We start from the raw sequence: 115343 nt of genomic DNA on the forward strand, positions 1-115343 counted from the left end.
GCGGAAGTTGGCGGCGATGGTTGCCCAATCGCTGCCCAGGGACGTAACGCCGGCCATGCCGGTGACCACCACGCGTTTCATCAGCACAGGCCTCCATTCACGGCCAGCACTTGGCGGGTGATGTAGCCGGCTTCTGCCGACATCAGGAAATTCACCGCCCCGGCGACTTCTTCCGGCGTGCCCATGCGCTGGGCCGGGATCATTTTCATCAGCTCTTCCACCGGTACGTTTTCATCGAGCATCGCGGTGTCGATCAGCCCGGGGGCCACGCAGTTGACGGTGATCTTGCGCTTGCCCAGCTCGATGGCCAGGGCCTTGGCGGCGCCGATCAGGCCGGCCTTGGACGCGCTGTAGTTGACCTGGCCGCGGTTGCCGATCAGCCCGGATACCGAGGTGATGCACACGATCCGCCCGGCGGCGCGACGACGAATCATCGGCATCATCACCGGGTGCAGCACGTTGTAGAAACCGTCGAGGTTGGTGCGCATCACCACGTCCCAATCGTCTTCCGACAGCGCTGGAAACGCGCCATCGCGCGTCAGGCCCGCATTGAGCACCACGCCGTAATACGCGCCATGGGCTTCCACGTCGGCTTCAAGGATCTCCTTGCAGCTGGCGCGGTCCGCCACATCGAATTGCAACACCCGGGCGCTGCGCCCCAGCGCTTCGATTTCGACCTGCACCGCATCCGCCTCGGCACGCCCGCTGCGGCAGTGCAGCACGATGTCGTGCCCGGCCTGGGCCAGGCGCACAGCGATAGCGCGGCCGATGCCACGGCTGGAGCCGGTCACCAATACGGATTCAGTCATGGCGTGGTGTCCTTCGATTCATCTAAATAGTTGGCCGCCTGGGGCGGTCGAAATACGTTCAAGCGCGCGCTGGCCTGGATGCCGTCGCCGGTGAGGTGGCATTCGAACACACCCATGCCGTTGTCGTCTTCCAGGGAGCGCAGGCCCTGGATGGTCAGCTCGGTGCCTGCGGGAAAGTGCTCGACGTTGCACTCGAACTTGCGCGTGCCCAGCAGGAAGCCCAACTCCACGGCTTCACCTTTCTGGCGCGCGCGGCAACCGGCGTAGGCCGCGACGCTTTGCGCCATCAACTCAATGCCGACCCACGCGGGCAGGCTGCCGTCAGCGCGGTTGAAAAGCCCGCCGGGCTTGACCGTCAGGCGGGTCTGGATCTGTTCTTCATCAAAGCTCAGGACCTGATCGATCAGGATCATGTCACCGGCGTGGGGCAGCAGTTCGGCGAGCGGCCAATCAGTCATGGGGCGTCTCCGATAATCAGGCTGACGTTGTTGCCGCCGAAGGCAAACGAGTTGCTCATCAGGCAGCGTTTTTCCAGGGCGTCGCCGGGCGACGCCCACTTCAGTACGGGCAGGTCGGGGTCCGCCTGGCCATCCCAGACATGCGGCGGCACTACGCCTTCTGCCAGGCTCAGCCAGCAGAACGCCGCTTCCAGCGCGCCGGCGGCGCCCAGGGTGTGGCCGGTCATGGGTTTGGTCGAGGAGCAGGCTACGCCGTCCGGGAACAGGGCCGCGACCGCCAGGCTTTCCATGGCATCGTTATGTTGGGTAGCGGTGCCGTGCAGGTTCAGGTAACCGATTTGTCCGGGCGCCAGTTGTGCGCTGGCCAGGGCCTTGCGCATCGCTTGCAACGCACCCTTGCCGGTAGGCTCGGGGGCGGAAATATGGTGGGCGTCGCAACTGGCGCCACTGCCCAGCAGTGCGAACGGCGCCGGGGTTTTGCTCATCAGGAACAGCACGGCGGCTTCGCCGATATTGATGCCGTTGCGGTTCAGCGAAAACGGATTGCAGCGCTCTGCCGAAACCGCCTCCAGCGACGAAAAACCATTGAGGGTCAGCTTGCACAGCGTGTCGACGCCACCGCAGATCACCGCATCGCACACGCCCAGGTCCAACAGGCGTTGGGCACTCATCAGCGCTCGTGCGCTGGAGGTGCAGGCGGTGGAAATCACGTAGGCCGGGCCGCTCAGTTGCAGCCAGTCGGCGAGGAAATCGGCCGGGGCGCCAAGCGCCTGTTGCTGATAGTCGTAGTCGGCGGGGAACTGGTTTTCCCGCAGATAGTGGGCGATGCCACGGCTGGCTTCATCGATGCCCGAGGTGCTGGTGCCGAGCACGATGCCAATGCGCGACGCGCCGAACGTCTGGATCGCTTGCCGGATCTCGTCGTCAATCTGCAACGCGGCTTCCAGCAGCAACTGGTTATTGCGGCTGCGATGGGATTCCAGCCCGGGCGGTATCGCCGCCAGTTCACCGTGCACAGCGGCCACCGGCAACACACGCTCCGGCACCCAGCCGCTTTCGGCGCGCATGCCGGAGCAGTCGCCGGCAAACAGGCTGCGGCTGACTTCGCGCTTGTCGCGGCCCAGGGCGCAGATCACGCCGAGGGCATTGAGGTAGGCGCTCATCGGGCAGCCCCTAGCGGCGAGATGTGGTAGGTCAGGTGTTGCCCGATCACGTCCACGCGAAACACCAGGGAGGAGTGATAGGTGATCTTCCAGTGGGACGGCAGGGTGCGGATCAGGTCCATTTCCTGGGTCCCGGGGTACAGCCTGGAAACTTCATCCGCCGAGGTCAGGGCGAACAACAGCGCGGCAAACAGTTCACGCGCCTGGGGATTGGGCGGCAGCAGACCGTCGGCCTGCCAGGCGCCATTGATCAGCATCTGCCGAGCCTGGGGAATGCCCAGCGGGTCCATCATCGACCAGCGAATCCCGCCGCCTTCGCGCTGCATCACCAGCAACCAGTCCTGGCGTTGGCCATCCTGTTCGCGCTGCACATGCAGTTGCAACGGCAGGCTCAGCACCGGGGTTTTCGACGGCAACGGCGGCTGGCTGGCGCACGCGCCCAGCAGCAACAGGCAGCCGATCAACAGCATTCGGATCATGTTTCAGCGCTCGCCAGAGGTTTGCGGGCGACCACGTTGACCAGGGTTTCTTCGCGCTGGCCGGCCGGTTTTGGCTGGCGCAGGCCCCAGCGCTCAAGCAGGCCGAAATCGGTGGCGCGGCTCCACCACAGGTACGGGTACGAGACGTTCTGCGGGCCGAACTCAAAGCCCTGCTCGCGAATCATCTCAAGGTACTCCTCGGCGCTTTTCTGCACATGCATCGGGTGACGAAACAGCCAGCGGATTACCCAGGTGTCGATATAGGCCTCGGTGGATTCGGCAAACAGCAGGTAGCCGCCTGGCTTGAGCACCCGATAGAACTCTTTCAGGGCGCGATGCTGTTCCACCAGATGATGGAAGGTCTGGTGACAGAACAGCACGTCGACACTGGCGTCGGCCACGTCGAGGGTCGCGCAGTCGCTGCCGATCAACTCGATGGCGATACCCTGGCGCGCGGCTTCGGCGCGGCTCAGGTCGAGGCTGTGGGGGTCGGCGTCGAGGCCGATCAGGCGTTCGGGGGCGAACACCTGCTGCAGGTACTGGAACGACTTGCCCTGGCCGCAGCCGGCGTCCAGCAGCACCGGGGCAACCGGCAGCGGGTCGCTGAACAGGCTGCGCAGGTCGTTGATGGCCACGCGCAGCACATGGTGCTGCCAGGTGTGGCTGCGCAGGAACCAGAAGCCGAATTTGGTTTCTTCGACGTAGTTTTTACTCAGGTATTGGCTGCTCATCTCATCTTCCTTGTCCCGGACGGGCTGGCCCACGGCGCCAGCATGAAGCTGAACGCCAGCCCCAGGCTCACCGACAGCCCAAAATTACTCACCGCCGGTGTGCTGGAAATAGCCAGCAGGCCGAACGATAGCCAAGTAGTCACGGCCGCCAACAGTGTGCCCAACAGGCTCACGGCGGCGCCGCCAATTTGTTCACGCATCAGGATCGCGTAGTCGACGCTGATGGCGGTCACCAGCAGCAGGCCGAACAGGCTGAACAACGTCAACGGCTGCCCCAGCCAACCGAGGCTGGCCAGGCTGCACAGCGCCGCCAGCAACGGCAGGGCGACGATGCGCAAGGCACCGCCGAAGCCGAACGGCAGGATCAGCAGCAGTACGATCAACACGCAGGACATCAATTTCAATTCCGCCGCGCTGATCTGTGTGGCAGCGAATACCTGGTTCAAGTCGCCGAGGCGATCCACCAACTGCACGCCGGGCAGATCCAGGGCCTGCACCCGCAGCAAGGCCGGGTTGTTCAACCCTTGCAGGCTCACCATCGCCGCCACGCCACCGTCGACATTCCCCAGCCACAGCGTGCGCCACGGCTCGGCCAGCGGGCCGACCAGTGCTGCGTCGATGTCTTCGGTGGGCAAGGCCTGCAACTGGGCCAGCTCGGCTTGCAGCGCGCTGGCGGGCACACCGAGGTCCAGCAATGGCTGCCAGTACTGCGGCAGCTGTTTCAGGGCCTCGCGCAGTTGCTGTTGCTCCGCCGGCGCGCTGACCAACTGGTTGAGCGCCAGGTAACCCTGGAGCTTGTCCATGTTCACCAACTGATCCAGGCGCTGGCTCAGCGCGGCCTGGCGTTCCAGCAACTGCTGCTGGTTGTCCGCCCGCACCAGGAAGAACTGGCTGGTGGGCTGGAACCCGGTAATCCGCGCAACGGCCTGGGCTTCCTGCAGCAACTGCGGTGGCGCACCGATCCACTGGCGGATATCGTTTTTGCTGTTCAGGTGCCACAGCCCACCGGCGCAAAACACCAACACCAGTATCAACAACACCGGGCTTGGCAGGCGCTTGAGCAGCGACTCGCGCACGCTCAGCAGGAACTCGGCAATGCGCAGGGGCCATTGCGCCGGGCGCAGCTCGACGCCTTTGAGCAAGGCCGGCAACAGGCACACGGCCGACAGGTAAGCGCCCACCAGACCGGCAGCGGAGAACACCGCGATTTGCGTCAGCGCCGGGAACGGCGTCCACGCCAGGGCCAGGTAACCGATGCAACTGGTGGCCAGGCTCAGGCTCAGGCCCGGCAAGGTCACGCGCAACGCTGGCCAACTGCGCCAAGGGCTCATGCTCCAGCTCTTGGACAGGTAATGCAGCGGGTAATCCACCGCCACGCCGATCAGGCTCGAGCCCAGCACCAGCGTGATCACATGCATATGCCCGAACAGCGCCACGCAGGCCACCGCACCAAACAGCATGCCCACCAGCACCGGCACGAACGCCAGCAACACCCGCCAGCGGCGGAACGCAAGCAGCAGCAATAACAGGATGCCTACCGTCGCGCCGCCGCCGACCCAAGTGATTTCCCGGGTGGCCTGCTGCTGACCATTGGCTGCATACAGCAGGCCGCTTGCGGCGAGCAATTGCGCGCCTTGCTGGTCGGCCTGCTCGCGGCTGGCCTTGAGCAGGTCAGCCACTTGCATCGGCAGTTTCATGTCGAAGGCATTGCCGGTGGTGCGGGCCCGCAGCAGTACCCAGCTTTTGCCGTCGGCATCGGCGATCAGCGCGCCGCTGCCGATATCCAGCTGCACCGAACCGTGTTGCGGCTGGCTGTTCTGGATGCGCCCGGTGAGGCCCAGCCAATCGTCCTGGCTGGGCACCAGGCTGAAGCCGGTGAACGGGTCGAACAGCGCCTGAACCCGCTGCTGAATAAACGCCTGGGGCTCGTCGATCAGTTGCTCGCGATCCTTGGCCGAGAGCATCGCCAGCCGGCCTTGCAGCAACTGCTGACGCAGGGCCGGCAGGTCGGCTTGGAGGTTCCACTGAACTTTCTCAAACAGGCCGCTGGCTTGCCAGGCTTCGCCCAATTGTGTCGCCATGGCCACGGCTTTTTGTCGATCGGCATGCCCCACCAGCACCAGCATTTCGCGGTTCAGTGGTTCCTGCATGCGCTGTTCGGCGCGCAGCTCCAGCGCATCCGGCGCGGTGCCGGGCACCAGTTCCATCAGGTTCGCCGACAGCGGTGCGCCATGGCGCCATTGCCAGCCCGCCAGGGCCAACACGGCCACCAGCAGGATCAGGAACAGGCGCGGCAACCAGCGTTCACTCGGCAAAGTCGTGTTGCTCCGCGTCGCTCAAGGGCTGGCTGCTGGTGCTGTCCTGCATGCGCAGTACGGTGCTGTCGCCCTGGGTTTCCAGCAGCTCGATCTTCTGCACCAGTTCGCCGCCGTCGATATTGATTTGGGTGAACACCTGCTTGAGCAGCAGCGAGCGCGGGATCAACGTGAGTTTCCACTGCTGGGCTTCGCCTTGCAGTTGCAGCTCGAAGTCACGCTGCAAGCCGCTGCTGTCGCCCTGTAACACGGCGAGGAACAAACGGTTCTGCTCGGCGCCGGCGCTCTTGTTCGGCAGCAATTGCCAGCCGTTGGCGTCACGCCGGGCGATGCCGTTGGCGCTGATGCGGTAGTCCTGTTGCAGCGGGGTTTTCAGCAGCCACAGCAGGCCGTGGTCCTTGGCCAGGACGAAGGTGCCCTTGCTGGTCAGCGGCTGCGGCAGCGCGCGCAGGTGTTTTTCCTGGATGAAGTTGCCGTGGATCACCGACGGTTTTGCCAGCTGATCGCTGAGTTGTTGCAGGTCGAAAGCATGGGCCAGGCCTGGAATGCCCAACAACAGAATGAAGGCGATTCCTGTGGGAGCGGCGGTGCGACGATTCGACTTGCTCGCGAAGAACCTGAGGGCGCCACGGGGTGTCAGGCGGCCTGCGTTATCGTTGACGATTTTCGCGAGCAAGTCGAATCGTCGCACCGCCGCTCCCACAGGGAATCTCATTTCAAGGCTCTCTCTATGGCGTCAGTGAATATTTTTGGCGACGCCAACTGCATTTCGCGGCTGGCAATTTCCACCGCCACTTGCACGGTGCTGGCGCGGGTCAGGCGTTCACCGGTGGCCTTGTCGCTGATCAGGTAATTGACCTTCAAGCGGTTCTCCCACTCCACCAGGCTGGCGCGCACGTTGATGGTCTGGCCGAAGGTCGCGCCGCGCACATAGCGCAGTTGCATGTCGATCACCGGCCAGGCGTAGCCCGCTTGCAGCATCGCTGTGTAGTTGTGGCCGATCTTGTCCAGCAAGGCGCAGCGGGCGACTTCCAGGTACTTTACGTAGTGCCCGTGCCACACCACGTTCATGGTGTCGATGTCGAAAAACGGCACGAGGATTTCAGTGTCGCAGTGCAACACGCCGGGGCTACGCATGCAGCCTCCAGTGTTGCTCGGCGATGCGTTTCAGGCACAGGCGCAGTTCGCCTTCCAGGGCGCGGTCTTCGATGACCGGCGGGAAGTCCTTGGCCAGCTCGATTTGCATGGCGGCCAGCGCCGGCGGCAGCGGGCGTGCGTCTTCAGCCTGGGCCCGCAGCCATACGCCCTGGTTGGCGGCGAGCAAGGTGGCGGCGGCGACTTGTTCGGTCAGTTCCAGCACACGAATCGCATCGCGGGCGGCGATGGTGCCCATGCTCACCTTGTCCTGGTTGTGGCACTCGGTGGAGCGCGAGAACACGCTGGCCGGCATGGTGTTTTTCAGCGCTTCGGCGGTCCAGGCGCTGGTGCCGATCTGCACAGCCTTGAAGCCGTGGTTGATCATCGCCCGCTCGGCTGGCGCACCGGACAAATTGCTCGGCAAGCCGTGGTTGTAACGCACGTCCACCAGCAGCGCGAGCTGGCGGTCCAGCAGATCGGCGACGTTGGCCACCAGGGTCTTGAGGCTGTCCATGGCGAACGCGATGTGGCCGCCGTAGAAGTGGCCGCCGTGCAGCACGCGTTCTTCTTCGGCGTCGATGATCGGGTTGTCGTTGGCGCTGTTGAGTTCGATCTCGATGAACGAGCGCAACCAGTTCAGGCTGTCGGCCAGCACGCCCAGGACGTGGGGCGCGCAGCGCAGGGAGTAACGGTCTTGCAGGCGATGCAGCGGCGCGGTCGGCGCGTCAATCGCCAGATCCTTGCGCAGCCAGGCGGCGACTTGCATCTGCCCCGGGTGCGGCTTGGCGGCGAACAGGCGCTCGTCGAAATGCTCCGGGTTGCCTTGCAGCGCCACCACGTTCAGCGCGGTGATGCGCGTGGCCAGTTGCAGCAGGTAGTCGGCGCGGGCGAAGGCCAGGCAGGCGAGGCCGGTCATCACGGCGGTGCCGTTCATCAGTGCCAGGGCCTCTTTCGGGCGCAGTACCAGCGGGTCCCAGCCCAGCTCGCGGTGCACCTCCGCCGCCTGGCGGCGTTCGCCACGGAACATCACTTCGCGCTCACCAGACAAGGTTGCGGCCACGTAGGACAGCGGCGTCAAGTCACCGCTGGCGCCTACCGAGCCTTCTTCCGGAATCAGCGGCAGCACGTCGAATTCCAGGAACGCGTGCAGGCGCTCCAGCAACTCCACGCGCACGCCCGACACGCCATGGCACAGCGACTGCAACCGCGCCGCCAGCACCGCGCGGGTGGCTTGCGCATCCAGCAACTTGCCCAGGCCGCAGCCGTGGAACGTGTAGAGGTGGCGGGGCAACGCTTCGACGTGCTCCAGCGGCACCGCCACCACGCACGAGTCGCCGTAGCCGGTGGTCACGCCGTAGATCACGCCTTCCTTGTCCAGCAACGAATCCAGGAACTGCGCGCCCTTGGCGATGCGCTGGCGGTACTTGGCGTCAGCTTGCAGTTGAGTCGGCGCCTGACGGTTGGCCAGGGCCAGCACGTCTTCGATGCGCAGGGGAATTTCGCCGAAGGTTACCGGCTCAAGATGCGTCGTCATCGGTCTTCCAGAAAGGGTAAAAGTTGAACCATTGTTGGGGCGCTTCCAGGCAGAACTGGCCCAGGCGCTCGGCGTAGCGGGCGGTCCATTGTGCGATCACCTGCTGGCGGTCGCTGCGTTTCCATTCGATCAACTGGGCAAACGGCTCGATGATCAGGCGATAACGGCCTTGGTGCTTCAAGCACATCAGCAGGTTGACCGGGCATTTCAGCAAACCGGCCAACAGCCACGGGCCTTGGGGGAAGGCGGCGTCATGGCCGAGGAAATCCACGCGTACCGTGCGCCCGCCATGCAGCGGTACGCGGTCGCCGGCAATCGCCAGCCACTCGCCGTCGTCGAGGCGCTGGCTGAGCAGCATCATCACCGCCGGGTCAAGTTCGCTGACCTGGATCAGGCGCAGATTGGTCGCCCCGGCTTCGCCCAGAATCCGGTTGAAACGTTCAGCGTGCTTGGTGTGCACCAGCACGTTCATGGTGACCTTTTCGCCCAGTTCGGCGAGGGCGCGGCACACCTCAAGATTGCCCAGGTGCGCGCCCACCAGCATCTGCCCGCGTTCGCTGCGCAGCTGGCCGCGCAGTTGGGCCGGGTCGATGATTTCGATCTGCTCCAGGCGCAGCTTGCCGTTCCATACGTCGAGCTTGTCCAGCAGGGCGTCGGCGAACGCCATGAACTGGCCGAAGACGCTTCTGTGGGTAGGGCGCAGGTCGTCGCGCCGGCTCCAGTCGGCCAGGCGCTGCTGGTATTGCCAGGCGCTTTGGCGGGCCGTGCGGCCGAACAGAAAGAAGTAGAAAACGATGCCGTAGAGCAGCGGGCTCAGCAGCCGGCGCCCGAGGACCTTGGCGGCGAAGGCGGTGAATTTCATCAGCCAGAAGCTGCCGCGCTCCTCGCGGTCGGCCCAGTGCTTGGTGTCCTGGCTCATGCCTGCCACCGGCGCCAGAGGATCATCGGCGCGCGCACCAACATGCCGAAGAACAGCCGGGTGTGCATCGAGGAAATCAGCGCGTTGTCGTGGAACAGGCGAAAGTGCGACAGGCCGTCGGCGGGGTAGTGCACCTTGGTCGGCAGCCAGCGCATCGGCTGGTTGCGCCAGGCCAGGCGCACCAGGATGTCGGAGTCGAAATCCATGCGTTTGCCGATGTTGGCCGAGTCCATCAAGGCCAGGGTCGGTGGCAGTGGGTACACGCGAAAGCCGCACATGGAATCGCGGATCTGCAGCGACAAGGTGTTGATCCACACCCAAACGTGGGTCAGGTAGCGCGCGTAAAGGCGGCCCTTGGGCACGCTGTCGTCGTATTCCGGGTAGCCGCAGATCACCGCATTCGGGTGGGCGCGGGAGGCGTCGAGGAAGGTACCGACTTCCCGCAGGTCGTGCTGGCCGTCGGCGTCCACTTGCAGGGCGTGGGTGAAACCCAGGCGTGCGGCTTCGCGAAAGCCGGCCATGACGGCGGCGCCTTTGCCCTGGTTGGCGGGCAGGGTCAGCAGGGACACGTTGTCGAGGGTTGCCAGTTGCGCCAGTACGGCGGCGCAGGTGGCGCTGCTGCCATCGTCTACCAGCAGGCATGGCAGGCCGCTGGACAGCACGCTATGAACCACGGCGGGCACGGCGGCTTCGTGGTTATAGACCGGGATCAAGGCGCAGGGCTTATGCATAACAGATACCCCATTGGCAGAAGCGCTGTGCGTGGCGAGGGAGCTTGCTCCCGCTGGGCTGCGAAGCGGCCCCAACACAGGCGACACCGATTTGCCTGACAAACCACAGTGCCTGGGTTGGGAGCGCTGCGCACTCCAGCGGGAGCAAGCTCCCTCGCCACAAAAGCTTAATCACTGACCCTCTCCAGCACGATCCGCCCACTGGAGCAGGCGGCCGCCTCATTGCGGTAGGCGAAGTACAACTTGCCGCGCTCCTGATCGAACCGCAGGTGCAGTTCGATCCGGTCATCCGGGCGTACCAGTTGCTGGAACTTGAGCACTTCCATCCCGGCGAACGGCCCCGGCAGCTTGAGCAGTTGCTGGCCCAGGCTCAGCGCCCAATCCACTTGCACCACGCCCGGTAGCACCGGGGTTTGCGGGAAGTGGCCGCTGAAGTAGGCGAGGTCCGGCGGGATCGCCAGTTGCAGGGTCCATTCACCGTTGGCTTCGACTTGTTCCAGTACTTCCGGGGCTTTCGGGCGCGGTGCCAGCAGCAGGGCTTCGACGTCGGCCTGGGGCAGCTTGCCTTGGGTGTTCAGCGGCAATTGGCGCAACAGGCGCCAGCGGCGGGGCAGGGCCAGGGCTTCGCAGTGTTGGCTCAAGTGCTGGCGCAGGGTCTGGGTGACGGTGCGCCGGCCCTGGTTACGCAGGGCATGCAAGCCGTCTGCGCTGAGCACCACGAGGGCGCCGAGGGAGGCGCGGTTTTCCTGCACCACGCCCAGGCGCGTTTCAGCGACCCAGGCATGGTCCATCAGCGCCTGTTCCAGCATCGGCAGGGAGATGCGTTTTTCTTCCAGCTTGACGATGCGGTCCAGGCGGCCGAGCAATTCGAAGCGGCCGTCGGCGTGGATGGTGGCGGCGTCGGCGGTCTGTTCGACATGGCCGGCGGGCAAGTATGGCGAGGCGATGCGCAAGGCGCCGTCGGCGTCCTGGCTCAGCTGCACGTCGGCAAACGGCTGCCACGGTTGTTCGCCCTGGCGCCAGGCGATGCCGCCGGTTTCCGAGCTGCCGAGGATTTCCGTCGGCCATTGCTGCAAACGCTGATGCAGGCTGCCGGCGGCCTCAAGGGGCAAGGCGCCGCCGGAGGAAAACACCCGTTTGACCGGTGTAAGCGCTGGCCAGTCGAGGTTGTCACCCATGCGCTTGAGGAGCGCCGGGCTGGCGACCCAGGCAAATTGCGCATGCTCGCGGCTGGCGCGCTGCAAGTCCTCGGGAAATGCCAACTGTTGGCGCACAAAGGTGCGCCCGGCACACAACGGCCACAGCACCCGGAACAGCAAGCCATAGATATGCTGGGTGGCGACGCTGCCGATGATGCACGCCTCGCCCAGGTCGGCGCCCCACAAGGTTTCCAGCGCCTGGACTTCATTGGCCATCTGGCGCAGGGTTTTGTCGATGCGCTTGGGTTCGCCGCTGGAGCCGGAGGTGCACAGGCTCAGGCAGCAGGCATCCAGGTCCAGGGCTTCGGCGCTTGATGGCGCTTGATACAGCGCGTCCAAGTCGCTGGCCTCGGTCAACCAGGCGTCGACGGCATCGTCCCAGCGTTGGCGCGTTTGTGGTTGCAGGTCGGCAGGCAACAACACGCTGACGCCTGCTCGCCACGCACCCAGCAGGGCGATCGCCAGCAAGCCGGCATCTTCCAGGTACACCGCCAGGCGCTGGATGCCCCGGGCTTGCAACCCGGCGGCCAGGCTCAGGGACTTCTCCCACAGGTGTGGGTGATCCAGGGCAGGTTCGGTGGTGACCAAACGCTGCTCCACAGGCTCAAGCAGCAAGTGCTCAAGATTCAACCAATTCATACGCGGCCTCGAACCCTTTGTCGTACCAGCCATTCCACGGCAAACAACAGCCCCATCAGCCCGTAGGCGATCATGCCGTTGTACAACGTCCACCAGCTCAGCGGCGCCCACAGGGTGAGGGCGGCGGCGAGCAGGCCGTTACACAGGAAAAATACACTCCACACCACGGTGACCTGGCGGGTATACACAATCGCTTTTTCGGGCAGTTGCGGCTCGCTCATGCGCGCCAGGCGCTCGACCATCGGCGGCCCGTATTTCAGGCTCAGGCCGAACAGTGCCAGCATGAAGGCGCTGACCAGGCTCGGGTACCAGCGCAGCATCTGCGGGTTGTCGAACCAGGCGAGCAGCAGGCAAAAGACAATGATCGCCGCCGCCATCCAGCGGCTGCCCGGGCGCCTGGCGCCGGTCAGGGCGCGCAACAGCCACAGGCTGCCCAGCAGCAGGCCAAATTGCCACGGGGCAAAATGCTCAGTGCCGTAATACACCGCAAAAGGGTACAGCAGCCCCGCCAGCAACAGGCCAAGGGCGATCAGCCGGCTCATGCGGCCGGTTGAACCAGGCGGTAGACCGCCTCGACCACGTCATTCACGGTACGCACGGCCTTGAACTCTTCGGCGGCGATTTTCTTGCCGGTCTGGCGCTTGATGTGGTCGATCAGGTCCACTGCATCAATGCTGTCGATTTCCAGGTCCTGGTACAGGTTGGCGTCGAGCGTGACGCGTTCCGGTTCCAGTTCAAACAGTTCCACCAGGGCGTCGCGCAAGGTGTTGAAAATATCGTCACGAGTTTGCATGGTACGGTCTCAAGCTGCCTGTCGGGCCGTGACGAACGCCGCGAGGCTGGCCACGTTGGTGAAGTGATTGCGGGTGTCCTTGGCGTCGGCATCGATCTTGATGCCGTACTTTTTCTGGATCGCCAGGCCCAATTCCAGGGCGTCGACTGAATCCAGGCCAAGGCCTTCGCCGAACAGGGTTTGCTCGTTGCCGATGTCGCTCTCGCTGATGTCTTCCAGGCCCAGGGCCTCGATGATCAGCGTTTTTATGTCGTGCTCAAGGCGGTGTTGGTCGCTCATCTTCGGCGAGCTCCTTAATAAAATACTGGTGCAGGTAATCGTTGAGCTTGCGTGATGCCTGGGGCGCGGGCCCTTGTGCGGCAAACGCCTGTGGTTCTATATCGGCACCCACGCGCAAACTGAAGTGAAAGCGGCGATTCGGGATGCGATACCAGGGTTCGGCCTTGGTCAGGGTGGTGGGGCTGACCTTGATCACTACCGGAGTGATGATGCTCGCACCGCGCAGGGCAATGGCGGCGGCGCCGCGATGAAAGGTCGGTGCCTGGCCCGGTGAGGTGCGGGTGCCTTCCGGGAAAATGATCAGGGTCTGGCCGTCCCGCAGGGCATCGGCGGCGGCGTCGAGCATGTCGGCGCTGCCGTCGTTGCTGATGTAGCCGGCGTCGCGCACCGGGCCCCGGGTGAAGGGGTTCTGCCACAGGCTCTGCTTGACCACGCAGTTGGTCTGGCGCATCTGGGCGATCAGGAACACCACGTCCACCAGCGATGGGTGGTTGGCAATGATCATCTGGCCCGGGCGGCCGAGCTTTTCCGCGCCTTCGACGCTGTAGGTCAGGATGCCCAGGCGCGTCATCATGCGGATAAACAACCAGAACAGGCAGCTGATGGTGTGGCGGGCGCGTCGCTGATGCTGTTTGGCATCACCCGGCAGGCAACTGAGCAGCGGAAACACCAGGACACGCAGGCACAGGCCGCCGAGGCCAAACAGGGCGAAGGCGGTGGCAGTGGCGAACAGGCGCCAGTAGTAGGCCTTCCGGGGCTTTTCGGTCAGGACTTGCGTTGCCAGTTCCATACTCGGTTCTTCCAGGCATGTTGGCAGGCGCCCTGTTCGTTCAGCAGGGTGCGCAGCAGGTTCAGGGCGTGGGGCCACTGGGCTTTGGTGGTGGGTTGGACAGCGGCTGTATTCAGTTCCAGCTGCCACTCGTCTCCCGGTGTCAGCAGCAGGCCGAGGGCGTAGGGGAAGGGCACGTCCTCGATCCAGCGCGCATAGGCTTCGGGGGGCTGTTCCTCGGTAATGATCAGCAATACAGACGGTGCGCCTTCATTGAGCAGGGCAGCGGCTTCGAGCATGCCGTGCTCCAGGCCATCGCCGGCGGCGGCGAGGGCGGTCATTTCGCTGGTTTCATTGCGCAGGATCGACCACAGGCCAATCACCGCGTTATGCACCGACAGGCTGAACTGGGTCGGCGACAGGGGCTCGTCGTTGGCCAGGTCGCTGAGAATATCGAGGGTGCGTGGGGTTTCGCCGTGACGGGAAACAAACACCAATGGCAACTGTTGCAAGCCTTCGGCCAGGGGCCAGCCCACACTGAAGGCCATGCGCGCCAGGCGGCTCAGGCGCCGGCGCTGCATGGCCGGCAGGAAGGACACATCGGGTGCCGCGTCGGTGCGGGCGAGCAATGTCGGCTGCCGGCACCAGGTGCGCCAGTCGTCCGCGCTTTCGAGCCCGGGAGCCCAGGCGCGCCATTGGGCGATGTTGAAATTGATCACTGAGAAGTTATCCCGCCCCTGCGGGCTTCCTTGTGCGGCCATTGGCCCCGAATACCGGGACAGGGTGCAATCGCCGAATGGCGCGCATTATCCCGGTGCTGCGGGGTTCTAGCAAACTTTGGTAAAGAATTGTTCACGGATGATTACAAATTCGCTGGAAAGAATTACCGATTGTCCATCATGCAGGTAGGGCAGCAGGTGTCAGGCAATTCCTGCTTTGTCGGACAGACGGGAAATTGTTATGCGAGATAGAGCCTCTGATGCTGTAGTACAGGAACAAACGAGGTAGCTAACGGGCGCTTTTGCCCTCTACACTCGGGTCATTCATTGATACACGGAGGTTTTTCCATGCGGCGCGTGGTGTTCAACCAAAAAGGCGGTGTTGGCAAGTCCAGCATTGCCTGCAACCTGGCGGCGGTCAGCGCCAGCGAAGGCTATCGAACCCTGTTGGTGGACCTCGATGCCCAGGCTAACTCTACCCAGTACCTCACCGGGCTGACCGGCGACGATATCCCCATGGGAATCGCCGACTTCTTCAAGCAAACCCTGTCTTCCGGGCCGTTTTCGAAGAAGAACCAGGTGGATATCTACGAAACCCCGTTCGACAACCTGCACGTCATCACCGCCACCGCGGAACTGGCCGACTTGCAGCCCAAGCTCGAGGCCAAGCACAAGATCAACAAGCTGCGAAAGCTGCTGGATGAATTGAGCGAGGACTACGACCGGATCTACCTGGATACGCCGCCGGCGCTGAACTTTTATGCCGTTTCAGCGCTGATTGCCGCTGATCGCGTGCTGATCCCCTTCGATTGCGACAGCTTCTCCCGCCAGGCGCTGTATGGCCTGTTGGCCGAGATCGAAGAATTGAAGGAAGACCACAACGAAGGGCTGGAAGTGGAAGGCATCGTGGTCAACCAGTTCCAGGCCCGGGCGAGCCTGCCGCAGCAGATGCTGGATGAATTGATTGCCGAAGGGTTGCCGGTACTGCCGGTGTACCTCACCAGCTCGGTGCGCATGCGTGAATCGCACCAGGCGAACATGCCGCTGATCCACCTGGACCCACGGCACAAGCTGACACAGCAGTTTGTGGAATTGCATAACTTGCTGGAAAACGCGTGATTTAGCAGGCAACACATCACCCATGTGGGAGCGGGCTTGCTCGCGAATGCGGTGGATCAGTCGAATTCTCTATTGACTGACTCACCGCATTCGCGAGCAAGCCCGCTCCCACATTTGGTCTTTGTTCCTACAGGGAAATCGTCGTCTTGCGCCGTTGCCTACAGTTACGCCAGAATCCGCCGGCTTGTGCGTCTGGATGGGCGTCTCTAAGGTTGTTCGGTCGCTGAATTCTCAGTGATCGGGTTTAGTAGCCCGAGTGTTTGTCGTTAAGTGCATAAGCTTCATCTTTCAGGCGCTGAGTCTGTGCTTGATGGTAGCTGTGCGTAGGGCGTCTTCGGGCGCGCCGGCTTCGACATTTCCCGGTCTACTAACCTGCGTACAGCTGCCACCCTAATTCGTTTAGTAGCGATCAGATGGCGGCTCCAATCAGGAATGTCGACCATGTTTAAAAGCTACTCCAAATCCCCCGTCGTACCTTTTTACAGTCAGCCCCGGCCAAGCCACCGAAACCCTGATCCTCAATACCTACGAAACCTTCTCCTCAGTCACCACCCTCTTGCTCGACCTTTCCGACGACCTCACCGGCAAGCAGCGCGATGTCGCGTTGGCCATTCATCAGTTGAGCGAATTGGGCGTATTGCTGATGGGGCAAGTGATGGACCGGGGTGTCCCGTTACCTCAAACGCCCTGACTGCGCAGCCAGCTCATCAACTGCGGTAACGGAAACGCACCGCTCTGACGCGCCACTTCCCGGCCATTCTTGAACAGGATCAGGCTGGGAATCGAGCGAATCCCCAACTGAGCGGATAACTGCTGATTGGCCTCGCTATCGAGCTTGGCCAATCGACACTTCCCGGCCAACTGCCCGGCGGCCTGCTCAAACACCGGCGCAAACGACTTGCACGGCCCGCACCATTCGGCCCACACATCCACCAGCAACGGCAGGTCGCCCTTGATCTGGCTGGCGTAATCGCCCTGTTTCAGCTCAAAGGGTTTGCTCAGCAGCACCGGTTGCTTGCAGCGCCCGCATTTAGGCGCATCGCCCAGGCGTTCATTGGGGATGCGGTTAAGACCGTTGCAGTGGGGGCAGGGGATTACTAGAGAGTCGGACATGCTGGGCTCCGTGAAAGTGGCCAATGGGTTCTATTTGGAGCCGCCGTCGGGGTTTATCAAGGAACAACACAAGCCATCAGCGTGCAATCTTCTTTCGTGCCAGTTGGCAGGCAAACACGTTGCCCACAGCACAACCCCCAATCACCAGCATCAGAGTGAAAAGCAGTGGTGCATTCCATTGAGACCCTAGCCAGGTTAATAATCCTGCCCCGGCCACAGTGATGCATCCGAAAACCGCAGAAGCTTTGGCTTGGTGAGACGCGTCGATATCCAGTGCCCAGCTGGTCGCAAGGGGCAACAAAATGCAGAAGGCAATACTGGTTGCTGCTGCAGCTGCCAGGTAAAGGTAGATATTGACATGTAGCCATGCCGCTACCATCAACAGTGCGGCGAGGCACTGAGAGGCGGATCCTGCATTTAGGCGTTGGGCGTCACTGAATCGTGTGACGGCTTTCCCTGAAAAGAAAAAACCTGCCGCTACCAGCGCCGCCCAACCTGAAAGGATCATGCCTGTTGCTTGTGGTGAGAGATGAAAAACTCCCTGCAGGGCAAACGCCTTGCTGAGGTTCAGCTGTGTGAAGGCGCTCTGTATCAGGAGTGCAAGCAGTAAACCGCAGATGAATTTCGGGTGTTTCCCTAGTAAAGATTGGGTTTCAGTTGCAGCCTGTTGGCCTTGGTCGGTTGCCTTGCCGTGATGAGTGGCCAGAAGTCCCAGGCCGATTATAAAAAGCAGGCAACCGAGTACGCCAAAAACCCATCTCCACCCCCAAAACGAGGCTGCCGCCAGCAGAGTCGGCGGGCTTATTACCGTAAGGACGCTAATAGCACTCAAGAGATAAGCTGTCGCGCTTTGGAAGGTTGTTTGCCCGAGTCGTTGACGTAGCCAAAGGCGTGAAGAGGTTGCTGCCACCGCGTTGGCGATGAACATGAAAGTAAAGATGATCGATAGCATGAGGGCGCTTGTTGATAACGCCACTGCGACACATAGCAGCGCGATCAGCACCGATGCACCGGCCAGGCTGACGCTGGTTCCCAGTCGGTTGACCAGCGGCGTTGAAAACAACTGGCTGAATGCGAAAGCCATCAGGCACAAGCCGAGCATGCCTTGAAAGAATGCCGGAGAAACACTCAAGTCCTGAGCGATTAACGGAGAAAGAGGAACAAGAGCGTCGAAAACAACCGCACTGACCAGCGTCCTGGCCACCACGACCCTAAGGCCTGGGGTCAAGGTTTTATGTTTCAAATTTGATTTACACATCCGCTAAACCCTAAGCCGGATGTGTATTTGGGGATGTCAGGCGCGTCCGATACTTATTTCTGGATATATCCGTGTTGTGGCGAGGGAGCTTGCTCCCTCGCCACATTGGCTCGCTCCTACGACGAACAACTAATCTCCAAATGCTTCCCCCAATCCGGCGGCCGCTGGGCGTATTGTTCCATCCCCGGCTGCTCTTCAAACGGTTTGGTCAGCACTTCATGCAGCCGGCGCACTTCGCTGTAATCCCCAAGCTCCGCCGCCTGGATGGCGTTCTGCGCCAAATAGTTGCGCAGGATATAAAGCGGATTCACCCCATGCATCCGCTCACGTCGCTGTTCTTCTGTACCGCTGGCGTCGCGCTCCACGCGCGCCTTGTACAGATCCGCCCACCTATCAAACCCCTTGAGGTCGACAAAGTCGTCGCGCAACCGCGCCACGGCCAATGCGGCGGATTCATCCCCCAGCCGGCGGAAGAACAGGGTGTAGTCGACGCCGCTGTTCTGCATCAGTTGCAGCAGGCGCTCCACCAGTTTCTGATCGTCATCTTCGGCGGTGGTGAGGCCCAGTCGGCGGCGCATCAGGTCCAGGTAGTGGGCCTGGAACAACGGCAGATACAGCCCCAGCGTTTCCCGCAGCGCCTCGACGCTGATAAACGGCGTCAACGCCTGGGCCAGTGCGCTCAGGTTCCACTGCCCGATCGGCACCTGGTTGCTGAAGGAATAACGCCCTTCATGGTCGGAGTGGTTGCAGACGAACTGCGCGTCGAAATCGTCCAAAAATGCAAACGGCCCGAAGTCGAAGGTGATGCCGAGGATCGACATGTTGTCGGTGTTCATCACTCCATGGCAGAACCCATAGGCCTGCCACTTGGCGATCAACTCGGCATTACGCTCGACGATTTCGCGGAACATCGCCAGGTACGGCTCGGGCTGTTCCATGCATTCCGGGAAGTGCAGGGACAGCACGTGCTCCGCCAATTGCTTCTGCAATTCAGGCTTCTTGGTGTAGTAGAAATATTCGAAATGCCCAAAGCGCACGTGGCTGTGGGCCAGGCGCAGCACCATGGCGGCGCGCTCCTGTTTCTCGCGCCACACCGGCGTGGTGGAACCGATCACACACAGCGCACGACTGCTGGGAATGCCCAGCGCATGCAGTGCTTCCGACGCCAGAAACTCCCGGATCGACGAGCGCAACACCGCACGACCATCGCCCATGCGCGAGTACGGGGTTTGCCCGGCACCCTTGAGGTGCAGGTCCCAATGCTCGCCGGCCTGGTTGTACACCTCGCCCAGCAACAATCCGCGGCCATCCCCCAGTTGCGGGTTGTACGAGCCAAACTGATGCCCGGAATAGATCATCGCCCGCGGCTCGGCCTCGGCCCACAGCTTGTGCCCGCCGAACAGCTCGGCAAATACCGGCGTTTCGGCCACGGCGGGGTCGAGATCCAGCAGCGCCATGGCTGCCTCGCTCGCCACCACTAAACGCGGTTCGTCGATGGGCTCGGGCAGCACATGGGTTGAGAAGCCGTCGCCCAGGCGGGCGAAGCGGTTGTCGAAGGTCAGTTCGTCGAGGGCTTTCAACGGCCATCTCCTGAGCAGAATGTCCGACCATTCTGCTGGGGATAGCGCGTTTAGTCGAGTTTGGCGGGCGGCGGCTCGGGCAGGTCCTGGTCCTGGGCGGGCGGCAGGATGGTCCGGTTTTCTTCTTCCACCGGCACCAGCTTGTATTCCTGGCCATGCAGGTTCTTCAGGTAAACCTCCATCTGCCGGAACGAGATGTTGATGTGGTGGTTCTTGAACTCGCGGTTGATGAAGCGGTTGACCTCATCGATCACCGGGTTGCGGTCGCCCAGGTCCCGTACATGCATGCGCAGTTCGTGATCGAGGGTGCTTTCACCGAAGTTGAGGAAGTACACGTGGGGCGCCGGGTCCTTCAGCACGCGTGGGTTTTCGGCGGCGGCCTTGAGCAGCAATTCCTTCACCAGGTCCAGGTCCGAGCCGTAGTCCACGCCCAGTTTCAGGGTGACCCGGGTGATGGTGTCGGTCAGCGACCAGTTGATCAGTTGCCCGGTGATGAACGTTTTGTTCGGGACAATGATGTCCTTGCGGTCGAAGTCAGTGATGGTGGTGGCGCGGATGCGGATCTTGCTCACCGTGCCCGACAGGTTGCCGATGGTGATGGTGTCGCCGATCCGTACCGGGCGCTCGAACAGGATCATGATGCCGGAGATGAAGTTGGCGAAGATTTCCTGCATCCCGAAACCCAACCCCACCGACAGCGCGGCCACCAGCCATTGCAACTTGTCCCAGCTCACGCCGAGGGTCGACAGGGTGGAGACAAACCCGACGCCGGCAATCACATAGGACAGCAAGGTGGTGGTGGCGTAGGCGCTGCCCTGGGCCAGGTCGAGCTTGGACAGCACCAACACCTCCAGCAGGCCGGGCAGGTTGCGCGCCAGGGCGAAGGTGATGCCGATGATGATCAGGGCGCCGAGCAAGTCGCCGATGCTGATGGGCACCATGCTGATATTGGCGCCGGTGCCGCTGGTGTATTCGTAGAGGGTGACGTTGTCCAGGTAGGAAAACACCGAGATCAAGTCGGACCACACCCAGTACAACGCAGCGATAAAGCCGCCCAGCAGCGCCAGGCGAATCAGGCGCATCGACTGTTCGTTGACCTGTTCGATGTCCAGGGTCGGCTCTTCGATCACTGCTTCACCCTCACCGGCTTCCTTGGCGGCCTGGCGTTTGGCCAGGGCCCGCGCATAGGCCAGGCGCCGTGCCGCAACGCCCAGGCCACGTACGAAGGTGGCTTCGATCACCAGCCAGAACATCAGCAGGTACAAGGTGTTGATCAGCCGGTCGCTGAGCTTGAGGGCGGTGTAGTAGTAGCCAAAACATACGGCGATAAACAGCGCCACCGGCAGTGCCGTAAACACCAGGCCCACGGCCTTGCGAAACAGCGAGGCTTTTTCATGAGTCGGGCTGTTGAGCAGCAGGCGCCCGAGCAGCCACGCCATCAGTGCGTAGCAGGTCAGTACCACGCCGATGCCCAGCACATCGTCGGCCAGCGCTGCCGGCTGATGCTCGGCGATGGCCACCACGGCCACCAACGCCAGTACCACGAGCCCGAGCTTGCGTACCCAGCCCTGGAGGAATTCGACCTGGGGTTTTTCCCAGCGGAAGTGCAACTCGGCGACGCCGCCGGGCGCGAGGATCCGATACGCGGTGTAGAACACCAGCCACGCCTGGGCGATCTGCAGCAGGGCGGCGCCGAGGTTGGCGTTTTGCCCGCGGGCGTCGATCTGCAGCGCATAGCCGCAGAGTGCCAGGCCCAGGGCCACCGGCATCGCCAGCGCGATATTCACCAGGATCGCCACCGGCGTGTGCCACTGGCTGTCGCGTTTGAAGTGGCCGATGTCCATATGGATTTTTTTCAGCCGGGCATACAGGTAGCTGCGACGCCACAGCAGCGCGCCGATCAACAACAGCAGGGGCAGGAACAGCAGCGGGCGCTGGGTCAGGCCGTCATACAGCTCGCTGACGCTGGAGGCCCACGGCAGGGTATTGACCTGTTTGCTCAGGTGCGCCGGTACGGTTTCCAGCCATTCGGTATCCAGCGGCTTGTTGCTGGGAATCCAGAACATCTGTTCGTCGAGGGTCGCCCGCAAGGTGGTGGCGGTGCTCAGCAGTTGTTTCTGGTTCAGTTGCAGGGTGATGGATTCGTTGAGCAGTGCGCTCAGTTCCCGGCTCAAGCGTTCCAGCAGGTCGCTGCGGGTGATCGCCAGTTCCAGCAGGGTGCGCCGCAGTTGCGGCGTCACCTGGTCGGCCGGCTGGTTGGCCAGCAAGCTGTCGACGTAGGTGCTCGGGGTGCTGATCAGTTCGCGCTGTTGATTGACCTCGAACTGGTACAGGCGAATGTTGGCGATGTCATCCGCCAGGTCGCGGTCCACGGTCAGGCGCGGGAGGGCCTGCTTCTGTTTGTAGAGGATCTTGGACAGTAGCAGGCTGCCCTTGAGCACGTTGATCTGCTCGTCCAGCGCCGAGTCGCTTTGGGTCACGCTGTCCAGTTGCTGCTTGGTTTGCAGGTTTTTCTGGGTCAGCTCGTTGAGCCGGTCAGTGCTTTTGAGCAGGTAGTCGGACAGTTTCAGGTTGGCCGCGCTTTCCGTGGCGAGCAGGCTGCTGCCACCGGCCTTCTGGGCTTCGATGGACTGCTGGGTCACGGTTTCCTGGGACTGGGCCAGGCGTTTCTGGTTGATCAGGGTTTGCAGGTCCTGGATTTCCTGCTCCAGGCGCGCGGTCTTTTCCAGCACCAGGTCGTGCTGGCTGTTGCCCAGGTCTTGCAGTTGGCTGTTGCCGGCCAGTTCCTGGCGGCGCAGGGGAATCAGGGCGTTGAGGGCGGCCAACTCGGCATTCAGCTGGTTGCGCTGGTCGCCGCTGAGGGTCTTGCCGTTGTCCTTGCCTGCCTTGAGAGTCGCGTTGATCTGCTGGATACGTGTCTGGCTGCTGCTGATTTCGGTCTGGGCGCGCTCGGGACGGGTTTGGGCCGCGATGGTCAGGCTGTTGGCGTCGGCCAGTTCCTTTTGCAGGTCGCCTTGCTGGGTGGTGCGCTGCACCAGCAGTTGTTCAAGTTGCGGCACCGGCAAGGTGGCGTAGCGCTGGGCGACCGGAATCACCTTGGTGGCCTTGAGGCGGGTCAGTTCGCGCTGGTTGTCGACGGTCTGGCGCGGCGCGTCTTCGAGCTGGCGCTTGAGGTCCACCAGGCGCTGCTGGTAGTCCTGCTGGTTGCCCAGGAAGGTGAGCGTTTGCTGCAGGATGCTTTGCAGCGCCTTCATGTCGGCGTCGGGCAGTTTGCGGTCCGGCAGCTTGTCCAGGGTTTGCTGGACGGAATCGATGCTGGGCGGGTCGGCCGCGTGTACGGTGCCGACGCAGAGAGTCAGGCCCAGCAGGGCAGTGGCGAGAAAAGTGCGCAGGGTTGTCATAGAGACCGGTCGAGCAAGGTGAAAAATAGGGGGCGTCCCGACATCGACTGGCGCGCCGTCGCCCCGCAGTTTAGAGGAAGAGTCCGGGGCCCGGGCGACTTCCTTCGGGGAATCTGACGCCGACTTTGCCGATCTTGTTCCCGTCCATGACCGCGACGGTCCAAATGGTGTTGTTCCATTCCACCTGGTCGCCGACCACGGGTGCCCCGCCGACTTTCTGGGTGATGAAACGACTCAGTGGCATGTCCGGGTCGATGCCCTCGAGCTTGAGCCCGTACAGGGCCGAAACCGCGCCCAGCTGGGCGTCGCCTTCCAGCACGAAGTCACCGAAGAAGCGCAGGTCGAGGCCCCGTTGTGGTGCCTGGCTGAACAGTTTGCCGAGGGCCGGCAAGTTGTGTTCATGGCCGATTACGCATAGCAGATCGTCGACTTCGAGCACCGTACTACCCGACGGATGGAGCAGTTGCTGGCCACGAAACAGCGCGGCGATCCGTGTGCCTTCGGGCATTTTCAGCTCCCGCAGGGCGGCGCCGATGCACCATTTTTCGGCGCCCAGGCGGTAGACGAACAGCTCCCACTCGCTGGTGACGTGCACTTCCAGGGCCGCCCGGGAAATCGGCGCCGGCTCTGGCGGTACCGTCACTTTCAACAGTTTGGCGACCCAGGGCAGGCTCGTACCCTGCACCAGCAACGACACCAGCACGATAAAGAACGCCAGGTTGAAGTACAGCTGCGCGTGGGGCAGGCCGGCCATCAGCGGGAACACCGCCAGAATGATCGGTACCGCACCGCGCAGGCCGACCCAGGCGATAAAGGCTTTCTCTCGGCCATGGAAGGCCTTGAACGGCAACAGGCCGACGATCACCGACAGCGGCCGTGCGAAGAGAATCATCCACAGCGCCAGGCCCAGGGCCGGCAGCGCGATGGGCAGCAAATCATGGGGCGTGACCAGCAGGCCCAGCACCAGAAACATGCCGATCTGTGCCAGCCAGGCCATGCCGTCGAGCATATGCAAAATGCCGTGCCGGCTGCGCACCGGGCGGTTGCCGATCACCAGGCCGCACAGGTAAACGGCGAGGAAACCGCTGCCGTGCAAGGCGTTGGTCAGGGCGAACACCACCAGGCCGCCGGAAATCACCAGGATCGGGTACAGGCCGTTGGCCAGGTTGATCCGGTTGACCATCTGCAGCATCAACCAGCCGCCGCCCAGGCCGATGATGCCGCCGATGCCAAACTCACGGATCAAGTGGCCCAGCAGGCTCCAGTGCAGGCCGGTCTGGCCGCTGGCAAGCATGTCGATCAGGGTGACGGTGAGGAACACCGCCATCGGGTCGTTGCTGCCGGATTCGATTTCCAGGCTGGCGGTGACCCGTTCGTTCAGGCCTTTGCCGCCCAGCAGCGAGAACACCGCTGCGGCGTCCGTGGAGCCGACGATGGCGCCGATCAGCAGGCCTTGAATGATGTTGAGGTTGAACAGCCAGGCGGCTGCCATGCCGGTGAGGCCGGTGGTGATCAGCACCCCGACCGTCGCCAGGGACAACGCAGGCCAGAGGGCTACACGGAAACTGGCTACCCGCGTTCGCAGTCCGCCGTCGAGCAGGATCACGGCCAGGGCGAGGTTGCCCACGAGGTAGGCAGTCGGGTAGTTATCGAAGATGATGCCGCCGCCGTCGACGCCGGCGATCATGCCCACGGCCAGGATGATCACCAGGATCGGAATCCCCAGACGGGACGAAAGAGAACTCACCAGAATGCTCGCACCTACCAGCAACGCGCCGATCAAGAACAGGCTGTTGATGGTCGTCGCATTCAAAGGCAGTACTCCATGAGCAGGAAAGACGAGGCGCAAACTGACCATGCAGTCTGCGTGCCAGCGATTCTAACCTGTTGAATTGCTGTGCTGTCAAAAAGGTTTTGAATGGCTGGCGCATATTCAATGTGGGAGCGGGCTTGCTCGCGAAAGCGGTGTGTCAGTCGCGTTATGCGTAGCTGATCCACCGCATTCGCGAGCAAGCCCGCTCCCACATTTTTAGCCCTGCGGTATCCGTTAAAGCCTGAACCGCCCCACCATCCCGTTCAAATCCACCGCCAACCGCGACAGCTCACTGCTCGCCGCACTAGTCTGGCTGGCGCCGGTTGCCGACTGCACCGACAAGTCACGAATATTCACCAGGTTACGATCCACTTCCCGCGCCACCTGCGCCTGCTCTTCAGCGGCACTGGCGATCACCAGGTTGCGCTCGTTGATTTCAACGATGGCAGTGTTGATGGTGTCCAGCGACATCCCCGCACCCTTGGCGATGTTCAACGTCGATTCCGCCCGCTCGGTGCTGTTGCGCATCGAATCCACTGCATGCTCGGTACCGGCCTGAATGCTGCCGATCATCCGCTCGATTTCGCTGGTGGACTGCTGGGTGCGATGGGCCAGGGCCCGCACCTCATCCGCCACCACCGCAAAACCACGCCCGGCTTCACCGGCACGCGCCGCTTCAATCGCGGCGTTCAGGGCCAGCAGGTTGGTCTGGTCAGCCAAACCACGAATCACGTCCAGCACCTTGCCGATGTCCCGGGACTCTTCCGCCAGGTTGCCGATCAAGGTGGCAGTGGCTTGCACGTCGCTGCTCATGCGTTCAATGGCGCTGACGGTTTCCTGCACCAAATCACGTCCATCGCCCGCAGACGACGTGGCGTTCTTCGAGGCTTCGGAAGTGCTGACCGCGTTGCGGGCCACTTCTTCAACCGCGCTGGTCATCTCGTTCACCGCCGTGGCGGCCTGTTCGATTTCGTTGTTTTGCTGGGTCAGGCCACGGGCGCTTTCGTCGGTCACGGCATTCAGCTCTTCCGCGGCGGAGGCCAATTGGGTGGCCGAGCCGGAAATGCGCTGCAAGGTGTCCTTCAATTTGTCCTGCATCTTGGCCATTGCCAACAGTAGTCGGCCGGCTTCGTCGTTGCCTTCCACCTTGATCGGGCGCGTCAGGTTGCCTTCGGCGATTTCCTCGGCGGCATCCAGGGCCTGGGCGATCGGCAGGGTGATGCTGCGGGTCAGCAACCAGGCGAACAGCATGGTCAGCGCCGTGGCGAGGATCAGCAGGATCACCACCAGCTCAAACGCCATGTCGTACTGGTCGGCAGCTTGCTGGTTGGTGGCCAGCGCCATCTTGTTGTTGATGTCCAGCAGGCGGTTCAGTACGGCGTTGACCTGATCCGAGTTGTTCAGCAGCTCGGTATTCAGCAGCGTGCGCAGCTCTTCCACCTGATTGGCCCGTGACAGGCTCTTCATGCGCTCTTCAATCTGATGGTACTGGGCCAGCAGACGCACGTATTCATCGTAGGCAGCACGTTCTTCGCTGCTGTCGATCAACTTCTCGTAGACCGCCTGGGCCGTACGAATCTGCTGATTGCGCACGTCAAAAGACTCAAGGGTCTTTTGCTGGACGTCAGGCTCGCGGTTGGTCAGCAGGCGATACGACAGCACCCGCAGGCGCAGGGTCAGTTGAGTGAACTCGTCCAGGGCGCGAATGCTCGGCACGCTGCTAAGGGTGATGTCTTCCGTCGCCGCACGGATCTTGCTCATCTGGTTCAGGGCGAACACACCGAGAAACAACATCAGCGCGCCAATCAACGCGAAGCCGAGAAAGGCCCGCGGCGCGATATTCATATTACGAAGAGACATGTTGTGATCCTGGGGAGAAGCGCGATCCATGCGGGGTTTGAGCGGGGTGTCCATGACCTATCGGTCATACGACTAAAGTCTTGAGGGGGTGCGCGCTTTTGTCGCAGATCGGGGCGGGCCGACGGGATTCAGGAACCAGATGCCATAAATGCAGTCACTAAGGCTCGAAAGCGTGGCCTGCCCTGTAAAATCAAGGCCCCGCGCCAGGGATAACCCTGGCATCCGAGGTGAATTTTCTTTATCGTCACCGCCCTTTGAAAAAGCCCGAGAAATCAAAATGTTAGAAGCATCCCTCAGCCAATTGGAACAACTGGTCAGCGACCTGGTACAGCAGAACCAGGATCTACTGGGCACCAACGAATCCCTCAAGGCCGAACTGGCTCGCGCCAAGGATGAAAACGACAGCTTGCAGCTGAACCTGATGGAACAGGAAGAAAAGCAGGGCGCCACCGCTGCCCGTATCCAGGCGTTGGTTGAGCGTGTGAGCGCAGGTCCTGTCGGCGCATGAATGAAGGGATAAAGGTCGTTTCGATTCTCGGTGAGGATTACTCGATCAAGGCACCGGAGGGGGAAGACAACACCCTGATGAGCGCCGTGACGATGCTCAAGGCATCCCTGGCCACCACCAAGAAAAAGTACCCGACGCTGATCGGTGACAAGCTATTGGTGCTGGCGGCGCTGAACCTGTGCGCCGAGCAGATCGAAATGCAAAAGCACCATCAGCAGGAACTCGACCGTTACCAAGAGCAAGTCAGCGCCACGGTCGAGGTGATTTCCAAGGCAATCGGAACGCCTTAGAACCACTCATCCTGCATCCCCAGGCACGTGTCATCGCGTGCCTCGAGAATCGCCAGTTCATGATGGCAGCCCGGTATTTCCCACGTCAGGAAGTACCGAGCGGCCTGGAGCTTGCCCTTATAGAAGGCGACATCGGCAGCATTGCCCCTGGCCAGCCCTTCCTCGGCGCGAATTGCCTGTTCCAGCCAGCGCCAGCCAATCACCGTATGCCCGAACACCTTCAGGTACAGCGCCGAATTCGCCAGGCTGCTGTTGACCTTGCCCTGGGCGAGATCCGTCAACAGGCCGAGGGTGACCTCTTGCAGGCGCGCCACCAGTTGTTCCAGCGGTTCCCGCAAGGCATTCAGCGACGGATACTCCTGTGCCCGTGCGCCGGTCTCGGCGATCAGGCGGATCAGTTGCTTCAAGCCCGCACCGCCGTTCTGCGCCAGCTTGCGCCCGAGCAAGTCCAGCGACTGAATGCCGTGGGTGCCTTCATGGATCGGGTTCAGACGGTTGTCGCGGTAGTACTGCTCCACTGGGTATTCGCGGGTATAGCCGTGGCCGCCGAGTATCTGGATCGCCAGTTCGTTGGCCTTCAGGCAAAACTCCGATGGCCAGGATTTGACGATCGGCGTCAGCAGGTCCAGCAGTTCGTGGGCCTGTTTGCGCGCAGCTTCGGTTTCCAGGGTGGTGGTGTCGTCGAACAGGCGCGCGGCGTACAAGCCAAGGTCGAAGGCGCCTTCCACGTAGGCTTTTTGGGTCAACAGCATGCGTTTGATATCGGCGTGCTGGATGATCGACACCGGCGCGGTGTTGGGATCCTTGCTGTCGGGCAAGCGGCCTTGGGGACGTTCACGGGCATATTCCAGGGAATACAGGTAGCCGGCGTAACCCAGCATCACCGCGCCCATGCCCACGCCGATCCGCGCTTCGTTCATCATCTGGAACATGCAACTCAGGCCCTGATGCGGCTGGCCCACCAGGTAGCCGACGCACTCGCCGTTATCGCCGAAATTCAACGCGGTTGAGGTGGTGCCACGCCAGCCCATCTTGTGAAACAGCCCGGCCAGCAGCACATCGTTGCGCTTGCCCAGGCTGCCGTCGTCGTTGACCAGGAACTTGGGCACGATAAACAGCGAAATGCCCTTCACCCCGGCAGGTGCGTCCGGCAGCTTGGCCAGCACCATGTGCACGATGTTCTCCGACAGCGGGTGATCGCCGCCGGAGATGAAGATCTTGTTGCCCTTGAGGCGATAGCTGCCGTCAGCCGCCGGCTCTGCGCGGGTACGAATATCCGACAGCGATGAGCCCGCATGGGGCTCGGTCAGCGCCATGGTGCCAAAGAAGCGGCCTTCGATCATCGGTTGCAGGAAGCGTTGTTTCTGCTCCTCGGTGCCGAAGCTCTCGATCAGGTTGGCGGCGCCCATGGTCAGGAACGGGTAGGACGTGGATGCGGCGTTGGCCGACTGGAAGTGGGCGAAACACGCCTGGGAGAGCAGGGTGGGCAGTTGCATGCCACCGGCTTCGAAGCTGCGGGCGGCGTTGAGAAAACCGGCTTCGAGGAAGGCCTCTACCGCCGGTTTCACCTCGGGAATCAGAATCGCCTGACCGTTTTCGTAGCGGGGCTCGTTCTCGTCGCCCTTGCGGTTATGCGGGGCGAAGAACTTCTCGGCAATGCTGCGGGCGGTGCCGATGGCGGCGTCGAAGGTTTCACGGTTGTGTTCGGCAAACCGCTCGCGCTGGGTCAGGCCCTCGGCATCGAGGACTTCGTACAGCTCGAAAGCCAGATTGCGGGAACTGAGCAGCGTCTCGGACATGGCGGCTTACCTGTGTGGGAATGGGCCTGAGTCTAAGTGCGCAAATAGAGGCTGGATAGCAAGATTGATCTGGGTGATGGAGGGGCAAAACAACAGCGGTGAGTTGCAAACACGGTCAGTGTGGGAGCGGGCTTGCTCGCGAATGCGGTGGATCAGTCAGTACATCTGGCGACTGACACTGCGCATTCGCGAGCAAGCCCGCTCCCACATTTTGACCGCGTTCCGTCAGTTAGCCGATGGTCATCAGGCTGGCGTTACCACCCGCAGCAGCAGTGTTGACGCTCAGCGCCCGCTCGATCACCAGGCGCTCCAGGGCAATCCCGGTTTCGCCCGAAGACAAACCGTGAACCCCGACAATCGCCCTGCCACGCTTGGCCACTTGCTGGCAAACCCCGCGCAGTTGGTCGGAATCGCCGTGATGCAGCACGGCATCAAACACGGTTTCATCCTTGGTCCAGTCAGCCACCCGCGTGATCTTCGCCTGAATATCCTTCGGCAAGCGTGCGAACACGGCCTTGGTCAATTCAGTTTCCGGCCATACCGCCGAGCCGCCGACTGCCAGCACGGCCGCCAGTTGCGTCAGCAGGTCGCCTTCCACTTCCGCCAGGCACAACACGTGCTCGCGGGGCAGGATGGCATAGCTGTTGCGCTCGCCGGTCGGGCCGGCCAGTTGGCGGGTGATACCGCTTTGGGATTGCGCGGCGAACTGCACGCACAGGGCGCTCAAGTCGCTGAGCTTGCTGCTGTCGGCCCAGGCTTTCAGGGCGGTCAGCGGCTTGCTCATGGCATCCCGCAGGCGAACATCCGGTGCGGCCAGTGCATCACCACGGACGAAGGATTGCTCGATGGCGTCCGTAGGACGGGTCGACAGCAAACGGTACAGATACAGCGGGCCGCCAGCTTTCGGGCCAGTGCCCGACAAGCCTTCGCCACCGAACGGCTGCACACCGACCACGGCGCCCACGATGTTGCGGTTAACGTAGACGTTACCGGCATGGACGTTGTCGATCACCTTGGCGATGGTCTCGTCGATGCGGGTGTGCACGCCCAGGGTCAGGCCATAGCCGGAGGCATTGATCTGGCCGATAAGCTGGTCGATCTCTTTGCGCTTGTAGCGCACCACGTGCAGCACCGGGCCGAAGATCTCCCGTTGCAGTTCGTCGAAGCTTTCCAGTTCGATCAGGGTTGGCATCACGAAGGTGCCGCGCTTGATCTCTTCGCTATCGGCAATCGCGACCTGGTAAACGTTGCGGCCTTTGTCGCGCATGGCCTGGATATGTTTCTCGATGCCAGCCTTGGCTTCGGCGTCGATCACCGGGCCGATATCCACCGACAGGCGCTCCGGGTTGCCGAGGCGGCATTCAGCCATGGCACCTTTAAGCATTTCGATGACGCGGTCAGCGGAATCTTCCTGCAAGCACAGTACGCGCAGGGCCGAGCAACGTTGACCGGCACTGTCGAAGGCCGACGACACTACGTCGATCACCACTTGTTCGGTGAGTGCCGAGGAGTCGACGATCATTGCGTTCTGGCCACCGGTTTCGGCGATCAGCGGAATCGGACGACCCTGTGCATCCAGACGGCCGGCGACACTGCGTTGCAGCAAGCGCGCAACCTCGGTGGAACCGGTGAACATCACGCCCTTGACGCGATCATCACCCACCAGGCGCGCACCGACGGTTTCGCCCTGGCCCGGCAGCAGTTGCAGCACGCCTTCCGGAATCCCGGCTTCCAGCAGCAGGCGCACGGCTTGTGCGGCCACCAGCGGTGTTTGCTCGGCAGGCTTGGCCAGTACCGGGTTGCCGGCGGCCAGTGCAGCGGCGACCTGGCCACTGAAGATCGCCAGCGGGAAGTTCCACGGGCTGATGCACACCACCGGGCCCAGCGGGCGGTGAGCGTCGTTGGTGAAATCGTTGCGAGCCTGCACCGCGTAGTAACGCAGGAAGTCCACGGCTTCACGCACTTCGGCGATGGCGTTGGCGAAGGTCTTGCCGGCTTCGCGGGCCAGCAGGCCCATCAGCGGCTGGATCTCGCCTTCCATCAGGTCGGCGGCACGTTCCAGGATCGCGGCGCGTTCGGCGGGCGGGGTGGCCTGCCAGATTGGCGCAGCGTTCAGGGCGCACTGGATGGCGTTGTCGACGTCTTCGACAGTTGCTTCCTGTACGTGGCCGACGACGTCACGCAGATCCGACGGGTTCAACACCGGTGCAGCCGCTTCATTGCTGGAAGCGCAACCGAGCATCGGCGCGGCTTTCCAGTTGTTATGCGCGGTAGCCAGCAAGGCGCAGGACAGCGACGCCAGGCGGTGTTCGTTGGCCAGGTCGATACCGGCGGAGTTGGCGCGCTCGGCACCATACAGGTCACGCGGCAGCGGGATACGCGGGTGCGGCAGGCCGAAGCCGCCTTCCAGCGTCGCCATCTGCTCGATGCTGGCCACTGGATCGGCCACCAGCTCCTGGATCGAGATGGATTGGTCGGCAATACGGTTGACGAATGAGGTGTTGGCGCCGTTTTCCAGCAGGCGACGCACCAGGTAAGCCAGCAGTGTTTCGTGGGTGCCGACGGGTGCGTACACGCGGCACGGACGGTTCAGCTTGCCTTCGGAGACCTTGCCTACAACCTGCTCGTACAGCGGTTCGCCCATGCCGTGCAGGCATTGGAACTCGTACTGGCCGGGGTAATAGTTCTGGCCGGCGATGTGGTAGATCGCCGACAGGGTGTGGGCGTTATGGGTAGCGAACTGCGGGTAGATAACTTCCGGTACCGAAAGCAGTTTGCGTGCACAGGCAATGTAGGAAACGTCGGTGTACACCTTGCGGGTGTACACCGGATAGCCTTCCAGGCCTTCGACCTGGGCGCGCTTGATTTCGCTGTCCCAGTACGCGCCTTTTACCAGGCGGATCATCAGGCGGTGGCGGCTGCGGCGTGCCAGGTCGATCACGTAGTCGATCACATACGGGCACCGCTTCTGGTAAGCCTGGATCACGAAACCGATGCCGTTCCAGCCGGTCAGTTGCGGCTCGAAGCACAGGCGTTCCAGCAGGTCGAGGGACAGCTCCAGGCGATCGGCTTCTTCGGCGTCGATGTTCAGGCCGATGTCGTACTGCTTGGCCAGCAGGGTCAGCGACAGCAGGCGCGGGTACAACTCGTCCATCACGCGCTCGTACTGCGCACGGCTGTAACGCGGGTGCAGGGCCGAGAGCTTGATGGAAATGCCCGGGCCTTCATAAATCCCACGACCGTGGGACGCCTTGCCGATCGAGTGGATGGCTTGTTCGTACGAGGCCAGGTACTTCTGGGCGTCGTGTTCGGTGAGTGCGGCTTCACCGAGCATGTCGTAGGAATAGCGGAAGCCCTTGGCTTCGAACTTGCTCGCATTGGCCAGGGCTTCGGCGATGGTTTCGCCGGTGACGAACTGCTCGCCCATCAGGCGCATGGCCATGTCGACGCCCTTGCGGATCATCGGCTCGCCGCTCTTGCCGATGATGCGGCTCAGGGATGAGGTCAGGCCGGCTTCGTTGTGGGTGGCGACCAGTTTGCCGGTCAGCAACAGGCCCCAGGTGGCGGCGTTGACGAACAGCGACGGGCTGTTGCCCAGGTGCGGGTGCCAGTTGCCGGTGCTGATCTTGTCGCGGATCAGTGCGTCGCGGGTGCCCTTGTCGGGGATGCGCAGCAGCGCTTCGGCGAGGCACATCAGCGCTACGCCTTCCTGGGACGACAGGGAAAATTCTTGCAGCAGGCCCTGGACGATGCCTGCACGGCCGCCGGCGCTTTTCTGATTGCGCAGTTTCTCGGCGATCGAAGAGGCGAGCTTGTTGGTGGCCTCGGCCATTGCCGCGGGCAAGCGAGCCTGCTCGATCAGCATCGGCACCACTTCCGGCTCCGGGCGACGGTAGGCGGCGGTGATCGAGGCGCGCAGTACGGATTGCGGCAGGATGCTTTCGGCAAATTCCAGGAAGCACTGGTGGGCGTGGTCGGTCTGGACCTCGCCGGCTTCTTCCGCGTCCTTGCTGCCCAGGCCGTTGAGCTCGGCCAGGGTTGCACCACCCTCGAGTTTCTCCAGGTAATTGAAAATCGCCTGCTTGATCAGCCAGTGCGGCGTGCGATCAATGGAGGTCGCGGCCGCCTTCAGGCGCTCGCGGGTCGGGTCGTCAAGTTTGACCCCAAGGGTGGTCGTAGCCATCTTTTTATCCTCATGGGTGCCACTACTGCGTGGCATCAGCTGGCGGCAAGATTAGCTTTGCGCCGAGAGAGGTGCAACCGGGTGCAACCCTTTTTATCCATGAAATTTTTGATGCTGATCGGGAAAAATTATCGCCGCAGCCGAATCGGCTGCGCCTTGGTGCATTTGCTTCTGACTTTGGCTGCTCTTGCTCCGAAAAGGAGCAAAAACACGGTGTTTTTCGCAAAATACATCAAGGTGCAACTTATTCTCAAGAAACTGGTTGCACCTTATTTGCTTTGTTGAATAGCATTCGCGCCCAAGGTGCAACCTCTTACTGACGGTTCATCGGCTGATGGCTTTCCTGGGGAAACGTCAGTCATAAATGCGCGGCGCCAGGCTTCGTCTATCCACTAGCAAAGTGGATGGCCGTCCGGACAGACCGCCGCTACATAAAAACAAAGCCAGGGCGTAACTCAATGAGCGTAAGTAATCCTACCCTGATCACATTTGTGATCTATATCGCTGCCATGGTGCTGATCGGCTTTATGGCCTATCGCTCCACCAACAACCTTTCCGACTACATCCTCGGCGGTCGCAGCCTCGGCAGCGTGGTTACCGCGCTTTCGGCCGGTGCCTCGGACATGAGCGGCTGGTTGCTGATGGGCTTGCCCGGCGCGATCTACATGTCTGGCCTGTCGGAAAGCTGGATCGCCATCGGCCTGATCGTCGGTGCCTACCTGAACTGGCTGTTTGTAGCCGGCCGCCTGCGGGTGCAGACCGAGCACAACGGCGACGCCCTGACCCTGCCGGATTACTTCTCCAGCCGTTTCGAAGATAAAAGCGGCCTGCTGCGAATCATCTCTGCGGTGGTGATCCTGGTGTTCTTCACCATCTACTGTGCTTCCGGCATCGTGGCTGGCGCCCGTCTGTTTGAAAGCACCTTCGGCATGTCCTACGAGACCGCGCTGTGGGCCGGTGCTGCCGCAACCATTGCCTACACCTTCGTCGGTGGTTTCCTGGCGGTGAGCTGGACTGACACAGTGCAAGCCACGCTGATGATCTTCGCCTTGTTGTTGACCCCGATCATCGTGCTGCTGGCCACCGGTGGCGTCGACACCACCTTCCTGGCGATCGAAGCGCAGAACCCTGACAACTTCAACATGCTGAAAAACACCACCTTCATCGGCATCATTTCGCTGATGGGCTGGGGCCTGGGTTACTTCGGCCAGCCGCACATCCTCGCGCGTTTCATGGCGGCGGATTCGGTGAAATCTATTGCCAACGCACGTCGCATCTCCATGACCTGGATGATCCTGTGCCTGGGCGGCACCGTGGCGGTGGGCTTCTTCGGTATCGCCTACTTCTCGGCGCACCCGGAAGTCGCCGGTCCCGTGACCGAGAACCACGAGCGTGTGTTCATCGAGCTGGCCAAGCTGCTCTTCAACCCATGGATTGCCGGTGTGCTGCTGTCGGCCATCCTGGCGGCGGTAATGAGCACCCTGAGCTGCCAGTTGCTGGTGTGCTCCAGTGCCCTCACCGAAGACTTCTACAAAACCTTCCTGCGTAAAAACGCCTCCCAGGTCGAGCTGGTATGGGTCGGTCGCGCCATGGTGCTGTTGGTGGCGCTGATTGCCATCGCCATGGCCGCCAACCCGGAAAACCGCGTACTGGGCCTGGTGAGCTACGCCTGGGCCGGTTTCGGTGCTGCGTTCGGTCCTGTGGTACTGATCTCCGTACTGTGGAAAGGCATGACGCGTAATGGCGCATTGGCCGGCATCCTGGTGGGTGCGATCACCGTGATCGTGTGGAAGCACTTCAGCCTGTTTGGCCTGTACGAAATCATCCCGGGCTTCATCTTCGCCAGCCTGGCGATCTACTTAGTGAGCAAGCTGGGCGCTCCGACGGCTGGCATGCTTCAGCGGTTTGACGCAGCCGAGGCGGATTACAACCTCAACAAGTAATCGGCGGGGGCTTGAATGCCCGCTGAAGTGAAAACGGCCCGCATCTTTTGGATGACGGGCCGTTTTTTTGCCTTCCAGATCTCGCAGTGTTGTTTTCACAGATTCAGATGATCACTGAAGTAAACGGCCAATTTAAGGGCTCGCCTGGTGGCTGTGAGCGTTGAATGTGAGGCGGTTTTTATACTTTGGGAAAAGGGCTACAAACTACCGTCAGCTATCTGACAGTAGTTTGCGAAAGGGCATCCACCGATTTTGAATTCGTGGTTTTTCAGTCGTGGTCAGTGTCCGGCTGGTTGAGAAAAATCAGCACACCCAGGATCGCCATATAGAACTTGAACGCCGCTTCCTGGCCGTTCCACTGATGGGATTGCCACATCAGGAACCACTCGCCGCCGATCACCATAAAGCCGAAGAACCACACCACGAAACCCAGGGTCAGCCCGACGATTGCGCTTTTCTTGGCGCGATTGAAGTCGATACCTGTGGCACGACGAGCCCGCCACAAGGCCAGTGCTCCACGCGCCAGCAGCACGGCCGTCAGGGCTTCACCGGCGATGATCAGCCAATATGCACCGTGCCACAGCCATGGGGTGGTGATGGCGCGATACATCGCGGCGTTGCCGGGGAAGGTGGTGTCCATGCTCAGCACATGTTTGACGAAGGCAAAGTTGGAGCCGTAGTCGGTGATGTTGCTGAAGGCCACGAGTGTGGCGAAGGCTGCCAGGGCAAGGGTCAGGACGATTTTTGCGTAGCGGGTGGCCATGTTTTTTCCATTGTCATGGGGCGACGGGGGACGAATACGCTAGCACGCTGGTGGTAGGGCTTCGATGCCTGATACATGAAGATTAAAGCGCCTGCGATGTAGGGATTTACTGATTTGCCTGCAGCGCACTCAGCTCGGCAAACAGCTGGTGCAGAATCGGCCACCCACTACTCGCAGAGAAACACCGGATGTTCGCTCCTGCCAATCAAAGTGCCTTTAGCCTGACCCTCGACGGTGTGCCAAGTGTTCTCAAGGTGCGTGAGTTCACTGGCGATGAATTCATCAGCCTGCCCTATCGTTTTGACCTTGAACTGGTCAGCGAGCAACCCGACCTTGACCTGGAAAGCTTGATGCATCGCCAGGCGTTCCTGGGGTTTGATGCGCATGGCCATGGTATTCATGGCCAAGTTTATCGGGTGGCACAAGGCGACTCGGGCAAGCGCCTGACGCGTTATCAGATCACGCTGGTTCCGCGGTTGGCTTATCTTGAGCACAGCGCTCACCAGCGGATTTTCCAGAACCGGACGGTGCCGCAGATCATTGCACTGGTGCTGGAAGGGCAGGGTATCCAGGCGGATGCCTTCTCGTTTCAACTGAGCGGGGTGTACCCCGAGCGTGAGTACTGCGTTCAGTTTGGCGAAACCGATCTGGCGTTCATCCAGCGCTTGTGCGCCGAGTCGGGCATTCACTACCACTTCCAGCATCACCCCGAGCGCCACCTTTTGGTGTTCGGCGATGACCAGAGCGTGTTCGCCCAGCCTGAGCAAGCCACTCAATACGCGGCGGGTTCAGGGATGGTTGCCGACACGCCGGTGATCAAGCGTTTTACCCTGGGGTTGAAGACCCGTACCACCGATGTGAATCTGCGGGACTACGACTTCAGAAAGCCACGCCTGAGCTTGGAAAGCACGGCGTCCGGCGGCCAGCGTCCCATGCTGGAGGAACAGTGTTATCCCGGGAATTTTACGGATCGCGCTCATGGTAAATACCTGGCGCAACGTAGGTTGGAGCGCCATCGCGGTGACTTTCGCCAGGCCAGTGGCCATAGCGACCAGCCGTCCCTGGTCAGCGGGCAGTTCCTGAGGATGGGAGGGCATCCTCGCCAGGAATGGAATGATTTGTGGCTGGTCACCCAGGTGACGCATGCAGGGCGCCAGCCTCAGGTGCTGGAGGAGTCGACCATCGACGCCTCAGGTGATGAATCGGCTCAGGGCTACAGCAATCACTTTGTCGTAACGCCATGGGAGGTGCCGTTTCGAACACCGCTGCTGGTATCGCGACCGCCGGTGTCTGGCTATCAAAACGCCGTGGTTACAGGGCCGGCAGGCAGCGAGATCCATTGTGACGAGTATGGCCGGGTCAAGGTGCAGATGGCCTGGGATCGCGCCGGGGAGCACGACGAACATTCCAGTTGCTGGCTGCGGGTGGCCAGTGGCTGGGCCCATGAGCACTACGGCTCGGTGTTGATCCCGCGGGTAGGCATGGAGGTGCTGGTGGGTTTCGTCGACGGCGACGCCGACACGCCGCTGGTGGTCGGTTGCCTGGCCAATGCCGCCACGCCGGTGCCGCTGGACCTGCCAGCCGACAAGACCCGCAGCATCTTCCGTAGCCAGACCAGCCCCGGCGGCGGTGGCTACAACGAGCTGCGCATCGAGGACCGCAAGGGTGCCGAGGAAATCTACCTGCGCGCCCAGCGCAACTGGACCCAGCATGTACTGCACGACCAGCACGTGCAGGTCGACAACCAGCGCGACGTGATCGTCAAAGGCCTTGATCGTCACGAGCTTCAGGGCGAAGAACAGCGCACCACCCACGGCAACCGCCTGACCGAACTCAAGCAGGACGATCACCTGATGGTCGCGGGCTCCCAGCAGGTACGTGCCGGGTTGACCATTCACATCGGTGCCGGGAAAAACGTCGTTATTGATGCGGGTGCCAGCGTGACCCTCCAGGCCGGTGGGCAGTGGATCAACGTTTCGGCGGGCGGGATTTTCAGCAGCACGCAAATCCAGCTTGGCGGCGCCCCGGCACCGGCGGGAGCGCCGCTGACGCCGGGGCTGCAGGAAAAGTTGCTGGCGGTAATACCTGCACCGTTGAGTGCCGTCCAGGTGTTAAGCCTGAAGCGCAGCGCACCCTTTTGCGAAGAGTGCGAGCGCTGCAGGAATGGCGTGTGCAATACGCCCCTGCATCGCAATACATCACTGCCCGCGGGTGCGCCATGATTTCTCCCGGGCAGTGGCTTGAGGCTGCGCCGTTGCAGGCGGGCGAGCAGTTGTTTGTGGTGATGGGCAATGCCAGCGACTGCAAGCCGCTCGATGCGTGGCGGCGTACCGACGGACGTGCACTTAGCCCCATCTGGGCGGGCAGCGAGTATGCAGCGTGGGAGGAGGTCATGCCCTACGTCGCGGTGGTCGCCGTCGACAGCGCTTTTTTGAAATGGGCCGCTGAATGTGAAGGTATCGACTGGGGTTGGCTGGCGGTGTCGTCCTGTTCCTTGCACACCGTCGTCGAGCATCTGCGCAGCCTGACCAAGGTACTGTTGCCGGAAGGGCCGGCGGTGTTCTTTCGCTTCTGGGACGGTGCTTATGTCCTGCCTGTGTTGCAGGCGCTGGGGCCACAGGCAAAGGAGTTGCTCCCGGTGTTCAGTCGCTACTGGATCAATGGTCGCCAGCATGAGGTAGCGGTTACGGCAGCGGGAGCGGCAAAGCCCGGCCCATGGTGGCAAGTGCCGCCGCATGTTCTCCAGCACCTGGGTGAGCAATCGAGCGTTACGCAGGTGGACAACCTGTTGCAATGGCTGGAAGAACAGCGCCCGGACCTATACAGCGCCTTTGTGCCAGCGACCTTGAAGCACAAGGTCGCCTACTTCGTGCGCCGGCCGGATGTCAGCCATCAGGCGCTGGCCGCCTGGCTGGCCTCAGAGCTGGGTTGAGGTCAGCGACTGCTGCAGGTCCTCGATCAGGTCTTCAATGGCCTCGATGCCCACCGACAGGCGAATCATCTCCGGCTTCACCCCGGCCTTCGCCTGCTCCTGTTCATTCATCTGGCGATGGGTGGTGGACGCCGGGTGGCAGGCCAGGGACTTGGCATCGCCAATGTTCACCAGGCGCTTGAAGATCTGCAGCGAATCGTAGAAACGCACGCCTGCCTCATAACCACCCTTCAGGCCGAAGGACAGAATCGCCGACGGTTTGCCCTGCATGTATTTCTGCGCCAGGTGATGGTGGGGGTGATCCGGCAGGCCGGCGTAGCTGACCCACTCCACCAGTGCGTGGTCTTGCAGGAAGTGGGCAATCTTCAAGGCGTTTTCGGTGTGGCGCTCCATGCGCAGGGCCAGGGTTTCCAGGCCTTGCAGCAGCAGGAATGCATTCATCGGCGCCAGGGCCGCGCCGGTGTTGCGCAGCGGCACGGTACGGGCGCGGGCAATGAACGCCGCCGGGCCGAATTTTTCGGTGTAGACCACACCGTGATAGGCCGGCTCCGGCTGGTTGAGTCCGGGGAATTTCTCCGGGTACTGGGTCCAGGGAAAGGTGCCGCTGTCGACGATCACGCCACCCAGCGAGTTGCCGTGGCCGCCCACGTATTTGGTCACCGAATGCACGACGATGTCTGCGCCGAACTGGATCGGCTTGCACAGGATTGGCGTGGCCACGGTGTTGTCCACCATCAGCGGCACGCTACGGGCGTGGGCGACGTTGGCCAGGGCTTCGATATCGATGATATTGCCTGCCGGGTTGCCGATGCTCTCGCAGTACACCAGTTTGGTGTTGTCATCGATCAGCTCGGCGATGGCTTCGGCGGAGTCGTCACGGGCGAAGCGCACGTCAACGCCGAAGCTCGGCAGCAAGTGGGCGAACAGGGTGTAGGTGCCACCGTACAGCTGCGGGGTGGTGACGATGTTGTCACCGGCACGGGTCAGGGTCTGGATCGCGTAGTGGATCGCCGCGCTGCCGGCCGACACCGCCAGGGCCGCGATGCCGCCTTCGAGTGCTGCGATGCGTTGCTCCAGCACGTCGTTGGTGGGGTTCATGATGCGCGTGTAGATATTGCCGGGCACGTCGAGGTTGAACAGGTCGGCGCCGTGCTGGGCGTTATCGAATTCGAAAGCGACGTTCTGGTAGATCGGCACGGCGACAGCCTTGGTAGTCGGGTCCGACTTGAAGCCATGGTGCAAAGCGATGGTGGCGTCTTTCATGAGTTGTTATGACCTCCATGGATAATTGCTCGCCACAATAAATCCGCTTTCGCACCGCCAATTAGACTATTTTCGGCAGCGCCCCTGTGTTTGCGGCATAAGCGCCACCTGACGCGCAGCCCTGCACCTTTGCCTGCGTAAAAGGTAAACTTCGCCCCCTGCGCAGGAGCAACCATGAATTATCGTCACGCCTATCACGCCGGCAACCACGCCGATGTCTTCAAACACCTGACCTTAACCCGCCTCATCGCCCTGATGTCGCGCAAGGAGCAGCCGTTTGCCTATCTCGACACCCACGCCGGCATTGGTCTGTACGACCTGCAGGGCGACCAGGCGAACCGTACCGGTGAATACCTGGAAGGCATCGCCCGCCTGTGGGGCCAGGCCGACCTGCCGCCGCTGACCGCCGATTACATGCGTGTGCTGCACGAGATGAACCCGGATGGCGAATTGCGCTACTACCCGGGTTCGCCGGAGCTGGCGCGACGCCTGACTCGTCCTCAGGACCGCGTGCTGCTCAACGAAAAGCACCCGGAAGACGGCCTACTGCTCAAGGACAACATGAAGGGTGATCGTCGGGTGAAAGTCCACCTTGGCGAAGGCTGGCACGTGCCACGGGCATTGCTGCCGGTGCCGGAAAAGCGTGCGTTGATGTTGATAGACCCGCCGTTCGAGAAGCTCGACGAGATGCAGCGCTGCGCCGCGTCCCTCAAGGAAGCCGTGAGCCGGATGCGCCAGACAGTGGCTGCGATCTGGTACCCGGTGAAGGACCAGCGCATGCTGCGCCGCTTCTACCAGGACCTGGCCGGTACCGGTGCGCCGAAGTTGCTGCGGGTGGAATTGCTGGTGCATCCGCTGGACACGCCCAACACCCTGACCGGTTCGGGTCTGGCGATTGCCAATCCGCCGTGGGGGCTGGAGGAGGAGTTGCGTGAGCTGCTGCCGTGGTTGTCCAAGCAGCTTGGGCAAACCCAGGGTGGCTGGCAGATGGATTGGCTTATCGCCGAGTAACTGATCGTTCCCACGCTCTGCGTGGGAACGCATCCTGTGACGCTCTGCGTCACGAATTTCAGAGCGGACGCGGAGCGCCCAGAGCGGCATTCCCACGCAGAGCGTGGGAACGATCTGGTGCAATCAGATCGGGCAGGTCACGCCGGTGCCGCCGATTCCGCAGTAACCCTGCGGATTCTTCGCCAGGTACTGCTGGTGATACGCCTCGGCGAAGTACACCGTCGGTGCTTCTTCGATTTCTGTGGTGATGGTGCCCAGGCCGGCCTTGGTCAGTTCAGTCTGATAAGCCTGTGCACTGGCCTTCGCCGCTTCCAGATGCTCCGGTTTGACCGCATAGATCACCGACCGGTACTGGCTGCCGATGTCATTGCCCTGGCGCATGCCCTGGGTCGGGTTGTGCAGTTCCCAGAACATTTTCAGCAGCTCTTCGTAGCTGATCTTGTCCTGGTCAAACACCACCAACACCACTTCGCTGTGGCCGGTCAGGCCCGAGCAGACTTCTTCATACGTCGGGTTCGGCGTGTAGCCGCCGGCATAGCCCACCACCGTGCTGACCACACCGTCGCGCTGCCAGAAACGACGCTCTGCACCCCAGAAGCAACCCAGGCCGAAGATCGCAAACTCTACGTTATCGACAAACGGGCCCAGCAGCGGGTTGCCGTTGACGAAGTGCGTCTCGGGCAGCGACATCGGGGTTTCACGGCCAGGCAAAGCTTGTTCTTGAGTGGGAAGCACGTTTTTATTCACCAGGATTTCCGAGCGCAAGACCATGATCAGTCCTCTCAGTCAGATTGAGTTACAAGTAAGAATTCAGACTGCCAGTGTGCCCGAGTGTTACCGCGCTGTCAGGCGATTGGCCCGCGAGGATAGCGTTTAAGCATCGTCAGCAGCTCGGCCCCCGGGATTGGCCGGTCGAACAGGTAGCCCTGGCCGACGTCGCAACGGTGGCGGCGCAGGAACGCCAGCTGCTCGGCGGTCTCGATGCCTTCGGCCACCACCTTGAGCTTGAGGTTGTGGGCCATGGCGATCACCGCCGAGGTGATTTCCATGTCGTCCTGGTTGTCCGGGATTTCATGGATGAAGCTGCGATCAATCTTGATGATGTCGATCGGGAATTTTTTCAGGTAGCTCAGCGACGAGTAACCGGTACCGAAGTCATCCATCGCCAGGGTCAAGCCGAAACTCTTCAGTTGGTCCAGTTGCAGGCGCGTGTCTTCGGTGGCTTCCAGCAGCAGGCCTTCGGTCAACTCCAGTTCCAGCAGGTTGGCCGGCAACTGTTCTTCCTTGAGGATCGTGGCAATCGAGGCCACCAGGTCCGGGTCGGAAAACTGCTTGGGCGACAGGTTGATCGCCACTTGCAGGTTGCCCATGCCGGCGGCGGTCAGCTGTCGGCTCATGCGGCAGGCCTGGCGGGCGATCCATTTGCCGATGGGGATGATCAGCCCGGTCTCTTCAGCCACGCTGATGAATTGATCGGGGCGGATCATGCCCTTTTCCGGATGGTTCCAGCGTAACAACGCTTCCATCCCCAGCAGACGACCGCTGCGCAGGCACAGCTTGGGCTGGTAGAACACGTCCAGTTCGTTCTGGGTCAGGGCGCGGCGCAGATTGTTTTCCACGAACAGTTTGTAGCTGGCTTCGGCATTCAGCGCTTCGGTAAATACCTGCACCTGGTGTTTGCCGTTGGCCTTGGCCTTGTGCAGCGCCAGGCCGGCGTTGCGCATCAGGGTCTGCGGGTCGCGGCCATGCAGCGGCGCGCAGGCGAGGCCCACGGAGCCGGTGACGCTGATCAGCTGGTTGTCGACGAACATCGGCTTGTCGAGGGTCGCCAGCAACTGGCTGGCGACCTGCTGGCCGGTTTCAAGGTCGGTATCGTCCAGCAGCACGGCAAATTCGTTACTGGCAAACCGCGCCAGGCTGCCACTGGCGGTCAGGCTGTTGCGCAGGCGCCGGGCCAGGCTGATCAGCAGCTTGTCGCCGGTCTGGTGGCCGAGGCTGTCGTTGATCCGCTTGAAGTTGTCGATGTCCACCAGCAGCAGGCTGATGGGGCTGTCGCTGTCCCGGGCAAAGCGTTCGTCCAGGTTGCGGATGAACGCCGGGCGGTTGCCCAGGTTGGTCAGGTTGTCGGTGTAGGCCAGCCGCTCGATGCGCTGCTGGGCCAGCTTGGTCTGGGTGATGTCTTCGTAGATGCCGATGTAATGGGTCAGCTCACGGTTGTCGCCATAAACCTTGGAGATCGACAACTGGCCCCAGTAGGGTTCGAGGTTCTTGCGCCGGCTCTTGAACTCGCCTTGCCAACTGTTGCTCTTGGCCAGGCTTGAAGGCGCGTCGAACAGCAGCTCGCTGAGGTTCTCCAGTGCCGGCAGTTCCGACAGCTGGTGGCCGTGGACTTCTTCGGTGCTGTACTGGGTGATCGCGGTAAAGCTGGGGTTGACGTATTCCACCACGCCGTCGCAATTGACCAGCAGGAACGCATTGGCGCTTTGCTCCACGGCTCGCTGGAACAAGTGCAGGGCACTGGTGGCGGTGCGGCGGTTGTGGTTGTTGATCACCTGGGCGAACTGGTCGGCCAGCTCGCCGGCAAAGGCGATCTCGTCGGACTGCCAGACGCGGGTGCTGCCACTTTGCTCCAGGCACAACACGCCGACCACGTTGCCATCGACGCGGATGCTGGCGTCGAGCATGGCGTGGATGTCCCGCGGGCGCAGGCTCTCGGCCATTTCACGCGTGCGTGGGTCGCGCATGGCGTTGGTGGCGTCGATCGCACGGCTGGTTTGCAGGGCTTCCAGGTAATCCGGGAAGCCACTGGCATCGATAGACTCTGGCAGGTGGTGCTGCTGATCGGCGCGGTGATAAGCGGAAATCGGCACCAGATGCTGGTTTTCGAGGTTCCAGATGCTCGCGCAGTCGATCTGGTAGATATCGCAGGCACTGCGGGTGATCAGCTCGGCGGCTTCCTGCAGCGAGTTGTTGGTGCTGTAGCGCTGGCGGGCCAGCAGCAGGATCAATTCCTGCTGGGCGCGTACCCGCTCAAGGTGTTGCAGTTGTTCCTGCTGGGCGCGCTGGTTGAGTTCCAGGGCAATCTGCAAGCGGCTGTTCTGGCTCTCCAGGTCTGCCGCAGGGGCCGGTGGGAGATCACTGAACAGGCCTTCGACCACCATCAGGTAGCCGCGCAGCAGGTGACGATTGTGTTGTTTGTAGGCTTCACCCAGTTCCAGCAGGCTCAACGGGCCGTCGTTGGTGTGCAGGGTGTAGCGCACCAGGTAATGCGGGCTGATGGTCAGCTGTTCCTGGATCGCATCATGCAGCTGATAGCGCGCCTGGGGCTCCATCAGGCTGGCGTAGGGCGAGCCGATCAGGGCGCACAGTTCCATCGCGGGCAGGCCGAACTGGCGTTCGCAATTGGGGTCGAGGTACAGCAGGGCCCAGCTAGCCTCATTAAGCCGCTCGAAACGCAGCATACCGAGGCGCGAAGGCACCGGTAATTGCGTCACTACCTCGGCCGCCGTACGGGCGACATCGGGTTGGCTTTTCATGGGGAAACTCGCTTGGAAAAATGCGCATCGCGCCGGGCTCACGCCCTCTTTACTGTTGCCTGCGGCAAGGTTGCATCATGCAGCACAGGCTGACAAGAGAGGATGAAGGCTAAGTGCTATAAGTGGGTTATCGGCCAGCGAGCGGTTTTCTGCAACCGGGGTGATGGGCGGTGTACAACCTCGATTTCCGTGTCCAGGTTTTCCCTGGAAAGCAGGCAAAAAAAGCCCCGCCAATTGGCGGGGTTGAGGTACGAGCGTGGCGCTCGGAAATCGTTGAAGCCAGGTCTTCTGCATGGGCAGAAGACCTGTTGTGGCTTAAAGCAGGATGGTGCGGATGTCGTTCAGCAACTGGCTCAGGCGCTGGGTGAAGCGTGCGGCAGCCGCGCCGTTGATCACACGGTGATCGTAGGACAGCGACAGTGGCAGCATCAGCTTCGGCTGGAACGCTTTACCGTCCCACACAGGCTGGATAGTGGCCTTGGAAACACCCAGGATCGCCACTTCCGGCGCGTTGACGATTGGCGTGAAGCCAGTGCCGCCAATGTGCCCGAGGCTGGAGATGGTGAAGCACGCGCCCTGCATGTCGTCCGGGGTGAGCTTCTTGTCGCGGGCCTTGGCAGCCAGTGCAGCAGCCTCAGCGGCAAGCTGCAGCAGGCTCTTCTGGTCGACGTTCTTGATGACCGGTACCAGCAGGCCATCCGGAGTGTCGACGGCAAAGCCGATGTGCACGTACTTCTTGCGAATGATCGCCTTGCCGCTTGGCGCCAGCGAACTGTTGAAGTCCGGCAGCTCCTTGAGCAAATGTGCGCAAGCCTTGAGCAGCAGGGGCAGCACGGTCAGCTTCACGCCGGCCTTCTCGGCCACGGCTTTCTGCGCAACGCGGAATGCTTCCAGGTCGGTGATGTCGGCCTGGTCGAACTGGGTCACGTGCGGGATGTTCAGCCAGCTGGCGTGCAGGCCGGCCGCGCCGATTTGCATCAGGCGGGTCATCGGCACTTCTTCGATTTCGCCGAAGCGGCTGAAGTCGACGGTGCGGATCGGCGGAATGCCCGAGCCACCGGTAGCAGCGCCGGCAGCCGGAGCTTCCTTGGCCTTCTGCATCATGGATTTGACGTAAACCTGCACGTCTTCCTTGAGCACGCGACCGTGAGGACCGCTGGCGGTTACCGCGCTCAACTCGACGCCGAATTCACGGGCCAGTTGGCGCACGGCAGGGCCGGCATGAACCTTGGCACCGCTTGGCGCAGGTGCAGCCGCCGGAGCCGGTGCGGCCTCGGCTTTTGCAGCAGGCGCAGGTGCAGGCGCGGCGGCAGCCGGTGCGGCTTCAGCCTTGGCGGCCGGAGCAGCGGCGGCTGGAGCGGCAGCAGCAGGAGCCGAAGCGCCCGCTACTTTCAGCTTGAGGATGAAGTCACCAGTGCCGACTTCGTCTTCCAGCTTCACGGCAATGCTTTCCACCACGCCGGCTGCCGGCGAAGGGATTTCCATGGAGGCCTTGTCGGACTCCAGGGTGATCAGCGATTGATCAGCTTCGACGGTGTCGCCGACTTTAACCAGCAGTTCGATGATCTTGGCCTTGCCCGACGAACCGATGTCCGGAACATGAATGTCCTGGACTGTTTCGGCGGCAGGTGCAGCCGCCGGAGCCGCAGGGGCCTCGGCAGCAGCGGCAGGCTTCTCGGCGGCAGGAGCCGGGGCAGCAGCAGGAGCGGCCGCCGCAGGGGCCGCATCAGCGGCACCTTCGATTTCCAGCTCAAGCAGTTCGTCGCCTTCTTTCAGGCGGTCGCCCAGCTTCACTTTCAGGCTTTTGACCACGCCGGCCTTGGGAGCAGGGATTTCCATGCTCGCCTTGTCCGATTCCAGGGTCAGGATGCTCTGGTCGGCTTCGACGGTGTCGCCGACCTTCACAAACAGTTCAATTACTTCACCTTCACCGCTGCCGATGTCAGGTACGCGAATGAGTTCGCTCACAGAAAGTCTCCTCAGCAGTCCAGTGGGTTGCGTTTTTCCGGGTTGATCCCGAACTTGACGATAGCGTCTGCTACCACCTTGGGTTCGATTTCACCACGGTCAGCCAAGGCTTCCAGGGCTGCCAACACCACGAAGTGACGGTCGACTTCGAAGAAGTGACGCAGCTTTTTGCGGCTGTCACTACGGCCGAAACCGTCGGTGCCCAGGACTTTGAATTCCTTGGACGGTACCCACTGACGAATTTGTTCAGCAAACAGCTTCATGTAGTCGGTAGAGGCGATAACCGGACCCTTACGGCCAGCCAGGCACTCTTCGACGTAGGTGCGCGCAGGCTTCTGGCCTGGGTGCAGGCGGTTGCTGCGCTCTACGGCCAGGCCGTCGCGACGCAGTTCGTTGAAGCTGGTAACGCTCCATACGTCAGCACCGACGTTGAACTCTTCACGCAGGATTTTTGCAGCTTCACGCACTTCGCGCAGGATGGTGCCGGAGCCCATCAGTTGCACGTGGTGAGCGGCTTCCTTGGTGTCTTCTTCGAGCAGGTACATGCCCTTGATGATGCCTTCCTCGACACCGGCCGGCATGGCTGGCTGCTGGTAGGACTCGTTCATCACGGTGATGTAGTAGAAAACGTCCTGCTGCTCTTCGGTCATCTTCTTCATGCCGTCCTGGATGATCACCGCCAGCTCATAGCCGTAGGTTGGATCAAAGGTGCGGCAGTTCGGGATGGTGCCCGCCAGGATGTGGCTGTGACCGTCTTCGTGTTGCAGGCCTTCGCCGTTCAGCGTGGTCCGCCCGGCAGTACCGCCGATCAGGAAGCCACGGGTACGGCTGTCGCCTGCTGCCCAAGCCAGGTCGCCAATACGCTGGAAACCGAACATCGAGTAGAAGATGTAGAACGGCAGCATCGGCTGGTTGTGGCTGGAGTACGAAGTACCGGCAGCGATGAAGGAGCTCATGGCGCCCGCTTCGTTGATGCCTTCTTCGAGGATCTGGCCCTTCTTGTCTTCCTTGTAGAACATCACCTGGTCTTTATCGACTGGCTCGTAGAGCTGGCCGACGGAGGAGTAGATGCCCAACTGACGGAACATGCCTTCCATACCGAAGGTACGGGCTTCGTCCGGGATGATCGGCACGATACGCGAGCCGATTTCCTTGTCCTTGACCAGCTGCGCGAGGATCCGCACGAAGGCCATGGTGGTGGAGATTTCACGGTCGCCCGAGCCGTCCAGGATTGCCTTGAGGGTATCCAGTGGCGGAGTCGGGATGTTGAAGCTCTTGGCGCGGCGCTGAGGCACGAAACCGCCCAGTGCAGTGCGACGCTCGCTGAGGTAGCGGGCTTCGGCGCTGTTTGGCTCCGGCTTGAAGAACGGCAGGTTCTCTAGCTCTTCGTCCTTGACCGGGATGTCGAAGCGGTCGCGGAACAACTTCAGGCTGTCGACATCGACTTTCTTGGTGTTGTGCGCAGTGTTCTTCGCTTCGCCGGCACCGGTGCCATAACCCTTGATGGTCTTGGCCAGGATGACGGTCGGTTGTTCTTTGTGGTTGACCGCTTCGTGGTATGCCGCGTAGACCTTGTACGGGTCGTGGCCGCCACGGTTGAGTTTCCAGATCTCGTCGTCGGACAGGTCTGCAACCATTGCCTTGAGTTCAGGCGTGTTGAAGAAGTGTTCACGTACGAACGCGCCGTCTTTGGCTTTGTAGTTCTGGTACTCGCCGTCGATGACTTCGTCCATGCGACGTTGCAGGATGCCGTCGACGTCCTTGGCCAGCAGTGGGTCCCAGAAACGGCCCCAGATGACTTTGGTCACGTTCCACTGAGCACCACGGAACACGCCTTCGAGTTCCTGGATGATCTTGCCGTTGCCGCGAACCGGGCCGTCGAGGCGCTGCAGGTTGCAGTTGATGACGAAGATCAGGTTGTCCAGCTTCTCGCGGCCGGCCAGGGAGATGGCGCCCAGGGATTCCGGCTCGTCACACTCGCCGTCGCCCAGGAAGCACCAGACTTTCTGCTTGCCTTCAGGGATGAAGCCACGGGCTTCCAGGTACTTCATGAAGCGTGCCTGGTAGATCGCCTGGATTGGGCCCAAGCCCATGGATACCGTCGGGAACTGCCAGAAATCAGGCATCAGCCAAGGGTGCGGATAGGACGAGAGGCCCTGGCCGTCGACTTCCTGGCGGAAGTTGTTCATTTGTTCTTCGGTGATGCGGCCTTCCATGAACGCACGGGCGTAGACGCCTGGCGAGGTGTGGCCCTGGAAGTAGATCAGGTCGCCGCCATGCTCTTCGGTCGGGGCCTGGAAGAAGTAGTTGAAGCCGATGTCATACAGGGTTGCGCTGGAAGCGAAGCTGGAGATGTGACCGCCCAGGTCAGAATCTTTCAAGTTCGTGCGCATTACCATCGCCATGGCGTTCCAGCGTACCAGCGAGCGAATGCGGCGTTCCATGAACAGGTCGCCAGGCATGCGTGCTTCGTGGGTTACCGGGATGGTGTTGCGATACGGCGTGGTGATGGCGTAGGGCAGTTGCGAGCCGCTGCGGGTCGCGAGTTCGCCCATACGGGTCATCAGGTAGTGAGCACGGTCTTCGCCTTCTTTGTCGAGAACCGATTCCAGGGCGTCCAGCCATTCCTGGGTTTCGACGGGATCGAGGTCTTGCATGGCTTGCTCCAGGGCGGAAAGGCTACCAGAATCGGTTGCCTGAAGTTTGCGACTGGCCTTGTGGGCAGACGACATAAATTCTTGGATGGCCGAAGGTTGCTTCGGCGTCCTGTAGTTTTACTACAAATCGTCGGCCATTTCAGCCTTTCGAATGTATATACGAGTAGTAAAACTACACAAGACTGAGCGGATTGCTCGGTCTAGCTGGCGAGCATAATCGTTATTGTTGATCTTTTGCGAACAAGAAAGGGTAGAGATTTGATGTTGACTGCCAAAAAAGAAAAATTTTCAGCTATTTCTAACCTTTGTTCGACAGTCCTTCACCGAGCGTGGTTCTTGCGTTCACAGCTACAAGCCCTTTACGCGCCGATCAAGGATAGACCATGAGCCTTCCAATGCAGGCCGAACTCCCGGCCATCCTGCTTCCATTTGCCAAGCGGGCCGAGCAGTCATTTCGTGACGCCGTGGCCGGATTGGACGGCGATAATGGCCTTTCTGAGTGGACGCCGCAACGTTGGGCTGACTTCGCCCGTGTGTGCGCCGCCAGTGATTTCGTCATTGAACAGAGTGTTCGTGACCCTTTGATGTTGCTCGAGCTGGTGGCCTGGGGCGAACTGGACCGCAGCTTTGCCCCCGGCGAGCTGTGCGGACAGATTGCGACGGCCGTGCAACAAGCCGAGACAGAAGACGAACTGGGCCGGGTTCTGCGCCGCCAGCGCACCCGCCAGCAGGTGCGGATCATCTGGCGCGACCTGACCCGACAGGCGGACCTGGTGCAAACCTGCCGCGACCTGTCGGACATGGCCGACGCCAGCATCGACCAGGCCTATCAGTGGTTGTACCAGCGCCACTGCGTATTGTTCGGCACACCCACGGGCCGTCGCAGCGGCGAACCGCAGCACATGGTCATCCTCGGCATGGGCAAGCTCGGCGCAGTGGAGCTGAACCTGTCGTCCGACATCGACCTGATCTTCGCCTACCCCGAAGGCGGCGATACGGTCGGCGTGAAGCGCTCGCTGGACAACCAGGAGTTCTTCATCCGCCTTGGTCAAAAACTGATCAAGGCCCTGGACCCGATGACCGTCGACGGCTTTGTGTTCCGGGTCGACATGCGCCTGCGACCTTACGGCTCAGCCGGGGCGCTGGTGCTCAGCTTCAACGCGCTGGAGCAGTACTACCAGGACCAGGGCCGCGACTGGGAACGCTACGCCATGATCAAGGCGCGGGTGGTGGCCGGTGACCAGGTGGCCGGTGCGCAACTGCTCGACATGCTGCGACCGTTTGTCTACCGGCGTTACCTGGACTTTTCCGCCATCGAAGCGCTGCGCACCATGAAGCAGTTGATCCAGCAGGAAGTGCGGCGCAAGGGCATGGCCGAGAACATCAAGCTCGGCTCGGGCGGCATCCGTGAAGTCGAATTTATCGCCCAGGCGTTCCAGCTGATCCACGGTGGCCGTGACCTGAGCCTGCAGCAGCGCCCACTGTTAAAAGTGCTGGGTACCCTGGAAGGCCAGGGTTACCTGCCGCCGGCGGTGGTCGCCGAGCTGCGCGATGGCTATGAATTCCTGCGCTACACCGAGCACGCGATCCAGGCGATCGCCGATCGCCAGACGCAGATGCTCCCGGATGGCACCGAAGACCAGGCGCGGATTGCCTTTATGCTGGGCTTTCCGGACTGGACCGCGTTTCATGAGCGCCTGATGTACTGGCGTGGCCGGGTGGACTGGCATTTCCGCCAGGTGATTGCCGATCCGGATGAAGAAGAGGGCGAAGAGAGCGAGTTGGTGGTGGGCGGTGAGTGGTTACCGTTGTGGGAGGAGTCCCAGGACGAGGAAGCCGCCTGCCGTCAGTTGCAGGAAGGTGGTTTTACCGACGCGCCCAAAGCCTTGAAAACCCTGGCCGGCCTGCGCAGCAGTCCGCAATTGCGTGCCATGCAGCGCCTGGGTCGCGAGCGTCTGGATGCATTTATCCCGCGCTTGCTGGCCCAGGCCGTCGAACATGCCAACCCGGACCTGGTACTGGAGCGCGTCCTGCCCTTGGTCGAAGCCGTCGCCCGGCGTTCCGCTTATCTGGTGTTGCTGACGGAAAACCCCGACGCCCTGCGTCGCCTTCTGACCCTGTGCGCCGCCAGCCCGTGGATTGCCGAGCAGATCACTCGCTTCCCGCTGCTGCTGGACGAACTGCTCAACGAAGGCCGCCTGTTCAAGCCGCCGCTGGCGCCGGAACTGGCCGCCGAATTGCGCGAGCGCCTGACGCGCATCCCCGAAGATGACCTTGAGCAGCAGATGGAGGCCCTACGGCACTTCAAGCTGGCCCACCGCCTGCGGGTGGCCGCCTCGGAAATCGCCGGCAGCCTGCCGCTGATGAAAGTCAGCGACTACCTGACCTGGCTCGCCGAAGCCATCCTCGAACAAGTGCTGGCCCTGGCCTGGCGCCAGACGGTTGCCCGCTACGGCTCGCCGCAACGGGTGGACGGCACCTTGTGCGATCCTGGCTTCATCATTGTCGGTTATGGGAAAGTCGGCGGCATCGAATTGGGGCATGGTTCGGACCTGGACCTGGTGTTTATCCATGACGGTGACCCCCAGGCCGAAACCGACGGTGCCAAGCCGATCGATGGCGCGCAGTTCTTTACCCGGCTGGGGCAGCGGATCATTCACCTGCTGACCACCCAGACCAACTCGGGCCAGTTGTATGAAGTGGACATGCGCCTGCGGCCTTCGGGCGCATCCGGTTTGCTGGTAAGTTCCCTGGGCGCATTTGCGCGTTATCAGGAAAACGAAGCCTGGACCTGGGAGCACCAGGCGCTGGTGCGTGCGCGAGTGCTGGTAGGCAGTCAGGATGTGGGCCGTGCTTTCGAGCAGGTACGGGCGCAAGTGCTGGGCCGTGCGCAGGACCTGGACAAGCTGCGCCAGGAGGTCAGCGAGATGCGCGCCAAGATGCGCGACAACCTCGGCACCAAGTCCACGGCGGCGGGAACGGCGGCGAATGCCTTCGAACCCACGGCGTCGTTCGACCTCAAGCAGGACGCCGGAGGTATCGTCGATATTGAATTTATGGTGCAATACGCGGCTTTGGCGTGGTCTGCGCAACATCCATCGTTGCTGCGCTACACCGACAATATCCGCATTCTGGAAGGCCTGGAGCAGGTCGGGCTGATGCCCGCCGCCGATGCCCATTTGCTGCGCGAGGTGTATAAAGCCTACCGTTCCGCCGCTCACCGCCAGGCCCTGCAGAACGAGGCCGGTACGGTGGCCGGGGACCAGTTCGCTGACGAACGGCGCCAGGTGCAGCGAATCTGGCATGAACTGGGGTTAAGCTGAAACACTATATAAGGCGGGGAGGCATGAGCCTCCCCGTATCGTTTGTGGAAACTACATGAATATTCTGATCGTTGGGCCCAGTTGGGTCGGTGACATGGTGATGGCGCAGACACTGTTCCAGTGCCTCAAGCAACGTCATCCCGACTGCCAAATCGACGTGCTCGCCCCCGAGTGGAGCCGGCCGATCCTTGAGCGCATGCCCGAGGTGCGTCAGGCCTTGAGCTTCCCGCTCGGCCACGGCGCGCTGGAGCTGGCGACCCGTCGACGCATCGGCAAGTCCCTGGCTGGCCAGTACGATCAGGCGATCCTGTTGCCCAACTCGATGAAGTCGGCACTGGTGCCGTTCTTCGCCGGTATTCCCAAGCGCACCGGCTGGCGTGGCGAGTTTCGCTATGGCCTGCTCAACGACGTACGCAAGCTCGACAAGGCCCGTTACCCGTTGATGATCGAGCGCTTCATGGCCCTGGCCTACGCGCCGGGTGCCGAGTTGCCTGCACCGTATCCACGTCCGAGCCTGCAAATCGACCCGGTCACCCGGGATGCGGCCCTGGCGAAGTTTGGCCTGGAGCTGGACCGTCCGGTGCTGGCGCTGTGCCCTGGCGCCGAGTTTGGCGAGTCCAAGCGCTGGCCTTCGGAGCATTACGCCAAGGTTGCGGAGATGAAGATTCGCGAGGGCTGGCAAGTCTGGTTGTTCGGCTCGAAAAACGATCATTCGGTGGGCGAGGATATTCGCCAGCGCTTGATCCCGGGGCTGCGCGAAGAGGCGGTCAACCTGAGCGGCGACACATCCCTGGCCGAGGCCATCGACCTGCTGTCCTGTGCCGACGCGGTGGTGTCCAACGACTCCGGCCTGATGCACGTGGCCGCGGCGCTGAACCGCCCGCTGGTGGCAGTGTATGGCTCGACGTCTCCCGGGTTTACCCCGCCGCTGGCCGACAAGGTCGAAGTGGTGCGCCTGGGCCTGGATTGCAGCCCGTGTTTTGATCGCACCTGCCGCTTCGGCCACTACAACTGCCTGCGCCAGTTGCTGCCGCAACCTGTCAGCGACGCGTTGCAGCGGTTGCAGGGCACTGTGGTCGAGGTTCGTTAAGTTGCGGGTTCTGGTAATCAAGACCTCATCCCTGGGCGATGTGATTCATGCCTTGCCGGCGTTGACCGACGCGGCGCGGGCGATCCCGGGCATCCGGTTTGACTGGGTGGTGGAAGAAGGCTTCGCCGAGATTCCCACCTGGCACCCGGCGGTGGACAAGGTGATCCCGGTGGCGATCCGCCGCTGGCGCAAGAACCTCTGGCAGACCTTCAAGAGTGGCGAATGGCGGCGCTTCAAGAAGAGCGTGCAGTCGACCAAATATGACCTGGTGATCGACGCCCAGGGCCTGCTGAAAAGTGCCTGGCTGACCCGCTACGTACGTGCCCCGGTGGCCGGTTTCGACAAACAGTCGGCTCGCGAGCCATTGGCGGCGCACTTCTATTCCCGGCGCCTGGCCGTGGCCCGTGGGCAGCACGCGGTGGAGCGCTTGCGCCAGCTGTTTGCCGTCGCCCTCGGTTATGACCTGCCAAAAGGCCTGGGCGACTACGGCCTCAGTGTCGACAAGCTGCTGGGCCTGCCGCCGAAAAAACCGTTTGTACTGCTGCTGCACGGCACCACCTGGGACACCAAGCACTGGCCGGAAGCCTACTGGCGCGACCTGGCCGAACGCATGGACCGCTTTGGCGTGGACGTGAAGCTGCCGTGGGGCAATGCCGCCGAAAAAGCCCGGGCTGAACGCCTGGCCCAGGGCCTGAAAAACGCCGAAGTGCTGCCCAGGCTGAACCTCGCGGGGGTGGCCCGAGTGCTGGCGGGGGCGAAGGCGTGTGTTGCGGTCGACACCGGCCTTGGCCACTTGGCCGCAGCACTGGATGTGCCAACGATTTCCCTGTTCGGCCCTACCAATCCTGGCCTGACCGGGGCTTATGGCAAGGCGCAGATTCACCTGGCCAGCGACTTCCCGTGTGCGCCTTGCCTGCAAAAGAAATGCACTTATCAACCGACTGCCGAAGACCAGCGTCGGTTCGATCTCAAGCGCGAGTGGCCCCTGTGCTTCACTCGCCTGAACCCTGAGCGTGTCGCAACTCGTTTAAGCACGTTGTTACTGGCTGAGGAACACTGATGCAACTGGCTTTTGTCCTCTACAAGTATTTCCCCTTTGGTGGCCTGCAGCGCGACTTCATGCGCATTGCCCTGGAGTGCCAGCAGCGCGGGCATCAGATTCGCGTCTATACGCTGATCTGGGAGGGTGACGTGCCGCCGGGCTTTGAAGTGCTGGTGGCGCCGGTCAAGGCGCTGGTCAACCATCGGCGCAATGAAAAGCTCTACGCCTGGATCCAGGCCGACCTGGCCAAGCGCCCGGTCGACCGCGTGGTGGGCTTCAACAAGATGCCGGGGCTGGACCTGTACTTCGCCGCCGACGGCGTGTTCGAAGACAAGGCGCAGAACCTGCGCAACCCGATGTATCGCTGGTTCGGCCGGTACAAGCACTTTGCCGAATACGAGCGTGCAGTGTTCGACAAAGACGCCAAGACGCAGATCATGGTGCTGTCCGAACACCAGCAGCAGCTGTTCACCCAGTATTACAAGACCCAGGCCGAGCGTTTTCATTTGTTGCCGCCGGGCATCGCCCGCGACCGCCGCGCGCCGCCCAATGCTGCCGAGATCCGCGCCGAGTTTCGTCGCGAATTCGGCCTGGCCGACGATGATTTGCTGCTGGTGCAGATTGGCTCGGGCTTCAAGACCAAGGGCGTCGATCGCAGCCTCAAGGCCGTGGCCGCGCTGCCGTCGAGCCTGAAGAAACGCACCCGGCTATTTGTAATCGGCCAGGACGACCCCAAAGTATTCCAATTGCAGAGTGCTGCGCTGGGCCTGGGCGACCAGGTGCAGTTCTTCAAGGGCCGCAGCGACATCCCGCGCTTTCTGCTGGGCGCCGACCTGTTGATCCACCCCGCGTACAACGAGGCGGCCGGCATGGTGCTGATCGAAGCGGTGGTCGCCGGCCTCCCGGTGCTGGTGAGCAAGGTCTGCGGCTACGCGTTTTACATCGACAAGGCCCAGAGTGGGCGGGTGTTGGACGAACCGTTCGAGCAGGCCCAGCTCAACCATTACCTGGTGGATATGCTCGACGATCCACAAGCGCGCGCGGCCTGGAGCCGCAATGGTCTGGCCTTCGCTGAGACGGCCGACCTCTATAGCATGCCGCAGTACGCTGCGGACCTGATTCTGGCGGAGCCAAACCGATGAAGTTGATTCTTGCCGAACCGTTCAAGACCCTGTGGGCCGGACGCGATGCGTTCGCCGAAGTCGAGAAGCTGGACGGCCAGGTGTTTCGTGAGCTGGCCGCGCGCCGTACCCTGCGTACGGAAGTGGAAGGCCGCCATTATTTTGTAAAGATCCACCGGGGAATTGGCTGGGGTGAAATCCTCAAGAACCTGATCACGGCCAAGTTGCCTGTCTTGGGCGCGGGCCAGGAGTGGGACGCGATCCAGCGTCTGCGGGAACTCGGCGTGCCCACCATGACCGGCGTGGCCTTTGGTGAAAAGGGCAGCAACCCGGCCGACCAGCACTCGTTCATCGTCACTGAAGAGCTGGCGCCTATCGTCAGCCTTGAAGACCTGACCATGGACTGGGTCAAACAGCCGCCCGTGCCGGCGATTCGGCATGCCTTGACCGTTGAGCTTGCGCGCACCCTGGGCACGATGCACCGGGGTGGCGTGAACCATCGTGATTGCTACCTGTGCCACTTCCTGTTGCACACCGACCAACCGGTTACCGTGCACAACATCAAGCTCTCGGTGATCGACCTGCACCGTGCCCAGGTGCGTTCGAAGATTCCCCGGCGCTGGCGTGACAAGGACCTGGCGGGGCTTTACTACTCCGCCCTGGAGATCGGTTTGACCCGGCGCGACAAACTGCGGTTTCTCAAGGCGTACTTCCAGCAACCTTTGCGCCAGATCCTGGGCGAGCAAAGCGCGCTGCTGTCGGCGTTGGAACGCATGGCCGCCAAGCTTTACGCACGCAAGCAACGATACGGGGATGCGCTCTGATGGCGGGTTGGAACCTGGAACCCGCTTACGCCGCCCTGGCGGATGACTTTGGTAGCCTGGAAGCCGTGTTCGCCCTGCAAGGCGAGCGGCTGACCCGCGATCCGTTGTCCGAAGTGATTCGCGTGGAGCGCGGCGGGGTCAACTATTACGTCAAGCGCTACGTCGGTGCAGGCAAGGGGTTGCGCCGCTATCTGGGCAAGCCACGAGTCAAGTCCGAATGGCAGAACCTCAAGCGCTTCGCCAAGTGGGGCATACCCACCGCCGATGTGATCGCCTGGGGCCTGGAGCGTAAAGGCCTGGCGTATCACCGCGGGGCGATGATCACGCGCGAGCTGCCGAAGACCGAAGACTTGTCGGCATTGGCCGAGCGCAATGACCCGCAACTGTCGGATCCGGTGTGGGTCAACAAGATCAGTCGCCAGCTCGCTGAATACACGCGGACCATGCACGACCACCGGTTTACCCACAACGATTTGAAGTGGCGCAACTTGTTGGTGGACGACCAGCAAACCCTGTACCTGATTGATTGCCCCAACGGCGATTTCTGGCGCGGGTTCTGGCTCAAGTACCGCATTACCAAGGACCTGGCCTGCCTGGACAAGGTCGCCAAGTATCACTTGTCGGCCACCCAGCGCCTGCGCTTCTACATGCAATACCGTCAGCGCAAACACTTGAGCGCGGCGGACAAACAGCGAATTCGCCACGTGGTGAAGTTTTTCGAGGGGCGAGAATGAGTGATTTCCTGGCGGCCGAAGATCGAGCATTGCTTGAGCGCAACGGCCTCGGCACTTTCGACGCGCTGTGGGCCAAGCAACTGGATGCGGTGGACGAGCCCAATACCAGCCGCGGCGGCTGGAGCAGCGTGTTTCGCCTCGAACTCGAAGGCCAGGGCTACTACCTCAAGCGCCAGAGCAACTACCTGACGCGCACCTTGCACCGCCCGTTTGGCGAGCCGAGTTTTGCCCGCGAATTTCGTAATATCAGCCGCTATCGGCAATTGGGTATTCCGGCATTGCAGGCGGCGTTTTTCGGTGAGCGCAAAGTGGCCGGAGAGCATCGGGCGATGTTGCTGACCCGGGCGCTGGATGGTTGGAATGACCTGGATTCATTGCTGGAGCAATGGTCTGAGTTGAGCGACGTGCAGCAGCGGGCAATCCTGCTGGCCTGCGGTCAGCTTGCTCGTCAGTTGCACAGCGTGGGCCAGGTGCATGGCTGTTTTTATCCCAAGCATATTTTCCTGCAAGCCACCGGCGACGGGTATGCGGCACAGTTGATCGACCTGGAGAAAACCCGCCCGCTGCTGTTCGGCTGGCGTGACCGGGTCAAGGACCTGGAGCCGCTGCTGCGCCGTGCGCCGCAATGGTCTGACGATCAGGTTCGCCAGCTGTTGGCGGCCTACCTGGACCAGCCGCAGGACAGCGCATTGGTTGCCACCTGGCACCAGCGCCTGGCGGCCCGGCGCAGTCACAAGGAGAACCGCTGATGCGTTTGTCCGAACTGAAAAATGCCGGCCGCACGCCAAGCCTGCCCCTGAGCATCGAACTGGCAGACGCTGCCGGGCCTGGGCAGTTGCAACTGCTGAGCCTGCTGCGGGTATTGCCGGGCCAGCGTTATGTCGGCGCAGCTGTGTGGCGCGGGCGCCCGGTGCTGGCCAAATTGTTGGTGGGCAGCAAGGCGGCGCGGCATTTTCAGCGTGAACTCAAGGGCGTGCGGTTGTTGGCCGAACAAGGCCTGACCACACCGCTGTTGCTGGCCGATGGTCTGCAAGAGGGTGAGGGCGGTTGGCTGCTGTTCGAGTTTCTTGAAGGCGCCGACAGCCTGGCTGATGCGTGGCAGGCTGTTGAACACCTGCCGCCGCTGGCTGACCAGCAGCAAGCGGTGCTCGCCGAAGCGCTGGGTGCGATTGCGCAGATGCACGCCAAGGGCCTGTGGCAGGAAGACCTGCACCTGGACAACCTGCTGCGTCAGGACGGCAAACTGTATTTGATCGACGGCGCCGGGATCTGTGTCGAAGAGGCGGGCAAACCGCTGTCGCGCAACCGGGTCCTGGAAAACCTTGGGGTGTTTTTCGCGCAGTTGCCGAAAAACCTCGAGCCGTTTACCGAAGAGTTGCTGGTGTATTACCTGCTGAGCAATGGCGAACACGCGTTGCCGCTCGAAGCGTTGCAGAAGCAGGTACGCAAGGTCAGCGTCTGGCGCTTGAAGGACTTCCTGAGCAAGGTTGGCCGGGAGTGCACGCTGTTCAGCGTCGTGCGCGGGCCGTTCGCTCTGCGCGCGACTCGTCGTGAGGAAGAAGCGGCGATGCTGCCGGTGCTGGCGCAGGCCGATGCGCTGCTCGACCAGGGCCACCTGTATAAAACCGGTGGGGCGGCCAGTGTCGCCAAGGTCGAGGTGGCCGGTCGACCACTCGTGATCAAGCGCTACAACATCAAGGGGTTTGCCCATTGGCTCAAGCGCTTCTGGCGCCCGAGCCGGGCCTGGCATTCGTGGCGCGAAGGCAATCGCCTGGCGTTCCTCGGCATCGCCACGCCCAAGCCGCTGGCGTTGCTGGAAAAGCGCTTCCTGTGGCTGCGCAGCCGCGCGTATCTGGTGACCGAGTACCTGCCGGGGCCGGACATCATCGAGCGGTTCGCGCCGTATGTTGAGAGTGGCGAGGCACCCGAGGCCGAATTGCAGGCCCTGGATTATTTGTTCGCAGAGTTGATCCGCGAGCGCATCAGCCATGGGGATTTCAAGGGGCATAACCTGTTCTGGAACACGGATCGCTGGGCGCTGATCGACCTGGATTCGATGTGTCAGCACACGTCCTTGAGCAGCTTCGCTCCGGCATATGCCAGGGATCGGGCAAGGTTTATGCGTAACTGGCCTGAGAGCAGTGCGTTGTATCGGGTGATTGATCAGCGGTTGCCAAAGGCAGTGGGCTAGGGGTTTAGGGCCGCTGCGCGGCCCAACAGGAGCAAGCTCCCTCGCCACAAGTTCGATGGTCAGTTTCTAAAATGTGTACTCGGCGCCGGCGCCTGCATACCACGAGCGTCCCGGCGCTGCTTCGTAATAGCGGCCGTTGCCGTCTCCGACAATCACCGACCCCACATATTGGCGATCCAGCAAGTTATCCAGGCGCAGGGTCTGGTGGAACGTCCAGTGCTCCACCTTCTGCTCAAAGCGTGCACGCCAGTTGAACACGCTGTAGCCCGGTGCCGCGTGTTGCTGGTTGGTGTCTTCGACGTAGACCTTGCTGCGGTACATGCCTTCCACGGCGGTGCTGACCCAATCCCGGGGCTTCCAGTTGAGCTCTGCGAACAGTGTGGTTTGCGGCACACCGGGGAGGTAGTTGCCTTTGTCCACCGGTTTGCCGCCGCCGATGAAGTCGCTGTCGTAGGTGGCTTGCAGGCGGGTGTAGGCGATGTTGGTGCTCCACTGCTCGCTGAGCTGGCTTTCGATGCCCAGCTCGAAGCCGCGGCGCAGGGTGCGGCCGGCGTTCTGGTAGCTGGTGCGGCCGCCGATCGATTGGTCCACCACCAGCTCGTCCTCGGTGGTGATCTGGAAAACAGCGGCGTTGACCCGGGTGTCGTTCAACTGTGCCTTCAAACCCACTTCATACTGCGTGCTTTCCGACGGCTTCAGGCCGAAGTTGAACCCTTCGATGTTGCCCGGCGCGTACGCCAGTTCCGCCTGGGTTGGCGTCTCGAACCCCTTGCCGGCACTGACGTAGCCGTGCAGGTCGGGCGTGAAGGCGTACATCACGCTCACGGACGGTGTGTTCTTCTGATAGGTCTTGTTGCCGCTGGAGTCGCCGTTGCTCAGGAACTGGTCGTCGACATCCAGTTCCATGGTGCTGTGGCGTACCCCGGCTTGCAGGGTCCAGCGATTGATGGCCCAGTTGGCCTGGATGTAGGGGTCGAGGCTGCGGGCGGTGTCGATTTCATCCCGGCGCAACTGGCCTTTTACGCCAAGGGTGTTGCCGCTGTAATTCTGGTAGCCGTGGCGGCTGTCTTCGCTCTGGTCGAAATCCAGGCCGGTGATGATCATCAGCTCGCCCGGCACGCTGTCGACCGGTTGCATCCAGCGCACGGAGCCGCCGTAGAACTTGCGGTCGAACTGCACCACGCCGCCGCCGCGTTCGTTGGCGGGCGTTCCCTTGGGAATCGACAGGTACTGAATCACGCTCCGTCGCCCGGTATAGGCATTCACCTGCAGTGTGGCATCACCGAAATACCGCTCGTAATTCATCCCCAGTTGCTGGTGGTCGATGCTTTTGCGGGTGTTGTATAGCTCGGCGGCGCTGCTGACTGAGCGCGGGTCGGCCTTGTACGCATCCCACGCCTGCCCCAGCGGATCCTGCGTGCCGTTCTGTTCCAGGCTGCTGTAGATCAGCGCCAGTTTGCTGTCTTCATCGGGCTCGAAATTGAGCTTGGCAAAGGTCTGGTCGCGGCGGGCGCTGCTGTGGTCGCGATAACCGTCGGTGTCCATGCGCGAGGCGTCCAGCACGAAGCCTGCGCCGTCTGCCGCGCCTTCGGCGGTGAGGTGGTTCTTGCTCAGGCCGTCACTGCCCACCAGCGTCTCGGCACCGATGCGCGGCGGGCCTTCGCCGTTGCGGGAGAACATCTGGATCACGCCGCCGGCATTGCTGCCATACAGCGTGGCGGCCGGGCCGCGCAGGACTTCGATGCGCTCGGCGGTGTCGAGGTTGAACGTCGCCGCCTGGCCCTGACCGTCCGGGGTGCTGGCGGGTATGCCGTCGGCGATCAGCTTGATACCGCGCACACCAAATGCCGAGCGAGCACCGAAGCCACGGGAGGAAATCTGCAAGTCCTGGGCGTAGTTCTGGCGATTTTGAACCACCAGGCCGGGCACGCGGGACAGTGCCTCTGAAGCATTGATGCCCAGTTGGCCATCGCTGATTTGCTCACGGCTGATGCTGTCCACCGAATACGGCAGGTCAAACGACGGGCTGGCACTGCGCGAACCGGTGACCACGCTGGGGTCCAGGACCAGTGGCGCTTCATCGGCCTGGGCGCTGCTGTACAGGCCAAGCAGTCCGGGAAGCAGCATCGCAAATCGAGTGGGTACAACAACTTTCATGAGTAAACCAGCATCCATGGCGCACAAAAGTGCGCGAGTTTAACGATTCAGCCAGCTTTTGCCATTTCGGAATCTTCTTACATGGCGCGGCGGTGCGTGGGGGCTGGGTCGCCAACAGGGCCGATGTTAGCGTTGCTGGCCATTCAGAGGGCTTGCCATGACGCTAAAAATGACTGCTGCGCTAAGCATTGGAATCCTTGTGTTGAGCGGCTGCGGAACGGCCAATACGCTGTTGCGCGAAGACGCGGCGGCGGCACGTGAACTCAGGAAGCAAAAAACCTACTGCCAGTCGATTCCCCGTGTCTACAGCGGGGTTGCCTTTGATTTCTGCCTGCTGCACGCCGCGCCGGACCTCACTGGCGTGCTGATGCCATTCGTTCTATTGGATATAACGGTCTCGGGCATTGTTGATACAGTGGTCCTGCCCTATACGGTCTACAAGCAAGGTACCGATGGCAACATCAGTATCTATTGGCGCCCGGGTTCATAAACGGATCCGGCAAGGTTGTATGGGGCAGGGATGAATGCCCACACTTATGCCAAATGGAGTTGTCCGTGAGTCTTGCAACCAGAGTCCTTCTCGCCGCTGTACTGGTATCCACCACCGGTTGCGGCACCATCAACACGGTGTTTCGCCCGGACGCCGTTGCCAGCCAGAACCTCAAGGAATCGCGCAGTTATTGTGAAAACGTGCCGCGTATCTACAGTGGGGTGATCTACGGTTTCTGCACCTTGAACGGCGCCCCCGACACCACCAAAGAGCACACGCGCGATGCCTCCGGCTCCCTGCCGATCTTCGCCGCCGAGCTCGTGGCCTCCGGCTTGCTCGACACCCTCGTGCTGCCCTACACGGTCTACCGCCAGAACAAGGACGGCAGCATCGAGATTTTCCGCTAGGCCTGCAGTGACAACCGGTCGCCACAATCCCTAGATCATCCCGCGCCGTGTTTACGCTATAATCCCGCCCTTTAGCTGTTTCTCGCCCAGGCGGGGAGCACACTTTTTTCAGGCGTGACGCGCCTGCATGCAGACTAAAAGAGGCTAGACCCCTGTGGCATTGACGATTCTTGGCCTGTCCGGCGCCCTTAGCCATGATCCTTCCGCAGCCTTGTACATCGACGGCAAGCTGATCGCGGCCGCCGAAGAAGAGCGCTTCGTGCGCGACAAACATGCAAAGAACCGCATGCCCTACGAGTCGGCGAAGTTCTGCCTGGAACAAGCCGGTATCAAGCCTTCCGACGTTGATGTGGTGGCGATTCCGTTCGCCCCCATCAGCCTGTTCGGCGAGGCCCGCTGGCACTATGCCAAGCGTTACTGGTACGCCCCGGACCGCGCCCTCGACGCGATCCTGATGGGCAACCGTCGCTACAAGCGCTATCGCAACAAGATCGTCTGGTGCCTGGAGCAACTGGGCTTCGATCCGAAGAAAATCAAGATCGAACCGGTTGAACACCACCTGGCCCACGCCTCCAGTGCCTACCATTGCTCGGGCTTCCAGGAGAAGACCGCGATCCTCGGGATCGACGGCAAGGGCGAGTACGCCACCACCTTCTTCGGCTACGGCGAAAACGGCAAGATCCACAAGATCAAGGAATTCTACGATCCGGACTCCCTCGGCGGCCTGTATGGCGCGATCACCGAGTTCCTCGGTTTCGAGATGCTCGACGGTGAGTTCAAGGTCATGGGCATGGCGCCGTATGGCGATGCCAGCAAGTACGATTTCTCGCGCCTGGCCTCCTTTGAAAACGGCGAGCTGGTGATCAACACCGACTACGCCAACGTCATCGGCCTGCGCCGCTACAAAGAGAAGGGCAAGGGTTTCTACTTCTCGCCAAAACTGATCGAGTGGCTGGGTCCGAAGCGCGAAGGCGATATCGCCGACGAGCCGTACATCCACTACGCGGCCAGCATGCAGGCGCTGTTCGAGAAGCTGGCGTTGCAGATGATCGACCATTACCTGGGCGACATCCTCAAAGACACCGGCAAGCTGGCGTTTGCCGGCGGCTGTGCGCTGAACGTCAAGCTGAACCAGAAGATCATTGCCCGCGACGACGTCAAGGAGCTGTTCGTGCAGCCGGCGTCCGGCGATGCCGGTACTGCGGTGGGTGCAGCCGCCTACGTGTCCCACGCCCGTGGCGTACCGGTTGAGAAGATGGAACACGTCTATCTCGGCCCGTCCTACAGCAACGAAGACGTGATCGCGGCGTGCGCCAAGCACGAGAGCAAGCCGGTTTGGCGCAAGATTGAAAACATGCCCAAGCGCATCGCCAGGATCATGGTCGACGGCAACCCGGTGGCCTGGTTCCAGGGCCGCATGGAGTTTGGCCCGCGTGCCCTGGGCGGTCGTTCGATCATCGGTTGCCCAAGCGCCACCGGCGTGGCTGACCGGATCAACCACCAGATCAAGTTCCGCGAGCGCTGGAGGCCTTTCTGCCCGTCGATGCTCGACACCGTTGCGCCACAGATGATCAAGGTCGATCACCCGGCGCCGTTCATGACCTTCACTTTTGAAGTGTCGGAAGAGTGGAAAACCCGCGTGCCGGAAGTGGTCCATGAAGATGGTACCTCCCGTGCCCAGGTGCTCAAGCGCGAATACAACCCGCGCTACTACGACATGATGAAAGAACTGGAAGTACTGACCGGCAATGGTGTGTCGCTGAACACCTCGCTCAACCGTCGTGGCGAAGCGATGATCTGCTCGCCGACCGACGCGCTGAACATGTTCTTCGGTTCCGACCTGCAGTACCTGATCATGGAAGACATCCTCGTGGTCAAGGACGGCGTGGACCCTTATGACGCCGTGGTCTAAATGCTGAACCGCTTCCAGGGCTGGCGTGAACGTGGCTGGACGCCTGTCGAGGCCGAGGTTTACGCCCAGGCCTGGCAGCGTTTTGGCGGCAGCGTGGCGACTCATCCGCAGATCGTCGAGCGGCTGGCGCACCTGGCGCAGATTCCGGTGCGCTACCTGGGCTGGGAGCAGGACGGTGAGCTGAAGGGCGCAATTGCTACCTGGGGGCGCGACCTGGCCCTGTCCAAGGACGTGCTCAAGCGCAAAGGCAAAAAAGGCCTGTTTGATCTGGGTAATGCCGAGATCATTCTGCCGATTGCCGCCGATGCGCAGGTGCCATTGCGCCATCGCGCGCGTTATCTCTCTGCACTGAATGAGGGGCGCGTAAGCACCCTCAAGCCCCAGGCCGAGCAGTTGGCCATGGCGCGCACACCGGAAGAGTTGTCGAAGAAGTTTCGCTACAACCAGCGCCGTGAATTGCGTTTGCTGGAAGAGGCGGGCGGCGTGGTGCGGGCGGTCGGCGAGTTTTCCAGCAGCGAACTGGCGGCGATTTACTGCGACCTGTTCCAGCGGCGCTGGGGTTTCCCGGCGGCGGGTGCCGAGCGCTTGGCCGAGGTGCTGGAGTTGCTCAAGGAATTCCTGTTCGGCTCGGTGCTGTTTCTCAATGACGCTGCGATTGCCGTGCAACTGGTGTATCAGGTGCAGGCGCCGCAGTGGGTCAGCGCCGAATACGTCAACGGCGGTGTCGACCCTGAAACCAAGGCGTTCAGCCCCGGCAGCGTGCTGAGTTTCCTCAATACCCAAAGTGCCTGGGAGCAAGCGCGAGCGAGCGACAAGCCGCTGCGTTTCTCCTTCGGGCGTTCCGACCGTGAATACAAGGAGCGCTGGTGCAACCCGGTGCCGGTGTTCAGCGTATGAGTCGCAAACAGCAATTGCTCAAGCAGCACCGGCGCAACAAGCGTATTGCGCTGTTGGTGGGCCTGTTGCTATTGGTGGCTGTCGGTGTGCTGGTGGCCTGGTGGTTGCCACTGGTGCTGGCCGTGGTGCTGTGGGCCGCACATGAGGCCTGGTTTGCCGATCATCTGTTCTACTCGCCGAAAGACGATTATGAGTACGCGTTTCCTGAAGGGAGCGAGTGCGCGGGCCTGCGTCTTGAAGCCGGGCGCCTGCTGTTGGACACGCCTCTGGTGGGCGATGAAACCCTGATCGTCGGGGTTGAACTCAAAAGCTCTTGGCTCGGGCGTTTTCTCGATCCTGCGGTGGAGTTATCGGGCCTGGATGCACCAGACCGGCAAGTCTTCGAGCGGGGGGTTGCAGGACGGCGCTACCTCAACCTGACAGGCATGGGCGAAGCGCTGGCCAGCGGTAAGCTGCGCTTGCGCGGGCGCTTCTGCCGGATCAAGGGGCAGCCGACGCTCTGGTTGTTCCGCCAACCGGACTACCGTCGCCAACGGGTGATGGTCATCGCGCCCCATGCCGACGATGCCGAACTGGCCGCTTTCAGCCTCTACAGCCAAGCCGATGAGAGCTGGATCGTCACCCTGACGGCGGGCGAAATCGAAGCCGATCACTATCAACAAATGGGCATGCCCAAGGCCGATGCCGCACGCCTAAAAGGCCGCCTGCGTGCCTGGGATAGCGTCACCGTGCCGCGTTGGGCGGGCGTACCCGAGGCGCAGTGCGTGCAGTTGGGTTACTTCTGCATGCAACTGCCGGCGATGCAGGCCGCGCCAGATCAGCCCCAGGCTTCCCGGGAAGCTCAGTTGGACGATACGCGGCTGTTTCGCCAGTTCAATGCCCTGGCCTTGCCCGGGGATGTGGACGGCGCCCCGACCTGGAATAACCTGATTGCCGACCTGCGGGCATTGCTGCTTAAGGCGCGCCCGCAGGTGATCGTGTTGCCGACGCCGTTGCTGGATCCGCACCCGGATCACATCTGCGCCCACGCCGCGATTCTCGAAGCCTTGCAAGGCCTGGAGTGGCAACCGGGCACGTTGCTCGGCTACGCCAACCACCTGCATGATAACGATCGTTGGCCCATGGGTGATTCGGGCGCTGGCGTGGCCTTGCCGCCGCGTTTTGATGCCTCCGGTAAACTTGTGCCTTGCAGCTTGCCGCTGACGCTGAGCCAGCAGCAGGACAAGGCCATGGCCCTGGGCATGATGCACGACTTGCAGCCGCGGGCGCCGTTCAAGCGCCGCGTGCGCAGGTGGTTGCAGCAATTATTGGCGGGCCGTAGTCCATCGCCTTACGGAGAGAATGAGTTCTTCCGCAAGGCGGTGCGCCGTCATGAGTTGCTCTGGGTGTTGAAGCAGGATTGAGACCTTATTGAAGGCAGGCTTGCAGCGCCTGCCGCCCCTTTTCGCCGGGCTGCGCGCCCGCAGCCAGATTGCAGCATGGAGAGTTATGAAACCTCGTTTCAAGGTTTTGCAGTTACAGCCGGACTACAACGTCAAGACCCACGACTTCGCCGACCTCGGCGAGCAGATCGTCAAGGCCTTGCCGGCTGAACGTTTCGAGGTCACATCCGGGTTCCTCAGCGGCCGCCCGCTGCCCGGCCAGCCCCTGAGCGTGGCTGAGCACTCCCATTATTTCGAGTTGCCGGAAAAGTCCCTCAAGGGCATTCGTTTCGGCGCGATGTGGCAAATCTACAAATATTGCCGCGAGCAGAAATTCGACGTGGTCATCTGTAACCGCTTCAAGTCGGTGAACATGATGCTGTCGCTCAACCGCTGGTTGAAGATCCCCCTGTGCATCGGCATCTCCCACGGTTTTGGCGAGTACGCCCGGGGCTACCGCCGGCGCCAGACGCAGAAGTGGGTCAGCCCGGCGTGGCGATTCGTCGGGGTGTCGGCAGCGGTCAGGGATTACCTGGTGGACCTCAACTGCGGGTTCACCCGCGAAAACACCACCTTTGTCACCAATGCCATCGACATCCCCCAGGCCGAAGCCTTGCAGTTGCCACGGGATGAAGCGCGCAAGGCCCTGGGCCTGCCGCTGGATGCACGGATGATTGGCGCCCTGGGCCGCCTGGTGCCGATCAAGGGCCACACCCATTTGTTGCAAGCGTTCGCCACCCTCAAGGACAAATACCCTGAGGCCCAGGTGGGGATCATCGGCTCCGGCCGCGCCGAAGCAGACCTGCGCGCCGATATCGAGCGCCTGGGCCTGACCGGCCGTGCGCACCTGCTGGGCTTTCGCGAAGATGGCATGAAGTATGTGCGCGGTTTCGACATCTGGACCATGCCGTCGTTGTTCGAAGGCCTGGGCCTGGCGCTGCTGGAAGGCATGAGCGGCCATCTGCCGGTCATCGCCTCCAATGGCCCGGCGATGCTGCCGTTGGTGCAAGGTGCCGGCGGCCTCTCCCATGATCCGGGCAATGTCGAGCAGTTGGCGGCAGCACTGGACACTTACCTGGCGCTGAGCGACGAAGAGCTGCGTGCCAAGGGTGAGCAAGTGTTCCGCTACCTGGAAGAAAACCACACCTTGGACGAGTTCCGGCACAAGTATTTGAACCTGATCGAAACCGGTCTGCGTGAAGTAGGTAAAGCATGAGTCTGCAGCAACCCCTGGTCACTGTGATCATCGCCTCCTACAACCACGGGCCGTACATCGAGCAGAGCATTCTCAGTGTGCTCGGCCAGACCTACCCCAACATCGAGTTGCTGGTGGTAGACGATGGCTCCAGGGATGACAGCGTGGAGCGCATCCAGCGCTTGCAGGCCGAACACGGGTTTGATTTCCAGGTGCAGCAGAACCAGGGCCTGACCAATACCCTGAACGGTGCCATCGCTCGCGCCAAAGGCAGCCTGATCGCGCCATTCGGCTCCGATGACATCATGCTGCCCGAGCGCATCGCCACCCAGGTTGCCTACATGGAAGGCAAGCCGAAGGTGGGTATTTGCGCCGGCAATATCGAGTTGATTGATGGGGACGGCAAGCCATACCCGGAGAAGAAGCAGCGCCGCGACTTGCCGTTTCGCAGCCTGGATTTCGATGACCTGTTCCTCGATCGCAAGCCCTTTCCGCCGGCACCGACGCTGATGATCCGTCGGCAGGCGCTGGAAGAGGTCGGAGGGTTCGATCCGCTGATTCCGCTGGAAGACTTGCTGATCGAATTGAAGATCACCCACGCCGGGTACACCATCGACGTGTTGAGCGTGGTGATGGCGCGCTATCGCCAGCACGCGACCAATACCTACAAGAATCACCGCTACATGATCCAGAACATCCTCAAGACCTACGGGTTGTTCAGCGATCATCCCGCCTACGATCAGGTTCGCTACAACTTCCTGAACTCGATGTTCCTCAAGACCGCCGACCGTGACCGCCCACTGGCGCGGGAGATCCTCAAGCAGATTCCGTTGAAGTTCTGGGGTCGCAAGACCTTGCGTGGGTTGGTGCGGCTGTACCTGGCGCCGCAGCGCAGCTCATAGGGCTTCGGCCGGGCCATTGCGTTCATCGCAATGGCCCGAGGCCTGCAACCCCGGCGCTTCAAGCCATCACTTGGCCGGGTTCGCTACCTGCGCAACCGGACGATTGAGCCTGGACACCTGGTCACGGATCTTCGCCGTGGCGCTTGGCGATGCAGCCGAAGCGTAGCCAGCGGCGAGTTGTTCAAAGTGGGTTTCGAACAACCAGTTGCGGTCCTGGGGATAACGCTGCATGTGCCGCAGGTTGCGCTGGCGCAGGGCGTTACGCAGCGGCGATGGGTAGATGCGCATGTCTGCCACGTCAATCAGGCCGAACTCGCCATCATCCATCAAAAGTACGTTGCCCAGGTGCAGGGAGCGGAAGTACACGCCGCGCTCGTGGAGCTGGGCCATGAACCGGCCGAAACGTTCGATCAGCGATTCCCGCAGGCTGCTGTCCAGGCTTTGCAGGGCCTGGCGCAGGGTCAGGCCGGGCAGCGGCTGATAACGTACGGCGCTGCTCGCATCCTTTAACTGATAGAGATTGAGGATGACCGGTGATGGAATCCCCAATGCACGCAGTTGCTCGCTGTTGCTGGCAAAGCGCTCTGAATAGGGATTGAAGCTGCCTGAGGTGTACCAGCGACGAGGGCGGAACAGCTTGAGGAAGCTGCCATCCTCCAGGCGCAGGACCTTGGGCCCCAGGCCATCGGCTTCGATCACGTGGGCGTTGGCGCACAGCTGTTCGAAGTCTTGCGATTTCAGGCGTTGAACCGGCATGCGCAGCAGGCTGCGGCGACGCTGGGCGATGCTCAGGCCGGCGATCAGTGCCAGCGGGATCCACAGCAGGAACCAGTGCTCTTTTGGTCGCGAGAGAATGCCGCCGCCTTCGGTCAGGCCGGCACCGATGCCATAGGCCAGCAGGGAGGAGGCCAGGATGAACAATGGCTGCGCACGTTCCTTGAGGCTTTTGTACAGGCCCCAGCCGAGCATGAATATCCAAGGGATGAAGCCGATGATGCCGACGTAATAGAGCACGCCGAGGGCAAAGCTGTGGGGTTCGCGCAGTTGATTGCCGTCGGCGAGTGTCAGGTACAACTCTGAGTCGTAGCTGTGGCCGATCCAGGGGTGTTCGGCAATACGCTCAAGCGACATGCTCCAGAGTTCGAAGCGGGACGAGCTGCCACGATTGGTGATCAGTTCGGGATAGAGCAGCAGCAGCGCCGCGGCCCCCAGCGCCATACAGGCGATCAGCAGGGCCGAGCGCCGATTGCGAGTGATGAAACTTAGCCAGAGCACGGCAAGGAGCAGGGCAACCAGCGGCGTTCTCGAGCCGGTGGCCATCACTGCAGCGCCCATGATTGCCAGCGCCGGAACGCTGAACCAGAGTACGTGCGCACGCTTGGTGGTCATGCATACGTACAGCCAGTAAATGCAGAAGAAACCGAATACGTGAGAGCTCAACAGCGGATTATCAAGAGCGCCACGCCCGCCGATCATTCGCGAGCCATCCGAGAGGTGGGGAGCAAAAGCCACCAGGCTGCAGGCGCTCGATATCAGCGCAATCAGCGCGGCACAGAAGAAGATCGGCTTGAACAGTTCGCTGCGGTAATGCAGCAACAGTCCTAAGCCGACAAACAACGTGAAGGTATTCGGTGGCCGCTTGAACAGGTCGGAGTCTGTCGTGGCCTCAGGGCTCCAGAGCAGGCTGGTGAGCGCCCAGCCCGAGAAAACCAGGAAGGCAATCGCCAGGGGCTCGCGCAATACCTGCTTGAATTCCGTCGGGCGCAGGCACAGCAGCAACAGTGTCGGCGCTGCGAACAGCAGGTAGTAGAACCTGTGCAGCACGTTTCGATTGGTGACGAAGAACAGCGAACTCAGGAGCAACAACAAGCCGATGGGCAGAATCCACAAACAGAGGAAGTCGAAAACGCGATTTGAGCCATAGGTAAGGCGCTTGGAGTGCATACAGAAAAGCCGTTCCAGAATAAAGAAAGCCGACCATACTAAAGTAGTGGCTATATAATGTCGTCCGTTGGATCCAACGGGGCTGCGGTTGTGCCGCGTGCAAGTACAACAGAGAAGCTGTGCTAAAGTCAGCCTCCTTTTTCAAAACCGCCGCGTGATATGACCGACTCCAGTCCGAGCGCAAGCCCTTCGAGCTTGAAAATATACTTCCGCCTGCTCAGCTACGTTAAGCCCTATGCCGGCTTGTTCGCGTTGAGTATCGTCGGCTTTCTGATTTTCGCTTCGACCCAGCCGATGCTGGGCTACATCCTCAAGTACTTTGTCGATGGCCTGTCCAACCCTGAAGCGGTGTTGTTCCCCACGGTGCCTTTCCTGCGTGACCTGCAACTGCTGCAGGCCGTGCCGTTGCTGATCATCCTGATCGCCGCGTGGCAGGGCCTCGGTTCGTTCCTGGGCAACTACCTGCTGGCCAAGGTTTCCCTGGGCCTGGTCCACGACCTGCGGGTGCAGTTGTTCAACAACCTGCTGACCCTGCCGAACCGCTATTTCGACAATCACAACTCCGGGCACCTGATCTCCCGCATCACCTTCAACGTGACCATGGTCACCGGTGCTGCGACCGATGCCATCAAGGTGGTGATTCGCGAAGGCATGACGGTGATCTTCCTGTTCGCCTCGCTGCTGTTCATGAACTGGCGGCTGACCCTGGTGATGATCGCCATCCTGCCGTTGATTGCCGTGATGGTCAGCACCGCAAGCAAGAAATTCCGCAAGCAGAGCAAGAAGATCCAGGTTGCGATGGGTGACGTCACCCACGTTGCCTCGGAAACCATCCAGGGCTACCGCGTGGTGCGCAGCTTCGGCGGTGAGGTGTATGAGCAGAAGCGCTTCCTCAAGGCGAGCCTGAGCAACACCAACAAGCAACTGCGCATGACCCGCACCGGCGCGATCTATACGCCGGCGCTGCAACTGGTGATCTACAGCGCCATGGCAGTGTTGATGTTCCTGGTCCTGTACCTTCGCGGTGATGCGTCGGCGGGTGACATGGTGGCCTACATCACGTTGGCCGGCCTGTTGCCCAAGCCGATCCGCCAGCTGTCCGAAGTCAGCTCGACCATCCAGAAAGGCGTGGCCGGTGCCGAAAGTATTTTCGAGCAGTTGGACGAAGACGTGGAAATCGATCGCGGCACCATCGAGCGCGACAAGGTCAGCGGCCGCCTGGAAGTGCGCAACCTGAACTTCACCTACCCGGGCACCGAGCGCCATGTGCTCAAGGACATCACCTTTACCGCAGAGCCCGGGCAGATGGTTGCCCTGGTGGGGCGTTCGGGTAGCGGCAAGTCGACACTGGCCAGCCTGATCCCGCGTTTCTACCACCATGAGAGCGGTGAGATCCTGCTCGACGGCGTGGAAATCGAAGACTATCGCCTGCTCAACCTGCGTCGGCACATCGCCCAGGTGACCCAGCACGTGACCCTGTTCAGCGACACGGTGACCAACAACATCGCCTACGGTGACCTGGCCGGCGCACCGCGGGCCGATGTCGAGGCGGCAGCGGCCGATGCCTATGCCAAAGACTTCATCGACCAGTTGCCCAAGGGCTTCGACACCCAGGTCGGCGAAAACGGCGTGCTGCTGTCCGGCGGCCAGCGCCAGCGCCTGGCAATCGCCCGGGCCTTGCTCAAGAACGCGCCATTGCTGATCCTCGACGAGGCCACCTCGGCGCTGGACACTGAATCGGAGCGCCATATCCAGGCCGCCCTGGACAAGGTCATGCAAGGCCGCACGACCCTGGTGATCGCTCACCGCCTGTCGACCATCGAGAAAGCCGACCTGATCCTGGTGATGGACGATGGCCGGATAGTCGAGCGCGGTACCCACGGCGAATTGCTGGCGCAAAACGGTTACTACGCCCGCCTGCATGCCATGGGCCTGGACGCGCCGATCCCGGCCGACATCACCTGATCTGCAGGAGCCGGCTTGCCGGCGATGGCCACCGCGGTTGCACTGAAAAACCGCGGTGGCCGCATCGCCGGCAAGCCGGCTCCTACATTGCACAAGCCTTTGACAACCCTGTGGTAATATCGCGCCCCTGTTCATTTTGTATGTGGGTTGCTCCATGAAGTTGTCCATGCCGCGATTCGATCAAGCCCCTGTCTTGGTGGTCGGCGATGTCATGCTCGACCGTTACTGGCATGGCGGTACCTCACGGATTTCCCCTGAGGCACCGGTACCGGTAGTCAAGGTCGAGCAAATCGAAGACCGTCCAGGTGGCGCTGCCAACGTTGCCCTCAATATTGCCGCCCTCGGCGCCCCGGCATCCCTCGTGGGTGTGACCGGCGACGACGAGGCTGCCGACAGCCTGGCCAACAGCCTGAAGGGTGCGGGTGTGCGTGCGCTGTTCCAGCGCATTCCCCACCAGCCGACCATCGTCAAGCTGCGGGTGATGAGCCGGCACCAGCAATTGCTGCGTATCGATTTTGAAGAACCCTTCGCCACCGACGCCCTGGTGCTCAGCGCCCAGGTCGACGAGATGCTCGAAGGCATCAAGGTGCTGGTGCTGTCCGACTACGGGAAAGGCGCCTTGAAAAACCATCAGGTACTGATCCAGGCCGCCAAGGCCCGGGGCATTCCGGTGCTGGCAGATCCCAAGGGTAAGGACTTCTCGATTTATCGGGGCGCCAGCCTGATCACGCCGAACCTCAGCGAATTTGAAACCATCGTCGGCGGTTGTGTCGATGAGCACGAGCTGGTGACCAAGGGTGCCCAACTCATGGCCGACCTCGACCTGGGTGCCTTGCTGGTGACCCGTGGCGAACACGGCATGACCTTGCTGCGTCCTGATCACCCGGCCATGCACCTGCCGGCGCGGGCCCGTGAAGTGTTCGACGTGACCGGTGCCGGTGACACCGTGATTTCCACCCTGGCCGCGGCAATTGCGGCGGGCGAGGAACTTCCCCATGCGGTGGCCCTGGCCAACCTGGCAGCAGGTATCGTGGTCGGCAAGCTCGGTACGGCGGCCATCAGTGCCCCTGAGCTGCGCCGCGCCATCCAGCGATCCGAAGGCTCGGAGCGCGGTGTGTTGAGCCTTGAGCAACTGTTGCTGGCGATTGACGATGCCCGTGCCCATAACGAGAGCATTGTCTTCACCAACGGTTGCTTCGACATCCTCCACGCCGGTCACGTGACCTACCTGGAGCAGGCGCGGGCCCAGGGCGATCGCTTGATCGTGGCAGTCAACGATGATGCGTCGGTCAGCCGCCTCAAGGGGCCAGGCCGGCCGATCAACAGTGTCGACCGTCGCATGGCGGTGCTGGCAGGTTTGGGTGCGGTGGACTGGGTGATCAGCTTTGCCGAGGCGACCCCGGAAAACCTGCTGGCCCAGGTCAAGCCGGACGTGCTGGTCAAGGGCGGTGATTATTCCGTCGACCAGGTGGTGGGTGCCGATATCGTCAGTGCCTACGGTGGCAAGGTCAAAGTGCTGGGGTTGGTGGAAAACAGCTCGACCACGGCGATTGTCGAGAAGATCCGCAATAACTGATGGTGGGAGCGGGTTCGTGTGGGAGCGGGCTTGCTCGCGAAAGCGGTGGGTCAGCTGGCAGATGCAGTGACTGATACACCGCCTTCGCGAGCAAGCCCGCTCCCACATTTGACTGCCGCGACCTGACGTCCGGTTACCGGTTGGCTTTTTTCTTCGGCACGATCTTGCGCAAGATCTGCCGCGCCTTACCCGTCAAGCGCTTCAATTTCGATTCTTTCTCCGGTGCACTCAGCCCTTGCTGGCGCAGCCAGTCCTTCCAGCGGATCCGCTCATCCCGCACGATCCAGCCTTCCTGCTGGGCAAAGCTTTCAGCCAGATACAACCCTCGCGTACTCGCCGGATACAGCTGATCCTTCTTCAAGGTATACAGCTCCGCACACGGCTGCCCGTCCTTCAGCGGCATCAGGTACAGGTCCGGGCGCTGGCGGTCCAGGCGGGCGACCAATTGGTCGCCCTCCAGGCGCTCGTCCACATGAAACAGGCTCAGGGACTTCGCCTCCTTGGGCACTTCCAGGCGCAAGTCATAAATCAACTGCAGCGAAGCCGTGGGCAGGTGCACGTAGGCGCGTGGCCGTTCAATCAATTGCATGGTGGCGCATCGCACCGGGCGCGCGGCCCCGGACAGCGGTGAGAGACGGAACGGCAACGCTTCGCGGTAGTGCAGGGCCGACGAGTAGGGCGCCGGCAGCCAGGTGTCATTGAAACGACCGCCCAGCCAGCCTTCCGGGGTTTCCAGCAGGCATTCCTCGGCGATTTCCTGGATGGCGGTGTGCAGTGGCAGGTTCAGTTCGTGGGCCGGCACATAGCCGGAGATCAGCTTGAGCACGACGTCGCCACGGTCTTGTCGGCGCTGGCGCACCAGCACCCAGTAATCGCGGTTCTGCCAGTGCAGCGTCAGGCGCACCGAGACCCCAAGGTTGGCCAACTCCAGCACGAAACGCTCGGTGTCTTTCACCTCCACCGGCTTGCGCCGTTGCAGGGTCTGGGCGAAGTTGAGCGGCATGCCGACGCTCTGGTAGCTCAAGCCTTCGGGGGTTGCTTCGACGTGCAGCGGCAGTGTCTTGAAGTTGCTGGGGTTCTTTCTTATGAGCGTTCGCGGCATGTCGGCTCCTTCTTGCGTCGGGGTCGGCCGCGTCGGCGGCATCAGAGTTGGCGAATGACCTTGGCAGCGGTCGCCACGTTGTGGGCGAGGTGCAGCGGATTAATGGTCCCGACAATAGCACTGGCAACGCCAGTTTGCGCAAACAACAGCATGAAACTGGCGTGAATTGGATCCACTCCGGATTCCAGGCAGACATGGCCACTGGCTAGTGCCTTTTTCACCAGGATGCCCTTGCCGTGTGCGGCGGCATAATCAATGACGGCTTTCTCGGCCTGTTCGTTCAAATTGTAGGTGACCATGGCGCAATCACCTTGTTCCAGAGCCTTTACACCGCCCTCGACGGTTTTGCCGGAGAAGCCGAAACCACGGATCTTGCCCTCGCGCTTGAGGTCTTCCAGGGTCTGGTAAACCTCGCAATCATTGAGGATATGCAGGTCGTTGCCGTCGGAGTGCACCAGCACCAGATCGATAAAATCCGTTTCCAGTCGTTTCAGGCTGCGCTCCACCGAAAGCCGGGTGTGGGCTGCGCTGAAGTCGTGATGGGATACGCCTTCGGCAAATTCTTCGCCCACCTTGCTGACAATTACCCATTCCTGGCGCTGGCCGCGCAACAGCGGGCCCAGGCGTTCTTCGCTGCGGCCATAGGCGGGCGCAGTGTCGATCAGGTTGATGCCCAATTGCCGGGCCTGGCGTAACAGCATCCGCGCCGCATCGTCATCGGGAATCTGGAAGCCACTGGGGTATTTCACGCCTTGGTCGCGGCCCAGCTTGACGGTGCCCAGGCCCAGCGGCGAGACCAGCAGGCCGGTGCTGCCCAGTGGGCGGTGGAGGTCGTGCAGAGTCGGCAGGGTCATGGCAGCAGTTGCTCCCAGGCAGGTTGGGCGATGGCGGGTTTCGGCAGCTCGGGCAGTTTTTCGGTAGTTCCGGGCTTGATGCCGTCACGTTCCAGTGCGTTGATCACTCGATCGGCGAAATCCGGTGCCAATGCCAGCTTGGTCGGCCAGCCCACCAACAGGCGATCCTGTTCGGCGAGGAACGCGTTGTCCGGGCGGGTCAGGCCTGACTGCAATGGTTCGGCGCGGTCGACGCGCAAGGTGGCCCATTGGGTCTGGCTCATGTCGATCCAGGGCAGCAACTGCCCCAGCTCTTTTTGGGCGGTGGCGATCTGTTGCTCCGGGGTACGGGCCACACCTTCGGCTTCGGCGATATCGCCGCCCAGGTACCACACCCAATTGCCGTCGGCGGCGGGATGCGTGGTCACGGTGATGCGCGGCTTGGTGCCGCCCCCCAGGCAGTGGGCGTACAGCGGCTTCAGGCCGGGGCCCTTGGCGATGATCATGTGCAGAGGTCGGCGTTGCATGGCGGGCTGGCTCAGGCCCAGGGCGCCGAGCAGGTCAGCGGTGCCGCCGCCGGCGCTGACGACGATACGCTGGGCGCGGATCTCACGGCCATCGACCTTCAGGCCGACCAGTGTGCCTTGTTCCAGCAAGGGTTCGATCTGTTTACCCGCGAGCAAACCGTCGCCGGCCAGTTGGGCCAGGCGTTCGATAAGGCTTGGGACGTCGATCACCAGTTCGGCCAGGCGATAGACCTTGCCCTTGAAGCGGCGATCTTGCAGGGCCGGTGGCAGGTCATCGCCCTTCACTTGATCCACGCGGCCACGCACGGCCTTGCTCGCGAAGAAACTGGTGAGGTTGCCGGCGATGGTGCCCGGCGACCACAAATAGTGGGCTTCGGACAGCAGGCGCACACCGGAGAGATCCAGTTCACCGTTGCCCGCCAGGGCTTCGCGCCAGCGGCGGGGCATGTCGGCGATGGCTTCGGAGGCACCGGTCAGGGCGCCGTGCAGTGCATATTTGGCGCCGCCGTGGATGATCCCCTGGGACTTCACGCTTTGCCCGCCACCGAGGGTGGCGCTTTCCACCAATACCGTGGAAAAGCCCTGGCGGCGCAGGCGCGCATTGAGCCAGAGGCCGGCAACCCCGGCGCCGACAATCAGAACGTCGGTGGAAATAACGGATGGCATGCAGCGACCTCAGTGTTCAAGACAGGCTGCGCAGTATACAGGCTCATGAAGTGAATCTTCGCCCCAACGCTCCCTGATGACAGACGCACCGCAGGAGCTGTCGAGTGGAACGAGGCTGCGAGTTTCGGCCTCAATTGAATCTCACGTGAACGCTCAGTGCCCGGCCGTTTTCGAGAACAACTGAATCACCACCACGCCCAGCACAATCAGGCCCATGCCCAGCATCGCCGGGATATCCAGTTTCTGCCCGTAGATAAACAGCGCGGCGATGCTGACCATCACGATGCCCATCCCGGCCCACACTGCATACGCGACACCCACCGGCACGGTGCGCACCACCAGCGTGAGCATCCAGAAGGCCACGCCGTAGCCGACGATCACCAGCAACAACGGGATTGGCGTGCTGAAACCCTTGATCGCTTTCATGGAAACGGTGGCGATCACTTCCGAGCAGATGGCAATGGCCAGGTAATAGTAGGCGGCGTTCATGGGTAAATCCTCGGTACAGGGGTTCAACCGCAGGAGCGAGCCTGCTCGCGAAAATCGTCAACGATAACGCAGCGTTCTCAGGTTTTTCGCGAGCAAGCTCGCTCCTACAAAGGTTGGCATTTTAGAGACTTGTCAGATGCGGTAAAGTCATTACCTATCCGAATTGAAGATGGGTTGAGCCATGAGCGTGCAGTGGAGTCTTGAGCAAATGCGCCTGTTTGTCAGCGTCGCCGAGCAGCGTTCATTTTCGGCGGTGGCGCGGGACCAGCGTCGGGCGCAATCGGCGGTCAGCAATGGGATTGCCCTGTTGGAGGCGGACCTGGGCGTATCCCTGTTTGACCGCAGCAGCGGCCGCCAGCCCCGTTTGACCGAGGCGGGCACGGCACTGCTCGAGGAGGCGCGGGAAGTCTTGCGCCAGTGCGAGCGCCTGAATGGCCGTGCCTTGTCATTGATGCGCGGTGAGGAGGCGCGCCTGCGCCTGGCCCAGGATGAAGCCATGCTCTATCAGCCGGTGCTCGATAGCCTCGAAGCGCTGGCGGGAAAATTTCCCAGCCTGGAAGTGCAGTTGTCCAGCGCCGCCCAAGGCGATGTCGCGCGCAAGCTGGTGGAGCGCAAGGCGGATCTGGGCCTGCTGTTCTATCACGATCAGATCCCCGAAGCGTTGGAGCGCCGCGTGCTGGGCAGTGTGGAGATGGTGACCGTGTGCGGTATCGGGCATCCCATGGCTAAGGAACAGTTCGTGGATTGCCAGCGCCTGGCGCAGTTTCGCCAATTGCTGATGGCGACCCAGACCAGTGTGTATCCCGGCAGCGAGGCCGCCAGCCCGCAAGTGTGGCGGGCTGACAGTTTCTACGTGCTGGCCGAATGGCTTGCGCGCGGCCTGGGTTGGGCCTGGTTGCCGCGGCATGTGGTGCAGTATCCGGCCTATCAGAACCAGATGGTCGAACTGAACAGCGAATGGACCCCGCCGGCGCTGGTGGTGGAGCTGGTCTGGCGCCGCGACGAGCCCCTCGGCCCGGCCGCGCGTTTCCTCGCCGAACGTTTTGCCGAGTGCTTGCAGGCGATCGACTGAAAAAGCCGATAAACTCCGCCGCCATGAATAGAACTCTCTACAGCTGTCTGTTTTACCTGGCGCTGCCGTTGGTGGCTTTACGTCTGTGGCTGCGAGCCCGCAAAGCGCCTGCTTACGCGAAGCGCGTGGGAGAACGCTTCTCCTGGGGCTTGCCGGTGATGCAACCCGGCGGGATCTGGGTGCATGCGGTGTCGGTGGGCGAAAGCATCGCCGCTGCGCCGATGATTCGCGGGCTGCTGGAACGTTATCCACAGCTGCCGATCACCGTCACCTGCATGACGCCCACCGGTTCCGAGCGCATCCAGGCATTGTTCGCCAACGAACCGCGCATCCAGCACTGCTACCTGCCGTACGATTTGCCCTGTGCGGCCAAGCGGTTTCTCGATCGTGTGCAGCCGAAACTGGCGGTGATCATGGAGACCGAGCTGTGGCCCAACCATATTCATCAGTGCGCCAAGCGCGGGATCCCCGTGGCATTGGCCAACGCGCGGCTGTCGGCTCGCTCGGCCAAGGGCTACGGGCGTTTCGCCAGGCTGACCGCGCCGATGCTGGCGGAAATGAGCCTGTTCGCCGTCCAGACCGAAACCGAGGCCGAGCGTTTTCGCAGCCTGGGTGCACGGCCCGAGACTGTCGAAGTCACCGGCTCGATCAAGTTCGACCTGGCCATCGACCCGCAACTGCTGGCGCTCGCCGCCGCGTTGCGTGAACAGTGGCACGCCAGTGAACGCCCGGTGTGGATCGCCGCCAGCACCCACGAAGGCGAAGACGAAGTGGTGCTCGCTGCCCATCGCCAGTTGCTTGCCAGTTATCCCAATGCGTTGCTGATCCTGGTGCCGCGCCATCAGGAGCGCTTCAACCCGATGTTCGAGCTGTGCCAGCAACAGGGTTTCGCCACGGTGCGTCGCTCCAGCGGCGAGGCGGTGACGGCGCAAACCTCGGTGCTGCTGGGCGACACCATGGGCGAGTTGCTGTTTCTGTATGCCCTGGCCGACAGCGCTTTTGTCGGCGGTAGCCTGGTTGCCACGGGCGGGCATAACCCGTTGGAGCCGGCGGCCTTGGCCAAGCCGGTGATCTGCGGGCCCCACGTGTTCAACTTCCTGGAAATCAGCGCAATGATGCGCGACGCCGGCGCGTTGCAGGAAGTGGACGATGCCGAGGGTTTGGCGGTGGCGGTGCAGCGTTTGTTCGAGCTGCCGCAGGACGCGCAGAAGATGGGGCAGGCGGGGCTGGCGGTGATGCGCGCCAATCAGGGGGCATTGAAGCGTTTGCTGGACGGATTGGGCAGACTGCTTAACGTCTAACAACACAAATCAAATGTGGGAGCGGGCTTGCTCGCGAATGCGCAGTGTCAGTCAGCGAATAAGTCGACTGATACACCGCTTTCGCGAGCAAGCCCGCTCCCACATTGGGTTAACGGGCAGTCTTAGTAACCCGGGTTAGCCTTCAGCTGCGCCGCGGCGGCCTTGGCCAGGTCCGGCGGCAGGAAGTCCTTGTCCGGGTTGTAGTCGGCCTTCAGGTAACGCGCCAGATCCTGCAAGTCCCCCGGGTTCAACGTGCCCGCCGCCTGCTTCAAGCGCAGGTTGTCGAGGATGTAGTCGTAGCGGCTGTTGTTGTAGTTGCGCACCGAGGTGTACAGCTGGCGCTGGGCGTCCAGCACATCGACGATATTGCGCGTGCCCACCTGGTAACCGATTTCCGTGGCTTCCACCGCGCTCTGGTTGGAGATGATCGACTGGCGGCGCGCCTGTACCTGCTCCACATCGGTGTTCACCGCGCGGTGCAGGTTGCGGGTGTTTTCCACCACCTGGCGACGCAGGCCTTCGCGCTGCTGCTCGGTCTGCCCCAGGCGGGAATAGGATTCGCGCACTTGCGAGCTGGTCAGGCCGCCGCTGTACAGCGGGATGCTCAACTGCAAGCCTACGGTGCGTTGCGAAACGTCACCGTGATACGGCTGGCCAAAGGCGCTCGGGTTGCTGAAGCCCAGGGCATCGTTGTCACCTTTTTCATATTGCGCCACGGCATCCAGGGTCGGCGCGTGGCCGGCCTTGCGTTGCTTGAGGGTTTCTTCGGCGGCGGTGACCGCGTAGTTGCTGGCCAGCAGGTTCAGGTTCTGGCGGCCGGCGGTTTCGACCCAGGCCTTGGCATCGTTAGGCGACGGCGGCAGCACCGGCAGCGTGTGCACGATGCCCTGGATCGAGTTGTACTGGCGGTTGGTCAGGGTGATCAGCGCTTCAAAGGCGTCGTCCACCTGGCGCTGGGCCAGGATGCGGTTGGCCCGTGCGGTGTCGTAGCTGGCCTGGGATTGCAGCACGTCGGTCTTGTCCGACAGGCCGACGTCAAAGCGTTCGTTGGACTGGTCCAGTTGGCGCTTGAACGCGGCTTCTTCGGCCTTGGTGGACGCCAGGTTGTCCTGGGCCCGCAGCACGGCGAAGTAGTTTTCGGCGCTTTGCAGGATCAGGTTCTGTTCGGTGGCCGAGAGTTGCAGCGCGGCCTGCTCGTTGACGGCTTCAGCGGCTTGCAGCTGGAACCAGCGATCAGCGCGGAACAGCGGCTGGCTCAAGGTCGCGCGCCAGGAATGGGCGTCGCGGTTGACCGTGGCGGCGGGCTGGTCCAGCTGGGTGCGCACATTGTTGATGTCGGCACCGGCCGACAGGTTCGGCAGCAACCCGGCGCGGGCCTGGGGCACCACTTCTTTCTGCGCGCCGTATTGGGCGCGGGCGGCGGCCAGGTCGGCGTTGTTGTCCACCGCTTCCTGGTAGACGCTGACCAGGTCGGTTTTGGTCGTCAGGGGCGCTTCAGCTGCCCAGACCAGTCCGTTGGTCGCACAAGACACGGCAAGAGCCAGTGAAAGTTTGCGCAGCATGAGGCGATCCCTAGAATAAATATTACAGCGATAATTTGGAGCCCAAGGCTAAGGTGGCCCATTCCTGGCGTCAAGACCTCAGGCAGTCACCGAGTGTAGTGGCGCTATCACGGCACAACAATCCTGTAATTACGCCATTCATCACGATGAATGCACCGCCGTTGGCAATTTGCCTGCTCCATGGTCTAGACTGGCCGCGTTCTTGTCGGGGTGCCTTGTTGGAAGGCTGAGATCGGTAAATACCGGATCCCGTTGAACCTGATCAGGTTAGCGCCTGCGTAGGGAACAAGATTTCTCGTCACCCGGCGAGTCCTCTTGTGCTTCGTCCGGGATGTTGTTCGACAATCGAACAGCCCGTGCGCCAAGCACAGCACTGTCACAGTGCGTCCATCCGTCACAGGTTCACTCCGACAAAAATCCACCGCCTGGATAGTTGGAGAGCCCGTGATGAGCATCGAATTAAAAAGCCAAAAATCAAAAAACACCGTGCACTTGAGTGAATCGGCCAAGGTCGACTCCGGTTCCGTGCAGCCGTTTACCCGCTCGCAAAAAATCTACGTCCAGGGCACCCGTCCGGATATCCGCGTGCCGATGCGCGAAGTCAGTCTCGACGTGACCCCCACCGACTTCGGCGGCGAAATCAATGCGCCCGTAGTGGTCTACGACACCTCAGGCCCCTACACCGACCCGAACGTGATCATCGACGTGCGCAAAGGCCTGGGCGATGTGCGCTCGCCGTGGATCGAATCCCGCGGCGACACTGAGCGCCTGTCGGGCTTGAGCTCGCACTTCGGCCAACAGCGCCTGAGCGATGCCGAGCTGACCGCGCTGCGTTTTGCCCACGTGAAAAACCCGCGCCGTGCCAAGGCCGGGGCCAACGTCACCCAGATGCACTACGCCCGCAAAGGCATCATCACCGCCGAGATGGAATACGTCGCCATCCGCGAAAACATGAAGCTGGAAGAGGCCCGCGCCGCCGGCCTGCTGGACCAGCAACACGCCGGCCACAGCTTCGGCGCCAGCGTGCCGAAAATCATCACCCCGGAATTTGTCCGCGAAGAAATCGCCCGTGGCCGCGCGATCATCCCGGCCAACATCAACCACACCGAACTGGAACCGATGATCATCGGCCGTAACTTCCTGGTGAAGATCAACGGCAACATCGGCAACAGCGCCCTGGGTTCGTCCATCGAAGAAGAAGTGGCGAAACTGACGTGGGGCATTCGCTGGGGGTCGGACACGGTGATGGACCTGTCCACCGGCAAGCACATCCATGAAACCCGCGAGTGGATCATCCGCAACTCGCCGGTGCCGATCGGTACCGTGCCGATCTACCAGGCCCTGGAAAAAGTCGGCGGCGCCGCTGAAGACCTGACCTGGGAGCTGTTCCGCGACACCCTGATCGAACAGGCCGAGCAGGGCGTCGACTACTTCACCATCCACGCCGGCGTATTGCTGCGCTATGTACCGCTGACCGCCAAGCGCGTCACCGGCATCGTGTCCCGTGGTGGTTCGATCATGGCCAAGTGGTGCCTGGCGCACCACAAAGAGAACTTCACCTACACCCATTTCGACGAAATCTGCGAAATCATGAAGGCGTACGACGTCAGCTTCTCCCTGGGAGACGGCCTGCGCCCGGGCTCGATTGCCGACGCCAACGACGCCGCGCAATTCGGCGAGCTGGAAACCCTCGGCGAGTTGACCAAGATTGCCTGGAAGCACGACGTGCAAACCATGATCGAAGGCCCGGGCCACGTGCCGATGCAGTTGATCAAGGAGAACATGGACAAGCAGCTGGAGTGCTGCGACGAGGCGCCGTTCTACACCCTCGGTCCGCTGACCACCGACATCGCCCCGGGTTATGACCACATCACCTCGGGCATCGGGGCGGCGATGATCGGCTGGTTCGGTTGCGCGATGCTCTGCTACGTCACGCCGAAGGAGCATTTGGGCCTGCCGAACAAGGACGATGTGAAGACCGGGATCATCACCTACAAGATCGCGGCCCATGCGGCGGACTTGGCCAAGGGGCATCCGGGGGCGCAGATTCGTGACAACGCGTTGAGCAAGGCGCGCTTTGAATTCCGTTGGGAGGACCAGTTCAACCTGGGCCTGGACCCGGACACGGCGCGTTCTTACCACGATGAAACCTTGCCGAAGGACTCGGCCAAGGTCGCGCATTTCTGCTCGATGTGCGGGCCGAAATTCTGCTCGATGAAGATCACCCAGGAAGTGCGTGAGTACGCGGCCAACCAGCGCATTGAAGCGGTGGATGTGGACGTGGCCAAGGGACTGGCGGAGCAGGCGGAGCGGTTCAAGCAGGAAGGTAGCCAGCTGTACAAAAAGGTCTGAATCAGAACCTGTGGCGAGGGAGCTTGCTCCCGCTGGAGTGCGCAGCGCTCCCGGAATCTGGATCGGTGTCTTGACTGACACTCATCGGTTGCAGGTTTTGGGGCGGCTTCGCCGCCCAGCGGGAGCAAGCTCCCTCGCCACAGGGGACTTTGCTGATTCAAATAATAGTGTCCCTCTGAGATAACACCCTTGAGCATTCAACCCAGCACCTATTCCCCAGACATCGCAGTCCCCTTGGACAAACGCGTCTTCGGCGCCCGCGATCTCTTTTCCCTGTGGTTCTCCCTGGGCATCGGCCTGATGGTCCTGCAAACCGGTGCACTGTTGGCGCCGGGCCTGGGCCTCTCCGGTTCCTTACTGGCAATTTTCCTCGGCACGTTGGTCGGCGTGCTGTTGCTGGCCGCCGTCGGCGTGATCGGCAGCGATACCGGCCTGTCATCCATGGCCGCCCTGAAACTCAGCCTCGGCACCAAGGGTGCAAGCCTGCCGGCGCTGCTGAACCTGCTGCAGCTGATCGGCTGGGGCTCATTCGAAATCATCGTGATGCGCGACGCCGCCAGCCTGTTGGGCGCCCGCGCGTTCAGTGAAGGCAGCCTGCTGACCAGCCCATTGTTCTGGACCCTGGTATTCGGCGCCCTCGCGACCTTGCTTGCCGTCAGCGGTCCGCTGACCTTCGTGCGGCAGATCCTGCGCAACTGGGGCATCTGGCTGCTGCTGGCCGCCTGCCTGTGGCTGACCTGGAACCTGTTTGCCAAGGCCGACCTGGCCACTCTCTGGGCCCAGGCTGGTGACGGTTCGATGCCGTTTGCCGTTGGCTTCGATATCGCGATTGCCATGCCGCTGTCCTGGCTGCCACTGATTGCCGACTACTCACGTTTCGGCAAACGCGCGAAAAACGTGTTCGGCGGCACGGCACTGGGTTTCTTCATCGGCAACTTCTGGCTGATGAGCCTTGGCGTGGCCTACACCCTGGCGTTTGCGCCGAGCGGTGAAGTGAATGCGTTGCTGCTGGCATTGGCCGGAGCCGGCCTGGGGATTCCGCTGCTGCTGATCCTGTTGGATGAATCAGAAAACGCGTTCGCCGATATTCACTCGGCGGCGGTGTCCAGCGGGATTCTGTTGCGCTTGAAAGTCGAGCACCTGGCATTGGCCATTGGCGTTATCTGCACGCTGATCGCCTGCTTTGCACCGTTGGCGCAGTACCAGAACTTCCTGCTGCTGATCGGCTCGGTGTTCGCGCCGCTGTTCGGCGTGGTGCTGGTGGATCACTTCATCCTGCGCCGTCGTGGCCATGGTGTTACCGCCAACCTGCGCTGGCCGGCACTGCTGGCGTGGCTTGGAGGGATCAGCACCTATCACCTGTTGGCGAATCTGTACCCGGATGTCGGCGCGACCCTGCCGGCGCTGGTGCTGGCAGGGCTGTTGCACTTCATCCTGGGCCGGGCCTTCAGTGGCGCGCGGGCACCAGCTCAGGCTTGATCACGCCGGTGAGGCGCGCATAGGGGATGGTCATTTCGATCAGCCCCAATGCGTACGGCGCGATGGTGGTCACGTTGTACTTGAGCACCACGCCATTGCTGGTCAGCGCCACATTCGGGGTTTTCTGGAACGGCCAGTTCTTCACGAACTCCGGGTCACGGTCCATCTGCGAATTGATCAGCCAGTTGTTGTGGGCGACTTTCGCGGTCTTCCAGAATGCATCTTCCTGGCCCGGCAACAGCATGTCGGTCAGGCTCAGCTCTTTGTGCAGCAGGCGTGAATAGTTGATGAAGCCGCGGCCCGGCTCACCGTGGGCGGTGCCGGTGTCCAGGTAGCTGGACACTTCGATGATCACCAGTCCGTCATGCTGCTCACGTACCTTGGCCTGCAAGTACATGCTGTTGCGGTCCGGGGACTCACGCAAGAACTTGTCGCGGTAGGCGTTCAGGGTGGCGGGCATGGCCTGGCCAGGTGAAGTGCGGGCCATCTGCAGCAGGCGCTGTTCGATGATCTGGTCCAGTTGCGGCTCGGACGGGAAGTGCACGGTGTCGATGTTTACCAGCGGGCAATCCGGACTGCTGCAGCCGGGTTTGATCTGCTCGGAGGCGTCGGCGGTGGTGTCCAGCGGCTTCAGGTAGCTCGGCTGGAACAGGCTCTGGCAAGCACCCAGGGTCAAGGCGATACAGGCCACGGAGGCGATTTTTAAAAGCGACATGTGTGTCCTTCATAAATCGAGGAAAGGTGAAAATGTGGAGCTTCGACTCCCGACAGGGCAGTCAGTTCGCCACTAAGCTGATTAGAGTGAGTTTGACGCCCGCCGTCTATCCCGGCAACCGGAAAGGGGCTGCATCAAGGGGCACGAGCGCGTTAGGATGGCGCGATGTCGAGGCCGCCTCGACACCGCAAGGCAATAAACGAGGGTTGATATGACGGACACAGCGAAATCGACGCCGAGCAAGGTCGAGATTGTTCAGCGCGACAATGCCTACAAGGGCTTCTACAAACTGGATCGGCTGAAACTGCGGCACGAGAAGTTTGATGGCGGCATGAGCCGTGAGCTCAATCGCGAAGTCTTTGTGCGTCATGACGCCGTGTGTGTACTGCCCTACGACCCGCAGCGCGATGAAGTGGTGCTGATCGAGCAGTTTCGCGTCGGCGCCATGGGGCGTACCGACAACCCGTGGCTGATCGAAATGGTCGCCGGCCTGATCGACAAGGATGAGCAACCGGAGGAGGTTGCACACCGCGAAGCCGAGGAGGAAGCTGGCCTTACCTTCTCCGCACTCTGGCCGATCACCAAGTACTTTCCGTCGCCGGGTGGCAGCACCGAATTTGTCCACTTGTTCCTGGGCCGTTGCGAAAGCGCCGGGGCCGGTGGCGTCCATGGACTGGAAGAGGAAGCCGAAGATATCCGCGTCACCGTCTGGGCCTTTGAAGACGCCCTGCAGGCGGTACGTGACGGTAAAATTTCCAACGCAGCGAGCATTATTGCCCTGCAATGGCTTGCGCTTAATCGCGCGGAAGTGAGGGGGTTATGGCAGTAAAGGCACGGGAGCGATATCGGGTTGACCTGATCGGGCTGCAAGCAGCCTGCGAGGCCAACTATGCACGGCTGATGCGGCTGCTGCCGGACATGCGCCACACCCCCGAGGCGCGGCGCATTGCCGTGACCCACGGCGACCAGATGCTCGGCGTGCTGACCCTGGAAGTGATCGTGAACTGCCCGTACACCACCACTTTGCGGGTGCGTCAGGAGCACAGCCTGCCGTGGCTGCCGGTGCCGCAGCTGGAAGTGCAGGTGTACCACGACGCACGCATGGCCGAAGTGATCAGCGCCGAACATGCACGACGCTTTCGCAGCATCTATCCTTACCCCAACGTGTTCATGCACCAACCCGATGAGAAAGCACAGCTCAATGTGTTCCTCGGTGAATGGTTGAGTCACTGCCTGGCCCTGGGCCACGAGTTCGAAGTCGTTCGATAGATGTGAACTGCGTCCGCTTCACGGGTTTCCTCTTTGTGTCCTGCCCCAGCATAATCGCCTCAAATGTCCATTCCTGTGATCACGCCCTGGGAGAACGCCTTGCCGAGCGTATCCGCCTTGAACCCTGACGCTTCGGCGTTGCTGGTGCAGTTGTCCGACAGTCACCTGTTTGCCGAGGCGGACGGCGGCCTGCTGGGCATGAATACCCGCGAGAGCCTGCAACGGGTGATCGACACGGTGCTGGTGCAGCAGCCGCAGATTGATCTGGTGCTGGCCACCGGGGATTTGTCCCAGGACGGTACGCTGGAGTCGTATCAGGCGTTTCGTGACATGACGCGGCAGATTCAGGCGCCGGCGCGCTGGATCCCGGGGAATCACGATGAGCCGCAGGTGATGCAGCAGGCGGCGGTCAACAGCGCGTTGCTGGAACCGGTGGTGGATGTGGGCAACTGGCGCATTACCCTGCTGGACTCGGCGGTGCCGGGTTCGGTGCCGGGGTATTTGCAGGATCAGCAGCTGCAATTGCTGGCGCAGTCGTTGAGTGAGGCGCCGGCTCGGCATCATCTGGTGTGTTTTCACCATCATCCGGTGTCGATTGGGTGCGCTTGGATGGAGCCCATCGGTTTGCGCAATCCTGAGGCGTTGTTTGCGGTGCTGGATCGGTTTCCGCAGGTGCGGGCGGTGCTTTGGGGGCATGTGCATCAGGAAATTGACCGGGAGCGCAATGGGGTGCGTTTGTTGGCTTCGCCTTCTACCTGCATTCAGTTCGCTCCCGGGAGTGAGGATTTCAGCGTGAGTGAGCAGGCACCCGGGTATCGCTGGCTGCGGTTGCATGCCGACGGGCGGTTGGAAACCGGTGTGGAGCGGGTGCAGGGCTTCGCGTTTCAGGTGGATTACGGTAGCAACGGCTACTGAGATTTCCCTGTAAACTGCGCCTCTTTGGCAGACCCACAGAGGACCCGGAATGTCCGCATCGATCTTGTATATCCACGGTTTCAACAGCGCACCAGCCTCCAACAAGGCGAGCCAGTTGATCACCGTGATGGACAGCCTCGGTCTGGCCGACCAACTGCGCGTGCCGGCCCTGCATCACCACCCCCGCCAGGCGATCCCCCAGTTGGAGGCGGCTATCCGTGACCTCGGAAGGCCACTGCTGGTAGGCAGCTCACTCGGCGGCTACTATGCAACCCATCTTGCCGAACGCCATGGCCTCAACGCCTTGCTGGTCAACCCGGCAGTCAGCCCTCATCGGATGTTCGACGGTTACCTGGGCACCCAGAAGAACCTCTACACCGATGAGACCTGGGAGCTGACCCACGACCACGTCGCGGCCCTGGCCGAGCTGGAAGTGCCGGCGCCCCAGGACGCCCAGCGTTATCAGGTGTGGTTGCAGACCGGCGATGAAACACTGGATTATCGCCTCGCCCAGCAGTATTACCGGGCCTGTGCCTTGCGCATCCAGGCCGGTGGCGATCACGGTTACCAGGGCTTCGCCCAACAGTTACCGGCGCTGTTGAGTTTTGCCGGCATAGGCTCCGATCAGTACCAATCCTTCGATTTCACCGCATTGTGAAACCGCAGGTTACTTTTTAATCGAACGACTCACGACGAGACCCCATGGCCACTCCCAGCGCTAGCTCTTATAACGCCGACGCCATCGAAGTCCTCTCGGGCCTCGACCCGGTGCGCAAACGCCCCGGCATGTACACCGACACCAGTCGGCCGAACCACCTTGCCCAGGAAGTCATCGACAACAGCGTCGACGAAGCCTTGGCCGGGCACGCCAAGTCGGTACAAGTCATCCTTCACGCCGACCATTCCCTGGAAGTGTCCGACGACGGTCGTGGCATGCCGGTGGACATTCACCCGGAAGAGGGTGTGTCGGGCGTCGAGCTGATCCTCACCAAGCTGCACGCCGGCGGCAAGTTCTCCAACAAGAACTACCAGTTCTCCGGTGGCTTGCACGGTGTGGGTATTTCCGTGGTCAACGCCCTGTCGAACCACGTACGGGTCAAGGTCAAGCGGGACGGCAACGAGTATCAGATGACTTTCGCCGATGGCTACAAGGCCACCGACCTGGAAGTGATCGGCACCGTTGGCAAGCGCAACACCGGCACCAGCGTGTACTTCGCGCCGGACCCGAAATACTTCGATTCACCCAAATTCTCCATCAGCCGCCTCAAGCATGTGCTCAAGGCCAAGGCTGTTCTGTGCCCGGGCCTGCTGGTCAGCTTTGAAGACAAAGGCACCGGCGAAAAGGTCGAGTGGCATTACGAAGACGGCCTGCGTTCCTACCTGGAAGACTCTGTCAGCGAATTCGAGCGCCTGCCGAACGAGCCGTTTTGCGGCAGCCTGGCGGGTAATAAAGAAGCCGTGGACTGGGCCTTGTTGTGGCTGCCGGAAGGTGGCGACAGCGTCCAGGAAAGCTACGTCAACCTGATCCCGACGGCCCAAGGCGGTACCCACGTCAACGGTTTGCGCCAGGGCTTGCTGGATGCCATGCGCGAATTCTGCGAATACCGCAGCCTGCTGCCGCGCGGCGTGAAGCTGGCGCCGGAAGACGTCTGGGAGCGGATCGCATTCGTCCTGTCGATGAAAATGCAGGAGCCGCAATTCTCCGGCCAGACCAAGGAGCGCCTGTCGTCCCGTGAGGCAGCGGCGTTTGTCTCCGGGGTGGTCAAGGATGCCTTCAGCCTGTGGCTCAACGAACACCCTGAATTGGGCCTGGCCCTGGCGGAGCTGGCGATCAACAACGCCGGCCGTCGCCTGAAGGCCAGCAAGAAAGTCGAACGCAAGCGCATTACCCAGGGGCCGGCACTGCCTGGCAAGCTGGCGGACTGCGCCGGGCAAGACCCGATGCGCTCCGAGCTGTTCCTGGTGGAAGGTGATTCTGCCGGCGGTTCCGCCAAGCAAGCGCGGGACAAGGAATTCCAGGCGATCCTGCCCCTGCGCGGCAAGATTCTCAACACCTGGGAAGTCGACGGCAGCGAAGTGCTGGCCAGCCAGGAAGTGCACAACATCGCCGTGGCCATCGGTGTCGACCCGGGCGCGGCGGACATGAGTCAGCTGCGCTACGGCAAGATCTGCATCCTCGCCGACGCCGACTCCGACGGTTTGCACATTGCGACCTTGCTCTGCGCGCTGTTCGTCCAGCACTTCCGCCCATTGGTGGATGCCGGTCACGTCTATGTCGCCATGCCGCCGCTGTACCGCATCGACCTGGGCAAGGAGATTTTCTACGCCCTGGACGAAGCCGAGCGCGATGGCATCCTCGATCGCCTGGTGGCCGAGAAGAAACGCGGCAAGCCGCAGGTCACCCGATTCAAGGGCCTGGGGGAGATGAACCCGCCGCAGCTGCGGGAAACCACCATGGACCCGAACACCAGGCGCCTGGTGCAGTTGACCCTGGAAGATTTCGCCGCCACCTCGGAAATGATGGACATGTTGCTGGCGAAGAAACGCGCGCCGGATCGCAAGAACTGGCTGGAGTCCAAGGGTAACCTGGCCGAGGTTCTGGGCTGATGCGCAGCAGTTTCGCCCTGGCGATTCTGTTGTTGAGCGGGTTGGCGACCACCTCGGCGGTCGCGGCGCCCGTGGCTGAGCTGAAGCTGTTGTCGGAACACCCGGTGGAAGGCATGCGCGGCGGTAACCTGTCGGGCCTGGCCTTATGCGGTAGCGAATTGTGGACAGTCTCCGATCGCGATGACGATCAGATCTACCGGCTCGATACCGCCGGTGACGTCTGGAAAGCAGAGACATACGGGATTGATGTGCCGCCGGTGCCGGCGTCGGGTTTGCCCTTTGGCCTGCGCTCACGCACCAGGGCAGCTGCGTTGATTCGTGGTGGTGATCTGGATTTTGAAGGCATCAGCTGCGATGCGGCGGGTAATCGTTACATTGTCAGCGAAGCCCACGCGGCGGTGCTGCAAGTGCCGGTGACCGGTGAGCCCGAGTGGTTGAAGATCGCCCCGGGCATGGTTCGCGAAGCTCGGGCCAGTGGCATGTTGCTGCACTTCAACGCGCTGTTTGAAGGCATCGTGGTGAACCCGGAAGGCAATCAAATCTGGCTCGCAGCAGAGCGTGAGCGGCGCGGGTTGATCTCCATCAAGCGCCCGCAAACCCTCTGGGATTGTGACGGCCCTTGTGTATTGCTGAGCGAGGCCGGCCAGGAGATGCAGCCGGCGCAGTTTCCGGGCGCCAAGGCGGTGTCCAAGGACTTTGCCGACCTGGCGCTGTTCAATGGCAAGCTGTTTACCCTGGAGCGCAATGCGTTTCAGGTGTGTCGCCGGGATGCGGTCACGGCCCAGGTGGAGTTGTGCTGGTCGTTTGCCGATGAAGCGCTGACGCCGAATCGGCGTTATGCCCAGGCCTATGGATTGGCCGAAGCCTTGGTGGTGGACGCTGACGGTGCCTGGATCGGCATCGACAATAACTTCGGTGCCCGCGCCGATGGCGAAAAGCGGCCGGTGGTCTATCGTTTCGCCGCCCCTGCGGGTGGCTGGAGCGCCAAGCCATGAGTGCGCAACCACCCGGCAAGCGCGCCGGGCGTGTGTTGATGTTCGTCGCGTGGGGCGCCGGCCTGTTTTTGGCGACACGATTTTTTGGGCAGTGGGAAGCGCGACAGGAAAACCCCAATGCCGTGGTGACCTCGGAGCAGCACGAGGGTTATATCGAAGTAAAACTGCTGGGCAACGGCCAAGGGCATTTTGTCGCCACTGGCCAGATCAACGGCAAGCCGGTGCAGTTCATGCTCGACACCGGGGCCACCGACGTGGCGGTTCCGGCTGAATTGGCCGACCGTCTCGGGCTTGAACGCGGCATGCCGGTTGGCGTGAGTACGGCCAACGGGCGAACCCAGGGCTTTCGGACCGAGTTGGGCCGCCTGCAACTGGGCGATATCGTCCTTCGGGACGTGCGCGCCATCGTGGTACCGGGTTTGGGCGATGAACAGGTATTGCTGGGCATGAGTGCATTGAAACAACTTGAATTTACCCAGCGCAGCGGCACTTTGCTGCTGCGCCAGACCAAACAATGATGAGGCCCGCATGAGTGACATCCTTGCAGACAGCTTAGATGGCGTTGAACGCCGGTCGCTGGCTGACTTCACCGAAAATGCCTACCTCAACTACTCCATGTACGTGATCATGGACCGTGCCTTGCCGCATATCGGCGACGGCCTGAAGCCCGTACAGCGGCGCATTATCTATGCGATGAGTGAGTTGGGCCTGGACGCTGACTCCAAGCACAAGAAGTCGGCGCGTACCGTCGGTGACGTGCTCGGTAAGTTCCACCCCCACGGCGATTCGGCGTGCTACGAAGCCATGGTGCTGATGGCCCAGCCGTTCAGCTACCGCTACACGCTGGTGGACGGCCAGGGTAACTGGGGTGCGCCGGATGATCCGAAGTCCTTCGCCGCCATGCGTTACACCGAAGCGCGTCTGTCGCGGTATTCGGAAGTGTTGCTCAGCGAACTGGGCCAGGGCACGGCCAACTGGGGCCCGAACTTTGACGGCACCCTCGACGAGCCGCTGGTGTTGCCGGCACGTTTGCCCAATATCCTGCTCAATGGCACCACGGGTATCGCCGTGGGCATGGCCACTGACGTACCGCCCCACAACCTGCGGGAAGTGGCCAGCGCCTGCGTGCGCCTGCTGGATGAGCCGAAGGCTACGGTCGAACAGCTCTGCGAGCATATCCAGGGCCCGGATTACCCGACCGAAGCAGAAATCATCACGCCTCGCGCCGACCTGCTGAAAATCTACCAGACCGGTAAAGGCTCGGTGCGCATGCGCGCCGTGTACCACATCGAAGACGGCGACATCATCGTCACGGCGCTGCCGCATCAGGTATCCGGGGCCAAGGTGCTGGAGCAGATTGCCGCGCTGATGCAGGCCAAGCCGTCGAAGCTGCCGCAAGTCGCCGACCTGCGTGACGAGTCCGACCACGAAAACCCGTGCCGCATCGTGATCATCCCGACCAACAGCCGGGTCGACCATGAAGTGCTGATGCAGCATCTGTTCGCCAGCACCGAGCTGGAGTCCAGCTACCGGGTCAACATCAACATCATTGGCCTGGACGGCAAGCCGCAGTTGAAGAACCTGCGGGCTTTGCTGGTGGAATGGCTGGAATTCCGGGTGCAGACCGTGCGTCGCCGCCTGCAATTCCGCCTGGACAAGGTCGAACGCCGCCTGCACCTGTTGGACGGCTTGCTGATCGCTTACCTCAACCTGGATGAAGTGATCCATATCATCCGTACCGCCGAGCACCCGAAGGCCGAGCTGATCGCGCGCTTCGAACTCAGCGAAATCCAGGCCGACTACATCCTCGACACCCGTCTGCGTCAGTTGGCGCGACTGGAAGAGATGAAGCTGCGGGACGAACAGGACGCGCTGCTCAAGGAACAAGCCAAGCTCCAGGCCCTGCTGGGCAGCGAGGCCAAGCTGAAGAAGCTGGTGCGCACCGAGCTGATCAAGGACGCCGAAACCTATGGCGACGACCGCCGCTCGCCGATTGTCGAGCGCGCCGAAGCCAAGGCCCTGACCGAAACCGAGTTGCTGCCCAACGAGAAAATTACCGTCGTTCTGTCGGAAAAGGGTTGGGTTCGCTCAGCCAAAGGGCATGATATTGACGCCACCGGCCTGTCTTACAAGGCTGGCGACGGTTTCAAAACCGCGGCGGCGGGGCGTTCCAACCAGTTTGCGGTGTTTATCGACTCCACCGGTCGCAGTTACTCGGTGCCGGCGCACACCTTGCCATCGGCGCGGGGGCAGGGCGAGCCATTGACCGGACGCCTGACACCGCCGCCGGGTGCGAATTTTGAGTGCGTGCTGCTGCCGGACGATGACTCGTTGTACGTCATCGCTTCCGATGCGGGCTATGGGTTCGTGGTCAAAGGTGAAGACCTGCAGGCCAAGAACAAGGCGGGCAAGGCGTTGTTGAGCCTGCCGAACAACGCCAAGGTGATCCTGCCGCGTCCGGTGGAAGACCGTGAAGGCAACTGGCTGGCGTCGGTGACGACCGAAGGGCGCCTGCTGGTGTTCAAGATCAGCGATTTGCCGCAGTTGGGCAAAGGCAAGGGCAACAAGATCATTGGTATTCCCGGGGAGCGGGTGGCCAGTCGCGAAGAGTACGTGACCGACATCGCCGTGATCCCGGAAGGCTCGACCCTGGTGTTGCAGGCCGGCAAGCGCACGTTGTCACTGCGCCCTGACGACCTCGAGCACTACAAGGGTGAGCGGGGTCGTCGTGGCAATAAACTGCCGCGCGGCTTCCAGCGAGTGGACGCTTTACTGGTGGAAACGCCCGTTTAAGGCGATATAGAGCGCCCGATCTACGATTTAACCCGTAGATCGACGCTTTCGCGCTGGAGTCATGGCGCATATTCACGGATGATATGGCCTTTCCAGCGCCGGCGTGGCTGAGCGCGTACAGGTTATTTTTGAGTATTACATTGTGGTTCGCCTTGTGGCAGCCACCTGGATGGGATGATGACTGCTCCGCGCCTTCCTTTATTTTTGTTGCTCGCTGGCCTTTTGGGCCTGGCGGGTTGCAGCACACACCAACCGGTGTCGCTGTATCAGCTGGACAGTGGAAGTCCGGCTCAGCCTGCACAAAGTGCCGGCATGGCTGTATTGCTTGGCCCTGTTGTGGTGGCCGACTATCTGCAACGTGAAACCCTGCTGCAACGTCAGAACGACGGCAGCCTGCAAGGTTCCACCGATGGCCGCTGGGCCGGTAGCCTTTCGTCCGACATCAATCAGTTGATGTTGCGCCAGGTGGCTGGCCACCTGGACAGCCAGCGTGTGGTATTGGCGCCGGCGCCGTTGGGTTTTGCCCCGGACGTACAGGTGCTGCTGACCATTACGCGACTGGACTCGGGCGTTTCGCAGCCCGCTATCCTCGACGCGCAATGGCGCCTGATCGACCGTCGTGGCCAGGTGCGGGATAACCGCATCGTGCACTTGCAGGAAGAGCACAGCGGCAGCACCGCGTCCCAGGTCCAGGCCCAGGGTGTGTTGCTGCAACGTTTGGCTGACCAGCTGTCGGTGGCCCTCAAGCCATTGGCCAATCAGCCAGCGGTGGCAGAAGCGCCACGCAAACAAGCCCCGGCGCAGCCCAAGGCTGCGGCACCGGAGAAGCCGAAGATGCCGATGGCCGTGCCGATTCGCACCGATATGGAAGTGTTCAGGTTCTGACCTGAATACAGACCAACAAAAAGGCCCGCTGATGAGCGGGCCTTTTGTTTGTGCGGGATTTGAGCGGTACGCAGATCTAATGTGGGAGCGGGCTTGCTCGCGAAGGCGGCGGATCAGTCGATACATAGGCTGACTGACAGGCCGCTTTCGCGAGCAAGCCCGCTCCCACATTGATTTGCGTTGTTCTTTAGTTCTTCGCCCGCGTCTCATGCATCCGCGCCAGCTGGCGCTCAAGCATCGACGGGTAAGGCTCCATCAACCGCTCCACACAGCACGCACCTTCAGGGCTGGCAATCGGGCGGATCCGCGCACGCTGGCGAATCAGCACGTCGTCACTGATCTTGCGTTCCACCAGCAGCAGGTTGCGGCTGTGTTGCGACAAGGCCAGCGCATCCTGGGCAATCTCGGTCAGGAGCAGATCGATCTGGCTCATGCCATACAGATCGTCGCCCACCGTCAGGCCCAATTGCAGTTGCAGGGTGATGCCGCTGTCGGCCACTTCGATTTGCAGCGCATGGCCCAGGGCCCGCAGCAGTTCACCGCAGCAGATGGCGTTGGTCAGGTAGTCTTCGCCGCTGTCTTCGCTGTGGAACAGCATCAAGGTGCTGCCGTCGTTCAGGGTGTGCAGTTCGCTCTGATACAGCGAGGCCGCCTGGTCGAGGCAGTCACGATAACGTTCCAGCAGCTCGGTCAGGCGTGCCCGCGGCAAGCGACGCAGTTGATCCTGTGCGCCCAGTTGCACGGCCAATACGGCGCTGTGCTGGGGCTGGGTGCTGCGCACCGGAGCAGGCTGCACAGCAGGAGCGGTTGGCACTGAAGTATCGCGAAGATCGGCGAACGGGTCTTCTTCGTCCAGTTCGTCTTCTTCTGCCTTGATCACATGACGGGTCGCCGGCTTTTGGGTCGCTACCGGCGCAGACTCGTCGAAGCTCGGGTCCCGCAGGTTGCGCACTTCAAACTCGGGCTCGTCGTCTTCGTAGTCGGTGTCGTCGAACTCGGGCTCGGGTTCAACCTCGGGCACTACGGGCTCCGGCGCGAAGCTGGTGTGCAGTTGGCGGGCGAGGTCGCCGATTTCGTCCTGGCGGTCGGTGGCCGGGGTGTGTTCATCGATATCCCGCAGCCAGATGCGCAGTTGCATCAGTGGCGTGGAGATATGCCGGCCCAGGCGCAGGCTCAAGGCCAGGGACAGTGCCAGCAGGATCGCACTCAAGATACCCATGCTTTGCAGGCTGATGGTCATCGGCTGCTGGAACTGTTGCATGTCCAGGCTGATGCGCAGTTGGCCGGCCTTCACGTCCTGAAACGTGATATTGCTCTGGTACAGGCCTTCGGCTTCACCCAGCAGGCCGTTTTTCGGGCGTTGCCCGGCTTCGGCCATGATCCGGTTGTCCACGCTATAGATAGCGGCGTGGGCCACTAGCGGGTTCTTGGTCAGGTTGTTGAGCAGCACGTTGAGGCTGAGGATGTCGTTGGACACCAACAACTCAGTCGCCGAGGTGGCGGTCTGGGTGGTCAGGCTCTCGCCCAAAGCGTCGGCTTGCTCGTGCATGGCCTGCTTGAACTGCAAACCCATCACGCAGGCGTAGATGACCAGGGCCAGGGCGACCAGGATCACGTTATGGCTGGCGATGCGTAATGCGATCGGTACACGGCGGTGGCGCAGTGCCCGGAAGATCAGCAGGAAGAAGTTATCGGTTTTTACTGGCGTGGGCCGGTTCACTTAAGCTCGGCTCTTTAGTCCGTGAAGTTGACGCGCAGTATAGCGACAGGCCCAAGACCGGCAAAGCGCTGGCTGTGCCCGATGGTCACTGAAAGTGGGTAGAATGCGGTTTTTTTCCAGCTCGGGGGTGCGCTTTGCGCGAAATTGTCCTGATTAACATCACAGGTGAGGACCGTCCGGGTCTCACTGCAGCCATTACCGGTGTTCTGGCCCAGGGTGGTGTGAACATTCTCGACATCGGCCAGGCGGTGATTCACGACACGCTGTCGTTCGGCATCCTGGTGGAAATTCCCAGCACCGAGCAAGCCTCGTCCGTGCTCAAGGACATCCTGTTTACGGCGTATAAGCTCGATCAGCAGGTGCGTTTCACCCCGGTGTCCGAAGAGGATTACCAGAGCTGGGTGGCCGGCCAGGGCAAAAAACGCCACATCGTGACCCTGTTGACCCGCAAGGTGACGGCCGAGCAATTGCAGCGTGTCAGTTCGATCACGGCTCAGTACGGTTTGAATATCGACCACATTGACCGTCTGTCGGGTCGTATGCCGTTGGACACGCCAGCAGACAAGGGCAAGGGCTGCATCGAGTTCTCCGTACGCGGTGAGCCGGCAGATCCCCAGGCCCTGCGTGCCGAATTCCTGAGCGTTGCCCAGGAGCTGAATGTCGATATCGCCTTCCAGGAAGACTCGCTGTTCCGCCGCAATCGCCGCCTGGCGGTGTTCGACATGGATTCGACGCTGATCGAAGCCGAAGTCATCGACGAATTGGCCAAGGCTGCCGGTGTAGGCGAGCAGGTTTCGGAAATTACCGAGCGTGCCATGGCTGGTGAGCTGGATTTCCGAGCTAGCTTCAAGGAGCGCCTGGCGCTGCTCAAGGGCCTCGACGTCAGCGTGCTGGACTCCATCGGCGCCTCGCTGCGACTGACCGAAGGCGCCGAAACCCTGTTCGCCGAACTCAAGCGCCTGGGCTACAAGACCGCGATCCTGTCGGGCGGTTTCACCTACTTCGCCAAGCAATTGCAGGCCAAGCTGGGTATCGACTATGTGTTCGCCAACGAGCTGGAAGTGGTGGACGGCAAGGTGACGGGTGTGGCCGTGGAGCCGATTGTCGACGCACAGCGTAAGGCTGACCTGTTGCGGGAATTGGCACACAAGGAAGGGTTGCGTCTGGAGCAGACCATTGCGGTCGGCGACGGGGCAAATGACTTGCCGATGCTGGCGATTGCCGGGTTGGGTGTGGCGTTCCGGGCCAAGCCGCTGGTCAAGCAATCGGCCAAGCAGGCGATTTCGACTTTAGGGCTGGATGGCGTGTTGTACCTGTTGGGCTTTCGCGATCGCGACGGTCAGCTCTGAGGATCGTTCCCACGCTCTGCGTGGGAACGCCGCCCTGGACGCTCCGCGTCCGATTTTGAGGTTGGGACGCGGAGCGTCCCGGGATGCATTCCCACGCGGAGCGTGGGAATGATCGCTAGGTCAGGCTTTCGGCAAACCCATGCCCTGGCCCATCTGCACCGGCGTCCCCGCCTGCAGTGCTTCCGACCATTGAACCTGGTCCGGCCCAAACAGCACGATTGCCGTCGAACCCAGCTTGAAGCGCCCCAGTTCCGCACCTTTTTCCAGGTGGATCGGCCCACGGGCAGCTTCGTCATAACGGAAGGTTTTCAGCTCGCGTTTTGGCGGCGTTACCAAGCCTGCCCAAACCGTTTCAATCGATGCCACGATCATCGCGCCAACCAGCACCACGGCCATCGGGCCGCGTTCGGTGTCGAAGATGCAGGCAACACGCTCGTTACGCGCAAACAGTTCCGGCACATTTTCGGCCGTGGTCTGGTTCACCGAGAAGATTCGGCCAGGGATGTAAACCATTTCCCGCAGGGTGCCGGCCAATGGCATATGCACCCGGTGGTAGTCCTTCGGCGACAGGTAAACAGTGGCGAAATCGCCGCCCATGAACGGCGCAGCCACCGCCGCATCGCCGCCCAGCAATTCCAGCACGCTGAAGCTGTGGCCCTTGGCCTGGAACACCCGGCCATGTTCAATCGGGCCCAACTGGCTGACCGCGCCATCGGCCGGGCTCAGCACCGCGCCTGGGGTCTGATCCAGCGGGCGTGCACCGTCTTTCAACGCGCGGGTGAAGAAGGCGTTGAAGTGCTCGTAAGCGGTCACGTCTTCAACCAGGGCCTGGGACATGTCCACTTGATAACGCTTGGCAAACCAGCGGGTGAACGCATTCTTGAACCAGCGCACGCGGCATTCGGCAATGCAACCGGCCAGACGCGACAGCAGGTGGTGGGGCAGCAAGTACTGGCTGAGGATGAACAACTGCTTTTTCATTAACTGTCCTTAAACCTTAAATCTCAACGGGGGTGTCGGGGTGGTTGCCCCATTCGCCCCAGGAACCGGCATAACCTTTGACTCGTGGATAACCGAGCGCCTTGGCCACCAGGTAGGTGAAGCCAGAACGGTGGTGAGTCTGGCAGTGGGTGATGATTTCTTTGTCGCGGGTCAGCCCGAGGTCTTCGAGGATCTGCGGCATGTCGCGGCGGATGCGCAGTTGGCGTGCCTTGTCCATGCCGGCGGTCCATTCGAAGTTCACCGCGCCCGGGATGTGTCCACCCTTGGCCGCGAGGACTTTCTCGCCGGAGTATTCCAGCGGGCCACGGGCGTCCCAGATGCCGAGGTCGGCAGCGCCGAGACGGCTTTGCAGGTATTCGCGGGTGGCGGTGGGTTCTTCATGCAACGTCAGGCTGACCGGGCCGCCGGCGCTGGCCGGTACCTCGGTGGACACTGGGTGTTTCTCTTCCAGCCACGCCAGCAGGCCGCCGTCGAGGTAGTGGTATTTCTTGTGGCCGATGACGTCGAGCATCCAGATGAATCGCCCGGCCCAGCCACCGCCTTCGTCGTCATACACCACGTAGGTGGCATCAGGGGTGTGGCCCAGTTCGCCGAACAGCTTTTCAAGATCGGCCTTGCCCGGCAGCAGGCCCGGCGCTGGTGGCTGGCCCAGTTGAGTGCGTTTTGGATCAACGAAACGTGCGCCGGGGATATGCCCTTCGGCGTAACGCGCAGCGCTGGTGAGGTCCACCAGGATCAGGTGTTCGGCATCGAGGCGACCGAGCAGGTCACTGGCCTCGATGACCAGCGGCAAGCCAGAGAAGTCAGGCATGTGAGGTCTCCTGGGCATAAAAATTGGGCGCTAAGGGAGGGCGATTGTAGCGCAAGCGTCAGGCACTGCGGTTGGTAAAGCTGTGCAGGGCCTTTTCGATGCATTGGGCGGTTTTGCCGAAGGCCTGCACGGTGGTTTCCGAGAACGGCCCGCCGCCCTGGTCGGCCACCATCAGCATCACCACCCGGCCATTGCAACTCAGGGAGCGCAGCAGCAGGTGTTCGCCCTTGAACAGGCGGCGCAGTTCCGGCGGCAGCAGTGCCGAGAACTGGGCGTGGTTGTCGGGGTTGAGGCGCACCTGGGCGGACTTGGCCAGCAGGCGTTGCAGCAGGGTGCTTTGCGCCACGTCGAGGCTCATGTGGTCGGCGTCCTTCGGCAGGCCGTCGACTTGATGCACACGTAGCGTGCTCAAGGTTTTGTCCGCCATCAGCAGCATCACCCGTTGCATGCCGCAGGCCACGAGGGCTTCCTTGGCGCAGGTGGTCAGGTGCATGGCATTGGCAAAGCGGCTCGGCTCTACGAGCAATTCGGTGCAGCGCTTGCGCCAGATCGCCAGGGACTCGGCGGTGGGGGGCGGTGCCGGCAGCAAGCCGTGGTGAACGCGCTGCACATCCCATGGCCAGATCAACGACAGCGCCGGGTGCCACAGGTCGCGCATCAGGGTGCTGCGGGCGCTGATCGCCGCGTGTTGGTGGGACTGTTGCTGCACTTCGGCCAACGGTTGTTGCAGGTAAAGCGCAGTGAGGTATTGCCAGCGCTGGGTGTGCGGGCAGGTCCAGGACTCCTGCGCCGCCAGCGCCAGGCCGTTGGCCAACAGCACAGTGTTGGCCGGCTGGTTCAGCCAGCGGCGCAGGTTCGGGTCGGCATCCAGCAACTGCTGTTGGCGCAACGGCTCGTCTTCACGGGCAATGCTCAGCGCCTTGACCAGCAAGCGTTGTTCCGTCAGCAGCAACGTATAACCCTGGGACACCCAGATCGGCAGGCGCCAGGTGTCGGTCAACCCCAGGCACAGGTCCAGCAGGCGTACGCCGAACAGCTCCTGTTCGACTGTGCGGGCCGATTCGCCCTTGTGAATCACCCGCAGCTCCCATTCTTCCAGCAGCTTGGGATAGGCAATCGCCATCGGCCACAGCGGTGAAAGGAACAGCAGGCTGCCCCAGTGAATGTCTTGCCACAACCGCGCCAGGCGGCTGGCGAACAGGCCGCTGGCTTGTTGCGAAGCGTGCTGGCTGATCATCTGCAGCTGGCGCAGGGCCACGGGGATTTCATTCAGCGGCACGGAAGGCAGGCGCCGCAGCAACTCCTCGGTGCGCTTGAGGCCGAGGCGATTGATCGCCACTTCGAGGTTTTCTGCCGGCTCCGCGAGGCTGCCGTGGGCCTGGTTGTTGGCCTCGCGCATCACGCTCAGCACCAGCGCCGGGCTGTTCTGCATCAGCTCTGCAATATCCCGCAACGAACTGCGGTTGTCGCCGATGGCCTTGCAAACCCGGTCGTGGCTCGCCTGTGGAACAGGCAACAGCACATCGTCCAGGCGCTTTACCCAAGCGGCGAGGGTGGCGGGTTTTTGAGTTGGGACTGTCGTTTCATTTGCCATGATTGGGGCGCGATCATCACTTGCGGTCAACACGCCCGGGACGGGCCGAACTGGTTTTTCGCCATAACGGGCTATAGTCTGGCGCAGATTTGCCGATAAGTAGAACAAGAGTTTTCAACTCTTGCGAATATGACCCTGAACCCGACGGCGCAAGTACTCATCCCCTATGGCTAAAATTATCGGCATCATCGTCGTCATCGCGAGCGTGCTCGGCGGATACGTCCTTTCCCACGGCAAGATTGCGGCGCTGATCCAGCCTTTCGAAGTGCTGATTATCGGCGGTGCGGCGTTCGGCGCATTCCTGCAGGCCAACCCCGGCTACATGACGATGCACGTGATCAAGAAGTCGCTGGGCATGTTCAGCTCGCGCTTCTCCCACACCTTCTACCTGGAAGTGTTGGGGCTGATCTACGAGATCCTCAACAAGAGCCGCCGCGAAGGCATGATGGCCATCGAAGGCGACATCGAGGACGCCGCGGCGAGCCCGATTTTCGCCAAGTACCCGGCCGTGCTCAAAGACGAGCGCATGACCGCCTACATCTGTGATTACCTGCGCATCATGTCGTCCGGCAACATGGCGCCCCATGAGCTGGAAGGCCTGTTCGACATGGAACTGTTCAGCCTCAAGGAAGAGCTGGAGCACCCATCCCACGCCGTGACCGGCATCGCCGACGGCATGCCCGGTTTCGGTATTGTTGCCGCGGTGCTCGGGATCGTGGTGACCATGGCCTCCCTCGGTGAAGGCGACCAGAAAGCCATCGGCATGCACGTAGGTGCGGCACTGGTAGGTACCTTCTTCGGTATTCTCGCGGCCTACGGTTTCTTCGGCCCGCTGGCCACGTCCCTGGCCCACGATGCCAAGGAAGAAGTGAATCTGTACGAAGCCATCAAGGCCTGCCTGGTGGCTTCGGCTTCCGGCATGCCGCCATCGCTGGCAGTGGAGTTCGGGCGCAAGGTTCTGTATCCGAAGCACCGTCCAAGCTTCGCTGAGCTGGAACAAGCGGTTCGCGGTCGCTAAGCCATGGAAAACAACCAGCCGATCATCATCAAGCGCGTCAAGCGCTTCGCTGCGGGGCACCATGGCGGCGCCTGGAAAATCGCCTTCGCCGACTTTGCGACGGCGATGATGGCGTTCTTCCTGGTGCTGTGGCTGATGTCCACTGCCACGCCGGAACAGAAGATCGCCATCGCCGGTTACTTCAAGGACCCCATCGGTTTCTCCGAGAGCGGCACGCCTTTTGTGATCGACCTCGGTGGTTCGCCGCAACTGGCGCCCGAGCGCACCATCAACCCGGAAATCAAGACCGACTCGCCCCAGGAAAAGATCCCGATCGAGCGCGACACCGTCGAGAGCATGGCCGAACAGGTCGAGCAGGAACGCCTGGAATTGCTGCTGCAGGAACTGCAAACCAAGGTTGAGGAAAACCCGCAACTGCTGAAGTTCAAGGACCAGATTTCCTTCGAGATCACCCCGGATGGCTTGCGCATCCAGATCACGGACGCCGCCAACCGGCCGATGTTCGATTCCGGCAGTGCACGCTTGAAGCCGTACTTTGAAGACATCCTGCTGGCCATGGCCGACACCATCAAGGCGGTGCCGAACAAGATCAGCATCAGCGGCCACACCGACGCCAAGCCGTATGCGGGTCAGGGCGACTTCGGCAACTGGGAGCTCTCGGCCAACCGGGCCAATGCCGCGCGTCGTGCACTGGTGGCCGGCAGCTATCCGGACCCGCAAGTGGCACGGGTGGTGGGGTTTGCTTCCTCGCAGCTGTTTGATCCCAAGGATCCGTTCAATCCGATCAACCGACGCATCGATATCGTCGTGCTGACCAAAAAGGCCCAGCGTGCAATTGAAGGTGACCCGCCTGCGACGCCACCGGTACCGACCCAGGGTGAAGGCGCGCCGGGCGAGGTGCCGGCAGACCCGAACGCACTGCCGCCGGAGCAGGAGCCGTTGCCGGCCCATGAGCTGCGGCAGAAGCTGAACCTGTTTGATGACGGCGGGATGAAAGACCCGACTCTGCCCGCCACGGGTTCATGAGGCCGTCAGACTCAATCGGTTGCTTCGACGATTAAAAAAGCCCCGGGTTCTCGGGGCTTTTTTCTGTCGGTTGTATCAGAGCGGGAGGTAGGCCTTCACACCGTCAATCACGCCTCGCATATCTTCCGCGCCCAAGCGCGGCACGAAATACTCTCGCCCAGTGGTCCTGGTCTTTCTGTGCAGTTTGTCCAGTCGTTCGAAACTGACCGTGTAGATCATGTCGCATTTCACCCACAGCGCTTTATAGCCATCGGTATGCAGCGGATTGGTTCGCAATAAATGGTGCCAGTCGTGCTGGATGTCAGGCGCTGTGGAGGAAATCGGGACCACTGTGCACAGTTTTCGGCTGTGGGTGACAGTCGGCGAGATCACAACGACTTTGCGGATCTTCAGCATTTCGGGCGCTACAAAGCCCCGAGTGAAGTCGCACAGAAGAACATCGCCTTGTTTGGGATGGTAGTAGAGAGGCAATCGTTGATTCCCCGGAAAAAGCAAAGCCGCCCGAAGGCGGCTTCATTCGACACGCAGTGGAGCTTGCTTCGCCCCTTCTGCGCCGCTGGATCAACCCCGAAAAGGATCCAGACTCCTGCCAGCTTGCGCTGGTGACGGAGCGAGTATGAGCATTGGGAAAATCGAATTCAAGCTGGCTTGCGTCATGGGCCGCCCAGTTGCAGCGGATTCTTGATGGCTGACTCGATTTAATCAATGGGGTCGGGGGTTCCGTGCCGTGCCTTATGTGTATCAAGGCATGGCACGGCACCGGTTTGCTGCTTAGTAACTGGTCTCGGGCAAGCTGGCGATGATCGAGCGATAGCTATTCATTCGCTGCTGCTGCACGCGGCCGTCTTCCAGTGCCTTGAGCAGGGCGCAACCCGGCTCGCGGTCATGTTTGCAGTCACGGAAGCGGCAGGTGCCGATCAAGTCGTTGAACTCGATAAAGCCCGCTTCAACATCGGCACGGCTCACATGGCCCAGGCCGAATTCACGGATGCCCGGGGAGTCGATCAACTCGCCGCCGCCCGGAAAGTGGAACAATCGCGCGGTGGTGGTGGTGTGGGTGCCCTGGCCGGACAGCTCCGACAGCGGGCCAACACGGGTTTCGACTTCCGGCAACAGGCTGTTGACCAGGGACGACTTGCCCACGCCCGACTGGCCGACGAACACGCTGATGCGCCCGTCCAGTTCAGTCTGTAACTGTTCCATGCCATTGCCGTGATGCGCCGAGACTTCCAGCACCGGGTAGCCGAGGGTGCGGTACACCGCCAGCAGCGCGTTGAGCGCCGGGGCGTTCTGTTCGTCGATCAGGTCGAATTTGTTCAGCAGCAACAGCGGGCGAATGCCGGCGTGTTCGGCGGCTACCAGGTAGCGGTCGATCAGGTTGGCATGGGGTTCGGGCAGTGGCGCGAAGACAATGACGATCATGTCGACGTTGGCCGCTACCGGCTTGAGCTGGCCACGGCTGTCGGGGCGACGCAGTTCGGTGGTGCGCGGCAACTGGGCGACGATCACGCCGATGCCCTGGTTGCCGGCACGCCATACCACCTTGTCGCCGGTCACCAGCGCAGGCAGGTTGGCGCGCAGGTGGCAACGGAACACCTGGCCGGCGTGATCGCCTTCGGTGGCCTCGACTTCGACCTGCACACCGAAGTGCGCGATCACCAGGCCCGTTTGCTCGGGGCCCAGGTCGCCGCCCTCAAGCGCTTCCACGGCGGAGGATTCACGTTTGGCGGCGCGGGCAGCGCGTTCGCCCTGAATCTTTTCGATGCGCCAGTTTTGGCGACGGTTGAGCTGGCGTTTGGCCATTGGTGTTCCGTGTCGATAATGCAAAGGTTAGGTGAAACGGTCGCGAGTCTAGCACGCCCTGCCTGCTAAACTGCGCAGCTACGCCAAGGTGCCAAGGAACCACGACATGCAAAACCCACAGAACCTGATTTGGATCGATCTGGAAATGACCGGTCTGAACCCTGACACCGACGTCATCATCGAGATGGCGACCATTGTCACCGACAGCAACCTCAACACCTTGGCCGAAGGTCCGGTGATCGCCATTCACCACAGCGACGCGGTGCTGGCCACCATGGACGAGTGGAACACCCGCACCCACGGCAACTCGGGCCTGACCCAGCGTGTGCGCGACAGCCGCGTGAGCATGGCCGAGGCTGAAGCCGAAACCATCGCCTTCCTGGAAAAGTGGGTACCCAAGGGCAAGTCGCCGATCTGCGGCAACAGCATTTGCCAGGACCGCCGCTTTCTCTATACCCACATGAAGGCGCTGGAAAGCTACTTCCACTACCGCAACCTGGACGTGTCGACCTTGAAGGAGCTGGCCGCGCGCTGGGCGCCGGAAGTCAAAGACAGCTTCCACAAGGGCAGCACCCACCTGGCGCTGGACGATATTCGCGAGTCGATTGCCGAGCTGCAGCATTACCGCAAGCATTTCATCAAGTTCTAAAGCGGTAATACCTGAGCCCAGCGGGCTTTTGTGGCGAGGGGCTTGTCTGTGGCGAGGGGGCTTGTCCCCCGTTGGGCTGCGAAGCGGCCCTAAAATCTGACATCCCGATCTACCTGAAAACTCTATTGCCTTTAAAGGGGCTGCTTCGCACCCCAACGGGGGACAAGCCCCCTCGCCACAACTTTGCAAGGATCGCCATCATGCTGCTGATGCTCTACCTCATCGCCATCACCGCCGAAGCCATGACGGGTGCCTTGTCTGCCGGGCGGCGCGGGATGGACTGGTTCGGTGTGGTGCTGATCGCCTGCGTGACGGCGCTGGGCGGCGGTTCGGTGCGTGACGTGTTGCTCGGCCACTACCCGCTGACCTGGGTCAAACACCCGGAGTACCTGGTGCTGACCTCCGTCGCGGCCCTGGTGACCATCTTCATCGCTCCATTGATGCGCCACCTGCGGTCGCTGTTCCTCGCGTTGGACGCCGTGGGCCTGGTGGCCTTCACCCTGATCGGCAGCATGACCGCCCTGGAAATGGGCCACGGCATGCTGGTGGCGTCAGTCAGCGGTGTGATCACCGGGGTATTTGGCGGCATCCTGCGGGATATCTTCTGCAACGACATTCCGTTGATCTTCCGCCGCGAGCTGTACGCCAGCGTGTCGTTCCTGGCCGCCTGGTTCTACATGCTGTGCATCTACCTTGAGCTGCCAAGTGAGCAATCGATCCTGCTGACGCTGTTCAGCGGCTTTCTATTGCGCCTGCTGGCGATCCGTTTTCACTGGGAAATGCCCAAGTTCGTCTACAACGACGACGTGCACTGACGTTCGGCGTGCTGGTTCAGCGCCCATTCCACATGTTCGCGCACCAGTTCCGAGGGGTATTCCCGACGCGCCTTCAGCGCTTCCAGCACCGGAATGCTTGATGGCGCATTGCCCAGGCCCACCGCCAGGTTGCGCAGCCAGCGCTCATAGCCGGCGCGGCGCAGGGGAGAACCTTCGGTGCTGCTGAGGAATCTGTCCTCGTCCCACATAAACAACTCGGCGAGCTCTGCGTTATCCAGGTTGTGCCGTGGCTTGAAATCGCCTTCGTCGGTAGGCCGCGCGAAACGATTCCACGGGCAAACGATCTGACAGTCATCGCAGCCGAATACCCGATTGCCGATCAGTGGGCGCAGTTCTTCGGGGATCGCGCTTTTCAGCTCGATGGTCAGGTAGGAAATGCAGCGCCGGGCGTCCAGCACGTAGGGCCCGACGAAGGCGTTGGTAGGGCAGATATCCAGGCAGGCGGTGCAGCGGCCACAATGTTCGGTGGCGTGGGGTGGGTCGACCGGCAACGGCAGGTCGACAAACAGCTCGCTCAGGAAGAAGTAACTGCCCGCCTTGCGATTGAGTACCAGGGTGTTCTTGCCGATCCAGCCGAGCCCGGCCTGCTCGGCGATGGCTTTTTCCAGCACGGGGGCGCTGTCGACAAAGGCGCGGAAGCCGAACGGGCCGATTTGCGCCTGGATGCGGTCGGCCAGTTGCTGCACGCGCTTGCGGATCAGCTTGTGGTAGTCGCGGCCCAGGGCGTAGCGGGAGATGTAGGCTTTTTCGGGTTTGGCCAGCAGTTGGGCCATTTGGGTGTCGCCTGGCAAGTAGTCCATGCGCAGTGAGACCACGCGCAAGGTGCCGGGTACCAGCTCCTCCGGGTGTGAGCGCTTGCTGCCGTGGGCGCCCATGTAGTCCATTTCGCCGTGGTAGCCGGCGTCGAGCCAGCGTTGCAGGTGCTGTTCATGCTCGGCGAGGTCGAGGCCGCTGATGCCCACTTGTTGAAAGCCCAGCTCGCGGCCCCAGTCTTTGATCGATTGGGCGAGGGCGGGCAGGTCGTAGGTAATAGCAGGCATGAACAAGAGAAACCGCAGGTTAGATGCGTATAATTCTGCCAGACATCGGAGCTTGAAGACGCATGCCGCAGACAAAACACGAAATACCCGACGTTCAGCACCTGTTGCCCGGCCAATTGCCGCAACTCGCTGCGCGTTCCCCGGACGCCCATAAAGGCCAGTTCGGCCATGTATTGCTGATCGGCGGCGACCGCGGTTTTGGCGGCGCCGCCTTGCTCAGTGCTGAAAGTGCCCTGCGCAGTGGTGCCGGCATGGTTTCCCTGGCGACCCGTAGCGAACACGTCGGTGCGGCGCTGGCGCGGTTGCCGGAAGTGATGACGGTGGGCGTGCACTCGGCCAATCAATTGATGGGCCTGCTGGAAAAGATTTCCGTGATCGTCATCGGCCCGGGCCTGGGCGAGGCCTCCTGGGGCAAAAGCCTGCTGTCGGTAGCGGCCAATGCCAGGCAGCCGCAAGTCTGGGACGCCGATGCCTTGAACCTGCTGGCGGCGGGCAGCGCCAGCCTGCCGGCCAATTGCGTGATCACTCCGCATCCTGGCGAAGCGGCCCGCTTGATGGGTATTTCGACAGCCGAGGTTCAGGCCGACCGCCTTAACGTGGCGCGCGCCTTGAGTCAGAAATTCAATGTGGTGGCGATCCTCAAGGGCGCCGGCAGCTTGATCGCCAGCCCGGACGGTCGGGTTGCCCGCTGCGATCAGGGCCATCCTGCAATGGCAACCGCTGGCCTTGGCGATGTGTTGGCCGGCCTGGTCGGTGCTTTGCTGGCGCAAGGCATGCCGGCATTTGATGCCGCCTGCCTGGCGGTCTGGCTGCATGCCACTGCCGGAGATCGCCAGGGTACCTACGGTCGCGGGCTGGCCGCCAGTGACCTGATTCCTGCCATTCGTCAGTTGCTGGAGGAGCAATCGCCGTGTCTGAAGTAGTTCTTTTCCTGCCTGATGAAGACGCCATGGTCGCCTTGGGCAACCGTATTGCCCGGGTCACTCAAGGCTCAGGGCTGATCTTTCTGGAAGGCGATCTCGGCGCCGGAAAAACCACCTTGTCCCGGGGCATCATTCGCGGGTTGGGGCACGCGGGTGCTGTGAAAAGCCCTACGTTCACCTTGGTAGAACCCTACGAAATCGGTGACGTACGAGCGTTCCACTTCGACCTGTATCGCCTGGTGGACCCGGAAGAACTGGAATACATGGGCATTCGTGATTACTTCGATGAGGACGCCTTGTGCCTGATCGAGTGGCCAGATAAAGGCACAGGCTTTTTGCCAAAGCCGGACCTGACCATTACCATTACCCCGCATAAGCAAGGACGTCAGCTGAAGTTGTTGTCCCAGAGCGCGCGCGGCGAGTCGTGGTGCGCCGCCTTGGCATTGGAATTCAAATAATTGATGGGGTTAGGTATGCGCTTTCGCGCGTTGGTTACTGTCGTAGGGGTGTTGCTTGCGGCAATGACTTTCAATGCACTGGCGGCCTCACAGGTGAAAAGTGTTCGCCTGTGGCGGGCACCGGATAACACGCGACTGGTATTCGACCTGTCTGGCCCGGTTCAGCACAGCGTCTTCACCCTCACGGCGCCTGATCGCCTGGTGATTGATATCAACGGTGCGACCCTGGCCGCGCCGTTGAAAGTCGCCATGGCCAATACCCCGATTACCGCGATGCGCTCGGCCCAGCGTACGCCGACCGACCTGCGGGTGGTCATCGACCTGAAAAAGGCCGTGACCCCGAAAAGCTTCGTGCTGGCGCCCAACGCGCAGTATGGCAACCGGCTGGTGGTCGACCTGTTCGACAACGCCGCCGATGCCGCGCCGCCGCCTGCGCCAACTCCAAGCGTCGCGACGATACCTGCGGTGCCGGTCAACCAGTCGCAACCCCAGGTCAAATTGCCGCCGCTGCCACCGGCTCCGGCGGGCAAACGTGACATTATCGTGGTCATCGATGCCGGTCACGGCGGCGAAGACCCGGGTGCCTCGGGCTCGCGCGGCCAGCATGAAAAAGACGTAGTACTGGCTATCGCCCGCGAACTGCAGCGCCAGATCAATGGCATGAAAGGCTACCGCGCCGAGCTGACCCGGACCGGCGACTACTTTATTCCGCTGCGTGGCCGTACCGAAATCGCCCGCAAGAAGGGCGCCGACCTGTTCGTCTCGATCCACGCCGACGCCGCACCTTCGGCCGCGGCGTTTGGTGCCTCGGTGTTTGCCCTGTCTGATCGCGGCGCTACGTCCGAGACCGCCCGCTGGCTGGCGGACAGTGAAAACCGTTCCGACTTGATCGGCGGGGCTGGCAACGTATCCCTCGACGACAAGGACAAGATGCTCGCTGGCGTATTGCTCGATCTGTCGATGACTGCCTCGCTGACCTCTAGCCTGAACGTGGGGCAGAAAGTCCTGAGCAACATTGGTCGCGTCACCTCGCTGCACAAACAGCGCGTGGAACAGGCCGGGTTCATGGTGCTCAAGTCGCCGGATATTCCGTCGATCCTGGTGGAAACCGGGTTTATCTCCAACTCCAACGAAGCCTCGAAACTGGCCTCGGCCAGCCACCAGCAGGCGTTGGCGCGCTCCATCAGCGCCGGTGTTCGCCAGTTCTTCCAGCAGAACCCGCCGCCGGGCACTTATATAGCCTGGCTGCGTGACTCCGGGAAAATCGCCCAGGGCCCGCGTGACCATCGCGTGCAGCCGGGCGACACCCTGGCGATGCTGGCGGTGCGCTTCCAGGTGTCAGCGGCAACCTTGCGCAGTGCCAACAACCTCAAGACCGATGAATTGAAGGTCGGCCAGGTGTTGACCATCCCGGGCACTGAACTGGCGGCGCAATAATGAGCGAAACAGTCTTGAGCAATACCTCGCGCATCGAGCTGCTAAGCCCGCGTCTCGCCAACCAGATCGCGGCGGGTGAGGTGGTCGAGCGGCCAGCGTCGGTGATCAAGGAGTTGCTGGAAAACAGTATCGACTCCGGCGCCAGGCGCATTGATGTCGATGTTGAGCAGGGCGGCGTCAAGCTGCTGCGAGTGCGCGACGACGGCAGCGGGATTTCCTCCGATGACCTGCCGCTGGCCCTGGCCCGTCACGCCACCAGCAAGATTCGCGACCTGGAAGACCTGGAACGGGTGATGAGCCTCGGGTTTCGTGGTGAGGCCCTGGCTTCCATCAGCTCGGTGGCTCGCCTGACCCTGACGTCCCGCACCCGCGACGCCGACCAGGCCTGGCAGGTTGAAACCGAAGGCCGCGACATGGCGCCCCGGGTCCAGCCGGCGGCACATCCGGTGGGCACCTCGGTGGAAGTGCGCGACCTGTTCTTCAACACCCCGGCCCGGCGTAAATTCCTCAAGGCCGAAAAAACCGAATTCGATCACCTGCAGGAAGTCATCAAGCGCCTGGCCCTGGCGCGGTTTGATGTGGCTTTCCACCTGCGCCACAACGGCAAGACCATCCTCAGCCTGCACGAGGCCCATGATGATGCGGCCCGTGCGCGGCGTGTCTCGGCCATCTGCGGCGCGGGGTTCCTGGAGCAGGCGCTGCCGATCGAGATCGAGCGCAATGGCCTGCGGCTGTGGGGTTGGGTGGGGTTGCCGACTTTCTCCCGTAGCCAGGCGGACATGCAGTATTTCTTCGTGAATGGCCGGGCGGTGCGCGACAAGCTGGTGGCCCACGCGGTGCGCCAGGCGTATCGCGACGTGCTGTTCAACGGGCGGCATCCGACGTTTGTGCTGTTTTTCGAGGTCGACCCGTCGGTGGTCGACGTCAACGTGCACCCGACCAAGCACGAAGTGCGCTTCCGTGACGGTCGCATGGTCCACGACTTTCTTTACGGCACCCTGCACCGCGCCTTGGGCGATGTGCGGCCGGATGATCACCTGGCGGCGCCGATTGTCACGGCTGTTGTCCGTCCTTCAGGGCCGGAAGCCGGCGAGTTCGGGCCCCAGGGCGAAATGAGCCTGGCGGCCAACCTGCTGCAATCGCCGCAAGCCCAGCCGAGCTATACCGCACCAGGCTCAGGCGCCGGTTATCAATACCAGTACACCCCGCGTCCGCAATCGGCGGTGCCGGTGGCCGAGGCCCAGGCGGCCTATCGCGAGTTTTTCGCGCCGCTGCCCGGCGCCGAGCCAGGCGCTGCCTCGTTGCCGGAAGGCCAGGGCGACGTGCCGCCGTTGGGTTACGCGCTGGCACAGCTCAAGGGTATCTATATTCTTGCGGAAAACGCCCATGGCCTGGTGCTGGTGGACATGCACGCCGCCCACGAGCGGATCATGTACGAGCGCCTGAAGATCGCCATGGCCAGCGAAGGCCTGAGCGGCCAGCCGCTGCTGGTGCCGGAATCCCTGGCGGTCAGCCAGCGGGAAGCGGATTGCGCCGAAGAGCACGTCAGCGTGTTCCAGAAGCTGGGCTTTGAGTTGCAACGCCTGGGGCCGGAAACCCTGGCTATCCGCCAGATTCCGGCTTTGCTCAAGCAGGCAGAGGCCAACCGGCTGGTGGCCGACGTACTGGCGGACCTGATGGAATACGGCACCAGTGACCGGATCCAGGCCCACATCAATGAACTGCTCGGCACCATGGCCTGTCACGGCGCCATCCGGGCCAACCGCCGGCTGGCCTTGCCGGAAATGAACGGCCTGCTGCGGGACATGGAAAACACCGAGCGCAGCGGCCAGTGCAACCATGGTCGCCCGACCTGGACCCAGATGGGCCTGGACGACCTCGACAAACTGTTCTTGCGCGGCCGTTGATGAGTGCCTTGCCCCCCGCCATCTTCCTGATGGGCCCGACGGCCGCCGGCAAGACCGACCTGGCCATCGAGCTGACCAAGGTCTTGCCGTGCGAGTTGATCAGTGTCGACTCTGCACTGGTTTACCGGGACATGGACATCGGCACTGCCAAACCTTCAAAAGAGCTGCTGGCCCAGTATCCGCACCGGTTGATCGACATTATTGATCCCAGCGAGAGCTATTCGGCGGCGGATTTTCGCATCGATGCGCTGGCCGCCATGGCCGATATCACCACGCGGGGCAAGATTCCGCTGCTGGTCGGCGGCACGATGCTCTACTACAAGGCCTTGCAGGAAGGTCTGGCTGATATGCCGCCAGCTGATCCACAGGTGCGCGCCGAACTTGAAGAAGAGGCTGCGCGCCTTGGCTGGCAGGCCTTGCACGATCAGTTGGCCATTGTGGATCCGGTTTCCGCCGCGCGAATTCATCCCAATGACCCCCAGCGCCTGACGCGAGCGTTGGAAGTCTGGCGGGTCAGTGGCCAGACCATGACTGAACACAGGCTGAAACAAACTGCGCAAAGTGCTGAAGCAGGCGCCTCGGGACACTCACAATTGCCCTATACTGTGGCGAATCTGGCCATCGCTCCGACGGATCGCCAGGTGCTGCATGAACGAATTGCACAAAGATTCACAATTATGTTGGAACAGGGGTTTGTGGAGGAGGTCGTAGCACTGCGTTCAAGAGGTGACCTGCATCCAGGGCTGCCTTCGATACGTGCTGTAGGCTACCGCCAAGTCTGGGATCATCTGGATGGCAAGCTGACGTCAGCCGAAATGCAGGAGCGCGGCATCATTGCTACGCGCCAATTGGCGAAGCGTCAGTTCACCTGGTTGCGCAGTTGGAGCGATTTGCACTGGCTGGACAGCCTGGACAGCGACAATCTGTCACGCGCCTTGAAATACTTGGGAACGGTCTCCATATTGAGCTGAGTCCTTGCAATTGCCGTCTATCCTTGGGGGTGTGACGGCCATGAGCTATCTATTTTCCGATTTTTATTATTGATCCTTAAAGGAGTGCGGCACATGTCAAAAGGGCATTCGCTACAAGACCCTTACTTGAATACTTTACGTAAAGAGAAAGTTGGGGTTTCCATCTATCTGGTCAACGGTATCAAGCTGCAAGGTACGATCGAGTCGTTCGACCAGTTCGTGATCCTGCTGAAAAACACCGTAAGCCAAATGGTTTACAAGCACGCTATCTCGACCGTAGTGCCGGTTCGTCCAATTCGTCTGCCTAGCGCAACCGAAGAACAGGGTGACGCCGAGCCTGCACCAGGTAACGCCTGATAGGAGTCTCCTTTGTTC

At 61.8% G+C, this 115343-nt stretch carries 97 protein-coding genes, 1 pseudogene and 1 riboswitch (2 of these 99 running past the window's edge); of the genes and pseudogenes, 51 read left to right on the plus strand and 47 right to left on the minus strand.

What is annotated here, in order from left to right:
• The 18 genes from C0058_RS02125 to C0058_RS02210 form a co-directional block, all read right to left on the minus strand.
• On the minus strand, window positions 1–81 hold the beginning of the coding sequence (locus C0058_RS02125; protein WP_008439241.1) for a beta-ketoacyl-ACP synthase. 1146 nt of this gene lie to the left of the window's left edge; 81 of the gene's 1227 nt are visible here — the first part of the coding sequence; it begins with the start codon at window positions 79–81; the stop codon falls past the left edge of the window.
• Entirely contained in the window at window positions 81–809 is a 729-nt protein-coding gene (fabG, locus tag C0058_RS02130; protein WP_102367945.1) for a 3-oxoacyl-ACP reductase FabG, read from the minus strand. The genes C0058_RS02125 and fabG overlap by 1 nt, the downstream gene beginning before the upstream one ends.
• Window positions 806–1267: a hotdog family protein gene (locus tag C0058_RS02135; RefSeq protein WP_102367946.1), complete on the minus strand. Its 462-nt coding sequence runs from the start codon at window positions 1265–1267 to the stop codon at window positions 806–808. Before C0058_RS02135 ends, fabG begins: the two co-directional genes overlap by 4 nt.
• Window positions 1264–2430 (minus strand): beta-ketoacyl-[acyl-carrier-protein] synthase family protein, encoded by a 1167-nt coding sequence (locus tag C0058_RS02140; RefSeq protein ID WP_087692519.1) that lies wholly within the window; start codon window positions 2428–2430, stop codon window positions 1264–1266. Before C0058_RS02140 ends, C0058_RS02135 begins: the two co-directional genes overlap by 4 nt.
• Window positions 2427–2909, minus strand: a complete 483-nt coding sequence (locus C0058_RS02145) for a hypothetical protein (protein ID WP_032899865.1) — start codon at window positions 2907–2909, stop codon at window positions 2427–2429. Before C0058_RS02145 ends, C0058_RS02140 begins: the two co-directional genes overlap by 4 nt.
• Complete coding sequence (locus C0058_RS02150) at window positions 2906–3640, minus strand: class I SAM-dependent methyltransferase (RefSeq protein ID WP_003209370.1); 735 nt, start codon at window positions 3638–3640, stop codon at window positions 2906–2908. Before C0058_RS02150 ends, C0058_RS02145 begins: the two co-directional genes overlap by 4 nt.
• Window positions 3637–5955 carry an MMPL family transporter gene (locus tag C0058_RS02155; protein ID WP_102367947.1) on the minus strand — a complete coding sequence of 773 codons (2319 nt, stop codon included), beginning with the start codon at window positions 5953–5955 and terminating at the stop codon, window positions 3637–3639. Before C0058_RS02155 ends, C0058_RS02150 begins: the two co-directional genes overlap by 4 nt.
• A complete protein-coding gene (locus tag C0058_RS02160) occupies window positions 5945–6670 on the minus strand; it encodes an outer membrane lipoprotein carrier protein LolA (protein WP_032899863.1) in 726 nt (241 codons plus the stop codon). The genes C0058_RS02155 and C0058_RS02160 overlap by 11 nt, the downstream gene beginning before the upstream one ends.
• Window positions 6667–7092 carry a thioesterase family protein gene (locus C0058_RS02165; protein WP_102367948.1) on the minus strand — a complete coding sequence of 142 codons (426 nt, stop codon included), beginning with the start codon at window positions 7090–7092 and terminating at the stop codon, window positions 6667–6669. The genes C0058_RS02160 and C0058_RS02165 overlap by 4 nt, the downstream gene beginning before the upstream one ends.
• Window positions 7085–8626 carry a histidine ammonia-lyase gene (gene hutH, locus C0058_RS02170; protein ID WP_087692513.1) on the minus strand — a complete coding sequence of 514 codons (1542 nt, stop codon included), beginning with the start codon at window positions 8624–8626 and terminating at the stop codon, window positions 7085–7087. The genes C0058_RS02165 and hutH overlap by 8 nt, the downstream gene beginning before the upstream one ends.
• Window positions 8610–9545 (minus strand): glycosyl transferase, encoded by a 936-nt coding sequence (locus C0058_RS02175; RefSeq protein WP_008439230.1) that lies wholly within the window; start codon window positions 9543–9545, stop codon window positions 8610–8612. Before C0058_RS02175 ends, hutH begins: the two co-directional genes overlap by 17 nt.
• Complete coding sequence (locus C0058_RS02180) at window positions 9542–10276, minus strand: glycosyltransferase family 2 protein (protein WP_102367949.1); 735 nt, start codon at window positions 10274–10276, stop codon at window positions 9542–9544. The genes C0058_RS02175 and C0058_RS02180 overlap by 4 nt, the downstream gene beginning before the upstream one ends.
• A gap of 167 nt (window positions 10277–10443) precedes the next feature.
• Window positions 10444–12114 (minus strand): acyl-CoA synthetase family protein, encoded by a 1671-nt coding sequence (locus tag C0058_RS02185; protein WP_102367950.1) that lies wholly within the window; start codon window positions 12112–12114, stop codon window positions 10444–10446.
• Window positions 12111–12656, minus strand: a complete 546-nt coding sequence (locus C0058_RS02190; protein ID WP_102367951.1) for a hypothetical protein — start codon at window positions 12654–12656, stop codon at window positions 12111–12113. The genes C0058_RS02185 and C0058_RS02190 overlap by 4 nt, the downstream gene beginning before the upstream one ends.
• On the minus strand, window positions 12653–12907 hold the full coding sequence (locus C0058_RS02195) for an acyl carrier protein (RefSeq protein WP_003209389.1): 255 nt from the start codon (window positions 12905–12907) through the stop codon (window positions 12653–12655). The genes C0058_RS02190 and C0058_RS02195 overlap by 4 nt, the downstream gene beginning before the upstream one ends.
• Before the next feature lie 9 nt (window positions 12908–12916).
• Window positions 12917–13186, minus strand: a complete 270-nt coding sequence (locus tag C0058_RS02200) for a phosphopantetheine-binding protein (RefSeq protein ID WP_008439197.1) — start codon at window positions 13184–13186, stop codon at window positions 12917–12919.
• Window positions 13164–13976 (minus strand): 1-acyl-sn-glycerol-3-phosphate acyltransferase, encoded by an 813-nt coding sequence (locus C0058_RS02205; protein ID WP_102367952.1) that lies wholly within the window; start codon window positions 13974–13976, stop codon window positions 13164–13166. Before C0058_RS02205 ends, C0058_RS02200 begins: the two co-directional genes overlap by 23 nt.
• Window positions 13952–14674 carry a beta-ketoacyl synthase chain length factor gene (locus C0058_RS02210; protein WP_102367953.1) on the minus strand — a complete coding sequence of 241 codons (723 nt, stop codon included), beginning with the start codon at window positions 14672–14674 and terminating at the stop codon, window positions 13952–13954. The genes C0058_RS02205 and C0058_RS02210 overlap by 25 nt, the downstream gene beginning before the upstream one ends.
• A 348-nt stretch (window positions 14675–15022) precedes the next feature.
• Between C0058_RS02210 and C0058_RS02215 the strand changes: the two genes are divergently transcribed.
• Window positions 15023–15793, plus strand: coding sequence for a ParA family protein (locus C0058_RS02215; RefSeq protein ID WP_003209397.1), 771 nt, complete (start codon window positions 15023–15025; stop codon window positions 15791–15793).
• Window positions 15794–16241: 448 nt separating this feature from the next.
• Window positions 16242–16484, plus strand: a pseudogene (locus C0058_RS32965) (DUF6124 family protein); the annotation flags it as partial.
• On the opposite strand, the gene trxC reads toward C0058_RS32965, so the two are convergent.
• From trxC to C0058_RS02255, 6 genes are all read right to left on the minus strand, one after another.
• The gene (gene trxC, locus C0058_RS02230) at window positions 16472–16906 is read right to left on the minus strand and encodes a thioredoxin TrxC (protein ID WP_003209402.1); all 435 of its coding nucleotides are present in this window, start codon (window positions 16904–16906) and stop codon (window positions 16472–16474) included. The pseudogene C0058_RS32965 and the gene trxC sit on opposite strands and share 13 nt — an antisense overlap.
• A 76-nt stretch (window positions 16907–16982) precedes the next feature.
• Window positions 16983–18164, minus strand: coding sequence for an MFS transporter (locus C0058_RS02235; RefSeq protein ID WP_102367955.1), 1182 nt, complete (start codon window positions 18162–18164; stop codon window positions 16983–16985).
• A gap of 116 nt (window positions 18165–18280) precedes the next feature.
• Complete coding sequence (gene selO / locus C0058_RS02240) at window positions 18281–19744, minus strand: protein adenylyltransferase SelO (protein ID WP_102367956.1); 1464 nt, start codon at window positions 19742–19744, stop codon at window positions 18281–18283.
• A 50-nt stretch (window positions 19745–19794) separates the two neighbouring features.
• A complete protein-coding gene (gene mscK / locus C0058_RS02245; RefSeq protein WP_008439184.1) occupies window positions 19795–23145 on the minus strand; it encodes a mechanosensitive channel MscK in 3351 nt (1116 codons plus the stop codon).
• A 70-nt stretch (window positions 23146–23215) separates the two neighbouring features.
• The gene (locus tag C0058_RS02250; RefSeq protein WP_008439183.1) at window positions 23216–24958 is read right to left on the minus strand and encodes a potassium/proton antiporter; all 1743 of its coding nucleotides are present in this window, start codon (window positions 24956–24958) and stop codon (window positions 23216–23218) included.
• Between the two features lie 234 nt (window positions 24959–25192).
• The gene (locus C0058_RS02255) at window positions 25193–26818 is read right to left on the minus strand and encodes a methyl-accepting chemotaxis protein (protein WP_023659353.1); all 1626 of its coding nucleotides are present in this window, start codon (window positions 26816–26818) and stop codon (window positions 25193–25195) included.
• Window positions 26819–27095: 277 nt separating this feature from the next.
• On the opposite strand from C0058_RS02255, the gene C0058_RS02260 reads away from it, so the two are divergent.
• Window positions 27096–27326: a hypothetical protein gene (locus C0058_RS02260; protein ID WP_010169256.1), complete on the plus strand. Its 231-nt coding sequence runs from the start codon at window positions 27096–27098 to the stop codon at window positions 27324–27326.
• Window positions 27323–27616 carry a cell division protein ZapA gene (locus C0058_RS02265; RefSeq protein WP_003209415.1) on the plus strand — a complete coding sequence of 98 codons (294 nt, stop codon included), beginning with the start codon at window positions 27323–27325 and terminating at the stop codon, window positions 27614–27616. Before C0058_RS02260 ends, C0058_RS02265 begins: the two co-directional genes overlap by 4 nt.
• Here C0058_RS02265 and C0058_RS02270 read toward each other — a convergent pair.
• Both C0058_RS02270 and putA read right to left on the minus strand, forming a co-directional pair.
• Entirely contained in the window at window positions 27613–29415 is a 1803-nt protein-coding gene (locus C0058_RS02270; RefSeq protein WP_102367957.1) for an acyl-CoA dehydrogenase, read from the minus strand. The two genes, C0058_RS02265 and C0058_RS02270, sit on opposite strands and share 4 nt — an antisense overlap.
• A gap of 229 nt (window positions 29416–29644) precedes the next feature.
• Window positions 29645–33598, minus strand: a complete 3954-nt coding sequence (putA, locus tag C0058_RS02275; RefSeq protein ID WP_102367958.1) for a trifunctional transcriptional regulator/proline dehydrogenase/L-glutamate gamma-semialdehyde dehydrogenase — start codon at window positions 33596–33598, stop codon at window positions 29645–29647.
• Window positions 33599–33627: 29 nt separating this feature from the next.
• Here putA and C0058_RS32525 point away from each other — a divergent pair, with 29 nt between their 5' ends.
• Together C0058_RS32525 and putP are read left to right on the plus strand one after the other, a co-directional pair.
• Entirely contained in the window at window positions 33628–33918 is a 291-nt protein-coding gene (locus C0058_RS32525) for a hypothetical protein (protein ID WP_158213528.1), read from the plus strand.
• Window positions 33919–34056: 138 nt separating this feature from the next.
• Window positions 34057–35541 (plus strand): sodium/proline symporter PutP, encoded by a 1485-nt coding sequence (gene putP, locus C0058_RS02280; protein ID WP_102367959.1) that lies wholly within the window; start codon window positions 34057–34059, stop codon window positions 35539–35541.
• 268 nt (window positions 35542–35809) lie between these two features.
• Here the strand turns inward: putP and C0058_RS02285 are convergent, their stop codons facing one another.
• Window positions 35810–36304: a DUF2165 family protein gene (locus tag C0058_RS02285; protein WP_008439179.1), complete on the minus strand. Its 495-nt coding sequence runs from the start codon at window positions 36302–36304 to the stop codon at window positions 35810–35812.
• 188 nt (window positions 36305–36492) lie between these two features.
• Between C0058_RS02285 and C0058_RS02290 the strand changes: the two genes are divergently transcribed.
• Window positions 36493–38526 (plus strand): type VI secretion system tip protein VgrG, encoded by a 2034-nt coding sequence (locus C0058_RS02290; protein ID WP_102367960.1) that lies wholly within the window; start codon window positions 36493–36495, stop codon window positions 38524–38526.
• Window positions 38523–39236 carry a DUF4123 domain-containing protein gene (locus tag C0058_RS02295; protein ID WP_023659354.1) on the plus strand — a complete coding sequence of 238 codons (714 nt, stop codon included), beginning with the start codon at window positions 38523–38525 and terminating at the stop codon, window positions 39234–39236. Before C0058_RS02290 ends, C0058_RS02295 begins: the two co-directional genes overlap by 4 nt.
• Here the strand turns inward: C0058_RS02295 and C0058_RS02300 are convergent.
• Window positions 39222–40499 carry an O-acetylhomoserine aminocarboxypropyltransferase/cysteine synthase family protein gene (locus C0058_RS02300; protein WP_102367961.1) on the minus strand — a complete coding sequence of 426 codons (1278 nt, stop codon included), beginning with the start codon at window positions 40497–40499 and terminating at the stop codon, window positions 39222–39224. The genes C0058_RS02295 and C0058_RS02300 overlap by 15 nt on opposite strands.
• Before the next feature lie 174 nt (window positions 40500–40673).
• On the opposite strand from C0058_RS02300, the gene C0058_RS02305 reads away from it, so the two are divergent.
• On the plus strand, window positions 40674–41510 hold the full coding sequence (locus C0058_RS02305) for a 23S rRNA (adenine(2030)-N(6))-methyltransferase RlmJ (protein WP_003209435.1): 837 nt from the start codon (window positions 40674–40676) through the stop codon (window positions 41508–41510).
• A gap of 123 nt (window positions 41511–41633) precedes the next feature.
• On the opposite strand, the gene msrA is transcribed toward C0058_RS02305, so the two are convergent.
• From msrA to aceE, 4 genes are all read right to left on the minus strand, one after another.
• The gene (gene msrA / locus C0058_RS02310) at window positions 41634–42281 is read right to left on the minus strand and encodes a peptide-methionine (S)-S-oxide reductase MsrA (RefSeq protein ID WP_102367962.1); all 648 of its coding nucleotides are present in this window, start codon (window positions 42279–42281) and stop codon (window positions 41634–41636) included.
• 74 nt (window positions 42282–42355) lie between these two features.
• Window positions 42356–45046 carry a bifunctional diguanylate cyclase/phosphodiesterase gene (locus tag C0058_RS02315; protein ID WP_102367963.1) on the minus strand — a complete coding sequence of 897 codons (2691 nt, stop codon included), beginning with the start codon at window positions 45044–45046 and terminating at the stop codon, window positions 42356–42358.
• 315 nt (window positions 45047–45361) lie between these two features.
• Window positions 45362–47014: a dihydrolipoyllysine-residue acetyltransferase gene (gene aceF, locus C0058_RS02320; RefSeq protein ID WP_003209438.1), complete on the minus strand. Its 1653-nt coding sequence runs from the start codon at window positions 47012–47014 to the stop codon at window positions 45362–45364.
• Window positions 47015–47025: 11 nt separating this feature from the next.
• On the minus strand, window positions 47026–49671 hold the full coding sequence (gene aceE / locus C0058_RS02325; protein WP_003209439.1) for a pyruvate dehydrogenase (acetyl-transferring), homodimeric type: 2646 nt from the start codon (window positions 49669–49671) through the stop codon (window positions 47026–47028).
• Window positions 49672–50054: 383 nt separating this feature from the next.
• Here aceE and glnE point away from each other — a divergent pair, with 383 nt between their 5' ends.
• From glnE to C0058_RS02365, 8 genes are read left to right on the plus strand one after another with little or no spacing between them, the layout of a single operon-like run.
• The gene (gene glnE, locus C0058_RS02330) at window positions 50055–52994 is read left to right on the plus strand and encodes a bifunctional [glutamate--ammonia ligase]-adenylyl-L-tyrosine phosphorylase/[glutamate--ammonia-ligase] adenylyltransferase (RefSeq protein ID WP_102367964.1); all 2940 of its coding nucleotides are present in this window, start codon (window positions 50055–50057) and stop codon (window positions 52992–52994) included.
• A 55-nt stretch (window positions 52995–53049) separates the two neighbouring features.
• Window positions 53050–54084, plus strand: a complete 1035-nt coding sequence (waaF, locus tag C0058_RS02335; RefSeq protein ID WP_102367965.1) for a lipopolysaccharide heptosyltransferase II — start codon at window positions 53050–53052, stop codon at window positions 54082–54084.
• Between the two features lies 1 nt (window position 54085).
• Window positions 54086–55144: a lipopolysaccharide heptosyltransferase I gene (waaC, locus tag C0058_RS02340; protein ID WP_003209442.1), complete on the plus strand. Its 1059-nt coding sequence runs from the start codon at window positions 54086–54088 to the stop codon at window positions 55142–55144.
• Window positions 55144–56268, plus strand: coding sequence for a glycosyltransferase family 4 protein (locus tag C0058_RS02345; protein WP_102367966.1), 1125 nt, complete (start codon window positions 55144–55146; stop codon window positions 56266–56268). Before waaC ends, C0058_RS02345 begins: the two co-directional genes overlap by 1 nt.
• Entirely contained in the window at window positions 56265–57071 is an 807-nt protein-coding gene (gene rfaP, locus C0058_RS02350) for a lipopolysaccharide core heptose(I) kinase RfaP (protein WP_003209450.1), read from the plus strand. Before C0058_RS02345 ends, rfaP begins: the two co-directional genes overlap by 4 nt.
• Window positions 57071–57805 (plus strand): lipopolysaccharide kinase InaA family protein, encoded by a 735-nt coding sequence (locus C0058_RS02355; protein WP_003209451.1) that lies wholly within the window; start codon window positions 57071–57073, stop codon window positions 57803–57805. The genes rfaP and C0058_RS02355 overlap by 1 nt, the downstream gene beginning before the upstream one ends.
• Window positions 57802–58554 (plus strand): lipopolysaccharide kinase InaA family protein, encoded by a 753-nt coding sequence (locus C0058_RS02360; protein WP_008439156.1) that lies wholly within the window; start codon window positions 57802–57804, stop codon window positions 58552–58554. The genes C0058_RS02355 and C0058_RS02360 overlap by 4 nt, the downstream gene beginning before the upstream one ends.
• Window positions 58554–59996 carry a lipopolysaccharide kinase InaA family protein gene (locus C0058_RS02365; RefSeq protein ID WP_102367967.1) on the plus strand — a complete coding sequence of 481 codons (1443 nt, stop codon included), beginning with the start codon at window positions 58554–58556 and terminating at the stop codon, window positions 59994–59996. The genes C0058_RS02360 and C0058_RS02365 overlap by 1 nt, the downstream gene beginning before the upstream one ends.
• Window positions 59997–60062: 66 nt before the next feature.
• On the opposite strand, the gene C0058_RS02370 is transcribed toward C0058_RS02365, so the two are convergent.
• Complete coding sequence (locus tag C0058_RS02370; protein WP_174717770.1) at window positions 60063–62153, minus strand: TonB-dependent receptor; 2091 nt, start codon at window positions 62151–62153, stop codon at window positions 60063–60065.
• Window positions 62154–62310: 157 nt separating this feature from the next.
• On the opposite strand from C0058_RS02370, the gene C0058_RS02375 reads away from it, so the two are divergent.
• From C0058_RS02375 to C0058_RS02405, 7 genes are all read left to right on the plus strand, one after another.
• Complete coding sequence (locus tag C0058_RS02375) at window positions 62311–62643, plus strand: YceK/YidQ family lipoprotein (RefSeq protein WP_010169294.1); 333 nt, start codon at window positions 62311–62313, stop codon at window positions 62641–62643.
• Window positions 62644–62696: 53 nt separating this feature from the next.
• Entirely contained in the window at window positions 62697–63050 is a 354-nt protein-coding gene (locus C0058_RS02380) for a YceK/YidQ family lipoprotein (RefSeq protein ID WP_102367968.1), read from the plus strand.
• A 154-nt stretch (window positions 63051–63204) separates the two neighbouring features.
• Window positions 63205–64962: a carbamoyltransferase gene (locus tag C0058_RS02385; RefSeq protein WP_008439143.1), complete on the plus strand. Its 1758-nt coding sequence runs from the start codon at window positions 63205–63207 to the stop codon at window positions 64960–64962.
• The gene (locus C0058_RS02390) at window positions 64963–65859 is read left to right on the plus strand and encodes a GNAT family N-acetyltransferase (protein ID WP_008439141.1); all 897 of its coding nucleotides are present in this window, start codon (window positions 64963–64965) and stop codon (window positions 65857–65859) included.
• Window positions 65856–67262 carry a PIG-L deacetylase family protein gene (locus C0058_RS02395; RefSeq protein ID WP_102367969.1) on the plus strand — a complete coding sequence of 469 codons (1407 nt, stop codon included), beginning with the start codon at window positions 65856–65858 and terminating at the stop codon, window positions 67260–67262. The genes C0058_RS02390 and C0058_RS02395 overlap by 4 nt, the downstream gene beginning before the upstream one ends.
• 85 nt (window positions 67263–67347) lie before the next feature.
• Window positions 67348–68496 (plus strand): glycosyltransferase family 4 protein, encoded by a 1149-nt coding sequence (locus C0058_RS02400; protein WP_008439138.1) that lies wholly within the window; start codon window positions 67348–67350, stop codon window positions 68494–68496.
• On the plus strand, window positions 68493–69377 hold the full coding sequence (locus tag C0058_RS02405; RefSeq protein WP_003209477.1) for a glycosyltransferase: 885 nt from the start codon (window positions 68493–68495) through the stop codon (window positions 69375–69377). The genes C0058_RS02400 and C0058_RS02405 overlap by 4 nt, the downstream gene beginning before the upstream one ends.
• 66 nt (window positions 69378–69443) lie before the next feature.
• On the opposite strand, the gene C0058_RS02410 is transcribed toward C0058_RS02405, so the two are convergent.
• The gene (locus C0058_RS02410) at window positions 69444–71321 is read right to left on the minus strand and encodes an O-antigen ligase family protein (RefSeq protein ID WP_008439137.1); all 1878 of its coding nucleotides are present in this window, start codon (window positions 71319–71321) and stop codon (window positions 69444–69446) included.
• A 159-nt stretch (window positions 71322–71480) separates the two neighbouring features.
• On the opposite strand from C0058_RS02410, the gene msbA reads away from it, so the two are divergent.
• The gene (msbA, locus tag C0058_RS02415; RefSeq protein WP_003209481.1) at window positions 71481–73286 is read left to right on the plus strand and encodes a lipid A export permease/ATP-binding protein MsbA; all 1806 of its coding nucleotides are present in this window, start codon (window positions 71481–71483) and stop codon (window positions 73284–73286) included.
• Between the two features lie 154 nt (window positions 73287–73440).
• Complete coding sequence (hldE, locus tag C0058_RS02420) at window positions 73441–74862, plus strand: bifunctional D-glycero-beta-D-manno-heptose-7-phosphate kinase/D-glycero-beta-D-manno-heptose 1-phosphate adenylyltransferase HldE (RefSeq protein ID WP_003209486.1); 1422 nt, start codon at window positions 73441–73443, stop codon at window positions 74860–74862.
• A 133-nt stretch (window positions 74863–74995) separates the two neighbouring features.
• On the opposite strand, the gene C0058_RS02425 is transcribed toward hldE, so the two are convergent.
• From C0058_RS02425 to C0058_RS02440, 4 genes are all read right to left on the minus strand, one after another.
• Window positions 74996–75964 (minus strand): hypothetical protein, encoded by a 969-nt coding sequence (locus C0058_RS02425; RefSeq protein WP_008439131.1) that lies wholly within the window; start codon window positions 75962–75964, stop codon window positions 74996–74998.
• 41 nt (window positions 75965–76005) lie between these two features.
• Window positions 76006–76818: an aldo/keto reductase gene (locus C0058_RS02430; RefSeq protein WP_003209490.1), complete on the minus strand. Its 813-nt coding sequence runs from the start codon at window positions 76816–76818 to the stop codon at window positions 76006–76008.
• Window positions 76815–77990 (minus strand): FAD-binding oxidoreductase, encoded by a 1176-nt coding sequence (locus C0058_RS02435; RefSeq protein WP_008439128.1) that lies wholly within the window; start codon window positions 77988–77990, stop codon window positions 76815–76817. The genes C0058_RS02430 and C0058_RS02435 overlap by 4 nt, the downstream gene beginning before the upstream one ends.
• A gap of 153 nt (window positions 77991–78143) precedes the next feature.
• Window positions 78144–78479: a multidrug efflux SMR transporter gene (locus C0058_RS02440; RefSeq protein ID WP_003209492.1), complete on the minus strand. Its 336-nt coding sequence runs from the start codon at window positions 78477–78479 to the stop codon at window positions 78144–78146.
• Between the two features lie 181 nt (window positions 78480–78660).
• On the opposite strand from C0058_RS02440, the gene C0058_RS02445 reads away from it, so the two are divergent.
• On the plus strand, window positions 78661–79551 hold the full coding sequence (locus tag C0058_RS02445; RefSeq protein WP_008439125.1) for a LysR family transcriptional regulator: 891 nt from the start codon (window positions 78661–78663) through the stop codon (window positions 79549–79551).
• A gap of 23 nt (window positions 79552–79574) precedes the next feature.
• Window positions 79575–80852: a lipid IV(A) 3-deoxy-D-manno-octulosonic acid transferase gene (gene waaA / locus C0058_RS02450; RefSeq protein WP_102367970.1), complete on the plus strand. Its 1278-nt coding sequence runs from the start codon at window positions 79575–79577 to the stop codon at window positions 80850–80852.
• A gap of 122 nt (window positions 80853–80974) precedes the next feature.
• Here the strand turns inward: waaA and C0058_RS02455 are convergent, their stop codons facing one another.
• The gene (locus tag C0058_RS02455) at window positions 80975–82414 is read right to left on the minus strand and encodes a TolC family outer membrane protein (RefSeq protein ID WP_008439123.1); all 1440 of its coding nucleotides are present in this window, start codon (window positions 82412–82414) and stop codon (window positions 80975–80977) included.
• Window positions 82415–82610: 196 nt separating this feature from the next.
• Window positions 82611–82716: riboswitch (TPP riboswitch) on the plus strand.
• Between the two features lie 145 nt (window positions 82717–82861).
• On the opposite strand from C0058_RS02455, the gene thiC reads away from it, so the two are divergent.
• Complete coding sequence (thiC, locus tag C0058_RS02460) at window positions 82862–84766, plus strand: phosphomethylpyrimidine synthase ThiC (protein WP_008439122.1); 1905 nt, start codon at window positions 82862–82864, stop codon at window positions 84764–84766.
• Window positions 84767–84955: 189 nt separating this feature from the next.
• Entirely contained in the window at window positions 84956–86245 is a 1290-nt protein-coding gene (cytX, locus tag C0058_RS02465) for a putative hydroxymethylpyrimidine transporter CytX (RefSeq protein WP_102367971.1), read from the plus strand.
• Here the strand turns inward: cytX and C0058_RS02470 are convergent.
• Window positions 86214–86960, minus strand: coding sequence for an RsiV family protein (locus C0058_RS02470; protein ID WP_003209503.1), 747 nt, complete (start codon window positions 86958–86960; stop codon window positions 86214–86216). The genes cytX and C0058_RS02470 overlap by 32 nt on opposite strands.
• Before the next feature lie 211 nt (window positions 86961–87171).
• On the opposite strand from C0058_RS02470, the gene C0058_RS02475 reads away from it, so the two are divergent.
• The 9 genes from C0058_RS02475 to C0058_RS02515 all read left to right on the plus strand — a co-directional run bounded on the left by C0058_RS02475 (window position 87172) and on the right by C0058_RS02515 (window position 96424).
• On the plus strand, window positions 87172–87789 hold the full coding sequence (locus C0058_RS02475; protein WP_003209505.1) for an NUDIX domain-containing protein: 618 nt from the start codon (window positions 87172–87174) through the stop codon (window positions 87787–87789).
• Complete coding sequence (locus C0058_RS02480; protein WP_003209507.1) at window positions 87780–88229, plus strand: DUF1249 domain-containing protein; 450 nt, start codon at window positions 87780–87782, stop codon at window positions 88227–88229. The genes C0058_RS02475 and C0058_RS02480 overlap by 10 nt, the downstream gene beginning before the upstream one ends.
• Before the next feature lie 99 nt (window positions 88230–88328).
• Entirely contained in the window at window positions 88329–89144 is an 816-nt protein-coding gene (gene cpdA, locus C0058_RS02485; RefSeq protein WP_102370213.1) for a 3',5'-cyclic-AMP phosphodiesterase, read from the plus strand.
• Window positions 89145–89193: 49 nt separating this feature from the next.
• Window positions 89194–89802 (plus strand): YqiA/YcfP family alpha/beta fold hydrolase, encoded by a 609-nt coding sequence (locus C0058_RS02490; protein WP_003209516.1) that lies wholly within the window; start codon window positions 89194–89196, stop codon window positions 89800–89802.
• Between the two features lie 44 nt (window positions 89803–89846).
• Entirely contained in the window at window positions 89847–91751 is a 1905-nt protein-coding gene (parE, locus tag C0058_RS02495) for a DNA topoisomerase IV subunit B (protein WP_003209518.1), read from the plus strand.
• Window positions 91751–92746 carry an esterase-like activity of phytase family protein gene (locus tag C0058_RS02500; protein WP_102367972.1) on the plus strand — a complete coding sequence of 332 codons (996 nt, stop codon included), beginning with the start codon at window positions 91751–91753 and terminating at the stop codon, window positions 92744–92746. The genes parE and C0058_RS02500 overlap by 1 nt, the downstream gene beginning before the upstream one ends.
• On the plus strand, window positions 92743–93264 hold the full coding sequence (locus C0058_RS02505; RefSeq protein ID WP_008439113.1) for a TIGR02281 family clan AA aspartic protease: 522 nt from the start codon (window positions 92743–92745) through the stop codon (window positions 93262–93264). Before C0058_RS02500 ends, C0058_RS02505 begins: the two co-directional genes overlap by 4 nt.
• A gap of 10 nt (window positions 93265–93274) precedes the next feature.
• Window positions 93275–95539: a DNA topoisomerase IV subunit A gene (parC, locus tag C0058_RS02510; RefSeq protein WP_003217539.1), complete on the plus strand. Its 2265-nt coding sequence runs from the start codon at window positions 93275–93277 to the stop codon at window positions 95537–95539.
• Window positions 95540–95716: 177 nt separating this feature from the next.
• The gene (locus C0058_RS02515) at window positions 95717–96424 is read left to right on the plus strand and encodes a membrane integrity-associated transporter subunit PqiC (RefSeq protein WP_003217538.1); all 708 of its coding nucleotides are present in this window, start codon (window positions 95717–95719) and stop codon (window positions 96422–96424) included.
• Between the two features lie 187 nt (window positions 96425–96611).
• Here the strand turns inward: C0058_RS02515 and C0058_RS02520 are convergent, their stop codons facing one another.
• Window positions 96612–98144, minus strand: a complete 1533-nt coding sequence (locus C0058_RS02520; RefSeq protein ID WP_102367973.1) for an AhpA/YtjB family protein — start codon at window positions 98142–98144, stop codon at window positions 96612–96614.
• A gap of 134 nt (window positions 98145–98278) precedes the next feature.
• Here C0058_RS02520 and serB point away from each other — a divergent pair, with 134 nt between their 5' ends.
• Window positions 98279–99493, plus strand: a complete 1215-nt coding sequence (gene serB / locus C0058_RS02525) for a phosphoserine phosphatase SerB (protein WP_003217536.1) — start codon at window positions 98279–98281, stop codon at window positions 99491–99493.
• A gap of 120 nt (window positions 99494–99613) precedes the next feature.
• Here serB and asd read toward each other — a convergent pair whose 3' ends face one another.
• From asd to C0058_RS02540, 3 genes are read right to left on the minus strand one after another with little or no spacing between them, the layout of a single operon-like run.
• Window positions 99614–100474 (minus strand): archaetidylserine decarboxylase, encoded by an 861-nt coding sequence (gene asd, locus C0058_RS02530; RefSeq protein WP_008439110.1) that lies wholly within the window; start codon window positions 100472–100474, stop codon window positions 99614–99616.
• Between the two features lie 16 nt (window positions 100475–100490).
• Window positions 100491–101306: a rhodanese-like domain-containing protein gene (locus C0058_RS02535; protein WP_102367974.1), complete on the minus strand. Its 816-nt coding sequence runs from the start codon at window positions 101304–101306 to the stop codon at window positions 100491–100493.
• Between the two features lie 58 nt (window positions 101307–101364).
• Entirely contained in the window at window positions 101365–102900 is a 1536-nt protein-coding gene (locus C0058_RS02540; RefSeq protein ID WP_102367975.1) for an HDOD domain-containing protein, read from the minus strand.
• A 166-nt stretch (window positions 102901–103066) separates the two neighbouring features.
• Here C0058_RS02540 and motA point away from each other — a divergent pair, with 166 nt between their 5' ends.
• The gene (gene motA / locus C0058_RS02545; protein ID WP_003217532.1) at window positions 103067–103918 is read left to right on the plus strand and encodes a flagellar motor stator protein MotA; all 852 of its coding nucleotides are present in this window, start codon (window positions 103067–103069) and stop codon (window positions 103916–103918) included.
• 3 nt (window positions 103919–103921) lie between these two features.
• On the plus strand, window positions 103922–104944 hold the full coding sequence (motB, locus tag C0058_RS02550) for a flagellar motor protein MotB (protein WP_102367976.1): 1023 nt from the start codon (window positions 103922–103924) through the stop codon (window positions 104942–104944).
• A 75-nt stretch (window positions 104945–105019) separates the two neighbouring features.
• Here the strand turns inward: motB and C0058_RS02555 are convergent, their stop codons facing one another.
• A complete protein-coding gene (locus tag C0058_RS02555; RefSeq protein ID WP_102370214.1) occupies window positions 105020–105415 on the minus strand; it encodes a type II toxin-antitoxin system PemK/MazF family toxin in 396 nt (131 codons plus the stop codon).
• A 300-nt stretch (window positions 105416–105715) separates the two neighbouring features.
• Window positions 105716–106747 (minus strand): small ribosomal subunit biogenesis GTPase RsgA, encoded by a 1032-nt coding sequence (gene rsgA / locus C0058_RS02560; RefSeq protein WP_003217530.1) that lies wholly within the window; start codon window positions 106745–106747, stop codon window positions 105716–105718.
• A gap of 106 nt (window positions 106748–106853) precedes the next feature.
• Here rsgA and orn point away from each other — a divergent pair, with 106 nt between their 5' ends.
• Together orn and C0058_RS02570 are read left to right on the plus strand one after the other, a co-directional pair.
• Window positions 106854–107396: an oligoribonuclease gene (orn, locus tag C0058_RS02565; RefSeq protein WP_003217529.1), complete on the plus strand. Its 543-nt coding sequence runs from the start codon at window positions 106854–106856 to the stop codon at window positions 107394–107396.
• A gap of 197 nt (window positions 107397–107593) precedes the next feature.
• The gene (locus C0058_RS02570; protein ID WP_172834585.1) at window positions 107594–108211 is read left to right on the plus strand and encodes a trimeric intracellular cation channel family protein; all 618 of its coding nucleotides are present in this window, start codon (window positions 107594–107596) and stop codon (window positions 108209–108211) included.
• On the opposite strand, the gene queG is transcribed toward C0058_RS02570, so the two are convergent.
• On the minus strand, window positions 108190–109272 hold the full coding sequence (gene queG / locus C0058_RS02575; RefSeq protein ID WP_102367977.1) for a tRNA epoxyqueuosine(34) reductase QueG: 1083 nt from the start codon (window positions 109270–109272) through the stop codon (window positions 108190–108192). The two genes, C0058_RS02570 and queG, sit on opposite strands and share 22 nt — an antisense overlap.
• 62 nt (window positions 109273–109334) lie before the next feature.
• On the opposite strand from queG, the gene C0058_RS02580 reads away from it, so the two are divergent.
• The 7 genes from C0058_RS02580 to hflX form a co-directional block, all read left to right on the plus strand.
• Window positions 109335–110195: an NAD(P)H-hydrate dehydratase gene (locus tag C0058_RS02580; RefSeq protein WP_102367978.1), complete on the plus strand. Its 861-nt coding sequence runs from the start codon at window positions 109335–109337 to the stop codon at window positions 110193–110195.
• Window positions 110183–110653 (plus strand): tRNA (adenosine(37)-N6)-threonylcarbamoyltransferase complex ATPase subunit type 1 TsaE, encoded by a 471-nt coding sequence (gene tsaE, locus C0058_RS02585; RefSeq protein ID WP_003217524.1) that lies wholly within the window; start codon window positions 110183–110185, stop codon window positions 110651–110653. Before C0058_RS02580 ends, tsaE begins: the two co-directional genes overlap by 13 nt.
• A 3-nt stretch (window positions 110654–110656) precedes the next feature.
• Complete coding sequence (locus C0058_RS02590) at window positions 110657–112090, plus strand: N-acetylmuramoyl-L-alanine amidase (protein ID WP_202948682.1); 1434 nt, start codon at window positions 110657–110659, stop codon at window positions 112088–112090.
• Window positions 112091–112104: 14 nt separating this feature from the next.
• Complete coding sequence (gene mutL / locus C0058_RS02595; RefSeq protein ID WP_168197522.1) at window positions 112105–113997, plus strand: DNA mismatch repair endonuclease MutL; 1893 nt, start codon at window positions 112105–112107, stop codon at window positions 113995–113997.
• Window positions 113997–114968, plus strand: a complete 972-nt coding sequence (miaA, locus tag C0058_RS02600; protein ID WP_102367980.1) for a tRNA (adenosine(37)-N6)-dimethylallyltransferase MiaA — start codon at window positions 113997–113999, stop codon at window positions 114966–114968. The genes mutL and miaA overlap by 1 nt, the downstream gene beginning before the upstream one ends.
• A 93-nt stretch (window positions 114969–115061) precedes the next feature.
• On the plus strand, window positions 115062–115325 hold the full coding sequence (hfq, locus tag C0058_RS02605) for an RNA chaperone Hfq (RefSeq protein ID WP_003217515.1): 264 nt from the start codon (window positions 115062–115064) through the stop codon (window positions 115323–115325).
• Window positions 115326–115337: 12 nt separating this feature from the next.
• On the plus strand, window positions 115338–115343 hold the 5' portion of the coding sequence (gene hflX / locus C0058_RS02610; protein WP_003217514.1) for a ribosome rescue GTPase HflX. The gene runs 1296 nt beyond the window's last position; only the first 6 of its 1302 coding nucleotides appear in the window; the start codon lies at window positions 115338–115340; its stop codon lies beyond the right edge, outside the window.

The organism is Pseudomonas sp. NC02 (assembly GCF_002874965.1).
In the GTDB taxonomy this organism is placed as follows: Bacteria; Pseudomonadota; Gammaproteobacteria; order Pseudomonadales; family Pseudomonadaceae; genus Aquipseudomonas.

What these genes read in the sequence shown, in the direction of transcription:
- C0058_RS02390 (WP_008439141.1), top strand. Translation starts at nt 64,963, where the DNA reads ATGCTGAACCGCTTCCAGGGCTGGCGTGAACGTGGCTGGACGCCTGTC.
- parC (WP_003217539.1), top strand. Translation starts at nt 93,275, where the DNA reads ATGAGTGACATCCTTGCAGACAGCTTAGATGGCGTTGAACGCCGGTCG.
- mscK (WP_008439184.1), bottom strand. Translation starts at nt 23,145, where the DNA reads ATGACAACCCTGCGCACTTTTCTCGCCACTGCCCTGCTGGGCCTGACT.
- hldE (WP_003209486.1), top strand. Translation starts at nt 73,441, where the DNA reads ATGAAGTTGTCCATGCCGCGATTCGATCAAGCCCCTGTCTTGGTGGTC.
- C0058_RS02150 (WP_003209370.1), bottom strand. Translation starts at nt 3,640, where the DNA reads ATGAGCAGCCAATACCTGAGTAAAAACTACGTCGAAGAAACCAAATTC.
- msbA (WP_003209481.1), top strand. Translation starts at nt 71,481, where the DNA reads ATGACCGACTCCAGTCCGAGCGCAAGCCCTTCGAGCTTGAAAATATAC.
- C0058_RS02400 (WP_008439138.1), top strand. Translation starts at nt 67,348, where the DNA reads ATGAAACCTCGTTTCAAGGTTTTGCAGTTACAGCCGGACTACAACGTC.
- waaA (WP_102367970.1), top strand. Translation starts at nt 79,575, where the DNA reads ATGAATAGAACTCTCTACAGCTGTCTGTTTTACCTGGCGCTGCCGTTG.
- motB (WP_102367976.1), top strand. Translation starts at nt 103,922, where the DNA reads ATGGAAAACAACCAGCCGATCATCATCAAGCGCGTCAAGCGCTTCGCT.
- C0058_RS02365 (WP_102367967.1), top strand. Translation starts at nt 58,554, where the DNA reads ATGCGTTTGTCCGAACTGAAAAATGCCGGCCGCACGCCAAGCCTGCCC.
- hutH (WP_087692513.1), bottom strand. Translation starts at nt 8,626, where the DNA reads ATGACGACGCATCTTGAGCCGGTAACCTTCGGCGAAATTCCCCTGCGC.
- C0058_RS02430 (WP_003209490.1), bottom strand. Translation starts at nt 76,818, where the DNA reads ATGACCCTGCCGACTCTGCACGACCTCCACCGCCCACTGGGCAGCACC.
- miaA (WP_102367980.1), top strand. Translation starts at nt 113,997, where the DNA reads ATGAGTGCCTTGCCCCCCGCCATCTTCCTGATGGGCCCGACGGCCGCC.
- C0058_RS02505 (WP_008439113.1), top strand. Translation starts at nt 92,743, where the DNA reads ATGAGTGCGCAACCACCCGGCAAGCGCGCCGGGCGTGTGTTGATGTTC.
- C0058_RS02175 (WP_008439230.1), bottom strand. Translation starts at nt 9,545, where the DNA reads ATGAGCCAGGACACCAAGCACTGGGCCGACCGCGAGGAGCGCGGCAGC.
- C0058_RS02200 (WP_008439197.1), bottom strand. Translation starts at nt 13,186, where the DNA reads ATGAGCGACCAACACCGCCTTGAGCACGACATAAAAACGCTGATCATC.
- hfq (WP_003217515.1), top strand. Translation starts at nt 115,062, where the DNA reads ATGTCAAAAGGGCATTCGCTACAAGACCCTTACTTGAATACTTTACGT.
- waaF (WP_102367965.1), top strand. Translation starts at nt 53,050, where the DNA reads ATGAATATTCTGATCGTTGGGCCCAGTTGGGTCGGTGACATGGTGATG.
- putA (WP_102367958.1), bottom strand. Translation starts at nt 33,598, where the DNA reads ATGGCTACGACCACCCTTGGGGTCAAACTTGACGACCCGACCCGCGAG.
- C0058_RS02580 (WP_102367978.1), top strand. Translation starts at nt 109,335, where the DNA reads ATGCCGCAGACAAAACACGAAATACCCGACGTTCAGCACCTGTTGCCC.
- C0058_RS02140 (WP_087692519.1), bottom strand. Translation starts at nt 2,430, where the DNA reads ATGAGCGCCTACCTCAATGCCCTCGGCGTGATCTGCGCCCTGGGCCGC.
- motA (WP_003217532.1), top strand. Translation starts at nt 103,067, where the DNA reads ATGGCTAAAATTATCGGCATCATCGTCGTCATCGCGAGCGTGCTCGGC.
- C0058_RS02500 (WP_102367972.1), top strand. Translation starts at nt 91,751, where the DNA reads ATGCGCAGCAGTTTCGCCCTGGCGATTCTGTTGTTGAGCGGGTTGGCG.
- C0058_RS02355 (WP_003209451.1), top strand. Translation starts at nt 57,071, where the DNA reads ATGGCGGGTTGGAACCTGGAACCCGCTTACGCCGCCCTGGCGGATGAC.
- C0058_RS02480 (WP_003209507.1), top strand. Translation starts at nt 87,780, where the DNA reads ATGGCAGTAAAGGCACGGGAGCGATATCGGGTTGACCTGATCGGGCTG.
- C0058_RS02515 (WP_003217538.1), top strand. Translation starts at nt 95,717, where the DNA reads ATGACTGCTCCGCGCCTTCCTTTATTTTTGTTGCTCGCTGGCCTTTTG.
- C0058_RS02360 (WP_008439156.1), top strand. Translation starts at nt 57,802, where the DNA reads ATGAGTGATTTCCTGGCGGCCGAAGATCGAGCATTGCTTGAGCGCAAC.
- C0058_RS02290 (WP_102367960.1), top strand. Translation starts at nt 36,493, where the DNA reads ATGTTCGCTCCTGCCAATCAAAGTGCCTTTAGCCTGACCCTCGACGGT.
- C0058_RS02435 (WP_008439128.1), bottom strand. Translation starts at nt 77,990, where the DNA reads ATGCCATCCGTTATTTCCACCGACGTTCTGATTGTCGGCGCCGGGGTT.
- orn (WP_003217529.1), top strand. Translation starts at nt 106,854, where the DNA reads ATGCAAAACCCACAGAACCTGATTTGGATCGATCTGGAAATGACCGGT.
- fabG (WP_102367945.1), bottom strand. Translation starts at nt 809, where the DNA reads ATGACTGAATCCGTATTGGTGACCGGCTCCAGCCGTGGCATCGGCCGC.
- C0058_RS02475 (WP_003209505.1), top strand. Translation starts at nt 87,172, where the DNA reads ATGACGGACACAGCGAAATCGACGCCGAGCAAGGTCGAGATTGTTCAG.
- C0058_RS02375 (WP_010169294.1), top strand. Translation starts at nt 62,311, where the DNA reads ATGACGCTAAAAATGACTGCTGCGCTAAGCATTGGAATCCTTGTGTTG.
- C0058_RS02405 (WP_003209477.1), top strand. Translation starts at nt 68,493, where the DNA reads ATGAGTCTGCAGCAACCCCTGGTCACTGTGATCATCGCCTCCTACAAC.
- C0058_RS02180 (WP_102367949.1), bottom strand. Translation starts at nt 10,276, where the DNA reads ATGCATAAGCCCTGCGCCTTGATCCCGGTCTATAACCACGAAGCCGCC.
- C0058_RS02235 (WP_102367955.1), bottom strand. Translation starts at nt 18,164, where the DNA reads ATGTGTAAATCAAATTTGAAACATAAAACCTTGACCCCAGGCCTTAGG.
- C0058_RS02295 (WP_023659354.1), top strand. Translation starts at nt 38,523, where the DNA reads ATGATTTCTCCCGGGCAGTGGCTTGAGGCTGCGCCGTTGCAGGCGGGC.
- C0058_RS02345 (WP_102367966.1), top strand. Translation starts at nt 55,144, where the DNA reads ATGCAACTGGCTTTTGTCCTCTACAAGTATTTCCCCTTTGGTGGCCTG.
- parE (WP_003209518.1), top strand. Translation starts at nt 89,847, where the DNA reads ATGGCCACTCCCAGCGCTAGCTCTTATAACGCCGACGCCATCGAAGTC.
- C0058_RS02445 (WP_008439125.1), top strand. Translation starts at nt 78,661, where the DNA reads ATGAGCGTGCAGTGGAGTCTTGAGCAAATGCGCCTGTTTGTCAGCGTC.
- C0058_RS02145 (WP_032899865.1), bottom strand. Translation starts at nt 2,909, where the DNA reads ATGATCCGAATGCTGTTGATCGGCTGCCTGTTGCTGCTGGGCGCGTGC.
- C0058_RS02185 (WP_102367950.1), bottom strand. Translation starts at nt 12,114, where the DNA reads ATGAATTGGTTGAATCTTGAGCACTTGCTGCTTGAGCCTGTGGAGCAG.
- msrA (WP_102367962.1), bottom strand. Translation starts at nt 42,281, where the DNA reads ATGGTCTTGCGCTCGGAAATCCTGGTGAATAAAAACGTGCTTCCCACT.
- C0058_RS02300 (WP_102367961.1), bottom strand. Translation starts at nt 40,499, where the DNA reads ATGAAAGACGCCACCATCGCTTTGCACCATGGCTTCAAGTCGGACCCG.
- glnE (WP_102367964.1), top strand. Translation starts at nt 50,055, where the DNA reads ATGAGCCTTCCAATGCAGGCCGAACTCCCGGCCATCCTGCTTCCATTT.
- queG (WP_102367977.1), bottom strand. Translation starts at nt 109,272, where the DNA reads ATGCCTGCTATTACCTACGACCTGCCCGCCCTCGCCCAATCGATCAAA.
- C0058_RS02535 (WP_102367974.1), bottom strand. Translation starts at nt 101,306, where the DNA reads ATGCCTGACTTCTCTGGCTTGCCGCTGGTCATCGAGGCCAGTGACCTG.
- asd (WP_008439110.1), bottom strand. Translation starts at nt 100,474, where the DNA reads ATGAAAAAGCAGTTGTTCATCCTCAGCCAGTACTTGCTGCCCCACCAC.
- C0058_RS02380 (WP_102367968.1), top strand. Translation starts at nt 62,697, where the DNA reads ATGGAGTTGTCCGTGAGTCTTGCAACCAGAGTCCTTCTCGCCGCTGTA.
- C0058_RS02590 (WP_202948682.1), top strand. Translation starts at nt 110,657, where the DNA reads ATGGGGTTAGGTATGCGCTTTCGCGCGTTGGTTACTGTCGTAGGGGTG.
- thiC (WP_008439122.1), top strand. Translation starts at nt 82,862, where the DNA reads ATGAGCATCGAATTAAAAAGCCAAAAATCAAAAAACACCGTGCACTTG.
- C0058_RS02135 (WP_102367946.1), bottom strand. Translation starts at nt 1,267, where the DNA reads ATGACTGATTGGCCGCTCGCCGAACTGCTGCCCCACGCCGGTGACATG.
- putP (WP_102367959.1), top strand. Translation starts at nt 34,057, where the DNA reads ATGAGCGTAAGTAATCCTACCCTGATCACATTTGTGATCTATATCGCT.
- C0058_RS02165 (WP_102367948.1), bottom strand. Translation starts at nt 7,092, where the DNA reads ATGCGTAGCCCCGGCGTGTTGCACTGCGACACTGAAATCCTCGTGCCG.
- C0058_RS02265 (WP_003209415.1), top strand. Translation starts at nt 27,323, where the DNA reads ATGAATGAAGGGATAAAGGTCGTTTCGATTCTCGGTGAGGATTACTCG.
- C0058_RS02160 (WP_032899863.1), bottom strand. Translation starts at nt 6,670, where the DNA reads ATGAGATTCCCTGTGGGAGCGGCGGTGCGACGATTCGACTTGCTCGCG.
- C0058_RS02470 (WP_003209503.1), bottom strand. Translation starts at nt 86,960, where the DNA reads ATGTCGCTTTTAAAAATCGCCTCCGTGGCCTGTATCGCCTTGACCCTG.
- rsgA (WP_003217530.1), bottom strand. Translation starts at nt 106,747, where the DNA reads ATGGCCAAACGCCAGCTCAACCGTCGCCAAAACTGGCGCATCGAAAAG.
- C0058_RS02425 (WP_008439131.1), bottom strand. Translation starts at nt 75,964, where the DNA reads ATGCCGCGAACGCTCATAAGAAAGAACCCCAGCAACTTCAAGACACTG.
- C0058_RS02195 (WP_003209389.1), bottom strand. Translation starts at nt 12,907, where the DNA reads ATGCAAACTCGTGACGATATTTTCAACACCTTGCGCGACGCCCTGGTG.
- C0058_RS02395 (WP_102367969.1), top strand. Translation starts at nt 65,856, where the DNA reads ATGAGTCGCAAACAGCAATTGCTCAAGCAGCACCGGCGCAACAAGCGT.
- C0058_RS02490 (WP_003209516.1), top strand. Translation starts at nt 89,194, where the DNA reads ATGTCCGCATCGATCTTGTATATCCACGGTTTCAACAGCGCACCAGCC.
- C0058_RS02540 (WP_102367975.1), bottom strand. Translation starts at nt 102,900, where the DNA reads ATGGCAAATGAAACGACAGTCCCAACTCAAAAACCCGCCACCCTCGCC.
- C0058_RS02410 (WP_008439137.1), bottom strand. Translation starts at nt 71,321, where the DNA reads ATGCACTCCAAGCGCCTTACCTATGGCTCAAATCGCGTTTTCGACTTC.
- C0058_RS02455 (WP_008439123.1), bottom strand. Translation starts at nt 82,414, where the DNA reads ATGCTGCGCAAACTTTCACTGGCTCTTGCCGTGTCTTGTGCGACCAAC.
- C0058_RS02255 (WP_023659353.1), bottom strand. Translation starts at nt 26,818, where the DNA reads ATGTCTCTTCGTAATATGAATATCGCGCCGCGGGCCTTTCTCGGCTTC.
- rfaP (WP_003209450.1), top strand. Translation starts at nt 56,265, where the DNA reads ATGAAGTTGATTCTTGCCGAACCGTTCAAGACCCTGTGGGCCGGACGC.
- C0058_RS02285 (WP_008439179.1), bottom strand. Translation starts at nt 36,304, where the DNA reads ATGGCCACCCGCTACGCAAAAATCGTCCTGACCCTTGCCCTGGCAGCC.
- C0058_RS02270 (WP_102367957.1), bottom strand. Translation starts at nt 29,415, where the DNA reads ATGTCCGAGACGCTGCTCAGTTCCCGCAATCTGGCTTTCGAGCTGTAC.
- C0058_RS02315 (WP_102367963.1), bottom strand. Translation starts at nt 45,046, where the DNA reads ATGAAAAGCCAACCCGATGTCGCCCGTACGGCGGCCGAGGTAGTGACG.
- C0058_RS02440 (WP_003209492.1), bottom strand. Translation starts at nt 78,479, where the DNA reads ATGAACGCCGCCTACTATTACCTGGCCATTGCCATCTGCTCGGAAGTG.
- C0058_RS02215 (WP_003209397.1), top strand. Translation starts at nt 15,023, where the DNA reads ATGCGGCGCGTGGTGTTCAACCAAAAAGGCGGTGTTGGCAAGTCCAGC.
- C0058_RS02260 (WP_010169256.1), top strand. Translation starts at nt 27,096, where the DNA reads ATGTTAGAAGCATCCCTCAGCCAATTGGAACAACTGGTCAGCGACCTG.
- aceE (WP_003209439.1), bottom strand. Translation starts at nt 49,671, where the DNA reads ATGCAAGACCTCGATCCCGTCGAAACCCAGGAATGGCTGGACGCCCTG.
- C0058_RS02370 (WP_174717770.1), bottom strand. Translation starts at nt 62,153, where the DNA reads ATGAAAGTTGTTGTACCCACTCGATTTGCGATGCTGCTTCCCGGACTG.
- C0058_RS02205 (WP_102367952.1), bottom strand. Translation starts at nt 13,976, where the DNA reads ATGGAACTGGCAACGCAAGTCCTGACCGAAAAGCCCCGGAAGGCCTAC.
- trxC (WP_003209402.1), bottom strand. Translation starts at nt 16,906, where the DNA reads ATGTCCGACTCTCTAGTAATCCCCTGCCCCCACTGCAACGGTCTTAAC.
- C0058_RS02305 (WP_003209435.1), top strand. Translation starts at nt 40,674, where the DNA reads ATGAATTATCGTCACGCCTATCACGCCGGCAACCACGCCGATGTCTTC.
- C0058_RS02190 (WP_102367951.1), bottom strand. Translation starts at nt 12,656, where the DNA reads ATGAGCCGGCTGATCGCCCTTGGCCTGTTGCTGGCGGGGCTGCTGTAC.